At 37.2% G+C, this 115,343-nt stretch carries 69 protein-coding genes, 1 pseudogene and 1 riboswitch (2 of these 71 running past the window's edge); of the genes and pseudogenes, 45 read left to right on the top strand and 25 right to left on the bottom strand.

Annotation, left to right across the window (positions count from 1 at the left end):
* A protein-coding gene (locus tag HMPREF9456_RS11230; RefSeq protein WP_006843652.1) for a glycosyl hydrolase 115 family protein crosses the window boundary here: on the bottom strand, positions 1–1,870 show its 5' portion. The gene continues 650 nt to the left of window position 1, outside the view; 1,870 of the gene's 2,520 nt are visible here — the first part of the coding sequence; the start codon lies at positions 1,868–1,870; its stop codon lies off the left edge, out of view.
* An 810-nt stretch (positions 1,871–2,680) separates the two neighbouring features.
* On the opposite strand from HMPREF9456_RS11230, the gene HMPREF9456_RS11225 reads away from it, so the two are divergent.
* The 4 genes from HMPREF9456_RS11225 to HMPREF9456_RS11210 all read left to right on the top strand — a co-directional run bounded on the left by HMPREF9456_RS11225 (position 2,681) and on the right by HMPREF9456_RS11210 (position 9,855).
* Positions 2,681–4,228: a glycoside hydrolase family 43 protein gene (locus tag HMPREF9456_RS11225; RefSeq protein WP_006843651.1), complete on the top strand. Its 1,548-nt coding sequence runs from the start codon at positions 2,681–2,683 to the stop codon at positions 4,226–4,228.
* A 102-nt stretch (positions 4,229–4,330) separates the two neighbouring features.
* Positions 4,331–6,301 carry an alpha/beta hydrolase-fold protein gene (locus HMPREF9456_RS11220; protein WP_006843649.1) on the top strand — a complete coding sequence of 657 codons (1,971 nt, stop codon included), beginning with the start codon at positions 4,331–4,333 and terminating at the stop codon, positions 6,299–6,301.
* 125 nt (positions 6,302–6,426) lie between these two features.
* The gene (locus tag HMPREF9456_RS11215; protein WP_006843648.1) at positions 6,427–7,383 is read left to right on the top strand and encodes a glycoside hydrolase family 43 protein; all 957 of its coding nucleotides are present in this window, start codon (positions 6,427–6,429) and stop codon (positions 7,381–7,383) included.
* A gap of 39 nt (positions 7,384–7,422) precedes the next feature.
* On the top strand, positions 7,423–9,855 hold the full coding sequence (locus HMPREF9456_RS11210; RefSeq protein WP_006843647.1) for an alpha-L-arabinofuranosidase C-terminal domain-containing protein: 2,433 nt from the start codon (positions 7,423–7,425) through the stop codon (positions 9,853–9,855).
* A 145-nt stretch (positions 9,856–10,000) separates the two neighbouring features.
* On the opposite strand, the gene HMPREF9456_RS11205 is transcribed toward HMPREF9456_RS11210, so the two are convergent.
* Complete coding sequence (locus HMPREF9456_RS11205) at positions 10,001–10,588, bottom strand: hypothetical protein (protein ID WP_018075106.1); 588 nt, start codon at positions 10,586–10,588, stop codon at positions 10,001–10,003.
* A gap of 384 nt (positions 10,589–10,972) precedes the next feature.
* Between HMPREF9456_RS11205 and HMPREF9456_RS11200 the strand changes: the two genes are divergently transcribed.
* The 9 genes from HMPREF9456_RS11200 to HMPREF9456_RS11160 all read left to right on the top strand — a co-directional run bounded on the left by HMPREF9456_RS11200 (position 10,973) and on the right by HMPREF9456_RS11160 (position 26,503).
* On the top strand, positions 10,973–14,848 hold the full coding sequence (locus HMPREF9456_RS11200) for a hybrid sensor histidine kinase/response regulator transcription factor (RefSeq protein WP_026177140.1): 3,876 nt from the start codon (positions 10,973–10,975) through the stop codon (positions 14,846–14,848).
* A gap of 135 nt (positions 14,849–14,983) precedes the next feature.
* Entirely contained in the window at positions 14,984–17,431 is a 2,448-nt protein-coding gene (locus tag HMPREF9456_RS11195) for a glycoside hydrolase family 31 protein (protein WP_006843644.1), read from the top strand.
* 32 nt (positions 17,432–17,463) lie between these two features.
* Complete coding sequence (locus HMPREF9456_RS11190) at positions 17,464–19,404, top strand: glycoside hydrolase family 97 protein (RefSeq protein WP_006843643.1); 1,941 nt, start codon at positions 17,464–17,466, stop codon at positions 19,402–19,404.
* A gap of 8 nt (positions 19,405–19,412) precedes the next feature.
* Positions 19,413–20,747, top strand: a complete 1,335-nt coding sequence (locus HMPREF9456_RS11185) for a glycoside hydrolase family 43 protein (protein WP_006843642.1) — start codon at positions 19,413–19,415, stop codon at positions 20,745–20,747.
* Positions 20,748–20,767: 20 nt separating this feature from the next.
* Positions 20,768–22,123, top strand: coding sequence for a glycoside hydrolase family 43 protein (locus HMPREF9456_RS11180; RefSeq protein ID WP_006843641.1), 1,356 nt, complete (start codon positions 20,768–20,770; stop codon positions 22,121–22,123).
* Positions 22,124–22,181: 58 nt separating this feature from the next.
* Positions 22,182–23,030, top strand: a complete 849-nt coding sequence (locus HMPREF9456_RS11175) for a sialate O-acetylesterase (RefSeq protein ID WP_006843640.1) — start codon at positions 22,182–22,184, stop codon at positions 23,028–23,030.
* A gap of 13 nt (positions 23,031–23,043) precedes the next feature.
* On the top strand, positions 23,044–24,327 hold the full coding sequence (locus tag HMPREF9456_RS11170; protein WP_006843639.1) for a family 8 glycosyl hydrolase: 1,284 nt from the start codon (positions 23,044–23,046) through the stop codon (positions 24,325–24,327).
* Between the two features lie 20 nt (positions 24,328–24,347).
* Positions 24,348–25,499: an alpha/beta hydrolase-fold protein gene (locus HMPREF9456_RS11165; protein WP_006843638.1), complete on the top strand. Its 1,152-nt coding sequence runs from the start codon at positions 24,348–24,350 to the stop codon at positions 25,497–25,499.
* A gap of 302 nt (positions 25,500–25,801) precedes the next feature.
* The gene (locus HMPREF9456_RS11160; RefSeq protein WP_006843637.1) at positions 25,802–26,503 is read left to right on the top strand and encodes an NUDIX hydrolase; all 702 of its coding nucleotides are present in this window, start codon (positions 25,802–25,804) and stop codon (positions 26,501–26,503) included.
* 96 nt (positions 26,504–26,599) lie between these two features.
* Here HMPREF9456_RS11160 and HMPREF9456_RS11155 read toward each other — a convergent pair whose 3' ends face one another.
* The 3 genes from HMPREF9456_RS11155 to HMPREF9456_RS11145 all read right to left on the bottom strand — a co-directional run bounded on the left by HMPREF9456_RS11155 (position 26,600) and on the right by HMPREF9456_RS11145 (position 35,318).
* Positions 26,600–28,963 carry a glycoside hydrolase family 127 protein gene (locus HMPREF9456_RS11155; RefSeq protein WP_006843636.1) on the bottom strand — a complete coding sequence of 788 codons (2,364 nt, stop codon included), beginning with the start codon at positions 28,961–28,963 and terminating at the stop codon, positions 26,600–26,602.
* A gap of 111 nt (positions 28,964–29,074) precedes the next feature.
* Positions 29,075–31,102, bottom strand: a complete 2,028-nt coding sequence (locus tag HMPREF9456_RS11150) for a transketolase family protein (RefSeq protein WP_006843635.1) — start codon at positions 31,100–31,102, stop codon at positions 29,075–29,077.
* A 247-nt stretch (positions 31,103–31,349) separates the two neighbouring features.
* Positions 31,350–35,318: a hybrid sensor histidine kinase/response regulator transcription factor gene (locus HMPREF9456_RS11145; protein WP_006843634.1), complete on the bottom strand. Its 3,969-nt coding sequence runs from the start codon at positions 35,316–35,318 to the stop codon at positions 31,350–31,352.
* Between the two features lie 755 nt (positions 35,319–36,073).
* On the opposite strand from HMPREF9456_RS11145, the gene HMPREF9456_RS11140 reads away from it, so the two are divergent.
* The 9 genes from HMPREF9456_RS11140 (at position 36,074) to HMPREF9456_RS11100 (ending at position 53,895) form a co-directional block, all read left to right on the top strand.
* Entirely contained in the window at positions 36,074–37,240 is a 1,167-nt protein-coding gene (locus tag HMPREF9456_RS11140; protein WP_006843632.1) for an endo-1,4-beta-xylanase, read from the top strand.
* Between the two features lie 7 nt (positions 37,241–37,247).
* Positions 37,248–38,219 (top strand): glycoside hydrolase family 43 protein, encoded by a 972-nt coding sequence (locus HMPREF9456_RS11135; RefSeq protein WP_006843631.1) that lies wholly within the window; start codon positions 37,248–37,250, stop codon positions 38,217–38,219.
* A 283-nt stretch (positions 38,220–38,502) separates the two neighbouring features.
* The gene (locus HMPREF9456_RS11130; protein WP_006843630.1) at positions 38,503–40,227 is read left to right on the top strand and encodes a glycoside hydrolase family 43 protein; all 1,725 of its coding nucleotides are present in this window, start codon (positions 38,503–38,505) and stop codon (positions 40,225–40,227) included.
* Positions 40,228–40,781: 554 nt separating this feature from the next.
* Positions 40,782–43,925, top strand: coding sequence for a SusC/RagA family TonB-linked outer membrane protein (locus HMPREF9456_RS11125; RefSeq protein ID WP_006843629.1), 3,144 nt, complete (start codon positions 40,782–40,784; stop codon positions 43,923–43,925).
* 11 nt (positions 43,926–43,936) lie between these two features.
* Positions 43,937–45,880 (top strand): RagB/SusD family nutrient uptake outer membrane protein, encoded by a 1,944-nt coding sequence (locus HMPREF9456_RS11120; protein ID WP_006843628.1) that lies wholly within the window; start codon positions 43,937–43,939, stop codon positions 45,878–45,880.
* Positions 45,881–45,923: 43 nt separating this feature from the next.
* Positions 45,924–48,761, top strand: coding sequence for a SusC/RagA family TonB-linked outer membrane protein (locus HMPREF9456_RS11115; RefSeq protein ID WP_006843627.1), 2,838 nt, complete (start codon positions 45,924–45,926; stop codon positions 48,759–48,761).
* A gap of 14 nt (positions 48,762–48,775) precedes the next feature.
* The gene (locus tag HMPREF9456_RS11110) at positions 48,776–50,581 is read left to right on the top strand and encodes a RagB/SusD family nutrient uptake outer membrane protein (RefSeq protein ID WP_006843626.1); all 1,806 of its coding nucleotides are present in this window, start codon (positions 48,776–48,778) and stop codon (positions 50,579–50,581) included.
* 35 nt (positions 50,582–50,616) lie between these two features.
* A complete protein-coding gene (locus tag HMPREF9456_RS11105; RefSeq protein WP_006843625.1) occupies positions 50,617–51,657 on the top strand; it encodes a DUF5627 domain-containing protein in 1,041 nt (346 codons plus the stop codon).
* Between the two features lie 30 nt (positions 51,658–51,687).
* Positions 51,688–53,895, top strand: coding sequence for an endo-1,4-beta-xylanase (locus HMPREF9456_RS11100; RefSeq protein ID WP_026177106.1), 2,208 nt, complete (start codon positions 51,688–51,690; stop codon positions 53,893–53,895).
* A 435-nt stretch (positions 53,896–54,330) separates the two neighbouring features.
* On the opposite strand, the gene HMPREF9456_RS11095 is transcribed toward HMPREF9456_RS11100, so the two are convergent.
* From HMPREF9456_RS11095 to HMPREF9456_RS11055, 9 genes are all read right to left on the bottom strand, one after another.
* Positions 54,331–56,076: a sodium:solute symporter gene (locus HMPREF9456_RS11095; protein WP_006843623.1), complete on the bottom strand. Its 1,746-nt coding sequence runs from the start codon at positions 56,074–56,076 to the stop codon at positions 54,331–54,333.
* Between the two features lie 15 nt (positions 56,077–56,091).
* Positions 56,092–57,759 carry a ribulokinase gene (locus tag HMPREF9456_RS11090; RefSeq protein ID WP_006843622.1) on the bottom strand — a complete coding sequence of 556 codons (1,668 nt, stop codon included), beginning with the start codon at positions 57,757–57,759 and terminating at the stop codon, positions 56,092–56,094.
* 148 nt (positions 57,760–57,907) lie between these two features.
* The gene (araA, locus tag HMPREF9456_RS11085) at positions 57,908–59,410 is read right to left on the bottom strand and encodes an L-arabinose isomerase (RefSeq protein WP_006843621.1); all 1,503 of its coding nucleotides are present in this window, start codon (positions 59,408–59,410) and stop codon (positions 57,908–57,910) included.
* 35 nt (positions 59,411–59,445) lie between these two features.
* Positions 59,446–60,129, bottom strand: a complete 684-nt coding sequence (gene araD / locus HMPREF9456_RS11080; RefSeq protein ID WP_018075004.1) for an L-ribulose-5-phosphate 4-epimerase — start codon at positions 60,127–60,129, stop codon at positions 59,446–59,448.
* A gap of 484 nt (positions 60,130–60,613) precedes the next feature.
* A complete protein-coding gene (locus HMPREF9456_RS11075) occupies positions 60,614–61,159 on the bottom strand; it encodes an RNA polymerase sigma-70 factor (RefSeq protein WP_006843619.1) in 546 nt (181 codons plus the stop codon).
* Between the two features lie 30 nt (positions 61,160–61,189).
* Positions 61,190–61,999, bottom strand: coding sequence for a glycoside hydrolase family 16 protein (locus HMPREF9456_RS11070; protein WP_006843618.1), 810 nt, complete (start codon positions 61,997–61,999; stop codon positions 61,190–61,192).
* A 224-nt stretch (positions 62,000–62,223) separates the two neighbouring features.
* The gene (locus tag HMPREF9456_RS11065) at positions 62,224–63,753 is read right to left on the bottom strand and encodes a SusD/RagB family nutrient-binding outer membrane lipoprotein (RefSeq protein ID WP_006843617.1); all 1,530 of its coding nucleotides are present in this window, start codon (positions 63,751–63,753) and stop codon (positions 62,224–62,226) included.
* Positions 63,754–63,772: 19 nt separating this feature from the next.
* On the bottom strand, positions 63,773–67,132 hold the full coding sequence (locus tag HMPREF9456_RS11060; RefSeq protein WP_006843616.1) for a SusC/RagA family TonB-linked outer membrane protein: 3,360 nt from the start codon (positions 67,130–67,132) through the stop codon (positions 63,773–63,775).
* 23 nt (positions 67,133–67,155) lie between these two features.
* Entirely contained in the window at positions 67,156–68,154 is a 999-nt protein-coding gene (locus HMPREF9456_RS11055; protein ID WP_018075001.1) for a FecR family protein, read from the bottom strand.
* Positions 68,155–68,628: 474 nt separating this feature from the next.
* Here HMPREF9456_RS11055 and HMPREF9456_RS11050 point away from each other — a divergent pair, with 474 nt between their 5' ends.
* Positions 68,629–69,963 (top strand): KamA family radical SAM protein, encoded by a 1,335-nt coding sequence (locus tag HMPREF9456_RS11050; protein ID WP_006843614.1) that lies wholly within the window; start codon positions 68,629–68,631, stop codon positions 69,961–69,963.
* Positions 69,964–70,147: 184 nt separating this feature from the next.
* Here the strand turns inward: HMPREF9456_RS11050 and thiD are convergent, their stop codons facing one another.
* Genes thiD through thiM form a run of 4 tightly spaced genes read right to left on the bottom strand, consistent with a single transcriptional unit; the run spans position 70,148 to position 73,059 of the window.
* Positions 70,148–70,960, bottom strand: a complete 813-nt coding sequence (gene thiD, locus HMPREF9456_RS11045; protein ID WP_006843613.1) for a bifunctional hydroxymethylpyrimidine kinase/phosphomethylpyrimidine kinase — start codon at positions 70,958–70,960, stop codon at positions 70,148–70,150.
* Positions 70,961–70,973: 13 nt separating this feature from the next.
* Positions 70,974–71,624, bottom strand: a complete 651-nt coding sequence (locus tag HMPREF9456_RS11040) for a TenA family protein (protein ID WP_006843612.1) — start codon at positions 71,622–71,624, stop codon at positions 70,974–70,976.
* Positions 71,625–71,632: 8 nt separating this feature from the next.
* Complete coding sequence (gene thiE, locus HMPREF9456_RS11035; protein WP_006843611.1) at positions 71,633–72,268, bottom strand: thiamine phosphate synthase; 636 nt, start codon at positions 72,266–72,268, stop codon at positions 71,633–71,635.
* Complete coding sequence (thiM, locus tag HMPREF9456_RS11030; RefSeq protein WP_006843610.1) at positions 72,265–73,059, bottom strand: hydroxyethylthiazole kinase; 795 nt, start codon at positions 73,057–73,059, stop codon at positions 72,265–72,267. Before thiM ends, thiE begins: the two co-directional genes overlap by 4 nt.
* Before the next feature lie 104 nt (positions 73,060–73,163).
* A riboswitch (TPP riboswitch) is annotated at positions 73,164–73,262 on the bottom strand.
* A gap of 181 nt (positions 73,263–73,443) precedes the next feature.
* Here thiM and HMPREF9456_RS11025 point away from each other — a divergent pair.
* From HMPREF9456_RS11025 to HMPREF9456_RS10995, 7 genes are all read left to right on the top strand, one after another.
* The gene (locus HMPREF9456_RS11025; protein ID WP_006843609.1) at positions 73,444–73,647 is read left to right on the top strand and encodes a DUF6132 family protein; all 204 of its coding nucleotides are present in this window, start codon (positions 73,444–73,446) and stop codon (positions 73,645–73,647) included.
* 13 nt (positions 73,648–73,660) lie between these two features.
* Positions 73,661–73,963, top strand: coding sequence for a rhodanese-like domain-containing protein (locus HMPREF9456_RS11020; protein WP_006843608.1), 303 nt, complete (start codon positions 73,661–73,663; stop codon positions 73,961–73,963).
* Positions 73,964–73,971: 8 nt separating this feature from the next.
* Positions 73,972–74,208: a hypothetical protein gene (locus HMPREF9456_RS11015; protein WP_006843607.1), complete on the top strand. Its 237-nt coding sequence runs from the start codon at positions 73,972–73,974 to the stop codon at positions 74,206–74,208.
* 2 nt (positions 74,209–74,210) lie between these two features.
* Positions 74,211–74,681: a thioredoxin gene (gene trxA / locus HMPREF9456_RS11010; RefSeq protein WP_006843606.1), complete on the top strand. Its 471-nt coding sequence runs from the start codon at positions 74,211–74,213 to the stop codon at positions 74,679–74,681.
* A 24-nt stretch (positions 74,682–74,705) separates the two neighbouring features.
* Positions 74,706–75,083: a MarR family transcriptional regulator gene (locus HMPREF9456_RS11005; protein ID WP_006843605.1), complete on the top strand. Its 378-nt coding sequence runs from the start codon at positions 74,706–74,708 to the stop codon at positions 75,081–75,083.
* Positions 75,084–75,511: 428 nt separating this feature from the next.
* A complete protein-coding gene (locus HMPREF9456_RS11000; protein WP_006843604.1) occupies positions 75,512–77,677 on the top strand; it encodes a bifunctional alpha,alpha-trehalose-phosphate synthase (UDP-forming)/trehalose-phosphatase in 2,166 nt (721 codons plus the stop codon).
* A gap of 11 nt (positions 77,678–77,688) precedes the next feature.
* Complete coding sequence (locus HMPREF9456_RS10995; protein ID WP_006843603.1) at positions 77,689–79,482, top strand: glycoside hydrolase family 15 protein; 1,794 nt, start codon at positions 77,689–77,691, stop codon at positions 79,480–79,482.
* Between the two features lie 74 nt (positions 79,483–79,556).
* Here HMPREF9456_RS10995 and HMPREF9456_RS10990 read toward each other — a convergent pair whose 3' ends face one another.
* The 7 genes from HMPREF9456_RS10990 to HMPREF9456_RS10960 all read right to left on the bottom strand — a co-directional run bounded on the left by HMPREF9456_RS10990 (position 79,557) and on the right by HMPREF9456_RS10960 (position 87,301).
* Complete coding sequence (locus HMPREF9456_RS10990; RefSeq protein WP_006843602.1) at positions 79,557–80,174, bottom strand: class I SAM-dependent methyltransferase; 618 nt, start codon at positions 80,172–80,174, stop codon at positions 79,557–79,559.
* Between the two features lie 16 nt (positions 80,175–80,190).
* Positions 80,191–81,105 (bottom strand): phospholipase A, encoded by a 915-nt coding sequence (locus HMPREF9456_RS10985; protein ID WP_018074999.1) that lies wholly within the window; start codon positions 81,103–81,105, stop codon positions 80,191–80,193.
* A 67-nt stretch (positions 81,106–81,172) separates the two neighbouring features.
* Positions 81,173–81,361, bottom strand: a complete 189-nt coding sequence (locus HMPREF9456_RS10980) for a YgaP family membrane protein (RefSeq protein WP_006843600.1) — start codon at positions 81,359–81,361, stop codon at positions 81,173–81,175.
* 2 nt (positions 81,362–81,363) lie between these two features.
* Entirely contained in the window at positions 81,364–81,675 is a 312-nt protein-coding gene (locus tag HMPREF9456_RS10975) for a hypothetical protein (protein ID WP_006843599.1), read from the bottom strand.
* Positions 81,676–81,677: 2 nt separating this feature from the next.
* Positions 81,678–84,884 (bottom strand): efflux RND transporter permease subunit, encoded by a 3,207-nt coding sequence (locus tag HMPREF9456_RS10970; protein WP_006843598.1) that lies wholly within the window; start codon positions 84,882–84,884, stop codon positions 81,678–81,680.
* A gap of 4 nt (positions 84,885–84,888) precedes the next feature.
* Positions 84,889–85,971, bottom strand: a complete 1,083-nt coding sequence (locus HMPREF9456_RS10965) for an efflux RND transporter periplasmic adaptor subunit (RefSeq protein ID WP_006843597.1) — start codon at positions 85,969–85,971, stop codon at positions 84,889–84,891.
* Positions 85,972–85,993: 22 nt separating this feature from the next.
* Positions 85,994–87,301, bottom strand: coding sequence for a TolC family protein (locus tag HMPREF9456_RS10960; protein ID WP_006843596.1), 1,308 nt, complete (start codon positions 87,299–87,301; stop codon positions 85,994–85,996).
* 304 nt (positions 87,302–87,605) lie between these two features.
* On the opposite strand from HMPREF9456_RS10960, the gene HMPREF9456_RS10955 reads away from it, so the two are divergent.
* The 15 genes and pseudogenes from HMPREF9456_RS10955 to HMPREF9456_RS10885 form a co-directional block, all read left to right on the top strand.
* Positions 87,606–89,204: a DUF6377 domain-containing protein gene (locus tag HMPREF9456_RS10955; protein ID WP_006843595.1), complete on the top strand. Its 1,599-nt coding sequence runs from the start codon at positions 87,606–87,608 to the stop codon at positions 89,202–89,204.
* A 257-nt stretch (positions 89,205–89,461) separates the two neighbouring features.
* Entirely contained in the window at positions 89,462–90,841 is a 1,380-nt protein-coding gene (locus HMPREF9456_RS10950) for an SGNH/GDSL hydrolase family protein (RefSeq protein ID WP_026177104.1), read from the top strand.
* A 15-nt stretch (positions 90,842–90,856) separates the two neighbouring features.
* On the top strand, positions 90,857–93,397 hold the full coding sequence (locus HMPREF9456_RS10945; RefSeq protein ID WP_006843593.1) for a glycoside hydrolase family 38 N-terminal domain-containing protein: 2,541 nt from the start codon (positions 90,857–90,859) through the stop codon (positions 93,395–93,397).
* Positions 93,398–93,447: 50 nt separating this feature from the next.
* Positions 93,448–95,754 carry a GH92 family glycosyl hydrolase gene (locus tag HMPREF9456_RS10940; protein ID WP_006843592.1) on the top strand — a complete coding sequence of 769 codons (2,307 nt, stop codon included), beginning with the start codon at positions 93,448–93,450 and terminating at the stop codon, positions 95,752–95,754.
* A 38-nt stretch (positions 95,755–95,792) separates the two neighbouring features.
* Positions 95,793–97,613 carry a RagB/SusD family nutrient uptake outer membrane protein gene (locus tag HMPREF9456_RS10935; RefSeq protein ID WP_006843591.1) on the top strand — a complete coding sequence of 607 codons (1,821 nt, stop codon included), beginning with the start codon at positions 95,793–95,795 and terminating at the stop codon, positions 97,611–97,613.
* 43 nt (positions 97,614–97,656) lie between these two features.
* Positions 97,657–98,112 (top strand): DUF5004 domain-containing protein, encoded by a 456-nt coding sequence (locus HMPREF9456_RS10930; protein ID WP_006843590.1) that lies wholly within the window; start codon positions 97,657–97,659, stop codon positions 98,110–98,112.
* Positions 98,113–98,123: 11 nt separating this feature from the next.
* On the top strand, positions 98,124–99,245 hold the full coding sequence (locus HMPREF9456_RS10925) for a DUF4961 domain-containing protein (RefSeq protein ID WP_006843589.1): 1,122 nt from the start codon (positions 98,124–98,126) through the stop codon (positions 99,243–99,245).
* 31 nt (positions 99,246–99,276) lie between these two features.
* Positions 99,277–102,456, top strand: coding sequence for a SusC/RagA family TonB-linked outer membrane protein (locus HMPREF9456_RS10920; protein WP_006843588.1), 3,180 nt, complete (start codon positions 99,277–99,279; stop codon positions 102,454–102,456).
* 12 nt (positions 102,457–102,468) lie between these two features.
* On the top strand, positions 102,469–104,256 hold the full coding sequence (locus HMPREF9456_RS10915) for a RagB/SusD family nutrient uptake outer membrane protein (protein ID WP_018074994.1): 1,788 nt from the start codon (positions 102,469–102,471) through the stop codon (positions 104,254–104,256).
* Between the two features lie 38 nt (positions 104,257–104,294).
* The gene (locus HMPREF9456_RS10910) at positions 104,295–107,396 is read left to right on the top strand and encodes a SusC/RagA family TonB-linked outer membrane protein (RefSeq protein ID WP_006843586.1); all 3,102 of its coding nucleotides are present in this window, start codon (positions 104,295–104,297) and stop codon (positions 107,394–107,396) included.
* 186 nt (positions 107,397–107,582) lie between these two features.
* Complete coding sequence (locus tag HMPREF9456_RS10905; RefSeq protein ID WP_006843585.1) at positions 107,583–109,862, top strand: GH92 family glycosyl hydrolase; 2,280 nt, start codon at positions 107,583–107,585, stop codon at positions 109,860–109,862.
* Positions 109,863–109,959: 97 nt separating this feature from the next.
* A pseudogene (locus tag HMPREF9456_RS10900) lies at positions 109,960–110,148 on the top strand (hypothetical protein); the annotation flags it as partial.
* Between the two features lie 5 nt (positions 110,149–110,153).
* On the top strand, positions 110,154–112,307 hold the full coding sequence (locus HMPREF9456_RS10895; RefSeq protein WP_006843583.1) for a GH92 family glycosyl hydrolase: 2,154 nt from the start codon (positions 110,154–110,156) through the stop codon (positions 112,305–112,307).
* Positions 112,308–112,603: 296 nt separating this feature from the next.
* Positions 112,604–113,749 carry a glycoside hydrolase family 130 protein gene (locus tag HMPREF9456_RS10890; protein ID WP_006843582.1) on the top strand — a complete coding sequence of 382 codons (1,146 nt, stop codon included), beginning with the start codon at positions 112,604–112,606 and terminating at the stop codon, positions 113,747–113,749.
* Between the two features lie 11 nt (positions 113,750–113,760).
* Positions 113,761–115,343, top strand: the 5' portion of a protein-coding gene (locus tag HMPREF9456_RS10885) for a family 78 glycoside hydrolase catalytic domain (protein WP_006843581.1). 1,081 nt of this gene lie beyond the right edge of the window; the window shows 1,583 of its 2,664 coding nt (coding positions 1–1,583); it begins with the start codon at positions 113,761–113,763; the stop codon falls past the right edge of the window.

Below are 115,343 nucleotides of genomic sequence, written 5' to 3'. Positions count from 1 at the left end.
TGTAATGTATAGTCAGTAATGAATCTCTCTCAAAACATTCTTTTACTTTATCTGCCCAATAATTAGCCTGTATATCTTTTTTAGCTGCATACAATTTATTCTTTGCTTGAGCATAATACATTTCGTAAAGATTGGAACACGCATTGATTGGAAACAATACCAGCTGATCGAACGCATCTTTATATTCGCTCGGCATTAGATAATATAGACGCATAGCATCGATTACCAGATTGCGATAATCGTTCATCACAGTCTCAAATTCGTTATAATTTTCAAGGCTGTAAGTCTTATCATTTAATAATTCAGGAGTAACACGTCTATTGAATTTTGAGTAAAGATTAATCAAACGTGCCGCTTCTTTTGCGTATGTACTTCCGAATTGCTGTTCGCACCACTTTTCTGTATGATCCAAAAGGTTATGTGGATTGAATTGGCCGGGATTCCATGCCATATTAAGGAAGAAACTGATTGGATATTCCATTGGTTTAAGATCCCCTACATTAACAACCCATATACGATCCACTCCATGTGTGTAAGTAAGATTCATCTGTTCCCAGACACGTTGTATCGGGTTTATATTGATCCACTTCGAGTTTCGGGGAGCACCTACATAATCGAAGTGATAGTACATTCCATATCCTCCTTTATGCGGTTTCGAATTGATTTCGGGAAGTTTCCGTACATTTCCCCAGTTGTCGTCACAGAAGAGAAGTGTGACATCATCAGGCACTCGCATCCCCTGATCGTAATAATCTTGCACCTCTTTATACAGCGCCCAGACCTGAGGTGTTTCTTCCGGTTTCTTTCCTGTAACTTCGCTTATTATCTTTCGTTGATCCTTTACTATTTTTTCGAGCAAAGCAATGTTTGTGTCTTCGCTCATTGCTTCATCCCCATCCCCGCGCATGCCTACCGTTACTACTTTCTCCCAGTCTTTGGCTCGCTGCATTCCGAACCTCCAAGATTCTTGCAGGGCTCTTGTGTTTTTAGTATAGTCCCATATATTTGGTAAGTTATTTCTTTTTACATAACGATGCCAGTCGGATTGTGCCATAGCCATGGGTTCGTGGTGAGATGTGCTCATAACAATTCCCATTTCGTTTGCTAAAATTCCATTTTGAGGGTCGTCGTCATAGAATGCGCTTCCCCACATGGCCGGCCAAAGGAAATTGCCTTTCAGGCGAAGAATTAACTCAAAAACTTTCTCGTAAAATTTACTATTAAATCCTCCAAATGTTGCATTAGCCCAACCACTAAGGGCAGGGGCTTCATCGTTGAGAAATATACCTCTGTATCTTACAGCCGGTTCGCCTTCTGTATATTTTCCTCTTTTTATATATATATTCTCTTGTTTTTTTATAGGAACATCTGCCCAATAATACCAAGGAGAAACTCCTATTTGTTTAGACAGTTCGTATATACCATATATTGTCCCTCGTTTATCGCTACCAGCTATAACTAAGGCTTCCTTTACTCCTTCAATAGGATTTTGTACTGTTTGAATCAGATATTTCTCATATTTCCCTTGCAATTCTGAAGCATTGATCTTTTTGTTTTTTACCAAATCATCAATGTATTTCGATTTACCGATAGTGCCGATCAGCAATACAGTTTCTTCGGCAGACACTTTATCTACTTTCAATATGGGAGATACTCCTGTTACTTTATCTATATCCACAGACAGGTTGACTATTGCTTTCAGTATTCCGGAATCTATATTGTTATCGATCAATATAGGTGCAGCAACAAAAGGTTTTACCAGCGTGAAGGCATCCTCTTTGGCAGAGAATGAAACAAATTGATCTGCTTGAGCAAATAAAATCAAAGGGAATAAACAGATTGTTGATAGAATGTACTTTATATTTTTCATGATATATGATAGATTTTCAGTATCGATAGTTTTACCATCATACCGACATAAAATCGGTTAATTTTAGTCTAAGATTATGTACGATATGTATTAAACAAAATTAAAACAAGCAAAGAGAAGTAGAGACTATTGTTGTATACTATTACCCAAATAAATGTCTTATCTACATCGTATTTGTTGCATATCCTTTCGTTTTTGTCTTATTGTTTAATTTTAGAATTAAAAACTGCCTTAAATTATTGTTTTTAGGTTCGTGTGAAATTGTATTTTTTTGAATATTGTTGCTTTTAAAATTATATTGTTTTTCGGGAGGAGTTCTTTAATATTAATTGAAATATAGGAGGCCTTTGTTTAAGAAGTGTTGAGAGTTGAAATCAAGAAAAATATGAATGTCGGTAAATAATTGGTAAGCTAATTGTATTTTTTCCTTAAAAACGAATAGAGATTTTTTATTTCTGATTTCGTTGCGGATGTAATAAAATTTACTGCCACATGTTTTTGGGGGAGGAGGCGATAATGTTTGTGCCTAGGTTGTTTTTTATGTGAAGCATCTGTATGTGATTAAAAATGAGGCTATAATTATTCTAGTGGATAAGTGGTTGTATTCTTGTGTGCAACAATAGCTAAAGGATATGCAACAAATACGATGTAGATAAGACATTTATTTGGGTAATAGTATACAACAATAGTCTCTACTTCTCTTTGCTTGTTTTAATTTTGTAGTATGCCGTGGGTTTGGTCTGTGTCAACGTGAATTATCACAATCCTTATTCTAAATATGAAAAACAAATAATCTAAATATTTTACCATATGAAAAATATTCTTTTAGTATTAGCCTTATTTATATCTGCTTTGGCAGGGTGTAAAAATACACCTTCAGTCAAAAAAGATAAGTTTACAAATCCTGTAATATATGCAGATGTTCCCGACATGGATATAATCAGAGTTGGGAGTGACTACTATATGGTTAGTACTACTATGCACTTAATGCCCGGAGCACCTATTATGCGATCGAAAGATCTTGTTAATTGGGAAATTGTAAGTTATCTCTTTGATGAAATTAAAGATAGCCCTTTGTATGATTTAGAAGGTGGTAACATATATGGGCAAGGGCAATGGGCGTCATCTCTTCGATATCATAATGGGAAATTTTATGTTTTGTTTGCTACTAACAGACCTCAGAGAACATATATTTATGAGACAGAAGATCCTACGGGGAAGTGGAAGAAGATAAGCGAGTTTGATAAAAACTTCCATGATGCATCACTTTTGTTCGACGACGATGGAAAAGTTTATCTGGCGTATGGTAGCGGTCAGATTCGCATAACAGAATTGAAGAGTGATCTTTCGGATATTAAACCTGACGGACTTGATGTCATTGTGATCAAAGGGAAAGAAGATGGCTTTCCTAATCTGTTGGAAGGTACTCATCTATATAAATACAACGATAAATATTATATGTTTTTAATCTGGTGGCCTCAGGGAGGTATTCGCACTGAATTATGCTTTCGTTCAGACCAAATCGGAGGTCCTTATGAATCAAAAGTAATATTGTCGGACTTTATGGATAGACCGGGTGCCGGTGTTGCACAGGGTGCTATTATCGATACAGAGGCTGGAGATTGGTATGGTTTCTTGTTTCAAGACAGAGGGGCTGTAGGACGTGTACCGGTATTGGTGCCTTGTCGCTGGGAAGATGGTTGGCCAATACTAGGTAATGAAGAAGGAAAAGTACCTAAAGTAATGGAAAAACCTATACAAGGATTTGGTGCAATGCCGTTAGTCATAAGCGACAATTTCGATGCCTATAAATTAGCTCTAAACTGGCAATGGAATCATAATCCTGATAATAATCTGTGGTCTTTATCAGAACGTCCGGGTTATATGAGATTAAAAACAGGTAAAGTAGTTGAAACTATATTTGAAGCTCGTAATATTTTATCACAAAGGACAGAGGGGCCAAAATGTAGTGGTATTATTTCTATGGATATTTCGAATATGAAAGATGGAGATATTGCAGGGCTCGGAGCATACTGTGCAGAACCGGGATTAATATCCGTAGTAATGGAAGGGAATAAAAAGTACCTTGTTATGACAGACCGAGATCAAGAAAGGGCAAGAGTTGACCTATCTGTTGATAAGGTATATTTACGTATGGATTGCGATTTCAATACCGATAATGCTAATTTTTTCTATAGTGTTGATAAAGAAAATTGGATACAGTTAGGTACCGAATTTCATATGATTTATAACCTCAAACATTTTATGGGCAACCGTTTTGCAATATATAATTATGCCACTAAAGCTGCCGGAGGGTATGTTGATGTTGACTATTTTGAATATGCTAAAAGCGAATAATATGAATGTAAAAGGGGGGAATAGTTTCAAGGTGAAATTGAATCCTAACCGTAGTGTTTTATTCTAAGCATAAGTTGATGTACTTAATCTAAATCATATAGTATGAAAAAATTTTTCTTTTTACATTTATTCATTTGGGCACTGACTGTCGGTGCTATCAGTCAAAATTATAAAAGTGTGCCGAATGGATATGATATACCCCGTACAGGAATATCTCATGGACAAATAGATACGGTAACTTATTATTCTAAGACTGTAGATACAAATAGAAAAGCTCTTGTTTATACTCCTCCCGGATACTCTAAAAACAAACAATATCCTGTATTGTATTTATTGCACGGTATTGGAGGCGATGAAAAAGAATGGTTTAGCCATGGACAGCCTCAAGTAATTCTTGACAATCTGTATGCTGATAAGAAAATAGTACCCATGATTGTCGTATTGCCCAACGGACGTGCTATGAAGGATGATCGTGCTATTGGAAACATTATGGAGGCTCCAAAAGTAGAGGCATTTGCTACTTTCGAGAAGGATTTGTTGAATGACCTTATTCCTTTTATCCAGAAAACTTATCCTGTGTTGAAAAATCAGGAAAATCGTGCGCTTGCAGGCTTATCGATGGGTGGCGGACAATCTTTGAATTTTGGACTGGGGAATCTTGATATATTTGCATGGGTAGGAGGTTTTTCTTCTGCGCCAAATACTAAAACCCCAGAAGTGTTAGTCCCAAATCCGGATGACGCAAAGAAAAAATTAAAGCTTCTTTGGATTTCTTGCGGTGACAAAGACGGATTACTTAGCTTCAGTAAGCGTACCCATGATTATCTAGCTAAAAATCAAGTTCCTCATGTTTATCAAGTTATACCGAATGGATATCACGATTTTAATATTTGGAAGCAAAACTTGTATATGTTCTCACAATTGCTGTTTAAACCTGTTACCGCTGATCTTATCGAACAATACAGCTATATTCCTGAAGAAGCAGAGGTTGGCATTTCTGCATCAACGAATATTCCCGGGGCTCAATATCCTCAGATATTATCTGGAAACAGAGTGCTATTTCGTATAAAAGCACCTGATGCTAAACGTGTGCAAGTGGATTTGGGCAAGAAATATGACATGGTTCGAGAAGAAGAAGGTTCGTGGGCAATCACTACCGATCCTATTGTCGAAGGATTTCATTATTACTCTATCCTTATCGATGGCGTTGCTGTTTGTGATCCTGCAAGTCGTACTTTTTATGGTATGAGCCGTATGGCAAGCGGGATTGAAATTCCGGAAGAAGGGGTGGATTACTATAACTTAAAGAATGTACCTCACGGACAAATAAGGCAGATTCGTTACTTTTCAGATGTGACCAAGGCATGGCGTAGAGCATTTGTATATACGCCGGCAGGATACGATGCAAATACTTCGCAAAGATATCCTGTACTTTATTTACAGCATGGTGGAGGCGAAGACGAAACAGGATGGCCTAACCAAGGGAAAATGGATGCAATTATAGATAATCTGATAGCAGAAGGTAAAGCTAAGCCGATGATTGTAGTTATGGATAACGGCTATGCTGTAGATCCGTCGGCGTCTTCAGCTAATTCGCCTCAAGGGCTTAGGGGATTGTTTCAGAACAGTGCATTGGAAAAAGTTTTTATTAACGAGATTATTCCTTTGGTAGATAAAGAATTCCGTACGATTGCAGATCGTGATCATCGAGCCATGGCAGGCTTATCGATGGGAGGCTTTCAGGCATTCCAAATTGCTATGACGAATTTAGATAAGTTTGCTTATGTTGGCGGATTTAGTGGAGGCGGAATTATAGAACAAGGCGGTGATTTTTCTAAAATGTATAATAATGTTTGGTCTGATGTTGATACATTCAACAAAAGAGTCAAATTGATATATTTAAGTATTGGGACTGCTGAGCCGACCAATATGTATCAAACCGTGAATAACTTTCATAAAGAATTCGAGAAAGCAGGAATTAAACATGTTTATTACGAATCGCCGGGAACATCCCACGAATGGTTAACATGGAGAAGATCACTGAATCAATTTGCTGAGTTGCTATTTAAGTAACGGTATAATTAGATTATTATACGGAATAATAACAGCCTAAATATCGAATAGTAAAAAACGAATATAATCTACAAGTATCATATACCTGAAAAATAATAGTTAAAGGAATAACAAATCATAATCTAATGAAAAAGAAAGCTCTGATTTTTATCTTGGGTCTTTTGCCATTGGCGATAACTACGAATGCTCAAAACCCAATTATCACTCACATGTTTACAGCCGACCCTGCGCCTTTGGTACACGACGGTACAGTATATCTTTATGCCGGGCACGATGGTGCAACTGAAGAAGATACAAATTATAAAATGCCCGACTGGTATGTTTTTTCGTCTACCGATATGGTAAACTGGAAGGATCATGGATCATGCCTTTCGCCTTCAACATTTTCGTGGGCTACAGGCGATGCTTATGCAGCGCAGTGTGTTGAACGCAATGGTAAATTCTATTGGTATGTATCAACTTTTCATAAAAGTGACGAAAACTCTAATGGAGGTGCAGCAATAGGTGTTGCCGTCTCTGATAGTCCTACAGGTCCATTCAAGGATGCGATAGGGAAAGCCCTCGTGGTAAATGAAATGACTACAGATATGAAACATGGATGGGATGATATTGATCCCTCTGTATTTGTAGATGATGATGGACAAGCTTATCTCTATTGGGGAAACGGTAGTTGCAAATGGGCTAAACTGAAGGAAAATATGATTGAGCTTGATAGCGAGATCAAAGCTTTCAAACCGGAAGGATATATTGAAGGTCCGTGGCTATACAAGAGAAATGGAATGTACTATTTAATCTATGCAGGAGCAGGTACAAAACCCGAGATGATCGAATACTGTATGTCGAATAGTCCTGAAGGACCATGGGAATATAAAGGAATAATACAAGATAATGTGCCCAATAGTTTTACGACTCATCCCGGAATTCTTGATTTCAAAGGGAATACCTATTTCTTTTATCACAATGGAGCTCTTCCTACCGGAGGAAGTTATCGTCGTTCTATTTGTATCGATTATTTATATTTTAATCCGGATGGGACGATTCAGAAAGTTGTACAAACAAAAGAAGGAGTAAAGCCGGTTTGATAAAGTATATCAAGACCTGAAATTATATAATTTAGAATTATGACAACAAAAATATTTAGAAAAGCTTGTCTCTTTTTGAGCCTGACTTTATCTGTTTCGTTTTTGCAACTTTATGCACAGAAATCTTCGACGGCTAAAATAACTGTTGATGTCGGAACGCCGGGACATACAATTTCGCCTACTTTGTTCGGTATATTTTTCGAAGATATAAATCTCTCTGCCGATGGAGGACTATATGCAGAACTTATTCGAAACCGTTCGTTTGAAGATGCCGATACGTTACAGTACTGGAAGTTTATGGGGGCTAATAACAAATCAACCGCTAATATTATTAAGGCGAATGTTAATTCTCAGCCACTCGTGCCACCGTTAAATCCTTACAATCGTAAATCACTTTTTATTGATTTTGAAGGTTCTTTTAAATTAGAAAATAACGGTTACTGGGGAATTCATGTTGTCAGTGGAGAAAGATATTTGTTCAAATTGGCTGCCTGCGCTGTTGGCGGACTAAAAACCCCATTGCAAGTAAAGATTGTGAGTGCAGACGGAAATGTTCTTGCTTCGGGTGAAATAAGCAGTATCACTTCAGAATGGAAATATTATCCTCTCGTACTTACTGCTTCTGGAAGCAGTTCCAATGCCCGACTTGAAATTTCAGGTAGTGGAAATGGTAAATTATTTCTGGATATGGTTTCGTTGATTCCCGAAAAAACGTGGAAGAACAGTGGATTACGTATAGATTTGGCTGAATCAATCAACGCATTGAAGCCAACTTTCCTTCGTTTTCCCGGAGGCTGTTGGGTAGAAGGAGAAGATTTAGCCCATATGAATAATTGGAAAAAGACTATCGGTAATGTAGATACCCGTACTCCATTGTGGAATATATGGGGATATAATGCTACACACAGCCTAGGGTATCATGAATATTTGCAACTATCCGAAGATCTTGGTGCTGAACCTCTATTTTGTATCAATGCCGGTATTTCCCACCGGGAGGTGGTTCCAATGGATCAGATGGGGCAATGGATACAAGATGCTCTGGATGCGATTGAATATGCAAATGGTCCTGTCACTTCTGTATGGGGGAGTATTCGTGCCAAAAACGGACATCCCGCACCATTCAACTTGAAATACTTAGAGATAGGTAATGAAAATGGAATGGCTCCTTATGCTGAACGCTGGGAACTCTTTGTGAAGGCTATTCATGATAAATACCCTGATATTGTTTTAATTGCTAACGAATGGGCTGGGGGACATCCCAAAAATCCAAAACCACAAATCGTGGATGAGCATTATTATAGCAATCCTGATTGGTTTATCTGGAATTCAAATAAATATGATAGTTATGATCGCAATGGCTCTAAAATATTTGTGGGAGAGTATGCTGTCACAAGTGGTACAGGGAATGGAAATCTACGTGGAGCTATCGGTGAAGCAGCTTGGATGACGGGTATGGAACGTAATTCTGATATCGTTGTTATGGCAGCTTATGCGCCTCTTTTTTGTCATGCCAAACATAAGGCATGGCCTGTAAACCTGATCAATTTTGATAACAACCGCTGGTTCGGTATTCCGAGCTATTATGTTCAGCAGATGTTCGCAACCAATCAAGGGACAGTAAATTTGCCCGTTAATATAGACTATGCACCGAATGTTGAGATGCCTCGTTCGAGTGGATGTATCGGATTGGGAACTTGGTTGAATTCGGCAGAGTTCAAAGACTTAGAGGTAACAGCACCGAATGGTAAAGTATTATTCAAACCCGATTTTACTAAAATAGATGAAACATGGAAAAATACGCCTAGCAGTGAATGGTCTGCAGCCAATGGTATATTGAAACAATCTGCAATTTCACCAAATACGACCATTTATATGGGAGATACGCTCTGGACGGATTACACAATAAAAGTGAAAGCTCGTAAAATAGAGGGAGAAAATGGATTTCAAATTTATTTCCATAATAAGAATAGGGGAGAGCGTACCCGGTGGGATTTAGGTGGTTTTACGAACTCTGTGAACATGTTAGAGGTTGGGTTGATAACTGAAAGTATGCCTTATAATGTCGAACCCGGTCGTTGGTACGATGTGAAGATAGAACTCCGTGGTACTTCGGTAAAAGCGTATCTGGACGGTAAACTTATACAGGAAGTCTCTGCTGATGAAAGTCTGAAAGTAAAAGGCCTTTGCTCAAGTGCTTCACGTGATGATAAAACAGGCGATATTATTTTGAAAATCGTGAATGTTACAGGTAAAAGTGTAAAGACTCAGATTGACTTGAAGGGTGCTGATTTGCTTACAGGAAATGGCTCGGCTATCGTATTGACGTCTGCTAGTCCGTTTGATGAAAACACATTGGACGAACCCACAAAAGTTTCGCCTAAGACCGATAATTTCAAATTCTCATGGAAAAAACTTACACGTTCATTCCCAGGTAATTCGTTGACAGTATTACGCCTGACAACTAAAAAATAAAAATTGCGAAAATAAAAATCTTTATAAAGACAAAGGCATCTCACATTGAGGTGCCTTCGTTTTTCTTATGCTTATTTTCCTCTATGTTGTATTCGTTTACTAATAGTCTTTTATGGGCTTAAATGAGACTGTTTGGTGTCTAAAATTAGGGTTTCCATTCTATTATACCTGTAACCGGATTCTCTTTACGCCATTGGATAAAGTCTTTATAAGTTCTCACACCTCCCTCAATTACAGCCTGATAATATTCAATTCCCATTATTTTTTGATCGTCGGGCGTTTCGTACTTTAAACGTAGAATAGTATTTTTTATTTCTTCGTTCAATACGCTAGCAATACGATTGGTAACATCTTCGAAATATCCATCAAAGCGTGAATCTTTGACGATATGAATCATATCTATGTGCCACATTTTTCCATCCCTGTCTTCATACCATGCATGCCATTCGAGGCAAGCATCCTCTTCCTTTAAGAGGTTAGTGTATTCTATTCGTTTTATAGAAGGATGTTCTGCAAGTTTGGCCATAGCTGCAAAACTATCAGTTAACGAGAATGGAGATGTGTATATATGAAAATCGATATCGCAGTGCTTCATCATAAGTCCCAACTTTAAAGACCCAATCAGATTGATTGTTGCTCCGATAGATTTCCATATATTTATTACATTCGTCTCTTTGATAATTTCCCAAGCTCTCTGCTGATTTTGTGTAGACAATGCTAAAATCTTATCCATCATTCGATTTCTATTACTTACTTCGAAAACAAAGATATTCAAAATCTTAAAATCGGATACAACAATATTTATCTGTTCTTTTTGTTTCTGATTTTTATAATATAAGCATGTCCGAAAAGCTCTCCCAATAGTTCTTGATTCACTACTTCTTCAAATTCAATTTTTAAGATTCATTTATCTCAATATTTTATATGAAATCAGTTCGATTGTTATTGCTACATTTCTTTTTTTTATGGCTTTATTCAATTATATTTGTTATCTGTTTTAGACTTTTGTTATAATCTTAAAGCTCATATCTTTAACTCTTTCTATCCCAGAAACTATATACAAGGCTAAGAAAGTTCTATGCCTATTAATAGCTTTAATGAATGGACATCATATATCATGAAGAATATTTTACTTTTACTTCTTTTGTTTATATTCACAATTAGTATACTTGCTGCTGATATTCGATTTTATAATATAAATGATGTTTATGGTACGTCTATTCGTGAAGTATATTCTATAACTAAAGATCATGATGGATTTATTTGGGGCGCCTCCAAAACGGGCATATTAAGGATATCTTCTAATAATTGTAAAAAATATCAACTACCCCATAAATCTACTGATATTTATTTTACAAGACTTGATTATTCTGATTCGACATTAATAGCCTACACCAATAATAGCCAGATCTTTAAATATGATCCTCTATATGATAGGTTTAATCTATTAGTAGATTTGAAACGATCATTAAATAACGAGTACATTGCTACAAAAAGAGCTCTAGTAGATAAGAATAAAAATATCTGGATTGGTACCTCGAATGGTTTGTACAAGTTTCAGAATCAACAATTGAAATTAAAAGTACACCATGTAGAGATCGTTTTCATAAGTAAATATATTTCAAACACCTTGTTCTTAGCTACTCCTAAAGGAATGGCTGTTTTTTTTACGGATACAGATAAGCTGGAATATATCTATAAGTATAGCCGGGATAACGAATTGGAAGTTTCCTCATTTTTATACGATGCACAAACAAATAAACTTTGGATAGGAACAATTTCGAATGGGCTTTGGTCTTATGATCTTAGTAAACGTCAAATGTTAAATAAACAAGTGAATAAATTGCCCAGACAACCTATATTGTCAATAAAAAAAAATACAACCTCATCTCTTCTTATTGGTATTGATGGTCAAGGATTGTGGGAGTTGAGTGAAAATGGAGATAAGGTATTGAATATCTATAAAGAAGATGTTAACGACTTTTTCTCGCTTCATGGAGATGGTGTGTATGATATATTCTGTGATGATAATGAACGTATCTGGGTAGCAACTTATACCGGAGGTCTATCATTTTTTGATCAAAAAATTTTCCCTGTAACTCAAATTACACATCAGATAAATAACCCAAACTCTCTAATAAATAATCATGTAAATAAGGTAATTGAAGATAAAAAAGGAAATATATGGTTTGCAACGAATAATGGCGTAAATAGATGGAATCCAAAATCAAATAAATGGGATAAATTTTATGACAATAAGCAAGAACAGGCTAAAGTCTTTTTAGCCCTATGTGAAGATAATGATGGAAATATTTGGGCAGGAAGTTATTCCTCAGGAGTATATGTTCTTGATGGCGATACAGGGAGAGAACTGAATCATTATTTTCAAGAGAAAGAAGAAAATGGTTTTTCTAGTAAGTTTATATCCGACATATTTAAAGACTCTCAAGGCAATATTTGGATTGGGGGCACCGGCAATATTATTTGCTATAAAGAGCAAGAAAAGCGTTTTCATATTTTTGATCGTCAATCCATGTACGCTTTTGCGGAATTGTCGTCCGATAAACTTCTTTTGGCTTGTGATTATGGATTAATATCGATGAATAAAAATACAGGGAATAAAGAGTTGCTCTTAAATGATTGTCTTGTACAGGATATTCTTATTAATGGCGATGATATATGGCTAGCGACTTCAGGCAATGGATTGGTTTATTTCAACTATAAAACAAGAAATTCAAAGAAATATACTATCGAATCAGGATTGACTTCAAACTATGTAAATAGCATTATGTTGGACGATGATTATCTATGGCTTGGTACCGAAAGTGGTTTATGTAGATTCAGCATAAAAGATAAATCGGTATATGAGTATCCATCATTATTATCATTAAAAACAGTATCATTTAATACAAATTCGAAATACAGGCAGAAAAATGGAAATTTGATCTGGGGAACAAATAAAGGAGTGGTTATTTTTAATCCAGATTTATTATATAATAATGAAACTAAAGGGAAGATATTTATTCAGGATATAATTATATCTGGAAAATCTATACGACAGAATAAGGACTTATTAGGAGATATATCAATTAATAAACGATCGGAATTGACATTGAGATATGACCAGAATAATTTTACGATCGAATTATTACCATTAAGCAGTTCTTTAAGTGGATATAAATTCTCATGGAAGTTAGAAGAGTTCGATTCAGACTGGAGTAACCCCAGTGATTTACCGATTGTAACATATACAAATCTCCAGAAAGGAGATTACAATCTGAAAATACGAATGTTCGACAGTTCTGGCGAGCAGCTTGATGAGCGTTCGTTGCTTATAAATGTAACCCCTCCATTTTGGCAAACATGGTGGTTTCGTCTTATTCTTTTTATAATTATAATAGGAATTATAGCTTACCTTCTAAGGTCATACTCCCATAGGCTGAAACAAAAGCATGCCAGAGATAAAATACGATTTTTTACAAATATTGCACATGATATCCGAACTTCGGTAACATTGATAAATTCTCCGATTGAAGAACTGGAAAAAGATCAAATGATGTCCGAAAAATCCAAATATTACTTGTCTTTAGCACAAAATCAGTCGAAACGTTTACTCTCTGTTGCTACACAATTGCTAGATTTTCAAAAAGTAGATATAGGAAAAGGACAGGTCTTTTTATCGATGACAGATATTGTAACATTAATATCTCAGCGATGTTTGATGTTTGAAGAAATGTCAAGAAAGAGAAATATAAAGTTAAACTTCTCTTCAAATCAAAATTCATATATAACTGCATTGGATGATATGAAAATAGAAAAAGTGGTAGATAACCTTATTTCCAATGCTATAAAGTATTCGCACGATGACACTCAAGTCGATATAATTCTAATATGTGAGCCTAAACAATGGACTTTAGAGGTTAAAGATTACGGCCTAGGAATATCCGAAAATGCAAAAGGTAAATTATTTAGAGAATTTTACAGAGGAGATAATAATATAAATTCCAAAATAGTAGGCTCGGGTATTGGATTATTACTTGTAAAAAGTTATATCCTCATGCATGACGGGAATGTTCTCTTCGAAAGTAAAGAAAATGAAGGCTCTAGCTTTAAAATAGTTGTTCCTTATAAACATGTTGAGGAGGCGATGCTTAAACCAGCTTTGTCTGAAGTAAAAAATAATACACAATTAAAAGATGACATTTCGCTTTATAAAGATATTGATCAGAAAAATACTCAAGATAAACCAATGTCGGTATTGCTTGTGGAGGATAATATAGACCTTCAGAATTTTTTAGCTTGTTCTTTTAGAGATCAATATAATATTTCAACGGCAAGTAATGGGGTTGAAGCGTGGGCTATTATTCAATCCAAATCTTTTGATTTAATTCTTTCTGATATTTTAATGCCTGAAATGAATGGGTTGGAATTGTGTAAATTAGTAAAATCAACATTCGAAACATCACATATACCTGTTATACTTTTAACATCTCTTGCCGAAAAAGAAAATCTGATAGAAGGATTGGATCTTGGTGCAGATGATTATATAACAAAGCCTTTTGATATCCGTATTCTTAATTATCGAATCAGTACAATCATAAAAAATAGAATTATAGTCAGGGATAAAGCTCTAAAGCTAATAAGTCAATCTGATACAGAGCAAGATATTTTTCTAAATGAATTGAATGATAAATTCATAAAAAAAGCATTGAGTATAGTTCATGAAAATATGTCAAACACTCAATTTGGGAAAGAAGAGTTTGCTTCAGAAATGCACATCAGCTCTTCTCTTCTATATCAGAAACTGAAGGCGCTTACAGGACAATCACCTATCGATTTCATCAGATCAATAAGATTTAATCATGCCTTGGAATTATTGAAAACACACCAATATACTATTTCGGAAGTAAGTGATATCTGTGGCTTTTCGAGTAATAATTATTTTAGCACAGCATTCAAAAAATATTTTGGAAAATCGCCAACAGAAATATAATAACACGGCATGTAATCGGAATAAACAGGCTGATTTGTCTAAAATGTAAGGTTTTTTATCTGAAATCAAACATGAAAAAGTGAGTTTTGATATTAGTTTTGTTAAATCATATTTGTTAATGAAATCTAATATACAATGAAACCCAGTCTCATTTTTTTACTCCTATTTCTGACATGTGGCTATACTTTGCCGTCAATAGCTCAAAATTATCAAGACACACAGTCCGGTATTCGAACTACCATAGATGGCATAGATATAGAGCTTCGCTTTTACACCCCATCTTGTGTAAGAATTTTAAAATCTCCACAAAATCATCAATACAAAAAGGAAAGTCTTTCGGTTATTGAGAATAATCGTACTGTAAATATCGAAAAAAAGCAAAAGGGAGATGTGCTTATATTGAAGAGTCCTTCAATGCATGTTACTCTGGATTTAAAATCCGGACAAATGTTTTTTTACAATGCGCAGAATAGACTTTTGCTAAAGGAAAAAGGCAAGCCTATATTTACGGATTTTGATGATGCCGGAGATAAAACGTTTTCGGTCTCTCAAAAGTATGCTCTTGAAAAAGATGAATCGATTTATGGTTTAGGACAGCTGCAAAATGGAAAAATGAAGCAACGAAATTTAACCAAATATTTAATTCAGGGAAATGTGGAGAATGTTGTAACATTTTTCCAATCAAATAAAGGCTATGGTGTCTTTTGGGATAATTATTCTCCAACTACATTTAAAGATGATCAAGAAGAGACTTCTTTCTCATCTGAGGTCGGAGACTGTGTTGATTATTACTTTATGTATGGCGGAAATTCGGATGGAGTAATTGCTCAAATGCGCGAACTTACAGGGCAAGTGCCTATGTTTCCGTTATGGACATACGGTTTTTGGCAAAGCAAAGAACGGTACAAAAGCCAGGATGAAACAGTTGGCGTCGTAAAAAAATATAGAGCTTTGGGAGTTCCTCTTGATGGAATTATTCAAGATTGGCAATACTGGGGACATAATTATCTGTGGAATGCGATGGATTTCCAAAACCCATTATTTAACGATCCTCAAAAAATGGTTGATGATATCCATTCCATGAATGCCCATATGATTATTTCTATTTGGTCGTCATTTGGTCCTGCAACAAAGCCTTACAGAGAACTCGACAAAAACGGATTACTATTCAATTTTACAACATGGCCTCAGTCCGGTATGGATACTTGGCCTCCAAATATGGATTATCCATCGGGTGTGCGTGTATATGATGCGTATAGCCCTAAAGCTCGAGATATTTATTGGAAATATTTAAATAGCGGTCTTTTTAAATACGGAATAGATGGCTGGTGGATGGATTCTACCGAACCCGATCACTTGGACTGGAAACCCGAAGATATGGATACCAAAACTTATCTCGGTTCGTTCCGAAAAGTGCGTAACGCATTTCCTCTGATGACGGTAGGTGGTGTTTATGATCATCAGCGAGCTACCTCTTCGGATAAGCGTGTATTTATCCTTACTCGTTCGGGCTTTGCCGGTCAACAACGTTATGGAGCCAATGTTTGGTCAGGGGATGTTAGTTCATCTTGGGAATCATTACGCAATCAGGTTCCAGCTGGCCTTAATTTCTCTATTTGTGGGTTGCCTCATTGGAATAGCGATATCGGTGGTTTCTTTGCCGGTGCTTATAATAAAACGTGGAATGACGGCAGTGCGACCCGTAATCCAATGTTTCAGGAGTTGTATGTTCGTTGGTTACAATTTGGGGCTTTCAATCCGATGATGCGTTCGCACGGAACAGATACTCCAAGGGAGATTTATCATTTCGGAACAAAAGGAGAGCCTATTTATGATGCTATTGAAAAAACGATTAATCTGCGCTACGCGCTTTTGCCATACATTTATTCTACCTCATGGGAAGTAACGAATAAGCAGTCTAGTTTTATGCGAGCTTTAGTAATGGATTTCCCGAATGATCCTAAAGCGTTAGACCTGAATGACGAGTTTATGTTTGGTAAGTCAATCCTTGTAGCTCCTATCGTGAAAGCACAATACACGCCCGAAAAGATTGTAAAGGTAAATGAAGAAGAAGGATGGAATAGAGATAGTGCAAAAGATGCGGATGGCAATATGATTGTTGATTTTACAGCAAAGAAGCGTAGTCAGGTATATCTTCCGACCGGAACTACTTGGTATGATTTCTGGACTAATCAACAATATAAAGGCGGACAAAGAATAGAGCTGGAAACATCTATCGATAATACTCCATTATTTATTAAAGCCGGAAGTATTATTCCATTTGGACCTAAAGTACAGTATGCCACAGAGAAACAATGGGATCACTTGCAACTACGTGTATATACAGGTGTTAACGGGTCATTTGTTCTCTACGAAGATGAATTTGACAATTATAATTATGAAAAGGGAGAATATACTGAGATTCCTATTACATGGAATAATGCTTCCCGCACCTTAATTATCGGAGATCGAAAAGGATCTTATAAAGGGATGTTACTTAGTCGAAAATTCACAATAATTCTTCAGGATGCTACCCAAAAGACAGTTGAATACGATGGCAATAAGTTAGAAGTAAAACTTTGATATATATACTTAAACATAGAATAAAATAAAAAATGAAAAGAATTGTTTGTTTAGTTTTTATAGCCTTTTTTATGTCTCAGGCATATAGTCAGAAAGCAGCAGTGACTAGCCCCGATGGACTATTATCGGTAAATATCTTCCTTGATAACGGGATTCCTACGTATGCCGTTGAATATAAAAATAAGACTATGCTCGAGAAGTCTCCATTAGGAATTATTACAAATGAGGGAGATTTTAGTAAAGGTCTCGAATATATTTCAAAAAAAGAGGGTTCAGTAGATAAAAAATATACACAGGATAAGATAAAGCAATCAGAGATCCATTATAATGCAAATTCTTTGATTTGCACATTTCAGAATCCAAAAGGGAATCAAATATCTATCCTGTTTCAGGTTAGTAACAATAACATTGCTTTCCGTTACGAACTTCCGGAATGGGGTGAGAGAAAGGCTTGTGTTATAGAAAAGGAAGCTACCGGTTTTAAATTTCCTCAATCGACTACAACCTTTTTGTCATATATGATGAGCCCAATGCAAGCCTTTGCTCGTACTTCACCGAGTTACGAAAGTGGTTATACCAATGATGAACAAGTAGGGAAGTCAACTCACGAAAATCAAGGATACGTTTTTCCCGGTCTATTTCGTATAAGTGATGCCGGCTGGGTTCTTATTTCAGAAACAGGAGTCAACAGTTTATATTGTGCATCGCATTTAAGTGATGGTACGCAAGAAGGTTTGTACACAGTCGCATTCCCGGATAAAAGGCAAAACAATGGATTTGGCAGCACTGGCGCTCAGGTTGGTCTGCCCGGTATTACGCCTTGGCGTACGATAACTGTAGGAGAAACTCTCAAGCCAATTGTAGAAACTACTATTCCATTCGATGTTGTTGACCCTTTATACCAAGCAAGTCAATCATATAAATATGGTCGGGCAACTTGGAGTTGGATTGTATGGCAAGATAATAGTATGAATTGGGATGATCAGGTAAAATATATTGATCTGGCCTCCGAAATGGGATATGAATATATTTTGATGGATGCATTATGGGATGTAAATATCGGCTACACAAAAATTGAAGAATTGATAAAATATGCGAAGTCAAAAAATGTAGATGTATTTCTATGGTATAACTCTAATGGTGGCTTTAATGATGCTCCTCAAGGACCAAGAAATAAGATGAATACATCTATTTCACGTAAAGAAGAAATGAAATGGCTAAAGAAAATAGGTGTTAAAGGGCTGAAAGTTGACTTTTTCGGTGGCGATAAGCAAGAGACGATGCGCTTGTACGAAGATATTCTTTCAGATGCTAACGATTATGGGCTGATGATTATTTTCCATGGATGTACTCTTCCTCGTGGTTGGGAACGTATGTATCCGAACTATGTGGGCAGTGAGGCTGTATTGGCTTCTGAAATGCTCGTGTTTTCGGAAGGCATACGAGAAAATGAGGCTTTCTTTTCCACGCTGCATCCGTTTATTCGCAATACAGTAGGATCTATGGAGTTTGGAGGTGTATTCCTGAATAAATACCTGAACAAAGGGAACAAACAAGGACAAAAACGACTGACTACAGATGCTTTTCAGCTGGCAACAGGTATTTTATATCAGAATGCTGTTCAAATGTTTGCTCTTACACCTAATAATCTTACAGATACACAAGGCTTCATTCTTGATTTTATGAAAAAAATACCAACAACTTGGGATGAGACATTATATATTGACGGATATCCGGGAAAATATGCTGTAATTGCCCGTCGTAATAATGACCAATGGTATGTTGCCGGAGTAAATGCCTTAAAGGAGTCCCAGAAGCTAAAATTAAATCTTCCTATGTATGCCGGTAAGAAGATTAAAATGTATAATGATGATAAAAATAGAGAAACCTATTTGAAGGAAATAGAAGTGAAACAGAATGGAGATGTAGAAATATCTATTTTGTCTCAGGGAGGATTTGTATTAACTTATTAAAATAAATTATGAATATAAGATTAATTCTTTTAAGCTGTTTTGTGTGTCTTTTTGTTATTAATTTATCACAGATTAAGGCACAGCACCCACTTATACAGACAAGATATACAGCCGATCCGGCTCCTATGGTTCATAATGATACTGTATTCCTTTACACCACCCATGACGAAGATGATTCTCAGGGATTTAAAATGCTCGACTGGTTGCTTTATACCTCTACGGATATGGTAAACTGGACAGATCATGGGACTGTTGCGTCATTAAAAAGCTTTAGTTGGGTTACAAAGGATAATGGAGCTTGGGCTCAACAAGTTGTTGAACGAAACGGTAAATTCTATATGTATTGTCCGATACACGGGCAAGGTATTGGCGTTTTAGTATCTGATTCTCCTTATGGGCCATTTAAAGATCCTATAAACAAACCACTTGTCTGGCAAAAAGAACATTGGGAGGATATAGACCCTACCGTTCTTATTGACGATGATGGACAGGCATATATGTATTGGGGGAATCCCAATGTTTATTATGTGAAACTGAATGAAGATATGATTTCTTATTCTGGAGATATTGTGAAATTAGATAAGAATCCTGAGCATTATCAGGAAGGGCCATGGGTATATAAACGGAATGGACATTATTATATGGCTTTTGCCGCTACTTGCTGTCCCGAAGGATTAGGGTATGCCATGAGCGACAAACCTACAGGCCCGTGGACAACCAAAGGATACATAATGAAACCAACCCAGCGTACCAGAGGAAACCATCCCGGTATAATCGATTATAAGGGTAGTTCTTATGTGTTTGGGTTGAGTTACGATTTAATGCACCTAGAAACCTTTAAACATCATGAGAGGAGATCTTCGATGGCAGCAAAAATGCATTATAATGCGGATGGAACGATTCAGGAAGTTCCATATTGGACAGAGAATATATTAGAGCAAATTGAATTATTTAATCCGTATCGCAGAGTAGAAGCCGAAACGATGGCTTGGGGATATGGTTTGAAAACGGAAAAGATGCCTGATGGTAGAATTTGTCTTACCGGAATAGATCATAATGAATCATTGTGTGTTCGTGGAGTTGACTTTGGAAAAGGTGCAAAAGAATTTTCAGTACTTGCAGCATGTAATGTAGATGGAGGTCATATTGATATTCGACTAGATAGTACCAGTGGACCTTTGATCGGCACATTAGAAGTAACTCGTTCGGGAGCGATGGACAGATTTAAGCTGATGTCATGTGCAGTAAATGGAGCTAAGGGGGTGCATGATCTTTATTTCTGTTTTAGAAGTACTTCTCAGAAAAACAACTTGTTCTTCCTTGATTATTGGGTATTTAAATAAAAATAAAATTCGAAAGACATATGAAAGAAAAAATATACTTAATAATGTTGGTAATATTTATGCCAACATTATTACAATCACAGAATCCGATCATACAAACGATGTACACTGCCGATCCGGCTCCAATGGTGTATAATGATAGATTATATGTTTATACAACTCATGATGAGGATAACTCTACATGGTTTACAATGAATGATTGGAAGTTGTATTCTACAGATGACATGGTTAACTGGACAGATCATGGTGTAATTCTCAAATATACAGACTTTGAATGGGCTAAAGGTGATGCTTGGGCTCCTCAATGTATCGAGCGTGATGGGAAATTTTATATGTATGTGCCTGTTATATCAGGAATAAATAACAGAGGGGCAATCGGTGTTGCCGTGGCAGATAGTCCGTATGGGCCTTTTTATGATGCTCTTGGCGAGCCTTTCGTGCAAACAGAATGGGGAGATATAGACCCTACAGTATTCATCGATGATGATGGTCAGGCTTATCTTTACTGGGGTAATCCCAAGTTGTACTATGTTAAGCTAAATGAAGATATGATCTCTTATTCGGGCGATGTAGTCCGTGTTCCGATGGTTGCAGAATCATTCGGCAAGAGAGAAAATAATCCGGAAAGACCGACTTCATACGAGGAAGGACCATGGTTGTATAAGCGTAATAATCTTTATTATTTATTTTGGCCGGGAGGACCTTTACCCGAATTTATAGGATATTCGACAAGTAAAAGCCCTATTGGCCCTTGGAAATATGGAGGAATTGTTATGCCGACAGAAGGAAAATCTTTTACAAACCATCCCGCAGTGATCGATTTTAAAGGAAAAACTTACTTTTTCTATCACAATGGAGCTCTGCCCGGTGGAAGCGGTTTCACAAGGTCAGTCTGTGTTGAGGAAATGACGTTTAATGCAGATGGTTCTATTCCTCAATTGAAAATGACTGAAGGAATTAAGCAAGGGATAGGAACACTCAATCCTTATCGAAAAACAGAAGCCGAAACAATTGCTTGGTCTGAAGGTATAAAAGCATCTCAAAATAAACAGGTTGGAGTATTTGTAACAGCAAAAAAAGATGGAGCATACATAAAAGTTAGGGATGTTGATTTCCAAAATAAAGGAGCTTCTAAGTTTTTTGCACGAATAGGAACTACTCATAATGCGAATGTTACACTCGAAATTCGTCAAGATAAACTAGACGGAGCCTTACTTGGCACAATAAAAGTACCACGTACCGGGGGGAGCGACAGGTGGACGTTGGCTTCTATTGATGTGCCTAAGATAACAGGTGTACATGATTTATATTTTGTTTTCAAAGGGCCTCAGAATACTGATATCATGTACTTCGACTATTGGAGGTTTGCTGAATGATGTAATATTTTTTTACCAATTGTTATCTTTTATCTTACTGTTAAATATATACTCTTATATGAAAAAAAATATTCTTTTTATTGTATTGCTTTTTATGTCACTAAATATGTCTATTGTGGCTCAGGATAAGTTTCATGTTTTTTTATGTTTCGGGCAATCCAACATGGAGGGGCATGCGAAGATTGAAGCACAAGATACTATTGATATAGATGGTCGTTTTATGATGTTGCAGACCGTTGACTGTCCTGAACTGGGACGTTTTAAGGGGAACTGGTATAAAGCTATTCCTCCATTAGCACGATGTCATACAGGACTTAGTCCTGCTGATTATTTTGGAAGAACGATGGTGGCAAATCTTCCGTCAGATACGAAGGTTGGGGTAATCAATGTTGCGGTAGGAGGTTGTAGAATAGAACTCTTTGATAAAGAAAATTTTCAATCTTATGTAGATCAATCTCCAGAATGGCTCAAAAACATGGTTAATGAATATGATGGCAATCCTTATGTCCGATTGATAGAGATGGCTAAGCTGGCCCAAAGTCAAGGTGGTGTGATTAAAGGAATATTACTTCATCAAGGAGAATCTAATAACGGAGAGACTGATTGGCCGGAAAAAGTCAGAAAAGTATATGACAATATACTAAAAGATCTCAATTTCGAGCCGAATTCAATCCCCTTACTAGCCGGAGAACTATTAGATGAAGAACAATATGGCGCATGCGCAAACATGAATTTAATAATAAATACTTTACCCAACGTTATACCGAATGCCCATGTTATTTCTTCAAAAGGATGCGAAGGGGTTAAAGACCGATTGCATTTTAGCGCTGCCGGATATCGAACTTTAGGAAGTAGATATGCGGAAAAAATGCTGCAATTGTATAACGAAAATTCATTAAAGAAGTAATTAAAGTGTACTTATGGAAAAATATTATTCTAGATTATTATTCACGGCCCTTTTCTTGTTTTCTTTGATATCGTGTAATCATAATAAACATATCGAAGTCACTCCATGGGAGATAGGAGCTTTTGAATCCCAGAAATATAGAAATATTTTTACTGAATTAGGATACTCGAAAGAACAGGTTGATGAGAAATTACAGGGAATATTTCAAGGTATCTTTTTCGGTCCGAACAAGATTTACTTTGAAGTAGGAGATTCGATGGCTTACATATCAGATGTCAAAAATAATGATGTGCGGACAGAAGGAATGTCTTATGGAATGATGATTGCCGTACAGCTGAACAAAAAGGATGTTTTTGATCGCTTGTGGCGTTGGAGTAAAAAAAATATGCAACATCAAGATGGCCCTTTTGAAGGTTATTTCGCATGGAGTTGCAAAACTGATGGAACACCTAATGCACAAGGTCCGGCCTCTGATGGAGAGCTCTATTATGTTACGTCTTTGATATTTGCTTCTAATCTTTGGGGAAATGATGAAGGTATCGATTATTTGAAAGAAGCTCAGAATATACTTAACTGTTCGATGAACAAGGGTGGGGGAAAGGATGGAGTGACGAATCTTATCGATGCAGAGCACAAACTGATTACTTTTGTGCCTTTCAGAGGTGCTGCTTTGTTTACCGATCCATCGTATCACATTCCTGTATTCTATGAAGTTTGGGCTAAATGGGCAGAAGATGGACGCTCTGAATATTGGAAAGAATGTGCTCGTTCTAGCCGAGACTATCTGCATAAGGCTGTACATCCTGTTACAGGCTTAACTCCTGATTATTCATATTACGACGGAAGACCATTTCGGACTGAATATGGTATTGTCGGAGAAGATTTTCGATTTGACTCATGGAGAGTCCCTCTGAATATAGCATTAGATTATTCGTGGAGTTGTGCAGATAAAGAATGGCAACAAGACTATGGTACTAAGATACAAAGTTTCTTGTACTCTCAGGGGTTGGAAACGTTTGTAGACCAATATACGATTGATGGAGGAATGGTTTCTGATACATTACCGGCAGGGAACTATAAAAAGAATTTAAGACACTCCTTAGGATTAGTTGCTACAAGTGCTGCCGCAACTACAATGTCTACTTATCCTAAGCGGAGTGAATTTGTTCATCATCTTTGGAATTCTGAACATAAGCCATACGAAGATGGATTTTTCGATGCATATTATGATGGACTATTGTATTTGTTTGCTTTTATGCACTTAAGTGGAAACTATAAAATAATATTTCCGTCCTAACTATTAAATATCTAATTATTATGAAAAACTGTATTTTGCTGTTTATTTTAGTTCTGTCTATTGCCTCTAATGTCGTAGCACAAGACCTAGAGGGAAGTATTTCGTCTGAGTACAATATTCCTGAAGGTCAATACCCTATAGTGAATAAAGATTTAAGTGCTACATTTCGTATCCAAGCTCCTTCTGCGCAAAGCATGCAAGTTGATATCTGCGGAAAGAAATATCCGATGACAAAAGATGCCGCCGGTATATGGGAAGCAACAACCGACCCATTGGTTGTAGGATTTCATTACTACTTTTTATTGATAGATGGAGTATCTGTAGTGGATCCGGCCAGTCAAACATTTTTTGGTTGTGGAAGGATGGCGAGCGGTATAGAAATTCCAGAACCTAGAGCAGAATCTGCCTATTATTCGTATCAAAAAGATATTCCTCATGGGCAAGTTAGAGAATGTTATTATTTCTCGAAAGTAGAAGGGAAACAACGTAGATGTTTTCTATATACGCCTGCCGAATATGAAACGAATCCTACAAAACGTTATCCTGTATTGTATCTTCAACACGGTATGGGTGAAGATGAAACCGGCTGGAGCAGACAAGGGAAAATGGCATTTATTTTAGATAACCAGATAAGTGAAAAGAAGTGTGTTCCGATGATTGTTGTAATGGATTATGGCAATTGCGGATATATACATGGAACTAAAAAAGGAGAATCTCAAAAGGAGTTTGGAGCATTATTTACCCCAATACTTATAAATGATATTATACCTTATATTGATTCAAATTTTCGCACACTTTCGGATAGAGATAACAGAGCCATGGCTGGTTTGTCGTGGGGAGGTCATCAGGCATTTGAGACTACATTGAATAATATAGATAAATTTTCGCATATAGGAGCTTTTAGTGGTGCTCTTTTCTTTTTGAAAGAAGATAATCTAAAGAAAGCCTATAATGGTGTTTTTGCGCAGCCTAATGTTTTCAATAAAAAAGTTCATACTCTTTTCTTAGGTATGGGCTCAGAAGAGGGTATGGGCAGTAAACGCATCAGTGAGTTCTTAAAAGCGAATGGGATAAATAATACATATTATGAATCTGCAGGAACTCATCATGAGTGGCTTACATGGAGACGGTGTCTTAATCAATTTTTACCTCTAATATTCAAACAAAATTAGTGGTAGGACAGGAGTACTTCATAAGGATTTGATGTATGGAAGAACAGCCTCTATAATTTTGTTAGACGAATATTTCAATAATAAAAGTTTTACGTATTAGAGGATATAATATAAATGCTAGTTAAGTATTTAACTATCTGTATCTTTATTCTGGTTGTTGTCTATTTATACTTTTGTCGGATGGCACAATATTATATAATGAATATGAGTCGGATAAATAATTATAAAAAAGATGGTATATTTGCATCCAATAAGTGTTCATTGTACACTCTATTGTTTGTTTTTAATTTAAATAAATTGAGATGACACCATCATTCTATAAAGAACAAGAAAAATTTTATATATCCGTCGACTGTATAATACTTGGTTTTAAAGATGATAAAATGTACTTACTTATTTCGAAGCGAAAATTTAACCCATTAGAAGGTCATGATACACTCATGGGTGGATTTTTGCGTTCGAACGAACATCTTAATGAAACGATTTCTCGTGTTGTTTATGAATATACCGGTATTCAGAACGTATATATGGAAGAGGTTGGTGTATATGGCGATATTAATCGTGATGCCGGAGAACGGGTTGTGTCCATTGCATATTATGCATTGATTGATCTGGAGTTGTTCGATGATAAACTTTGTAAGGTTCACAATGCCAGATGGGAAGAAGTGGATAAAGTTGGAGAATTAGTTTTCGACCATAACCAGATGCTATCAGATACATTAGTGATACTTAGACGAAAAGCTGCGACTCAGCCTATCGGTTTCAATTTATTACCTGAAAAATTTACTTTACCTCAATTGCAATCCCTTTATGAAGCAATCTATCAAACAAAATTAGATAAACGTAATTTTAGAAAGAAGATGCTGGAAATGAATGTTTTGGAAAAGCAACAGGATAAAGATAAATCAACCTCGAAGCGAGGTGCTTTTTACTACAAATTCAACAAAGAAAAATATGATGAATTATTGAAAAAGGGGTATTCCTTTTTTTCATATGTTGATTAATACTGGTTACATATCCATTAATATTATCGCAAAAAAGAACCAAGACTAGCCAAGTCTTGGTTCTTTTTATCTTAGTTTAAAGATAATGTTAAATAGCTATTTATCTTCTAATAACCTAACCTCTACAATTTTCGGTGTTGTATGCTCCTTGTTTGCAGTAAACTTAATATCTAATATATCTTTTGTCATCTCGCTTGGAGGGATATCTAAGAGTATGAATTGCATTCCGGATTCAGTCTTACGATCCATAATTAGATTCTCAAGCTTCTCTCCATTGATCGAAATTTCATACATACCTAGTTTATCAGAAGCCAGATATTTTACATATAAAATTTTTGCTTTTTTGTCTCTGTTTCTCATTTGATAACTAAACCAACCTTTAGCTTCTCGCCAGTGAACGTTCTCGAAAGATCCGGCATTCGATTCTTCGAATTTTATAAAGTGATCTGATTCCGGTTGCTGTTCTCCACACGCTACTTTATCTATGGTTTTAGAGTCCAATTTTATACGTTCTTGTTCCTTTCGCTTTATTTGTTCATGCAAACTAGCCAATCCTTCAGTTGTTGTTTGTGGTAAATATATAATATAGCGAGATTCATGCAATCTGAAAAAAGGGATAAATTCCAATTCTGACGGATATTCGGTTGAATAAAGGCTACTCAAATTGAAAGTCAAAGGCTTACCCGGTACAGGTTTAATTTTCGAAGTAATATCATCTTTATCGCTAACCAATAGAGGCATTTCGGATAAAGGGAGAAGAGTTCCGTGTGCGATGTGTCCACCACGGCTATCATCTGCAAATAAGCCGGTCATGTCTTCTACACCTGTTTTCGCTGCAAGAACAATTGGTCCATATCGAAATGAATAGTAATTTGATTTGTCAGGAAGTTGCTCTGCAACAATAGTCATCGGTAATTCTACACTTATGCGATCTCCTTTTTGCCAAGTTCTTTTTATTCCGATATAACCATCCTTTTCAACTCCAGGATATGTTTTTCCATTCAGTTTAATTTTCATTGTTCCTTTTTCTACCCATGATGGGTATCGTACATATACTGTAAATTCACTTTTTTTCTTAGGGTTTACAGTGATTTCTGTTTTTGATTCGTCGGGGAATTTGTTATCCTGAACAATCTCAACATTTCTATCTTTCCAGTTTAATAAAGACGGAATGAATAGGTTTACATATAAAGCATCACTTGTGTGTGCATAAATCATTTCTCCATATTTTGCATGGCTTTCTATTCCTGACCCAACACAGCACCACATACTGGTTTGAGGCTGAGAATATACACGATAATGTCCGGGGCGCATTTGTGTGAAATAAACTAAGCCTCCGGTTTGAGGATTTTGACTTGAAAGGATATGATTATATAATGCTTTTTCGTAATAATCGATATATTTCTTATCTAAGGATGTTTGATAAAACATTTTAGATAGACGGAGCATATTGTATGTATTGCAAGTCTCGGGGCCTTCATTACTTGTTATCATACTCGAAAAATCATTTGTTGGGTGGAAATGTTCTCTTACACTATTTCCGCCTATACATACCGAGCGATGCTCTACTACAGTTTCCCAAAAGAAACGGGAAGCTTCTGACCAAGATTCATTCCCTTCGATATCAGCAATACGTTTAAAACCTAAAACTTTAGGAATTTGCGTATTCGCATGTAAGCCTGTTAGTTTATCTTCATGAGCTAATAATGGGTTTAGTATTAATTGGTGAGAAAACTGATGGGCTAATTTCAAATATTTTTCATTTTGCGTTATTACAGCAACATCCGCAAAAGTTTCGTTCAGTCCACCGTGTTCGCTACGCAGCATATCTTGTATTTGCTCTTCTGACAGATTAGATACTAATTTTACAGCCCAGTCTGTCATTTTAATCAACATATCCTTTGCTGTCTCATTCCCTGCAATAAGGTAGGCATCACGTAATCCCGCATAAGTCTTATGAATATTGTAGAGAGGAACCCACCTGTTATTTAACCCAAAACCAGAGGCTTGGATATCTCCTTTCGCTATTTCATCCCAAATAGCCTTTCCTCCCGGAACACCTCCGATGTACCCATTGCCATTTTCATCCTGACATCGTTTCAATTCGCTTATCATATAGTCAAGACGATCTTTTATCTGTTGATCTCCTGTAGAAGCATACATCAAAGCCAAAGCCGAAACATAATGTCCTCCGATGTGTCCATCAAGGCCTGTGTTTTCCCAGTTCGTGTAACTCTCAGCTTTTTTTTGCAATCCTGCTTCTCTTATAAATGGAGCTAAAAGTCTATCTGCATCTAAATCTAAAAGATATTTCTTATCAAGATCCTGTGCTCTTTTGAAAGGACTATCCAATAACGTTATGTCTTTCAGATCAAAATATTTTATTTTAGGAGTAGTTTCCTGGGCACAAAGTTGAATGACGCAAATGAATGAGAATATTGTTGTAAATAATTTCTTCATTGATATTGATTTAATTTCTATACATAAATACTATAAAAAATAGACAAGCTGATATACTTCTAGTTGGTTTGGTTAACGAGCCATTCTGTATATCAGCTTTGCTTTTTTATATTACTTCAGATATTCTTTGACCTGTTTATATACATTATCAGGTGTAAACCCTAGTTTTTCGTCGAGTACTTTGTAGGGAGCGGAAAACCCGAAAGAATTCATACCCCAGATTTTGCCATTGTCGCCAACGAGCCCAAGTAATGTCACAGGTAGGCCGGCAGTCAATCCGAACTTTTTCTTGTCCTGCGGCAATACGCTCTGTTGGTATTCTTTGCTTTGTGTGCGGAATAGCCCCTCGGATGGAACGGAAACAATACGCGTTTTTATGCCGTCTTCTTTCAGCAGCTTAGCCCCGTCAACGAGTGTCGATACTTCCGATCCTGAAGCCAGCAGGATGATGTCATAGTTCGCATCTTCCTCCACTATATATGCTCCCTTCTCGGCTTGAAGGGCTTCTGCATATCTGTCTTCTTTTGCCGGCAGGTCATTGATGTTCTGACGGGAGAAAATCAGTCCTGTCGGGCTTGTTTGATTTTCCATTGCCATTTTCCAAGAAACCGTCGCCTCTGTAACATCCGCCGGACGCAGTACCAGCATGGAGTTGTGTCCGTTGTGATTTTGCAATTTCTCCAACAGACGAATCTGAGCTTCTTGCTCTACGGGTTCATGTGTCGGTCCGTCTTCTCCTACACGGAAAGCATCATGCGTCCAAATAAACTTAACAGGCAGTTCCATCAGAGCAGCCAGACGTATGGCGGGTTTCATGTAGTCAGAGAACACAAAGAAGGTTGCACAAGCTGAAATAATACCGCCATGCAATGTCATGCCGATACACAGACAAGCCATTGTCAGTTCCGATACCCCTGCCTGCAGGAATGCTCCTGAGAAGTCCCCTTTTTTCATGCTGTGGGTATGTTTCAAGAAGCCGTCTGTTTTATCCGAGTTGGAAAGGTCGGCGGAGGAAACAACCATGTTCTCCACTTGCTTTGCCAATACACCCAGTACGGTTGCTGATGCCGCCCGAGTTGCCTGATTAGGTTTTTGCTCTATGGCTGCCCAGTCGATTGCCGGGGTATAGCCGCTAAACCATTTCTGCATTTTTTCGGCAAGTTCAGGGTTTTGTTTTGCCCAGGCTTCTTTTTCGGCGTGTTTTTTTGCTACTATTTCCTCGAGTTCAGCCTTGCGTTTGGCGTAGAGTTCTTTTACCTCCGGGAAAATAACGAACGGATTTGTGGGGTCACCTCCGAGGTTTTCGATTGTTTTCTCGAAAGAAGCCCCGGCAGCACTTAAGGGTTGTCCGTGAGTCTCAGTTTCATTTTCAAAGCTTGATCCGTCTGCTTTAAGCGCACCTTTCCCCATAATTGTTTTACCGATGATAAGAGTCGGCCTTTCTTTTTCAGCTTTAGCTTCTGTCAGAGCGGCACGTATTTCGGATGCGTCATTACCTTTGATGGTGATCACTCTCCATCCCCAAGCCTGATATTTAGCGGCAACATCCTCTTCGGTTACTTCTTTTGTTTTGGTAGATAACTGTATTCCGTTCGAATCATAGAACATGATCAGGTTATCGAGTCCCAGGTGTCCGGCGGTACGTCCTGCTCCCTGCGAGATCTCTTCCTGAATACCACCATCGGAAATAAAAGCATATATTGTTTGATCCATACGTTCACCAAATCGATGCTTTAAGAATTTCGCAGCGATTGCTGCTCCTACGGCAAAAGTATGTCCCTGCCCCAGTGGTCCGGATGTATTTTCTATTCCGCGGTTGATATCTCTCTCGGGGTGTCCGGGAGTAACGCTTCCCCATTGGCGGAATTGTTGTAAGTCTTCGAGTGTGAATTTTCCTGTCAGGCACAGCGTGCTGTAAAGCATCGGTGACATGTGTCCGGGATCGAGGAAAAAACGGTCACGACCTTCCCATGTCGGGTCTTGCGGATCGTAAACGAGAAATTCAGTGAATAAAACATTGATGAAGTCCGCTCCACCCATTGCTCCACCCGGGTGTCCTGACTTCGCTTTTTCAACCATAGAAGCCGACAGTATACGAATATTGTCTGCACTTTTGTTTAATAAATCAATAGAACTCATTGTTAAATATTTTGATGTTTCGAAGTTTAATCAGAGAAATTATATTTGTAAAACAAAGGCTTTTTAGATATAAACTTTCATTTTCATCAGTAAAGCCTCTTTGCTTTCAATTATTGTTTTTCTCAATGATCATATTTCAAATTTACGAAACATTAAAAATAATAATTACAGAATCCATTCCTTTTACAATCGTATATAGTGCTTTCGACTTCTATTATGTCGCATATTCGTTCTTTTATGTTGCATCTCAACTTTCTCCCCTCTCTGCATATTCTGTAGGGGTGCATCCATAGAATTTCTTAAATGCAACTGCAAAAATAGTAGGGTTTGAAAAACCTGTAGCATAAGCAACCTGTGATATATTCACTTTCTTCTCAACTAACAATTTTGCAGCTTGTTTTAATCGTACATTTCGAATAAAGTCGCTGGTAGTTATCCCTGTTATTTCTTTAAGCTTTCGATGTAGTTGCGTACGACTGATGCCAACTTCTTTAGATAGAGCTTCAATACTGAATTTAGAATTGTCTATATTTTTATTAATAAGAGTCATCAGTCGCTCAATAAATAGGTCGTCATTCGATTTAATATCTAAAGGAGTCACTTTCTCTTCCAGCTCTTTTACCCCTACAAATTTACCTTTCAATAATGATCTGTTTGATATCAGATTATTACAAAGGAAGAGCAGTTCTTCCATCAGAAACGGTTTATCCATAAAGCCATCGGCACCTACATTCCAGCCCATCATGCGACTATCCGCTTCAACCTGAGAAGTTAACAGAATGACCGGGATATGACTTATATTCTCATTGTTTCTGATTTTCTTGAGTAGAGTGAAGCCATCCATCTCGGGCATAGCTACGTCCGATATCACCAAGTCGATGCGTTCTTGTAGTAATATTTGCAAAGCCTCGTTGCCATTATTTGCCGTAACAACTTTATAACTCGCACTTAATTCTCTTTGTATATATTCTTGTAGTCCTTCATCATCATCTACAACTAATATCCGTTGTCTTTTTTTATTTTTAATTGCTACTGTTGGATGATCTTTTTCTTCCCAACAAATAGGGGTTTCCAATGCAAAGCGGATAGTTTCACTTTGCTGAACAATATCTTCTTTTGTGAAGTGTTCATTCCCTATAGGGATACGAACGGTAAAGCAGCTACCCTGTATGTCCTTCCTATTAGAAGCCTTTATCGTGCCATGGTGAAGTTCCACTAATAGTTTACATAAGTTCAGTCCTATACCGAATCCTAATGGATTGTACGGCTCTGCTTGATAAAATCGTTCGAAGATACGTTCAACCTCTTTCTCGTTTAATCCTAATCCCGAGTCAATGATATTAATTTCAGCATACTTTCTTGCATTCCCTGCATCTTCGGATTTAATAGCTGCGAGGGTTATTTTAATTTCGCCTCCATCCTTAGTATATTTGAATGCGTTTATGAGCAAATTCATCAATACCTTGTCGAAGTTGTTTCTGTCAATCCATACCGGAAGACGATCTTCTGATGATTCGAAAGTAAACTTTATATTTCGTTTATTTGCTTGGTAATCAAAAACAAGGGTTAGATCCTTTATAAATCCGACCATATCTGTTTCCTGACATGCAATCTTCATCTGTCCTTTGTCTATCTTTCTAATATCCAAAAGCTGGTTTATAAGGCTCATTATCCGATGTGCATTACGCTGTATTGTTTCTAATAACTTTTTTGTTTTCTCATCATATTCGGTTTTTAGTAATTCAGATAATGGGCTTATAATTAATGTAGTAGGTGATCGTATTTCATGTGCAATATTAATGAAGAATTTTAATTTATCTTCATTGTTTTGTTCTTCTCTACGTCTTTGTTGACGTTTCTGCCATGTATAGACAATACCTGTTAATATTCCGATAAAAAGTAATACATATAAGGACGTTGCCCAAGTAGTACTGTACCAAGGTGGGGATATTTTTATATTTAGAGTCTTGATAGAGGAGTAAGCATTGTTTTCGAAAGCTCTTACCTCTAAGGTATAATTTCCAGGAGATAAAAAGTTATATGTTATACGATTCTCTCCCGGAAATGTAGATATCCATTCTTCATTCATTCCCAGTAGGCGATATTCAAAAATCACATTCTCCGGATTATGATAATTCATTGTAGAAAATTCCAGAGAAAAAGACTTTTCGTTATAGGATAGGTTTATCTCTGAAGCATCAAACAGTCTAGTCTCGGATATCGGTTTGCCTTTTATTATTTTATCTGCACTGACGGATACATTATTTATGTATAAATGAGTCAGTTTGGGTTGAAAGTCTAAGTTTAGAGCCTTAATTGAATCCGGTAAGAATTTGGTTACTCCATATAACCCACCGAAATATAAATATCCCATCTTATCTTGTAGAAAAATGTTCTTTGAGAATTCTCTATCAACTAGTCCATTCCCTGTGTAGTAACATGCGATACGTCCGGTCTCTATATTTAACTGGAATATTCCGTTTAGTGTACTTCCCCAAATGTTGTTCCCCTTAGCATCAGTGCCTAGTCCGCATATAATGTTGTTAGGCAAACCTTCTTCCATTCCATAATGTTCTATCTTTTTTGTTTTCTTGTCATATTTGTATAATCCATTATTTGTTCCAATCCAAATGTTTTTTTTCTTATCTTCCATTAGAGTGGTGCAAATCATAGAAGAAAGAGATGCATCATCGCTATAGTGAAGGAAGATACTCTTATCGGGATCATAGCAGTCTACACCTATACTATGTGCAAGCCAAATAAGCCCATCGGAGTCACACAAAATATCATTAATCCAGTTGTTAGATAAAACCTGACCATTTGCTAAACGAGTTTTATCCGATATCAATATCCATTTTTTTGTTTCAATATTATAGCGAATGAAACCTTCACCGAGTACAGATATATATACATTTTTCTTTTTATCTTCAGCTATGGCAACAACAGATTTGCCCTCGAAGGATGGATATTTAGCACTCCTCCCACTTTTTTTATCAAAAGTATAAACCCCTCCTTGATAGCTTCCTATCCAAAATGTACCGCTGATATCCTCATACATGGTCGAAACATCTTTTTGGATATTATAAGACTTCAGAATCTTACCTCTGTTGTTTATCTTATGAAGTTTACCATTGTCCGTTCCTAGCCACAATTCATTTTCACGGTCTTGATATAATGAAGTGATAGACCCTGTCTCTCCATTTTCTTTAAAATACCAAAAATCGAACTGAGTAGGCTCATTTAAGCCCATCAATAACCCTTTCTGGTTGCACCCAAACCATAAGTTTCCTTTGTTGTCTTCAAAAAAAGTTGTAATACGTTCCTTTATAGGATTGTCATATCCATTTTTAAGTTTGGAAGGCGTAACCAGGGTCATCGTATTGGTGTCTATATATTTCAATCCTTGTCCTAAGGTGTTGACGTATACCATTCCGTCTTTAAGGCAAGCGATGCCTCGTATATTTACATTGGGTTCGTCATTTTTGATACGCATAAAGTCTTGGCGGATTATATCCCATAGAAATACGCAGGAGCTTGTTGCAACAAACATTCTACCCATGTGGTCTTCTGTTATTCCATAGACTTTATATTGTGGGTCGATAGGCAAATCATAAGTTTTCACGCTTTTTTTATCTGGAGAAATGCATGCCATACGACTTTCTGATAATACTATCCATATTTGATGTGCTCGGTCTTCAAAAATATGGTTCGAATAAGGGATGGCCAACAGCTTATTTACATCTGTAAGAGACGTTGCTGTCATTGTTTGTTTATTAATAGAGTAAAGACCATAGCCTCCTGTTACAATCCAGATTTCTCCACTATGCAGTTGTATGATTCCTCTGACTGATGGATGTGTATTATCGGGGAATTTGACGTGAATGAATGAGTCTTTGTAAGGATTGTAATATTCTAATCCCCTATTGGCTCCGATCCAGAGAGAGCCGGAGTCATCTGTAAAAAAAGTTTCGATATAATTACCGGATAAGGATGTGGAGTCTTTATCGTTGTAGAAATAATGAGTGAAACTCCATCCATCAAACTTATTTAATCCGTTTTCGGTAGCTATCCAAATAAATCCTGAAGAATCCTGAGTAATTCGGGTGATTAGGTTGCTCGATAATTTTCCTAATCCATAAAAGCGTTCCTGTTGAGCTAAGCTTAAACTTATGGAGACGCAAGAAAGGGCAAAAAACAAAAAAAGGCGTTTGCTCATGTATTTTAGATTTTCGGTATTAGAATGTGAAACAAAAATAAAGAATTAAACAATGAAAAAGGGAACAAAATAAACATATTTTGTTCCATGTGCAACATAAGCTATGGTTTGTGAAACGTAACGAGTGTTTTGTGTTTTTGTTTTGACGTTTTGTGTTGGTTTCTTCTGCTTTAGGAGCATAGGTATTAATAACTGTATAATTACATGCACGTTTCTTTAAATTTCAAATATTAGTATAATTTTCGCTAAATCGGCACATGTACCAATTCGATTGTAAGTGCAAATGTATCGCATTTATGCTAACATTGACTTTCTCGATAGAACAGCCTATTTTTTTGAGGTCAAGCTCTTTTGTAAAAAGAAGTGCTATAATCCTCTTTTATGCTTTCGAGAATCTGAAGAAACAATATAGATATAAAGTGAAACATCTTAGAGTTGTTGCGAAACATACGATAGCGTAACCTGTATCAATAATAGTTTCCTCCCTTTTGTTAATGATTTAATTTTACAATGCAGAAAGTCCTTAGTCTGAGACGTGTGAAGACCGGGATAATAAGCCTAAATTAATAAAGACCCTGGTGTCGCTAGTACTCATTGCTCAATTTGTAAAATCGATGAGGATAAATCTAAATATGAACTGGAAGACAATGTGATTAACAAGATTAATATGGAAATCGAAGAACGGTATTTGAATGATAAATAACGTTGCTCTAAAAATGATATTAATAAATATATAATATAGAAAAATCATTATCATGAAATTATTAACACCTATTCTTAGTTTTAGCTTAATGCTTTTATTGCTCTGCTGTGTTCAGGCTAAATCGACAAGTGATGACAAAACTCCATCTTTGAAAAAGGCATTAGACGGAAAGTTTTATATCGGAACGGCTTTAAATCTGAATCAGATACAAGGTCGCGATACAGCGTCTTTGAGAATTGTAAAAGATCAGTTTGCTGCCATTGTAGCAGAAAATTGCATGAAAAGCATGTATATGCAGCCCAAAGAAGGAGAGTTCTTTTTTGATGATGCAGATAAGTTTGTTGAATTAGGTGAGCAGAATCACCTTTTTGTCACAGGGCATTGTCTTATCTGGCATTCTCAGGCTCCCTCGTGGTTCTTTACCGATGATAAAGGAAAAGACGTTTCGCCTGAAGTCTTAAAAGAAAGGATGAAAAATCATATAACAACAATTGTGAGTCGTTATAAAGGACGCATAAAAGGTTGGGATGTTGTTAACGAAGCGATATTAGATAATGGAGAGTTTCGCAAAAGTAAATTCTATGAGATATTGGGTGAAGAATTCATTCCGTTAGCATTTCAATATGCTCACGAAGCTGATCCCGATGCAGAGCTTTATTACAACGACTATAACGAATGGCTTAACGAGAAGCGTGATGCAATTGTGAATCTAGTTAAGGCTTTAAAAGAAAAAGGTATTCGTATCGACGGCGTTGGTATGCAAGGTCACGTAGGATTAGATTCTCCGACATTAGCCGATTATAAGGCGGCGATAGATGCCTATACTGCATTGGGTGTGAAAGTTATGATTACAGAATTTGAATTGAGTGCATTGCCTTCTCCGCGCTTTAATGTAGGAGCTAATATCTCGGATACAGAAGCTTATCGGAAGGAGATGAATCCTTATGTTGAAGCTTTGCCCGATTCTGTTTCAGATATTTGGAGTAAGCGGATGTTGGAATATTTTACACTTTTTCTGGATAATTCTGATAAAGTGAGTAGGGTAACTATGTGGGGTGTAACGGATGGTGATTCTTGGAAAAATAATTTCCCCATGAGAGGCCGTACAGATTATCCATTATTGTTTGATAGAAGTTATAAAGCCAAACCTGTTGTTCAGAGTATAATAGATGAGGCAATGTCTAAAAAAAATAGAGTAGCAATATCAACTGACAAATAAAGGAAAAATGAAAATACCTAAATACTTAGTTCCTGATGCTTATATGGCAGATCCTGCTGTCCATGTTTTTGATGGAAGATTGTATATATATCCCTCACACGATTGGGAAAGTGGAATCGAAGAAAATGATAATGGAGATCACTTCGATATGAAGGATTATCATGTGTTTTCTACTGACGATATCGAAAATGGTGTCCTTACAGATCATGGTGTTGTGTTAGATACAGCAGATATCTCTTGGGCTGGTCGTCAATTGTGGGATTGTGATGTAGCATGTAAAGATGGTAAATATTATATGTATTTTCCACTGAAGGATCAAAATGATATTTTTCGTATAGGAGTAGCTATTAGCTATAAGCCCGAAGGACCATTCATTCCAGAGGAAAATCCAATAAAGGGAAGTTATAGTATAGATCCTGCTATTTGGGAAGAAAATGGAGAATACTATATGTACTTTGGTGGATTATGGGGTGGACAGCTTCAGCGTTATCGTAACAACAAAGCGCTTGAATGTGCTGTTCAGCCCGAAGGGAAAGATTTAGCTCTATGTCCTAAAGTTGTAAAATTGAGTGTAGATATGCTTGGATTTGCAGAAGAACCTCGCGATGTTCTAATCTTAGATGAGAACGGAGACCCATTGACGGCAGGGGATACAGAGCGACGTTTTTTTGAAGCATCGTGGATGCATAAATACAATGGTAAATATTACTTTTCATACTCCACTGGTGATACACATTTATTGTGTTATGCTACCGGAGATAATCCGTATGGTCCTTTTGTGTATCAAGGAGTAATTCTTACTCCGGTTATCGGTTGGACTACTCATCATGCAATTGCCGAATTCAAAGGGAAGTGGTATTTATTTTACCATGACTGTGTACCATCTGGAGGGAAAACATGGTTGCGTAGCCTTAAGGTGGTAGAACTAGAATATGATAGCAAAGGTAAAATTAAAACGATTGAAGGTACACTTAATTAGTTGCTTTATATACAAAGGACGATAACTCTTTTTTTATGCAATCGATTATAAATAATATAAAAAAGCCAATTATTCGCTTTCTCTCTGATATAGAGAGTCTTTTTAGTGAAAGAAAATGTAATGTGCAACATAGAAGATTGAAAATGCAACAATCGGTATGGTTGTAATTACTTGTGCGATTGTAAAAGAAACAAGTTTTTATCCTTTAATTTTTATAGATATATAGCTTTGTAATGTTATCGCTAAAGCGTAAAACCATATATATAATAACTTAATTCATATCATGAAAAAAAATGTAATTGCTATTATTACAGGTATACTCTTATTTAGTCCTTTTAGTTTGAGCAGTCAGACTAAAGCAAACAAAAAACTTCAAAAGGGGGTTCCTACTTTTTCCAAATTTATTTATCAAGGGAATGATAAGGTTTATAACGAAAACCCTTTAAAAAGCAATGAGTTTTATACACCTATTTTGCAAGGGTGTTATCCCGATCCGAGTATTACTCGTAAAGGTGATGACTATTATTTGGTCAACTCATCTTTTGCTTTTTTTCCGGGAGTACCAATCTTTCATAGTAAAGATTTAGTTAATTGGACACAAATAGGAAATGTATTAGAAAGACCAACCCAATTAAAAGTACAAGATATAGAAATGAGTGCTGGGGTATATGCTCCAGATATTGCATACAATCCTCATAATGATACTTTCTATATGATCACGACTCATATTGGAGGAGGTTTGGGCAATATTGTTGTTAAGACTAAAGATCCTCGACAAGGATGGGGCGACCCGATCCGTCTAGAGTTTAATGGAATTGATCCGGCATTATTCTTTGATGATGACGGCAAAGCTTATTTAGTACACAATGATGCTCCGGATCATGGCAAAGAATTGTATTCTGGTCACAGGGTTATTAAACAATGGGAATATGATGTAGAAAACGATAGAGTGATTCCTGGTACAGATAAAATAATCGTAGATGGGGGTGTGGATATAACAAAGAGACCTATATGGATAGAAGGCCCTCATATATATAAAAAAGATGGTCGCTATTTTTTGATGTGTGCAGAAGGAGGTACTGGCGATTGGCATAGTGAAGTGATTTTTGTTAGCGAAAATCCTCGCGGGCCATTTAAGCCGGCAGCCAACAATCCAATACTGACTCAAAGATATTTTGCAAAAGATAGAAAAGATAAAGTAGATTGGGCAGGACATGCCGATTTAGTACAAGCTCCTGATGGGAAGTATTATGGTGTGTTTTTAGCAATTCGTCCTAATAATAAACAAAGAGTGAATTCAGGTAGAGAAACATTTATATTACCTGTAGACTGGAGTGGAGAATTCCCTGTTTTCGAGAATGGTCTTATTCCTCTATCGCCTAAATTGAAAATGCCGGAAGGTGTACAAAATCAAACAGGAATGAATGGTTTCTTTCCTAATGGAAATTTTACTTTTAACGACGATTTTTCAAGCAAGAGTTTAGATCATAGATGGATAGCAGTAAGAGGTCCTCGTGAGGATTTTGTGAATATTACAAAAGATGGTTTACAGATAAAGCCATTCCAGACAAATATCAAAGAGCGTAAGCCTATTTCAGCTTTATTTCATAGACAGCAACATAAAACATTTTCAACGACAGTGGATATGAATTATGTACCTGCCTCTGAAACTGATTTAGCAGGAATCGTTTGTTATCAAAAAGAATCGTTCAACTATGTATTTGGTGTTACACAAAAAGGAAACGACTCTTATATCTTGCTTGTCAGAACAGATAAGAATAAGTCTACTCTTGTAGCCAGTGAAAAAATTGATGTAAGCAAACCAATAAAATTGCAGGTTGAAGCAGACGAAGATAATTATAAATTTAATTACTCTGTTTATAATCAGGTATTTAAGAATGTTGGAGGAACTGTTTCCGGTGATATTCTTTCCACAGATGTTGCCGGTGGTTTTACTGGAGCATTGATCGGTTTATATTCAACATCTTCAAATGATTTTCAACCATAAGCTTTTGCTTATTTGCATATAAACTTTTTTTTGACGTAGTGGAGAAATTAGACTAAATTATATATTTAGGAATATATTATTCACTACGTCGACAGTTACCTGAAAAATTTAATACCATCTTCCCAGGCATTTTACTACAGCAAATACTATTAGAAAAAACAGAAAACGAAAACCAAAACTGTGGTGATAAAAAATACTGTCTGAGATAATAATTGTAAATAATACACTTAAAATCACCTTAAATTGTAATACTATATGAGAAAAAATACTATTTTTTAAAAATACCAATAAATTGAAGAAAATGTAGCTAGACAATACTCTATGTTATGTTTTCTATGATCAATAACCCCCTAGATCTAAATGCTGATTTGACAAATTCTCGATGAGAGTATGCTAATGTGTTTTTTAATAATAGGCATTCACTTATTATTTAATTTTTAATCCATGAAAACTAATATTGATGACAGCTAACTTTTATAATCCTATTAGATTGATATTAAGAATCGATCATATTATGATAAATTAAAATTGTTAATCATATTAAACTAATAGTAATGAATAATAAAACAAAACGAGCTTGGAAAATTCCCTGCATAAGTTTACTCCTGCTATTTATTTGCTTTGCAGCATACGCGCAGAAAGGAACTGTTATTACGGGAAATGTCGTAGACAAAAATGATGAGCCTCTTACAGGAGTTAATATTACTTTAAAGGGCAATACATCAGTAGGAACTGTAACAGATTTTGATGGAAATTTTTCATTAACTGTTCCAGCCGGAACAAAGACTATCGTAGCCACTTACGTAGGAATGACAACACAGGACATAAACATACAAGGCAAACAGAATGTAAGAGTGGTTATGTCCGAAAATGAAGAGATCTTAAGTGAAGTAGTTGTGGTAGGTTATGGTCAACAGAAGAAGGCCAGTGTTGTAGGTGCAATCACACAAACGACAGGTAAAGTTTTAGAGCGTGCCGCTGGTATTTCAGATATTGGAGCTGCTCTGACAGGTAACTTACCGGGTGTAATCACTACTCAGAGTACAGGGATGCCCGGAGAAGAAGAACCAAAGATTGTAATTCGAGGGGCAAGTTCATGGAACAATAGCGATCCTCTAGTATTAGTCGATGGTATCGAACGTCCGATGAGTTCGGTAGATATTAGTTCGGTAGAGAGCGTGTCTGTTCTGAAAGATGCTTCTGCTACAGCTGTTTATGGAGTGAAAGGTGCGAATGGTGTTATACTGATTACCACCAAAAGAGGTAGTGACGGAAGTGCAAAGATAGATGTTGGGTTCAACGCCACACTAAAAGCTCCGTCTAAATTACCTAACAAATTGGATTCTTATGATGCATTAATGGCTCGTAACACGGCTATCGAACATGAATTAGCTCTAACTCCTGATTCATGGGCCTACATACGACCACAAGCATTCATCAACAACTATCGGAATCAGACTACTATAGAGCAACGAGAACGTTATCCGAATGTAGATTGGCAGGATGCTCTATTTAAGAAGACTGCAATGTCTTATAATGCAAATATAAATGTATCGGGAGGAACAAAAGTTGTAAAATACTTTGCTTCTGCCGACTTTGTGCATGAAGGAGACCTTTTCCGTGTTTATGATAATGGACGTAATTACAATGCCGGATATGGATACGACAGGCTAAATGTTCGTAGTAATCTGGATTTTCAAATAACAAAGACAACTTTGTTTAAGGTTAATCTAGCAGGTTCTAATGCTATCAAAAAAACACCTTGGGGACAAACCGATAACTCCACATGGGCTGTTGCTCAACAATGGTCTGGAGCCTATAATATTGCACCGGATGTTTTCCTTCCTCAATATTCGGACGGCTCATGGGGATTCTATCCAAATATTTCGAATGTGAGTAACTCGGCCGCAGTTCTTTCTTTGGGAGGTACGATGCAAACAACAACAACTAGTATCAATACGGACTTTACTTTAGAACAAGACTTGAGTTTTATAACAAAAGGATTGTCAGCTAGAGGGGTTGTTTCTTGGGATAATACTTTCGTTGAATACCAAAGAGGAATAAATGATCTAAATAATTCGGCTCAGGGAAAATGGATAGACCCGGAAACAGGTCAAGTGACTTATAGACAGAATTTTGATGGAAATAATAAATTCGACTGGATGCAAGGTGTTAACTGGGCTACATCAGGAGGATCTGTAAATAATGGAGCAACATTACGTAATTTATACTATCAGGCACAATTGAATTGGGCTCGCAAACTTGATGCGCATAGTATATCAGCTATGGGAGTTTTCAGTCGTCAAGAAGAGGCGAGAGGTAGTGTAATGCCTATTTTTCGTGAAGACTGGGCTTTCCGTGCTACTTATGATTACGCAGACAAATATTTTATAGAATACAACGGCGCTTATAATGGCTCTGATAAATTCAGTAAAGAAAATCGTTTTGCATTCTTCAATTCCGGAGCTATAGGATGGATGATAAGCAATGAGAATTTTATGAAAGGATTAAAATTCTTAGATATGCTTAAGTTCAGAGCTTCATACGGAGAAATTGGAGATGATAATCTTGGTGGTGACAAGTTCGATTCGGCCAGACGTTGGCTTTACATGACCCAGTGGGCTTATGGAGGGGTTACAGCGATGGACTTAAATCATGGAAATAGTCCTTATACATGGTACAGAAAATCAGCACTTGGAAATGAAAATGTAAAATGGGAAACCGTAAGGAAGATTAATATAGGAGCTGACTACTCATTTTTGGACGGATTATTTATTGGTAGTGTAGATGTTTTTAGAGACGACCGTAGAGATATCTTGGTATGGGGTGATCAACGTTCTACTCCGTCATATTTGGGAGCTATGCCTCCTACAGCGAATATTGGTAGAGTGCGTACCAATGGGTATGAGTTGGAATTACGTATTAATAAACGACTCCCTAACGACATGAGACTTTGGGGTAATTTCAACATGACACACTCTAAAAATAAAATATTAGAAAAAGATGATCAAGCGTTAAGACCTGCTTATCAGAAAGCTGCCGGATATAGTATCGGACAATATACTTCTTATGTTGATGCCGGATATGTCAATACTTATGACCAATTATATGGAAGTACTCGACATGACACTAATGATTCGCAAAAATTACCCGGCGATTATAACATAATAGATTTTAACGGAGATGGAGTTATTGATAATAAAGACTTAGTTCCTTATGGTTATTCCGGTACACCTCAGAATACATTCAATGCTACTATTGGTTTCGAATGGAAAGGATTTAGTGCTTTTGTTCAATTCTATGGTGTGACAAATGTAACTCGTGATGTATCATTGACAAGCTTCGGTAATAAACTAAACACTGTATATGATATCGGAACATGGTGGTCGAAAGATAATACATCGGCCGATGTTGTAGTGCCACGATGGTCTTCTAGTCCGAGCTATAATACCAGTACTCAGTTTTTATATGACGGATCATATATTCGTTTGAAGAATGCTGAGATTGCCTATACATTTACTGATGGCTGGATTAAGAAATTAGGTGTGAAAAATATGAAAATATATCTCAACGGAAATAATCTCTGGTTGTGGACAAGAATGCCTGACGACCGTGAAGCAAACTTATCCGGTGCAGGTTATTTAGGCGCTTATCCTACTGTGAGACGTTACAATTTAGGTATTAAATTCTCATTATAAGATTAAAGATGATGAAAAATATATATAAAACTTTTCTAAAGAGTTGTATCCTGTTCTTAATATTAGGAACGAGTTTAGCTTCTTGTGAAGATTATTTGGATAAAGAACCTGACTCTACATTATCAGGAGACGATGCATTTAAGAACTTCATGAATTTTCAGGGCTATATAGAAGAGATTTACAATTGCATACCTGACAAACAGAAGTGTAATTGGGCTCCTTCCTGGAATTGGGGTGACGATGAAATCTTCAACCCCGAGGCCGACAGTCGTATGACTCACCAAGTAGATCTTGGTAACTTCCGCGCTTGGAGAAGTGCAGGTGATTGGCTATACAAAGATAATAGTAGTTCCACTGCTACCGGAGACGGATCTCCTAAGCAGCATTCGCTATGGCCTCATGCATGGTATTGTATAAGTAAAGCAAATGAAGGATTGGCTAATCTGGATAAACTAACGACAGCCACAGCTGAGGAAAAAAATCTGATTGCAGGACAATTATATTTCTTTCGTGCATGGTGGCATTTCGAACTGATGGCATTCTTTGGAGGATTACCTTATGTAGACCATGTATTAGATGCTACCGGAACATTAACTCTACCTCGATTGAGTTATCAGGAATGTGCAGATAAAGTAGCTGCGGATTTCAGACAAGCAGCAGATCTACTGCCTATCGACTGGGATAATACAACCGTGGGAAAGAACACAGTGGGTAAAAACCAATTGCGTATTAATAAAATAATGGCATTAGGATATTTGGGTAAAAATTATCTCTGGGCAGGTAGTCCTTTGATGAAAAATGGACCTAAAGTAGGTGGAGGTCAGACTTATGACTATGATGAGGCATATTGTAAAAAAGCTGCCGAAGCCTTTGGTGAATTGTTAAACCTTGTAGAAGGTAATCAGACCCAATATGCATTAGCTCAATTCAATTATAAAGATATTTATAATCATGAGAGAGCTGAAGGTTCTACATCTAGCTACTCGGATATTTTTTACACCACTCGTCAAAACTGGCTACAGCCGGGATCTGTTGAAGCGATTTTCAGGGGACCATCTCCAGACTTCAATGCCAGTAACTGGAATACTGCAAAGGTATTTGGACCTAAAGTTGGCGGTTTGGTTGCTCATGATAACGTGATCCACCAACCAACAGCGAACTATGTTAATATGTATGGTATGGAAAATGGTCTTCCTTTAGACGATCCGGCTTCCGGCTTCGATCCTAATTACCCATTCAAAAATAGAGATCCTCGCTTCTATCATGATATTGTATTTGATGGATTCAAATATGTAAATAGCACTATGCCTGCGGATATGGAATATCTACGTTATTGTAGTCTTTATACCGGAGGTGCAATGAGACCCGTAGCTAATGCTAGCCGTACAGGATACTTTATCCAAAAGCTGGTACCTCATACCTGTAACGAATATGATAGAACTTATGACTGGGGAGGAAACTATCACTGCTATTTGCCATATATGCGTTTAGCCGATATTTACTTGATGTATGCTGAGTCTTGTGCTGCATTTGGTGGTGCTAGTGGCAAATCTTCTAATTTCTCAAAAACAGCAGAAGGTGCACTCAACACACTAAGAGATCGTGTAAAGGCAGGACATGTAGGTAGCTCTTATACAGCAAGTAAAAATAAATTTATAGATGAAATTCGTAGAGAGCGTGCCGTAGAACTTTCATTTGAAGGATTCCGTTTCAATGATTTGCAACGTTGGTTATTACTAACAGAATATCCGTATACAGTAAAAACATCACAGGAGTTTAAGCGTGTAGAAAACAATGACTTTTTCAAGAATAACGACCCAAAAGATGCAAGGGTATCTGAATTCAAAGAAGAAGTTATTCTTACTCGAGTATTTGGCACCAAACATTATTGGTTCCCTCTTCCTGACAATGATGTATATCTATATCCTGAATTCGGGCAAAATCCGGGCTGGTAAATCCAAATAGAGTAAATGAATGTGTAATTTAAACGAATAAAAGATGAAATATATACAATCAATATTCATTTTGTGTGCCATGTTTGTCTTCTGCCCATTTGCAACCAAAGCTCAAACATTTGACCAAAATGAGGCGGACACACTCAAAAGTGATAAAGAATCGCTGGTACAGATTGCTTTTCGAAAAGTAGCTCAAAGCGACTTATTGGGTGGTGTATCTGTTGTTAATGTAGAGGAACTGACAAAAAAGAACTATAACACCTATAGTTTAGATAATATGCAGGCCTATATCGGGGGGTGGAATGGAAATTCGCTGTGGGGAATGGATTCCGACAATGCAGGATATTTAGTACTGGTTGATGGAATTCCCCGTGTAGCCAACAATGTTTTGCCTAGCGAAATTGATCAAATAACATTCCTAAAAGGAGCGCAGGCCGTTGTCCTTTATGGTAGCCGCGCAGCCAAAGGTGTTATATATATAACGACCAAAAGAGGTAAGACCGAAGATCTTAGGATAAGCGTAAGAGCCAACACGGGTTTTCATATATCCAAAAGCTATCCTGAATATTTAGGATCTGCCGAATATATGACTCTTTATAATGAAGCTCGAGCTAATGATGGGTTATCAGCTTTATATACCGAAAGTGACATTTATCATTCTGCTTCGGGCTTAAATCCGTATCGTTATCCGAATGTAGATTTTTATTCTTCTGAGTTTTTGAAGAAAGTATCTAATCGTTCAGAAGTTACAGCAGAAATTACAGGCGGAAGTAAACGAGCTCATTTTTACAGTAATGTAGGCTATTACCATCAAGATGATTTGTTTAAGATCGGTGAAGCGAAAGATAATAGTATCAATCGTCTAAATGTGCGTGGTAATGTGGATGTTATGATTAGTAATGCTATTAGTGCATATATTAATGCGAATGCAACTTTCTATGATGCTAAAAATGCAAAAGGAGACTATTGGAATGCTGCATCAACATTTCGTCCCAATCGTGTAGCACCATTGATTTCATTAGATATGATTGATCAGAATGCTTTAGCCGCTTGGGATTTGGTTAATAATACCAATAATATCATTGATGGTAAATATTTTCTAGGAGGATCTCAGATCGATCAAAAGAATGCATTTGCTGATATATTTGCTGCCGGAAGTAGCAAATATACAAGCCGTCATTTTCAATTTGATACCGGAGTTGATATTGATTTGGAAGGATTCTTAAAAGGACTTTCGTTTCATACAAAGTTCGCCGTAGATTATGCTACAGGTTATACAACGTCTTTTGACAACACATATTCGGTATATGCTCCAACTTGGGGTAACTTTAATGGAAAGGATGTTATTGTTGGTCTAACAAAATATAATAATGATAAGAAGTCTGGTGTACAGAATATTAGTGAAAGTGCTGATAATCAAACTATGGCATTCTCGGGGCAATTCGATTACGTAAACACCTTTGCAGAAGATCATAACTTGTCGGCTATGCTAATAGCTTCGGGCTACCAGCAAACCTTATCGTCTGAATATCACAAAACTTCTAACGCAAACTTGGCATTACAAGTAGGTTATAATTATCAAAAAAAATATTATGCCGATTTTGGGTCAGCCGTAATACACTCAGCAAAGTTAGCCGAAGGGCACCGTAATGCATTTTCTCCATCTCTTACATTAGGTTGGAGGATGAGCAGTGAAAACTTTCTATCGGGATCGTCTATTATAGATGATTTAATGTTGAGCGTGTCAGGAAGTATATTGCATCAAGATATTGATATTCAAAATTATTATATGTACAAGTCTGCTTGGTCACAAGCGTACGGTTGGAGTTGGTATGATGGTAGTTTGGAGAAATATACAATGTCTCTCCGTGGAAATAATGATGATCTTACATTTATTAAACGCAAAGAAATATCAGCGAATCTAAGAACTTCTTTGTGGAAGAAAATGATAACTGCAGATGTATCATTCTTTGTAAACTCTATGGAAGGTAGTATAATAACACCAAGTTCGCTTTTCCCTAATTATTTGTCTACCGCTTATCCCGAAGCGTCATTTGTCCCATATATGAACTATAATAATAATAAGCGTACAGGATTTGATTTCAATGTTAACTTCAACAAAAAAATCGAAGAGGTAGACTTCTCTTTAGGTGTAGCTGGTACTTATTACGATACTAAAGCAACCAAGCGGAGTGAGATAAATGAATTTGACTATCAGAATAGAACTGGTAAGCCGATTGATGGTATTTGGGGCTTACAAAGTGACGGACTGTTTGAAAGTAACGATGAGATAACTAAATCTCCGGAACAAAAATTTGGAGGAACTGTAAAACCAGGTGATATTAAATATGTGGATCAAAACGGCGATGGTGTCATCGATGATCAGGATGTCATATATTTGGGTAAAGGAGGCTGGTATGGTGCGCCGTTTACTTTGGGTATAAATATGACACTTAAATGGTCAGATTTTACATTCTTTGCTTTAGGTACAGGTAGCTTTGGTGCGAATAGTTTGAAAAATAGTTCTTACTATTGGATTCATGGAGATGGTAAATACTCCGCAGTAGTTCGTGACCGATGGACAGAGGAAACAAAAGCAACCGCAACTTACCCTCGTTTAACTACTGAAAGTGGAAGCAATAATTTCCGAACATCAGACTTCTGGATGTATAAAACTAACCGCTTTGATCTAGCTAAGATACAGGTTACATACGACTTACCTAAGCAGCTGTTGAAAAATAGTTTCATTCGCGAACTTTCGGCGTATGTAAGTGGTGCGAACTTGCTTACTATATCTAAGGAACGTAAACATATGGAAATGAATGTAGGTAGTTCTCCGCAAACCAGATTTTATAATATAGGTATAAAAGCTGCATTTTAACAAATAACAACAGTATGAAAGCAATAAATAATATAACAAAATTTCTGGTCATTATCTTGCTCTTCTTAACATCCTGTGATGATATGTTTTCTCCTGCTTTGGAGAACAATAGAGAGCTCGACGATATGTATAATGAACCGGGATACGCACAAGGGATATTAGGATACGCTTATTCCATGCTTCCCTATCAGACTAAATCTGAAACAGACATTGCGACAGATGATGCAGTGACTAACGATAAAGCTAGTAGCTATTTAAGCATGGCAACAGGATCATGGACAGCTAGTAACAACCCTATGTCTAAGTGGCAGAACTGTAGAGCTGCTATTCAGTATCTCAACATCTTTTTAGAAAATGCCGACAAAGTTGCATGGGCAAAAGATCCGAATGTCCATATCATGTATTGTGATCGTCTTAAAGGCGAAGCGTATGGATTGCGTGCATTAAATATGTACTATCTATTGATGGCTCATGGAGGTTGGACTGAAGATGGAAAACTATTGGGGATACCTAATGTAACTACTGTAGATAATATGAGTACAGATTTCAGTGTGCCAAGAGATACATTTCAGGCTTGTATAGATCAAATTTTTAGTGATGTAGAAAAAGCGACAGAATACTTACCTCTTGATTACAATGACATCAGTGATGCTAATATCCCGGCTAAATATAAAGCAATCGGTGTAACCAATGCCAGTGATTATAACCGGGTAAATGGTACTCATATACGAGGTCGCCTTACCGCTCGTATAGCAGAGGCTATCAGAGCACAAGCGGCTTTACTTGCAGCAAGTCCTGCATACAACACAGGTACAACCGTGACGTGGGCTAACGCTGCAGACAATGCAGCTATCGTACTTGATCGTATAAACGGCCTAGGCGGAATAGATCCAACAGGATGGACATGGTATATGAACAAAACTGAAATCAACTCATTGGGATCAGGTGCTGTTCCTAAAGAGATTCTATGGCGAGGAGACAAAGATAATAGTACCGAAGACTATGCAATGGGGCTTTCGCAAGAGAAGAGTAATTACCCACCATCGCTTTATGGAAGTGGACGTATAAATCCAACTCAAAATTTAGTAGATGCATTTCCTATGGCAAGCGGATATCCAATATCTGACCCAGCAAGTGGGTATTCTTCAAATGATCCATACACCAACAGAGATCCACGTTTGACAGCTTATGTATTGTATAACGAAACTACGTATGGAACAAATTCAAAGAAAATTGTAACCGGAACATACGGTACTAATGACGATGCATTAAATAAAGAAAGTACATCTACACGTACCGGCTATTATTTGAGAAAACTATTGCGTGACGATTGTAATCCAGATCCGACATATAATACGGCACAATACCATTATCCCGTACGCATACGATTTACTGAAATATTCTTAGCTTATGCTGAGGCAGCAAATGAAGCTTGGGGCCCCACTAATGGCAACGGACATTCATACAGTGCTTACGATGTAATCAAGGCTATCCGCGCTCGTGCTGGCGTAGGTTCTAATGGAGGAGACCCTTATCTTGAAAGCATTAAAAACGATAAAGATAAAATGCGTGAGCTGATACGTAATGAGCGTCGTATTGAACTTTGTTTCGAAAACCGACGTTTTTGGGATTTGCGTCGTTGGAAAGCCAACCTGAATGAGGGTGCTAAAGGCATGCAAATAGATAAAGTCGATGGAGCTTTGGTATATAAGGTAATTCCTGTAGAAGCAAGAAGCTACAAAGATTATATGTATCATGGGCCTGTACCTTATGGTGAAGTGATTAAATGGAGTAACCTACAGCAGAATCAAGGCTGGTAAGTGAATAATCAAAAAATATCTAAATATTGAAAAATATGAAACGATTCAAATTATTGCCTGTATTGTTTGCCGGAATTCTGATTGCATCAATGACATCATGCGAAAATCAAGGTATTGAATTCCCAAACTATGAGGGCGGAACAACTGTTTATTTTGCCTATCAATACCCCGTGCGTACAATCGTATTGGGAGATGATACTTATGATACTACTTTAGATAATGAGCATCGTTGCGAAATATACGCAACAATGGGTGGTGTATATAAAAACCAAAAGAATATCAGTATAGATATTGCTGTAGATAACGGATTATGTGATAACTTATTCTTCGAAGACGGTAGTCCGGTTCAAGCTATGCCATCCAATTACTACACTCTAGGAGGTAATAAGATTATTCTTGATAAGAAGATGCAAGGATCGGTAGGAGTCCAATTGCAAGATGCATTCTTTTCTGATCCCGAGGCTTTGAAAAAAACGTATGTAATTCCATTATTGATGACTAAAGTACAAAATGCAGACAGTATTTTGAGCGGTCGTCATTTGATACAGAATGCACCTCGTACCTATTCAGAAGCGTGGGATATTCAGCCTCAAGACTATGTATTGTATGCAGTGAAATTTATCAATCCGTGGCATGCAAAATATCTGCGCAGAGGGGTAGATCTTGTAACCGAGAATGGTGCAACTGCAACGAATGTACGCCGCAAACCGTATGTAGAAAATGACGAACTTTGTAGTTTAACGACTGCAAGTTTAAAGGTGACTAAATTTCCGGTTAAAACTACTGTTTCTGATGGTTTAGGAGGTGTACAAACTCTTACATGTGATTTACTCCTTACTTTTAATGATAATAACGAGTGTACTATCTCTACCAATACGCAAGGTTATACAGCTAGTGGCTCGGGTAAATTTGTAAAAAACGGAGAGAAGAATAGTTGGGGTAATAAAGATCGTAATGCTATGTACTTAGAATATAATATAAACTTTGGTACAAAGCAATATGCAACGAAAGATACTTTGGTAGTACAAACCAGAGGTATCGATGCCGAATGGTTTGTTCCAACTTATAAAAACTAATCATTTTTAATTTAAGTAAAGATGAGTATGATGAAGTATTATAATAAATTCTTGTTGATTATTGTCGCTATGGCGGCAATGGTCTCTTGTGTCGACAATTTTGATAGCAACTTTAATGTTGATAAGCCGGCAGATCTCGAGAAATACGAATATCTGAATGAATATGATGTTCTGAAATCGTATGTAGACCGTAAGGCTAATCCAAATTTCAAATTAGGATCAGGTATTACTGTTAGTGATTTTTTGAAGAGAGAAATGGTTTATAGTCTTGCCTGTTCCAACTTTGATGAATTAACAGCGGGGAATGCGATGAAATATGGATCGATTGTAAAAGATGATGGTTCAATGGATTTCTCTCAGGTAGTAAAATTTGTTGATGCCGCTAAAGGTGCTGGTCTCAGTATTTATGGACATACGATATTGTGGCACTCTCAACAAAACAATAAATATCTGAATAAGTTAATTGCTGATAAGGAAATTGAAGTAGACCCGAATGATGCAAATAATTGTTTGCATATAAATACAACTGAAGCTAAAGCTAATACATGGGATTGGCAAATTTATTACGAACCGGCAAGCCCATTAACGGTTGGTGTGACATATACATTAAGTATGAGAATCAAGGCTTCTGCGGCGGCCACTGTTGACTTCTGGCCTACAGATGGTAGTAATGTTCTTTATGGTTTATCTCTTGCGGCAAGTAAAGAATGGAGTAATGTTACTCTTCAGTTTACACCAAGCCATGCGTTTAACAAACTTCAGTTCTGTTTTGGTAAATTTGGTGGCGATTTGTATTTTGACGATATTACTTTAACGGCAGCTAACTCTACGGATAATGTAATCAGTAATGGCACCTTTGACAGTAAAGACTTATCAAATTGGGGAAAACCAAGCTGGCATTCTTATTCTTTCAATATTGAGGCGCTTGCTGCAGGTCCATCTACTTGGTGGAAAAATCTTGTAAGCAATAGTAACTGCGAAGATGACGATGTATCTTCCTTCTATGCTACTGAAGTATCTAATGGACCTAAAGCAGCTACTTTTAGTGCAGCCGGTACAGGTGCAGGAGGTACGGGACGGGCTATTGTTGTTCAATCAGGTGATAATGCTACTCAGGATTGGGACACCCAATTCTTTGTAAAAGTACCTCATGTATTTAAGGAAGGTGAAAAATATCGTTTCAGTATGAAGGTCAAAGCTAGTAGAAATGTTAGTATTGACTCTCAGGCGCATAAAGAACCGGGCGGCTATTTGCATTACGCTATGTTAGGTAGTCCTAATGTAACTACAGAGTGGCAGGAATATACTAGCTCCGGCTCTATCAATTCATTACAAGAAGGAATGAGTACTATAGCTTTTAATCTTGCAAAAAACAAGTTGGCAACTACATTCTATTTTGATGATATCGTGTTTGAGATAGAAGAGTCTGGCAATACCATTCCTTTGACTCCGGAAGAAAAGAAAGAAGTTTTGACCAATGCGATGGAAAATTGGGTGAAAGGTATGATGGAAGCTTGTGGCGGATATGTGAAAGCATGGGATGTGGTGAATGAGCCTTTGGCCGGTGTTGATAAAGATGGCGACGGTTGGTATGATTTACAATCTGTAAATAATGTATCGGCAGAAGATGCTAAAAATAATTTCTATTGGCAAGATTACTTGGGTGATGACTATGTGCGTACAGCTATCCAACTTACCCGTAAATATGGACCTGAAGATATGAAGTTGTTCATCAATGACTACAATCTAGAATCAGATTGGGATGATAATATGAAACTCAAGAGCTTGATCAATTGGATTGAACGTTGGGAAAAGGACGGAACTAAGATTGATGGTATTGGTACTCAAATGCATGTTTCTTATTACCTAAACTCTACTACTCAAAAGAGCAAAGAAGATCATATAGTGAAGATGTTTGAACTGTTAAAAGCTTCAGGAAAACTCATAAAAATATCTGAGTTGGATATGGGGATAATAGATGAGAATGGTAATGAAATTAAGACTGCAAACCTTACTTTCGAGCAACAGTTATTGATGTCTGAGTATTATAAGTTTATTGTAAAAAAATACTTTGAAATTATTCCTGTGAGCCAACAATATGGAATTACTCATTGGAGTCCTACTGACAGTCCTGACGACAGTGGTTGGAGAAAAGGGCAGCCTATTGGGCTATGGAGCTTGAACTATAACCGTAAGCCTGTTTATGCAGGATTTGCGGAAGGTTTGAGTGGTAAATAATAATCTAATGTTTTTTAATGATATGAGATAATATCATATAGGCTTTTAGGTGATTCGTACTTTTTTGGATGAGACAGCGAAATCTTTGTATAAAGGTTTCGCTGTTTTTCTTTACTATTAAATGATATTAGAAGTTTCATTTATAGGTAGAACATATGTATGCATATATCTTCACAATATTTTGACAGATATAGAGGGATAGAAGATAAGGTGTCTTTTGTATTTTTATTAGTTAAAGAAGATTAGGATTTTTGTGTATAAGAAAATGTTTTTAGTTTTTTAGAGAAGTGTTTTGTAAGGTTTTATATATAGTTGTTTATGATTGATCTCTTTGTCTGTTTATAAAAATATAATTAAAGAGAGTTGGATAAATATAGAAGAGGCTGTCTTAAGACAGCCTCTTGCTTTATTCCTTTATAAAAGTATGCTATTGTTTTACCAAAAGTATATGTAAAATGCAACACAGAGAATTACAACTCCAAGCGATGCTATAACATCCCATTTATTCCAGCTCTTGCTAATAAGTTTCTTGTAATCGCTAGAGAAAGTGATAGCATCTATTTGTTGGGCTGTTGGCTTCGGAGTGAAAAACGATACAACGACCATTAGCAACATAATGAAAACTAATAACCATATTTCAAAAATAAGCCAGTTTGTTTGCCAGAACCAACTTGTGTATTCCCAATACCAGCCGGTCATTGCATCCTTGCCGGTGTTGGTAAATATATTGGTTAATAAGCGTACCATCCCGATAGCGAATCCCACTATCATTCCAGCTTCTCCAGCCTTAGGTGTAATTCTTTTAGAGAAGATACCAAGTGCAAATACGGCTACCATAGCAGGAGCGAGTAATGATTGAATACCTTGTAGATAGTCGTAAAGGCTACCAAGACTCATCATAACAGGTATCCAAACAATACCGAGGATAACGACTACAATTGTGGCAATACGACCTACCAAAACATAAGTAGATTCACTCTTATTTTTGAACATAGGTTTATAGAAGTCTTCCGTAAATAATGTGGCGCAAGAATTGAAGAATGCAGCCAAAGACGCAATTAAAGCCGATATAAAACCTATGGTAACAATTCCCTTCACACCCGCAGGCAATACAAATTTAACCATTGAGCCGAACGCAGTATCTGGATCATCCAATGTAAATCCGCTATCAGGACGTGCAGCTAATGCCGCTGCTACCATACCCGGTATTAGGAACATAAATACAGGTAACAATTTGAAATAACCCGCAGCAATAGTACCTCTACGCGCACGTTTCATCACTGTATCGTTATCTTCGCCCTTGCGTTGTCCAAGTACACGTTGAACGATATGCTGGTCGGTACACCAATACCAAAAACCTATTATTGAAGCTCCAATAAATACCCAAAAGCCGGGATAATCATCATATAACGGATCGCCAGTATTGAAGTGGAACATATGGTTGGTACCGTATGCAACACCATCTTCTCCTACATTCAATGTTTTTGCATAGTCGATCATCGCTGTCCAACCTTCGGGAATACTACCTCCTCCAAGAGCAGATAATCCTAGGAAAAGCACAAGGAATGACCCTATAATAAGTATCGGTGTTTGGATTGCAGATAGAGTCATAACTCCTTTCATCCCACCCAGAACAGTAAAGATACCTGTTAGTACTATCAAGCCGATTGCCCCATACCAGAAAGGTAATCCCAGAAGGCTTTCCATAAAGATACCTCCTGTAAATGCGGTTACACTCACTTTGGTAAGTACATAGGCTATAAGAGTGATGATAGATAACCAAGAGCCTGTAGCGGGTGTATAGCGGTATTTTAGGAAGTCGGGCATTGTGATAATTTTGCCCATTTTGTTATTCATAAGTTGATAGAATGGTACGAATAACCAACCTAGAATAAGTATCATCCAGCCTTGCATCTCCCAGTGCGCCATACCCACTCCGGCTTTAGCACCTGTTCCGGCAAGTCCTACAAGGTGCTCCGATCCGATGTTTGCTGCAAAGATGGCAGCACCTATTATGTACCATGGTTCGCCTTTTCCGAACAGATAGTCTTCGCTACTGGCGCCCTGTTGCAGGCGTTTGTCTTTTTGTATCGAACGCCAGACAGCCCATGTTACTGCCAATATCCCAACTGCAATAATCACCCAGTCGAGCCAAATAAATTCGTGTGAATTCCAGTTCATTGTATGATATTATGTTTAAGAGAATAATTCTGTTTCAGTAAATTTTCCTAACTTTTGATATTTTGCATATATCTGCATATACACCTCATGTTTCTCCATATTAGGTTTGTATTCGTGAGCGAATCCTTGTCCCATCGCTTTCTGAGCAGCTTTAATGTCAGGATGAACTCCTGCTGCAACAGAAGCGAACATTGCTGCACCAAAGGCACATGCTTGTTCTGATTTAGCAACTTTTATAGGCATTGCCAATACATCTGCCAATGTTTGCATAACCAATGGCGATTTAAGGGAGATACCCCCTATACCAATTACGCTATTGATTTCAATTCCGTTTTCGAGAAAGCGATCTACAATTGCTTTCGATCCAAAAGCAGTAGCCTCTACCAATGCTTTGAAAATTAGAGGGGCAGAACTAGCCAAGTTTAATCCTGTGATTGTTCCTTTTACCATCTGATTGGCATCAGGAGTACGACGCCCGTTCATCCAATCGATTGCTAAAATAGAACTTTCTGATACCGGAATTTTTTCCGCTTCTTTGGATAGGGTAGGGATTATCTTGTCAAGAGTTTCGTCTATTAACTTTTGCTTTGTTTCCTGATCTATTAATGCCGATTCTTTTAGTATATTTTCCAAAGGCCAAGCCAACACTGATTTGAACCATGCATAAATATCACCAAAACCAGATTGTCCGGCTTCAAGACCTACCATTCCCGGAATAACAGATCCATCTACCTGTCCGCAGATACCTGGAATTAGCTTTCCGTGCATATCTTCATACGGAGCAATCATAATATCGCAAGTAGACGTTCCTATAACACGAACAAATGCCTTCGGTTCTATTTCGGCACCTACAGCTCCCATATGACAGTCAAATGCTCCTACACCAACAGCTACATTTGTTGTTAGTCCAAGTCTATTGGCCCATTCTTCGGTCAGGTTGCCTACCTTAACTTCGCTGGTGTATGTATCGTGGAATAGTCTTTCTCTATACCCTTTCAGTTCGGGTGCTATTTCTACAAGAAAATCTTCTGTTGGCAAGCCATCCCATTCTTTCAACCACATGGCTTTGTGTCCTGCAGCACATCGTCCTCTTATTATATCTGATGGTTTGGTTGTGTCTGTAATTAGAGCGGGCATCCAATCGCAATGCTCTATCCAACTGTAAGCTTCTCCGGCTACAGCTTTATCTTCTTTCAGAACATGTGCTACTTTTGCCCAAACCCATTCGCTGGAGTATATACCACCTTCATAGGCTGTATAGTCGATAGGCCAGCGTTTGGCTACCTCATTTATTTTAGCTGCCTCTTTGATCGCTGTATGATCTTTCCAAAGGACAAACATTGCATTTGGATTTTCTGCAAAATCAGGTCGTAATGCTAACACCTGTCCGTCTTTATCAATTAGGGCAGGAGTAGAGCCTGTCGTATCAAATGACATACCTACGACTTGCTCTGCTGTGCCTGTCGGAGATTTACTAAGAGCCTCCTTTACGGATTCTTCCAAAGCTTCTATATAATCTAGAGGATGTTGTCTGTACTGGTTTTTTTGAGGATCACAGTATTTCCCCTGTATCCATCTTTTATAATATTTGACTGATGAAGCAATTTCTTTTCCGGTTTCAGCTTCTATAATTACTGCTCGGCAAGAATCAGAACCGTAATCAAGTCCTATTGTATATTTCATATATTTTATTTTTCATAAATAGTATGAAATTCACATAACATTATAGTTGACAACTATAGTATATGTTCCTTTCATAAGGCAGTTAACTTTTTAATAATAAAATAAGTATAGGGAATATCACTACTCCCCATACTTGAAACAATCTAACTCAGCTTAACGCTGTATTTAATAAGTAGTATACTTCATTTACTTTCAACTCAAACTTAAAGTTATTTATAGTTGTATTCTTGTCGATAGTAACCAGTTCTATACCTGCTATATCTGCATAGTCTTCCAGCATTTCGGTAGTGACAGAATATGAGAAACTTGAGTGGTGAGTCCCACCTGCCAATATCCATGCAGCAGCACCAATTTCAAGGTTAGGCATTGGTTTCCACAATGCACATGCTACAGGCAGTTTCGGTAATGGTTTCGGTTCTTCTACTACTACTTCATTTACAATCATACGGAAGCGATTGCCCATGTCTACGATTGTAGCTGCAACTCCTTCTCCCTTATGTGCTTGAAATACGAGGCGCGAACAAGTGCGAGCATCTCCAATACCAAGGAAGTGAACTTCGATGCGAGGTTTTGTTCCGGTTATATCCGGATTTATTTCCAGCATGTGCGACTGTAGAATAGTACTGTTCTCCCCATCGAAATTGAGCGTATAGTCTTCTAGGAACGATTGTCCGCCGGGCAGTCCTTTTCCCATTACCCACATTGTGCGTACAAGGGCAGCAGTTTTCCAGTCACCTTCGGCTCCAAAACCGTAACCTTCCGCCATGAGGCGTTGAGATGCAAATCCCATCAATTGCTTCATGCCTTCAAGTTCATTGAAGCTGGTAGTGAATCCCTTCGCTCCCTTTTCTTGAAGAAAACGACGAAGTCCTATTTCCTGAGCTGCTGCATCACGTACAAACTGATGTTTTTCTCCTCCTTTTTTGCAATCAGCAGCAAAGTCATATACTTTTTCATATTCTGTAATTAATGCATCTATTTCAGTTTCTTTTACAGCTTCTATATACGGAACTAATGTTGCGATAGGAGCATTGTCTACATGATAGCCCAAACGCATTTCGGCTTCTACCTTATCTCCATCCGTTACCGCTACGTTGTTCATATTGTCACCAAAACGAATGATAAGCATATCCTGAGCATCAGCCCATCCTGCACATACACGCATCCAAGAAGCTAGTTTAGCCTGTACCTTTTCGTCAGACCAATGTCCGACAATTACTTTTCTGTTTTTGCGCATACGGCTTACCATATGTCCAAATTCACGGTCGCCATGAGCCGACTGATTTAGATTCATGAAATCCATATCGATTTCATTCCAAGGAATTTCCTTATTGAATTGGGTGTGAAAATGTAACAGAGGTTTCTTGTAATTCTTCAATCCTTGTATCCACATTTTTGCGGGGGAAAAGGTATGCATCCATGTTATTACTCCAATACATTTGTTATCCGAATTAGCATCAGAGAAAGCTTTTGCTATTTCCTTAGAAGAATTGACTGTTCCCTTATAAACAACTTTGATAGGTAGCTTGCCTGAATCGTTCAAACTTTTTACCATTTGAGTGGAATGTGAGTCTACAGCAACCACAGCATCTCCACCATACAATAATTGTGCTCCGGTGATAAACCAAATTTCTAAATCTTTGAAATCCATGATATTATTTTTTATAGTTAATGATTAAATATTTTTTACTGCCCGTAATATGCATCAGGACCATGTTTTCTGAAAAAGTGTTTTTTTATAAGCTCATCATTCATCTTTAGTTGCGGGTTGATGTTATATGCCAGATAAGCCATTTTTGCGACTTGTTCCAATACTACTGCATTGTGTACGGCATTATGCGCATCTTTTCCCCACGAGAAAGGACCATGATTATTGACAAGAACTCCCGGGGTATAATCCGGATTTAGCGTAGCAAAACGCTCGATGATTACATTGCCTGTTTCGAGTTCATATTTGCCTTCAATCTCTTCTTTTGTCATTTGTCTTGTACAAGGTATCTCATCTTTAAAGTAATCGGCATGAGTGGTACCAATATTCGGTATATCACAACCTGCTTGAGCCCAAGATGTGGCGTAAGTAGAATGGGTATGTACAATTCCCCCTATATTTGGAAAAGCTTTATATAAAGCTATATGAGTTGCAGTATCGGATGAGGGTTTCAATTTTCCCTCTACAATTTTTCCATCTAAATCGAGTACAACCATATCTTCAGCTTTCATCTTTTCATATGATACTCCTGAAGGTTTGATTATTACCAGATTTTTTTCTCTATCGATAGCACTAACATTTCCCCATGTGAATATGACTAATCCATGTTTTACCAGATCCAGATTAGCATCGAATACCTCTTTTTTTAATGATTCTAGCATGATATTATATATGGTTAAAAAGCTTACTTTATATATAAGTGTTAGTGGTACACTTATGAGTACAATATTAGCAATAAGTGTAAATATATACACTTATTTTTAGCATGTTTTAAAACATATATCGCGAGTTCGTATATCTAAATTCGGTCTATTTGAAAAAAGGTGAAAAATAAAACATCAGAGGTTCATTGGTTGTATTCCGAAGTGAATTCCGATAAGTAGAGTATTGTAGTATATTCTTTTGTTTTAGGTTCTGTTATTTGTGCTAAATAACCTTATTCTTCTTCTCGAGGATGGATACGTAGTTGCCTGTAGTGTTGTTATAACTATTCAGTTATAACGTGTATATGATGAAAGTGGAGTAGGGGGGAGAAAGCAAAAGATCGGCTTATAAAATCATTAAAAGTTGTTTGGTTAAGTGATCATTAAGGAGTTTTTATAACTTTCGGTACAAAATAGTTTTCCTAGAGGAGCCTAACTCTTTTTAAGTGTTTTTTTCTACATAAGAGAAAAAGATAATCCAAAGGAACATTGATTTGGCTATATGCGCTTTTATCTTCTTTAGAGCTACCGAAATATGTTTTTCTACCATTTTTTGTGAGATACCTTCTTGCTCTGCAATTTGAGTGTAGCTCATACGGCTGTAGCGACTGAGTTTAAATACAGTTTTGCATTTCGGACTTAGGCTTTCAATGGCTGTTTCTATACTTTTTTCAAATTCAACTCTGTCCACGCAATCGTATGCTTCATCTAGTTCTTTTTCTTCATATATCCATTTGGTGAGCAACTCTTCGTGAAGTTTTATATCTCTAAAGTGGTTTAATACACGGTTACGGGCGGCGGTATAAAGATATGCCTTTATATTGTCTATTTTAACTAATTCCCTATTTACCCATAGACTGCAAAATACATCTTGGGCAATATCTTTGATAACATGCTCATCTTTAGTATAAAGATTTAGGAAATAACATACTGGTTCATAATAAGTATTGAATACTTCCTCAAACTCAGACTCTATATAACTACGCATATCTTATATTCTTATTTGTAGAAGGAGTCACTATTCTTTCTGATAAATACGTACATAATCAATATCGAAGTAATGCGGAAATAAGGTATCATCTACTCCTTTTATGCCTCCTAATCCTCCGCCTATGGCAAGGTTAAGTAATAAGTGAAATGGTTGATCGAAAGGCCAAGCATCTATTCCTTCTTGTTTGTCGAAAGTGAAATAATGAATTCCATCGATATACGATCTGATCTGATGTTTGTCCCATTCCATAGTATAAACATGAAATCTGTCGGTAACCAGTGGAGCGTGAATTGATTTCCCTACCTGTGTACCTTTCGTATGGTTATACGTTTCGGTATGAACTGTAGAAAATACACTGTCAGGTGAAAACCCAACATGTTCCATAATATCTATTTCACCACATCTGGGCCAACCGCCGTATTTACTCTCTGTAGGGAGCATCCATATTGCAGGCCAAGTTCCTCTGCCTGTCGGTAGTTTTGCACTTACTTCTACCTTTCCATATAGCCAATCTCCTTTCCCCTTTGTTCTTAGTCTTGCAGAAGTATATTGTTTACCATTAGACTCTTCTTTCAGGGCAGTGATTCTTAATATACCGTTACACACACGAGCATTGTTTATATTCTTGTCGGTATACCATTGTAGCTCATTGTTTCCCCAGCCATACGAGTTGCCATGTGTATCGAAACTCCATTTTGTAGAGTCAGGTAGACCCGTATATTCAAACTCATCGGACCAAACTAATTTCCAATCATCGTTTTGTGAGAATAACGATTTAGGTAAAATAAATAAAATCAAGGCGATTAAGATTATTCCTTTTTGGATATTATGGTTCATTGTCTTTAATTTTTTAGTTATACTTCCTTTCTCCACTATAAGATTTTTTATACTTCGTACTAAATCCTTTTTTGCAGCGAATATATGTATCTCTATGGTTTCCTTTATCTCAATCTTCTTTAGCCTCGTTTGATAACTATAAGAAAACCATAGAGCACATAATAATTATAGATGAAGATACAAAAACAAGCCGAATAATTGATAAAATTTATAACAATTGCATATTATTTAAGCAACCACATCAATTTATTTATTTCGTCATAGCCTTCGTACTGTTTGTCCAGTGCTATTTTTAAATTATCACGATTGTAATTTGTTTCTGAACTTGGATACAACCAACGCATAGGTAATCCATTTTTATTATTCTCATTCAAACTTGTTTCAGGATTGATAGGAAAGTCAGGGTAGTTGTTACGCCTGTATTCAAAGAAACTAGTTTGAGATTCCTGCATAAAGTTAAGAATGTAGCGTTGCATCCATATCTGTTTCAATTGCTCGTTGGTAGATGTTTTGAATGCTGCATCACCAGTAAAGTAATTGTCAATGTAACTCTGAGTAATGGCTTTACCGTGGGCATATTCAGCCTTTGTAGCCATAGTGGATGCAAGAGCCGATTTTACGCCACTTTCGTAATAAGATTTTGCATCACCAGTTGTTATCCAGCCTCTTACTCTTGCTTCCGCAATGATTAGTTGTTGCTCGGCATAAGTTAATACCATGCGTGGTTCGCAAGCATCTTCTTTCAAATAGCGCTTGTTTAATAACGAATATTTATTTGCGCTATGACCAGCATTCATTGCAGAATAATCCATTGAAACATCAACACCGATATAGGCTTCTTCTTCCGATTCTGTTTTACCTGCAGCGATAGCTGCCCCTGCAGGTTCTGCAAAGTAGAATAATCTTCTGTCTCCTAGTAATTTAAGATTATCGACAAGTAATGAACTTATAATTGTTTTGCTGGTAAACAAATCATTGGTACTTGATAGTGGATGTCTGTTTAGACTTGAATAGTTAAGTCCGAAAAATCCTGTTGAGGCTTCAAGTAGGTTCCCACTATTAACGATCTCTGCAAAACGTTTCTTTACTTCCAAAGATGCAATATTTTCTTTTTTACTCAATGTTATCAAGACTTTTAGTGCGAGAGCATTTGATGCTCTGCGCCATTTAGCAGGATCACCATTATACGGAGTGGGGTCTCCATCGAAGTTTGTTCCGTTAGCAAAGAACTGATCTGCTTCTTTCAATTCGTTTAAAATACCTTTAAATACATCTTCTTGTGTGTCATAACTTGGCTTGTAAACACCTGATGCACCTTTGTTCGCTTCACTATAGGGGATATCACCTAATTCCATTGTTAGTTTGAAAAAGGCAGCGGCACGAACAAATTTTGCCACACCTTTATACGAGTTCTCCATCGGACTGCCTTGTGCATAGCCTAGCATTTTATCTATGTTAGGAAGTACTGTCAGTATTTCGAAGCTACTACTCCCTATTGTGTTGTACTGCGTACTCATTTGTCCTTCGTTAGCATAGCCTACATATTTGGATAATGCGTTATCAGAGATCATTACTTTTGCATCTCTTCCATCAAATCGGGCTACACGTAACACTACATTTGTGCATAGCAAAGATGCACTAACCTGAGATGTAGAGTCGGGGTTAGTATTCAAATCGTCGAAATTGCTACATCCTATAAATATTGATAAAAGAAGTATGCTTGCTATAATCGTGAATTTATTTATGGTTTTCATTTCGTTTCAGTTTAAAGTTTTAAAAATCTATTTTCACATTAAATCCAATATAACGCTGAGACGGGTCGCTGAAGTTATCTGTACCACCGTCGGGGTCAGAGTATTTAAAATCTTTAGCCCACAATAACATATTTTGCCCTACAGCCGATACTGCAATATCTTTAGCTCTAAGTTTAGCCGATAGTGTTTTCGGAAGGCTATAAGTCAGAGCTATTTCTCGTATTTTGAAGAATGTGGTGCTGTAAGCATCCAGCGATGAAGGAGAACCTCCCCATGCTGTTCCTTTATGTAGGTTTTCGATATATGTTTTGTAAGTAACAGGTACATCGTTAGGAGCATATTCGCGTGTGTCGCTTGTAATGTTTCCGTATGTATCGTAAGTTGCTTTTCCTGATATTACTTTTACTCCTTGCCCTGTATAGTTTTTCGTTCCGGGCTGGGTTGCATCCAGATAACGTTCTGGAACAACGGAGCCTGGATGTGATCCGGCACGCCACATATACATTTCGGTAGTTGTTTGAGCAATCCCTCCTACACGTCCGTCCATCGTCATTCTAAAATGCCAATTTTTGTACCTTACACTTGTATTCATACCCCAAATCCAATCAGGATCGTAATTGCCAAACTTAGAATCGTATGCCGAATAAAGTGGTAGCCCATTACTGTGTATAATATTACCTTGCGGATCTTTTTGATACTCTCTGATTATATAATGATCTACTCTCTCTCCAACTTTTACCCAAGGCTTATCTTGCGAAAATGTTTCATCCAGTTTTGTATAATAGCGAGCATATTTCGACCAATTCAGAGTTACATCCCATTCCCAATCTTTTGTCTTGATTGGTGTTACTGTAGCTGTAATTTCAAAACCTTTACGAGTGATTTCTTCTCCTGAGTTGATGTAATTGCTTTTATAACCGGAGGCCGGACTTATAGGTGCTTGTACTATAAAGTCGTACATGCGTTTATTATAATATGCTACATCTAGCGAAGCTCTGCCTTTGAAAAAATTAAGGGCTGTACCTACTTCGAATGTTGATGTAGACTCTGCTCTTACGTTTGTACCTCTGATAGATGTAGGATATGTAGCCGAACTTAGATTTCCCCAAGCATTTTGCGTGATCGAATAGTCTGAATTAATATCATATATATTAGCGGGCTTTTTGGAAGTTGTCCATGATCCGCGAAGCTTCCAGAATGATAGCCAATTCATTTCCGGTAGAAGCTCAGAAGCAATAAAACTACCGGCTACCGATGGATAGAAATAAGAACGTTCCGATTTTGAAAGGGTAGAACTCCAATCGTTACGCATAGTTGCTTCCATATATGCCATGCTTCGCCACGATGCACCCACACGACCGAATACACTGTTTACTTGTTTCTTATACAATCTTGAACTGGTAAGTACCGAATTAATAGATGCCTTCAATGAGTAGAATCCGGGTATTGAGAGTCCGCTTTGTGTGCGAGCCTCCATTCCTTCGTCTTGGTTGTAGAAAATAGAACCTCCTACAAATCCGTCGAACCTGAAATCTTTATATGTCTTGTCTGCAGCTAAGATAAGGTCGTTATTGATGCTGTAACCTCTGCCCACACCCATATTGAAAGAGCCTTTTGCTGATTCTCCCCATATCTGTGTTCCATCTTTTATTACAGTGGATGTACCTCCACCTGTGAACGAACCTTTGGATATGCGTACGTCCTGACGATCACTATAACTATCGAATCCTGTTCTTAATGTAGCTTTCAACCAAGAAGTAACATCATAGTTGAGAGAAAGCGTCCCGTTAAAAATATCTCGGTTCAATGTATGCAATCTCTCATATCTGTCGAAGTATGGATTGTTATTTGTACTTTCATAGCTACTATTTTGCTTCTCGTTTTTTATTAACCAGTAGTCTTTATAGTCTCTGATGTCGTAGTCGGGAGCCGACCATACCAATAGGCTGTACATAGGATCATATCCGGCATATCCATTAAATCCTAGATTGGGAGAGGTTTGTTTGTTGAAGCCTAAACTCGAAGATAATGTAAATTTATCGACTTTCATTTCTCCACCAAGGCTATAGGTATATTTATTGAATAAAGAGTTGGGGTATTGACCTTTATTTTGTACCCATGTGGCAGATGCACGTAAACTGCTATTTTTAGTTTGTTGTACAACATTTATATTGTTGTTTAGTATATATCCCTGAACAAGGAAATTTTTAAAGTTGTCTTTTCCTCTAGCAGTGTATGGCATTGGCTTCATTGTTTTTGAAATAGGATCCCATTGTACTACTTCTTGCCCCTCCATCGGTACGCCCCACGAACCGTCGCCTGTACGTGCATAGGTATTCGTTGCTGTATTCACAACACGTCCGTAAGTTGATTGCATTTCGGGTATGGCAAGATAACCCGCTGTAAACATTGTTCCACTATTTATAGATACGGATAAGCCTTGTCTTTCAGAACCTTTCTTTGTTGTAATCATGATAGCTCCTCCATCACCTTTAGATCCATAAAGGGCAGAAGCGGTAGAACCTTTTAATACGTTCATAGACTCTATGTCGTCAGCCGGCAAATCGCGCAATGTCATATTTGTATAAGGAACACCATCTATAACAATTAAAGGGTTTTCACCTCGGAGGGTTATTTCAGGTGCAGCTCCAAATTCGGTACTGTTCAGTACATTTAATCCGGCCACTCTGCCTGTAAGCGATGTCCCTACATCTAACGGACGTACTGTCTGCAAGGCTTGTCCCTGTACTCCTTGTACAGCGTAGCCAAGAGCCTTTTCTTCACGTTTGATACCCAATGCAGTAACTACGACTTCTGAAAGGACTCTTTCGTCTTCAGTCAGAATAATGTCGAATACTGATTTTGCCCCCACTGTTACAGTATATGTTTGAAAGCCTATGGATGTTATATTAATTTTTGAACCTTCTTTTACTGATAGTTCAAATTTTCCGTTGATATCGGTAATTGTACCATTTGTTGTTCCCACTTCTTTTATAGTTGCTCCAATAACGGGTTCATTACTCGAATCAAATACTACTCCTGATATTTTCTTATGAACGGTTTGTTGATGAACGGTAATGGGTTTCAAAACTATTTGGTTACCTTTTATTTCGTAACCAACACTTTTGTTTTTAAAAACTTCTGTCAATACTTCCTGAATCGACGCATTTTCGACATTCAGGATTACTTTTTGCTTATCGTCCAAATCACTGTTGCTGTATATAAACGAATAGCCGTACTTTTTCTGGATGTCGCTAAATAGCTCTTTGATGGAAATATTTTTTACACTGATATTAATTGGTTTTTGAGCTAGAATTGCTGAGTGCGCCATTAGACACAAAATGAGTGTAAATAGCAATTTTCTGATTATTGTTTTCATGGTATTAAATAAAATGTTAGTAACTATTTCCCTTTTATTTTTACTGAGTTGTCATATATTTCATATTCTATTGGTGTGATCTTATTAAATAAGTCGAGAAACTCTCTCAGCGATTCAGTATTCAAAAGGAATGTATATCTTTTACTTTCATCTAATTGAGAGTAAGAGATATTAACCCCATACCACCGTTCGAGTTTTTTTATTGCAGTATATAGTGTCGCATTATGAATCAGCAATTTATTTGCAGTCCAAAGTTTCGCTTCTTCTGTATCTTCGTTTATTATTTCGTATTTCAGATTGTGTTTATTTATATGTGCTCGTTGAGACGGTGACAGATTAAACATATGCTTGTCTTTTTTTGCATCTAATACTTCTACTTCACCTTCGATGAGGGATATTTCAAAAAAATCATCACCATCGTAATTGGAAACATTAAAGCTTGTTCCGAGTACACGGATTTTCACCTTACCGATGTCTACAATAAAGGGTTTATCCTGATCATGAGCAACATCAAAAAAAAGTTCTCCATGCGCTTCTATTGATCTATTTTCATCATTGTAGTCGCTAGCAAATGATAGCTCTGACTTAGAATTGAGCCAGACCTTTGTTCCATCAGCAAGTATTGCTTGAGACTTCTCGCCCCATTGAGTACTTATATGTGTAAAAGATTTGGGACTGTAAGTATTATTAATCAAATATCCCGATATCGTGAGCAAAGACAATATTAATACAGCAGTAAGTGCCCACATAGTATACGGAATAGAATGTTTCTTTCTTATACCGGTGTCTTTTTCGAGATATTGTTTGTAATCTGTTTTATTACAGACTTGCTTCCATACCGCTTCTTTATTAGGAATAACATATGATGGATTATTTATGTAAATCCATTCTTTCTGTAAGTCAAGAAAGGTATTTAGATTGTTGTCATCAGCAGCAAGCCAGTCTTCAATAAATTGCTTTTCTTGGATATTGCATTCATTCTTGCAATATTTAATCAATATTTCGTAAGGAATCTCCATCATCTAATGCTTTATATAACTATGACACATATGTTGAAGAAAACCCTACCTTAGAGTGTAAAATACTTTTTAATAAGCTGCGGGGAGGTGTTTTTTATTGAGAAAATCACTTGCTTCTATTCATGTATGTAGCTAGCATCTTACCCGTTTTCTGCTTTTTTATGATCAATATCCCGATTATTTTTTATATATTTACGAGCCGGAATCATTTATACAAACGCAATAGCACCCTTTTAGCTGTACCAGTGTTTGCTCCGGATATGATTAGACAAATATCGTTGTGGCATATTTTATAAACAGATAAGATAAATTTTTGAGTCTTATCTAATTTAGCTTAATTATCATTTAAGCTTGTCTTTTTGCCTCTTAACTGATTGTAATTATTCAGCTAGTGGCATTTATGTCTCTACAAAATATATATTAAATGACCTACGCTTATGTTATCAATAAGTGTAGCTTAAAAACTTAACTATAAATATGAATAAATCCCGAAATCAACTAAAAACGTACACGTTACACAATTATCAATCTATACCTCAGATCGCCAATATTCCAAAGGAGTTTGTGAAGCATATTGAAGTTGTCGGCAGAGTGCTACCATTCAAAACAAATAATTATGTAATAGATGAACTGATAGATTGGGATAATATCGACACAGATCCGATATTTACATTAAATTTTCCAAGAAAAGGAATGCTTGATAAAAAGCATTATGCGATAGTTGAACAGTTATTGGATGACAATGTTGAAAAATCTATTATTGAAGATAAAATACACAAAATACGTCTTTCTTTAAACCCCAATCCTGCAGGACAGGAGCACAATGTACCATCTTTAGGAGAAGTAAAGCTGAAAGGTATTCAACACAAATATCCCGAAACTGTATTGTTCTTTCCCAGTCAGGGACAAACTTGCCATGCTTATTGTACATTTTGTTTTAGGTGGCCTCAATTCTCAGGGATGAGCGAATTGAAATTTGCAATGAAAGAAGTTGATCTGTTGCTTAAGTATTTGCGAGTTCATAAAGAGGTTACAGATGTTTTGTTTACGGGTGGAGATCCAATGGTAATGAATGCTGCTATTCTCAGTAGTTACATCAAACCATTATTAACATCCGATTTTGATCATATTCGTTCTATCCGTATTGGTACAAAGTCATTAGCCTACTGGCCATATAGATACCTTACCGATTCTGATAGTGATGATATTATCCGTTTATTTGAAGAAATTAACAAATCGGGGAAGAACTTATCGATTCAAGCTCACTTTAACCATCCACGAGAGCTTTCTACAGATGCTGTCAAACAAGCTATTTTACGAATAAAGAATACCGGTGCACAGATACGGACGCAATCTCCTCTACTAAAACATATCAATGATAAGCCGGAAATATGGGCGCAGATGTGGCGTAAGCAAGTCGATCTAGGATGTATTCCTTATTATATGTTTATAGCTAGAGATACCGGTTCTAAGCAATACTTTGAACTTCCTCTGGAAAAGTGCTGGAATATATTCCGTAGAGCATATCAGCAAGTGAGTGGTTTATGTCGGACAGTAAGAGGACCGAGTATGAGTGATCATGCGGGGAAAATACAAGTGTTGGGCGTACAGGAAATTAAAGGAGAAAAGCTATTTGTTCTTCGTTTTATTCAGGGACGTAATCCTAAATGGGTGCATATTCCCTTCTTTGCAGAATATGATCCTAAAGCAACATGGTTCGATCAACTAAAACCCGCATTCGGTGAAGAGAAATTCTTTTTTGACCAAGACCGTCATAAACTTGTAGAAACTAAACCGTTTCTGTTTGAATAATATAGAAATATCAGGAAAAGATACTAATTGGATAATATTTAAAAAGCCGACCAAAAGTCGGCTTTGACTTTATAATGCAAACCTGCTATTTTACTCCTGTTACTGTAATAGCGTAAATGGTTATATTATTTATTTTTATCCTACTCTTCAATTTATTATTAATATTTTATATTAGAATATTACGCTATTCCCAAAAATTGAAAAAATGATGTACCGGGCCATGTCCTTTCCCTATTTTGTATTCTGCCCCGGCTAATATCGCTTTATTTGTGTATTTCTTCGCTTTTATTATAGCATCGTTGAGTGAGATACCATGAGCTAGATAAGCAGCTATGGCAGACGAAAGAGTACAGCCTGTACCATGTGTATTTTGTGTCTTGATCCGCTTAGAACTCAGATGTATAATTTCATCTGTTTCAGCATTATAAAAAACATCGACTAATTCATCATTTGTCAAATGCCCTGCTTTCAGAAGTACAGAAACCGATCGATCAAAAGATAGATCTTTGATAACTAAAGGCAAATCTTCTTGTGTTTGGATTTTTTCCCCTAATAATATCTCCGCTTCGGGTATATTGGGCGTTATTACTCGCACAAAAGGAATAAGCTCATCTTTTAATGTTTGGATGGCTTCATCTTGTAGCAATTTATCGCCTGATGTAGCTACCATAACAGGGTCTAATACAATGTTATTTATATTGTAATATGATAATGTGTCTTTTACGGTACGTATAAGTTCAGAAGAATGTAGCATCCCTATTTTTATAGCATCCGCACCAATATCATCTAGCACAGATTTGATTTGTCCTGCTACAAATGGAACCGGAATAGGGTGTACACCTGTTACACCAACCGTGTTTTCGTCCACTACCGCCACTATTGCTGTTGCTCCATAACATCCGCAAGCAGAGAAAGTTTTGAGATCTGCCTGAATGCCGGCTCCTCCGCTAGGGTCACTTCCTGCTATAGATAATACTCGCTTATATTGTTTTTCCATCTTCTTTTGTTGTTTAAATTGTCCATTTTTCTTGTTTATATGCACTGTCCCAAAACATCCATTCCAATTTGGAACACATCACAAAGGCCTTGGTCATAGCTTGTTTTTGTGATTCGGTACATTGTGCAGCAACCTCATCACAAATAGCAATAGCTCTCGATACAGATTCTTCAAAGCCATCTCCGCCGTAAGTGTTTATCCAACTCTGATATGGATTATACCCTTCAGTTTGATTTTTTAATATGTAATCTCCCACTTTCTTATAAATCCAAAAGCAAGGTAAAACAGCGGCTAATGCTACTTCTATAGGAGCATGGGCTAATTGTTTATGTAGGAATGATGTATATAACAAACAGGTAGGTGATGCTTCACCATTTTCATCTTCCATTTCGTGCAGAAAAGATTCATGCAATGCATTTTCTACATTTATACTGTCGCTGGCAAAGTTGATAAATGCTGTAGCATGATCAATATTGTCCAGCTTCGAAGCTATGCCTATCAATATTTTCCCGTATTCAGCGAGATATAAAGCATCCTGTCTGATGTAGAAAATAAATTGCTCTTTTGTTAACTTTCCGTTTATTAATTCTTTTATAAATGGTAACTCCAGTATCTTATTATAAATGGGTTTTGCCGAACCCCATGCTTCTTCACTCCACTTCATTTGCTTCTTTATTTTTTTGATTTAATTATAATTTCGAATAATTCCGATGCTGCTAGTCGAGGATTGTCAGCAGACATAATAGCCGATACGACGGAAATCCCGTCTGCGCCGGCACGAATAATATCTTGTGTATTTGATTTATTGATTCCTCCTATGCCCACACTCGGATGTTTCGAAATCTGAGTTATATCACTTACTCCACTTAATCCTAAAGCTTGTGCGGTATCGGTCTTGGTTAAAGTTCCGAAAACAGGGGATATGCCAATATAATCTATGTCTAGTTTATTGGCTTCAATAGCATCCTGTATATTCTCTACCGATAGACCAATAATTTTATTTTTGCCTAAGATTTTACGTGCTATATGATATGGTATATCATTTTGACCGATATGCAGTCCTTCGGCATCACAAGCTAATGCAATATCCAATCTGTCGTTGATTATTAGAGGTACATTATACGGTTTCAGACATTTTTTTAGTCTCAAGGCTTGGTCATAAAATTCTTTTGAAGAGCATGTTTTTTCTCTCAATTGCACCATAGTGACACCACCTTTTACAGCTTCTTCCACAACATCGTCTAATGGTCTGCCGAGGGATAATGAACGTTCGGTAACCAAATATAGGGTTAGATCAAAGTCTTTCATAGCCTGATGTTTTTTCTTACCATTTCTTCATTGATATTGAATAATGTATCGAGAAAGTTTACTTGTAAGCTTCCATTTCCTTTCGAGTATGCAGCGGCAACTTCTCCACATATTCCCATCACAGACATCCCATGTGTGGCAGCTTCGAACAGATTTTTATTTACTGCAGCAAAAGCTGCAACCACGGCTGTAGCTGTACACCCCATTCCTGTTACTTTCGCCATCATCGGATTGCCATTTTTTACAGTTTCATCAGTTGTGCCATCGGTTATATAATCAATTTCGCCGCTGATTACAACTATTGCTTTTGTATTACAAGCCAATGTTTTTGCCGAATCTAGTGCAAAGCCAGAAGTATTTGTGCTATCTACGCCTTTGGTCTGGGCCTGAGTATCTAACAAGGCTATTATTTCTGAAGCATTACCCCGTATAATCGACGGTTTACATTCTTCTATCAATTGTTTACATACTTTCGAGCGGTATGACGTGGCTCCGGCTCCAACCGGATCAAAGACAATAGGGGTAGATTTATTTAATGCTGTTTTCCCCGCTATAAGCATAGCTTCTACCCACAGAGCATCTAATGTACCGATATTGATAACCAGTGATGAGGATATATTTGTCATCTCTGCCGCTTCGTCTACAGAGTGTGCCATAACAGGCGATGCTCCCATAGCCAGTAAGGCGTTGGCTGTATTGTTCATTACTACATAATTAGTTATGTTATGTATAAGCGGTGATTGTTTTCGGATGAGATTTAGATCTCGTATAAGAGATTCGGTATTTATCATAATTAGTTATTTTATGTATAGATATTTTTTTTTTACAATAAAAAAAGCCGCTTCATATCTATGAAACGGCTTGATTAATACTTTATATATAGTATTATTTATATCTTCTATTCATTCCGTTTCCCTACGATGCCAATTACAGCATATCAGGTTCAAGGGTTTAATCTCAGCTCTTATAAAAAAGAACACCCCTAACAGAGATGAAACAAATTTACATATAAATATTGAGAATAAAGGTATTCTCACTACTCATTACATGCGAATCTTTATTCATTTGTTATTTAATGTTATTTATCAACTTTTTCATGTAATTTCTTTTAGAATTATTTTCTATTGGAAATTATTTATTATCTTTGTACTATTATAATATAACAATATCTAAATATGGAAATTATAAAAAACAATTGGACATACCTTCTGGGAGCTCTCGTTGGGGCAATAGGTGGATATATGTATTGGAGGTATATCGGCTGTAGTACCGGCACTTGTCCCATAACGTCATCACCTACTATCAGTACTCTATACGGAGTATTATTAGGTGGTTTGTTCGGTGGGATTTTTAAAAAGAATAAAGTAAAGAAACAGTAATAAAATAAATAATATGGCAGGATTTCTTAGCAGATTTTTCGGACTAGAGGACAAAGCTGACTTCAAAGCTCTCTTAGAGGATGGTGCTATACTTTTAGATGTTCGTACAAAACAAGAGTATAAACAAGGGGCAGCAGCCAATTCTATTAATATATCGTTGGATAGTTTGAACAGTAATTTATCGAAACTGAAAAAAGATAAACCGATTATTGCTGTATGTGCTAGTGGCATGCGTAGCCGCAGTGCAGTCGCTCTTTTAAGAAATAAAGGTTTTCAGGAAGTATATAATGGTGGAAGCTGGTTTAACTTTAAATAAATAACAAAATGAATCGTATATTGAAGAATTGGAATTTTGCACGGATCGTTCGTTTGCTATTGGGAATACTTATGGCTACCTATTCAATGATTTCGCAAAATTATATATTTCTAGTCTTTGGGGGCTGGCTACTTTTTCAGGCAATTATGAATATTTCCTGTTGTGGTTCCGGAGAATGCTATAGAGATACTAAGTACAAAGAAAATATTTATGGTGATCAGATAAAAAAATATAAACCGGATTAAAAATGAAGTATACAATACTATTTTCACTCGTGGCATTATTGCTTATTTCTTGTAATAACAAGACAGAAACAAAAGATCAAATAGAAGAAACAATTAAAAAAGAAAATAAAATGACAACAATACATTTAACAAAAGCTGAATTCTTATCAAAAGTTGCTAATTTTGAAACAAATCCTACTGAATGGAAATATTTGGGGGATAAACCGGCATTGATCGATTTCTATGCTGATTGGTGTGGCCCTTGTAAGGCTATAGCTCCGGTGTTGGAAGAATTGGCTGCAGAATACGGAGACCGTATATATATTTATAAGATAAATACGGAAACAGAGCCAGAGCTTTCTGCTGTCTTCGGAATAAGAAGTATACCATCTTTACTGTTTGTTCCGATGAATGCACAACCTCAGATGGCTGCAGGAGCATTACCCAAGCAGCAATTAAAGGAAGCTATTGATAATCTTTTATTAAAAGAATAACAGTAAATATAAACTTATACTAAAATGGCAGACAATATAAATAATTCGCAAGTAAAAACATTATGTCAGATCAGGGATGTATATAGGGCGATTTATGACTTTGAACTTAATTTTCAACAATTATATGATCTTGGACTGAATGAAGGAATGCTACTCTGTTCGCTAAATGCTCAAAAATATTCATCAAATGAATTGGCGAGTGTATTGGGACTGAGTAATTCGAATACATCGAAAGTGATAAAGTCGGTCGAAAAGAAAGGTCTTATCCGCCGTATTGTCGGCAAGGAAGATAAGCGCCAGATGTATTTTATGTTGACTGATTTGGGTAAGAAAAAGCTTGAATCGATAAAATGTGCTGAGTTTGATATTCCCGAAACGCTTGGATCTATTATAAAACGATAGGATTGTGATCTTGTGATTAGGTGTTTTTCCTTTTTTATACTATAAAATATGTCGTAAATACACAACAAAATAACTGCATATTAGTAAGTTAGATTTTTTAGTTGAAATCTAACTTCTTTCTATTTTTATGGGTTAGACAAATTTTATTATCTTTGTAAGAATCTTGGATACATTGAGAACAACCTTGTTTTTCTCCTCTTTAAAATCTACTTATTCGGTAGATATCTTATTTATACGGAGTTAATCCGAAATATAGCCAATATATAATTCAGTTTCCTTAAAAGAATTTAAGTTCGTCTTTTTGGCTTCATATGATAATTAATCTGAGGATAATAAAATTTTTATAGGTTCATTACATCCTTCTGTGTTCGAGAGAATTATTCTATTTTTAATAATCGGATTGCCCTGCCCGATATAAAATATGTATTATGAAGTTGATTATTATATCTAATAGATTACCACTAAAAGTGGTGGAAGAGGAAAATGAGTACAAGGTCGTTCCTAGCCCGGGAGGCCTTTCAACCGGACTGAACTCATTAGAGACAAATATGGAAACGCATTGGGTTGGTTGGACAGGAATGTATCTTGAAGATGTGCATGAGCAGCAGAAAATAGACAAACAACTAGCTGATCTGAACTTTCATTCGGTAAATCTTACTCCTTCACAAATAGAAAATTATTATGAAGGATATAGCAACAGTGTAATTTGGCCGCTTTCTCATTACTTTTTCAGCAATGTAAGGTACAATAATTGCTACTGGACTGTATATAAGGAAGTGAATGCTTTATTCTGTGAAAAAGCGATGGAGATCATAGAACCTGATGATATTGTTTGGATCCAGGACTATCAATTGATGCTTTTACCCCGAATGATAAGAGACAGAATGCCTGAAGTAAGTATTGGTTACTTTCATCATATACCATTCCCTTCTTATGAATTATTTAGGTGCTTACCCGAAAGAAGTGATATTTTAAACGGTCTGCTGGGCGCTGACCTTGTTGCCTTTCATACGCATGGATATATGAGACATTTTATTAGTGCTGTTTATAGGGTACTAAAATTAGATTGCAATCTCGATGAAATCCATTTAGATGGCAGAATCGTAGATGTGGATGCTTTTCCAATGGGAATAAATTATGATATGTATCACAATGCTTTATTAAATCCTCATATAAAGAAACAAGCAGAGAAACTACGTGGTGAGTTTGGCAACAGCAAGCTTATATTATCTGTAGATAGGCTGGATTATAGCAAAGGTATTCTTATGCGTTTAAGGTGTTTTGAAGACTTCTTAGCAAACCAACCGCAATATAGAGGAAAGGTTAGTCTCATTATGATTGTAGCACCATCAAGAGACAATGTTGATATTTATGCAAAGCTGAAAGAAGATATAGACCAGAAGGTAGGAGCCATCAATGGTAAATATGCTACAGCAGGATGGCAACCAATCAATTATTTTTATAGGTCATTCGTCTTCGAAGAGATAACAGCTTTGTATCATATATCGGATATATGTTTAGTTAACCCTTTTAGGGATGGGATGAACCTTGTTGCAAAAGAGTATATTGCAACAAAACGAGAAGGGAAAGGTGTACTCATCTTAAGTGAAATGGCCGGAGCATCTATTGAGTTATCTGATGCGCTGATAGTGAATCCAACTAATATAAAGGATTTAGAGAATGCTCTTCTTATAGCATTGGAAATGCCGGAAGAGGAGCAAAAAGCAGCTATATCAAATATGCAAGAGATTATTTCTTCTCAACATGTTGGACAATGGGCTAAAGATTTTATAGAAGAATTGTTTTCAGTAAAAAAGAAAAATAAAGAATTACAAAAGAAAATAATCGTACGAAAAAACTTCAATGAAATAAAAGATGCATACCAAAAAGCTCAAAAACGTCTGATTATTTTAGACTACGATGGCACATTAGTCTCATTTCATCGCAATCCGATGAAAGCATCACCAACGACTGAAGTTATTGATCTTTTGAAAAAAATGTGTGCTGATAGCCATAATAGAATGATAATAAGTAGTGGTAGAGATAAACAGACCCTTGAAGATTGGTTAGGACATTTACCTTTAGATATGGCAGCCGAACATGGTATGTTTTACAAAGAGAATGGTATATGGAAAAGTAAAGGGCAGAAAACTGAATGGGATCAAGAGATAATAGACATAATCAAACATACAGTAAAAAAGACTCCTCGTTCGAAACTTGAAATAAAAGAAACGGCCTTGGTCTTTCATTACCGGGATGTTGATGTCTGGTTGGCCGAACTACGTGTAACACAGCTGATAAATGCCTTAATAAATCCAGCATCAAGACAGAATTTGCAGATAATGAAAGGAAATAAAATTGTAGAAATTAAGTCAGGCGAATTTAATAAAGGCTCAGAAGCTTTAAGGCTAATCAGTCAAAGCGAATACGATTTTGTGATGGCTATAGGAGACGATACAACTGATGAAGAAATGTTTATGGCATTGCCGGATACGGCTATAACGATAAAAGTAGGAGACCCATCAAATGCAGCGCGGTATAATATTCCAAAACAAACTTTAAACATTGATTTCTTGAAAAAACTAATAAAATAATTTAATTGCTTATGGATAATCTAGATTACGGTGTAGTCGGAAATTGTAAAACTGCTGCTTTAATATCAAAAGAAGGAAGTATCGATTGGCTTTGTTTTCCGGTATTCGATTCTCCATCTGTGTTTTCTAAATTATTAGATAAAGATAAAGGCGGGAGCTTTTCATTCATTGTATCTGATAGCTATCGTATTACACAAAATTACTTTAAAGAAACAAATATACTTTGTACTCGCTTTGCTTCTGATGAGGGTGTATTTGAAGTACTCGATTTTATGCCGAGATACAAGACCCGTGGAGACGAGTATTATATCCCTTCCGAAATCTATCGTTATATAAGACTCATTGATGGTAAACCACGTTTTAGGATAAATTATACTCCTGTAATGAATTATGCCAGAGATTCGGTCATACACAAAAAGTTTGCCTACTTTATAAGAACATTCTCTTTAGTAGATGGGAATGATAATATCTATTTATATTCAAATATTGATTTTGACACCATATTAAATCAAGAAGAAATTATTCTGGAGCAAGACCAGTATATGCTATTGTCGTATAGTCAAAAACTAGCGAATATAGATATCAACCGAGCCTATCTTGAATATCAGCGTACAAAGATTTACTGGTTGAATTGGAATAATCGTTCTCGAAAATTCATAGAATACAACGACTATATTTGTCGCAGTCTGTTGGCGCTTAAACTGATGTGTTATGAGTCATCCGGAGCTATTATGGCCGCCCTTACCACCAGTATTCCGGAAACAATAGGTGAAGTCCGCAACTGGGATTATCGATTTTGCTGGATTCGTGATGCATCGATGTCTATAGAAACCCTGATAGAACTTGGACATCATTCGACAGCGAAGCGGTTTATGTCTTTTGTGAAGGATATATTAAAATCTAAATCAGATTCTTTACAAATTATGTATGGAATAGATGGTAGTCGTACATTAAAAGAAGAGATACTGCCACATTTGGCAGGATATGAAAATTCCCAACCGGTAAGAATTGGAAATGCCGCATATTTCCAAAAACAAAATGACACTTTTGGCTATCTGATGGATGTTATACATAGCTACTATTTCCGTTTTCCTGGGACATTGGGCGAATTGGAAGAAATGTGGGAAGTCGTTAAATCGATCGTCAGAACAGTCTATATGGTTTGGCGAAATCCAGATCAGAGTATCTGGGAGTTCCGTAACATCGAAAAGCATTTTGTCTTCTCGAAGGTAATGTGTTGGGTAGCTCTTGACAGAGCAATAGATATAGCCAAACTTTTAAATCAGACCGACTATGTATCTGCATGGCAAAAAGAAGCGATGGCTATAAAGGAAGATGTGATGCAGAATGGATGGAACGATCAGATTCAGAGTTTTACTCAAGCCTATGATAATACACATATGGACTCATCATTGCTTTTGATGGAACAGTATGGTTTTATAGATGCAAACGACGATCGCTATATAAAGACAGTAAAACGTGTAAAAGAAGAATTATATCATAATGGATTGATGTATCGATATAAAGTCGATGATGATTTTGGTTTGCCATCTTCTGCTTTTACTATCTGTACCTTTTGGCTAACTCGTGCATTGTTTATGATTGGTGAGAAAGGCGAAGCCCGGAAAATATTTGATCAGTTATTGGAATATTCGAATCATCTGGGGTTGTTTAGTGAAGATTTGGATTTCGAAACCAAACGTATGCTGGGTAACTTTCCTCAAGCCTATTCTCATCTGGCGTTGATAGATACAGCTTTGCTGTTCTCTGAAGAACGAAAATATATCAATTTTATTAAACCTTAAGACTGAACCAGTAGCGTTTTATAAGCAATACAATAGAGGCAACGGTTATCATTTACCGTCGCCTCTCTTTTTATTTATATCTTTTCCCCGATAAATCGTATTACAGAGGCTTTTCCATTATGCCCTATCCCTTCTGCCAATTCTACTTCTACCTCTTCCAAGAATTCGATTTTTAAAGATTCAAAAATATATAAAATCTCTTCCTTCGAATACATCATTTCCACATGTGGAGGACCTCCCGCCAATGGATTTTGTTGCTGGTGTTTTACATGCTCTTTACTGAATCCTTCGATAATAATATGCCCTCCAATTTTCAAAAAAGGCAATAATGATCTGTGATATTTTGCTTTTAACTGTTCCGGTAGGTGAACATAGGTAAGAGCAATTACATCATAAGAGTCTACAATATAATTTTCAGAGATGTCTTCGAAATCAATCACTTTGAATGAAATATTCACACTATTCTTTTGAGCCAAACGCAAGGCTTTTTCTTTAGCTTGCTGGCTTTGGTCGAAAGCATCTACATTCCAACCCCTTGTCGCTGCATATACACCATTTCGTCCCTCTCCATCAGCCGGAAGAAGAATTTTTCCTATTGGAAGCGTATCGATGATTTGCTTGAAAAATAGATTCGGAGCTTCTCCGTAGCGGTATTTTTCAATATTATAACTTTCGTCCCATTTATTATTCATAGTCATTCTTTTTTAATTAGTATGCACTGAAGAAATCGGGTTTTATCGTAAATCCTATTCTTACCTGATTTGTATATTTCTTGTAATTTAGCAACCCTTCTCCATATCCGGCATAATAATCCAAAGTTAAGTATTGATTTGAATTTTTGGATACTCTAAAGGATAAAGATGTATGTAAATTAGGGTTTATAACCTTATCTCGAGGCATTATATTAAGGCTAAACCACCATAGATTTTCCTTATCTATATAATTGACCGAAAAAATGCCATATCCTTTGTCGCGCAATAAATCTTTATTATTACCACCATCTACATAGGGCAGATATATTTGAGCTTTAGCCGATAATCGCATATTGTAAAAGTATTTGGCTGATAGATTTATATAATTCCAACTCCGTGAGTCTTCTCCGGCTTTACCATTCGACTCATGTTCCAAAGAAATCATCATTGCCCCTTTCAGTTTATTGTCTTTTATCACATACCTGCCAAAGCCTATTCCCGGATTATAATTTGTATCGCGGAAAGGACTTGATTCGTCGTAAATATCCCAAAATGATTTCTGAGAATAAGTAATGTATAAGAATGAGTTGAAAGGAAGTACACTTTTGGTAACTCTGTGGCGAATGCTAAACTGAAAGAATGCATCAGTAGTTTTGCGGGTTACCGATTTATTTAAAGGGATTCCGGTTACCATATAATTATCCTTATATACCGCAAAAGGTGTCTGCTTGTCGAGTACAGATCTTACAAGGTCTTCCGAAACTTCAATCGGTTTATGTCTCAATACATTTATTGACTGCATCTCATTCAGATAGTTATTCCGAAGTGAAAGACTATCCACCTGTAAGATGGTATTCTCCTGTGAGTAGACGCTGGGTATGCGTATAATGAAGATAAACAATACGATTATTATATTAAATATTGTTTTCATATCTAAAAAAGAGAGCAAAAGACGATTTCAGTCTTCGGTTTTGCTCTCTCAAGTTTAATTAATCAATTTACTGTTTAGCATTCAGTTTATCGAGCAGGATTTCCAACGGACAAAATTTAGTAAACGAAGACTGTATAAGATTCACTCCAACAAATGCAGGTAACAACAGCCATCCGATAGAAACAAAATAAGCCAGAGAAATGCCTGTTAAAACCATTGTACCCGCTACTATCCGTATAATATATTCACGTTTCATAATCAAATCAGTTTAGAAAAATTCTCTACATCAAGGACAAAAGCATGTACAGGGAAAGGATTTTTTGTCTCAATATTGCAATTATCAATTTCTACAATAGCCTTGTCTGCAATTTCTTTTGTTACAAAGCTGAAAAGCATTATCGAATTAGTTTTTGCATTACTACCATTCGCTGCAAACCAGCCCAAATTTTCTTCCTTCTTTTTATATCCGGTGATATTGGTTACACTAAACCGTTTTACTCCGGCATCATGGAGCAGGCTTCCCACTTGTTCCTGATATTCCTTTATACTTAATACAACTAATAGCTTCATAATCATTTTACTTTCTTTTTCAACATTTTGAAATACAACAACGGCACAACAATCAGTGTCAGTACAGTAGAGGTTATTGTTCCACCCATCAAAGAAATTGCCAGACCTTGAAAAATAGGATCGAATAGAATGACGATTGCCCCCAAGACTACCCCTCCGGCAGTCAGTATGATAGGCGTGGTACGTACAGCTCCGGCTTCAATAACAGCTTGTTTTAATGGAATACCATCTTTGAGCCGTATGTCGATAAAGTCGATAAGTAGTACAGAGTTTCGCACCATAATTCCGGCTAAGGCAATGAATCCAATCATAGACGGGGCACTGAAGTAAGCTCCCATAATCCAGTGGCCGAAAATAATACCAATCAATGATAGAGGTATAGCAGCCAACTGTACCAACGGTGTAATAAAGTTTTGGAACCATGCGACAATGAGTACATAGATAATAATTAATACAAATAAGAATGCTAATCCTAAATCGCGGAACACCTCGTATGTTATTTGCCATTCTCCATCCCACTTTAAGAAAAAGTTGTCTTCATATTTTGGTTGCTTACTATATTCTTCTGATAAAGTGTATCCTTCAGGGAGTTTTACCTGAGATAACTTATCCGACACTTCCGTAATAGGATATATAGGGCTTTCTAAACTTCCTGCAACTTCGGTTAATATGTAAACTACACGTTTTTGATCTTTGCGATGAATGCTCTTTTCTTTTTCTCCTTTAGTGACCTTCACCAAATCGCTAACGGGAATTGCCATACCTTGTTGATTCACAACTTTCATACTTAATACATCTTCTATGCTTGATTTCTCTTTTTCTGACAGTTGAAGTACAATGCCTACTTGATTGACTGATGAAGGTTGATGCAATATACCTACAGGCATACCCGACAGAGCCGTTCTCATATTCTGAACAACTTGAGCATTTGGAATTCCTAATTTCATCGCTTTGTCTTTATTCACCTCAAACTTATATTCAGTCTGAGTATCTTCTACCGACCAATCAACATCGACCACATTGTTAGTTTGCGCCAACAGATCTTTCACTTGTTTGGCTACAGCTATTTGTTGATCATAGTCTGGACCATATATCTCGGCTGCAATTGTAGACATTACAGGAGGACCGGGCGGTACCTCCACTATTTTCACATTGGCATTGTATTTTTTGCCGATAGCTTGCAAATCGGCACGCACCGATGTGGCTATATCATGACTTTGTTCGCTACGTTCTCCTTTGTCTACAAGATTAACTTGTATATCAGCTACATTGTCACCCATGCGCATGTCATAGTGGCGAACCAATCCATTGAAGCTAATAGGAGCAGAAGTTCCCACATACGTTTGATAATTGGTTACCTTATCATTCCGGCTGATATGCACAGCTAATTCTTTCGTTACGGCGGCAGTACGTTCCAAAGTCGTTCCCTCCGGCATATCTATTACCACTTGAAACTCATTCTTATTATCGAAAGGCAACATTTTTACCGGAACAGATTTTGTATAAAACAACACAAACGATCCCAGTAAAACGACAGTTAAGCCAATCATAAATGTCCAGCGACGTTTTCTGTTTTCCAAAAACGGTGTTACTATTTTAGCATATAATTTGTATATTTTTGTTTCATGCAAATCCGTTTCTTTTTCTTCACTTTCGAGTCCTTCTCCTTTTTTATCTTTATGTCTTAAGAATAAATAGCCGAAATACGGAGTCAACGTCAGAGCTACCAGTAAAGAGAAAATCATGGCTATGGATGCACCTATAGGCATCGGACTCATATATGGTCCCATCATCCCCGACACGAATGCCATAGGAAGTACCGCAGCGATAACAGTCAGCGTTGCCAAGATAGTCGGATTCCCTACTTCATTGATAGCATATAGCGCAGCTTGTAACGGAGGTAGTTTTTTCATCTTGAAGTGGCGATGCATATTCTCCGCAATTACAATGGAGTCATCCACAACAATACCCGTCACGAATACTAATGCAAACAGTGTGATGCGATTAAGCGTATATCCCAAAAAGTAATAAGCAAACAGAGTAAGGGCAAAAGTTACAGGCACGGAAAGGAATACTACCAGACCACCACGCCATCCCATAGCTATCATCACAAACAAGGTTACAACTATAATAGCAATAGATAAGTGGAACAGTAATTCGGATACTTTGTGTGAAGCCGTCTCTCCATAATTACGGGTAACATCTACATTTAAATCCTTTGTGATAACATCTTTTTTCAGGTGCTCTACTTTATCAATGACTACTTCTGCCAGCTTCATTGCATCAGCACCTTTTTTCTTGGCAATAGAAATAGTTACAGCCGAATAGTCGTCGGGCATTCCGGCTTTTTTATCGCCTGACGCAGTTCCATATCCAAACGAAACATATTGTTTGGGTACTTCCGGCCCGTCTTCTACTTCTGCTATTTGATATAGGTAGACCGGCTGATTGTCATTTGTTCCTACAATCAGATTCTTCACTTCATCCACATTTGCAAAGAAATTGCCGGTTTGTACAGAATAAACCATATCACCTGTTACGATATTTCCGCTTTGCATTTGTGCATTATTCGCTTGCAGTGATTGGGCTATTGCTCCAAAGTCGAGCTTGTTCTGAGCCATCTCGTCTTTGCCGAGCATGACCTTCACCTGTCGGCTTTGTCCACCTACAATATTCACTTGTGCTACATCAGGTATTTTCTTTATCTCGTTGCCAACTACTTCGGCTACCTGACGTATTTGGTAATCACCCATTTTATCACTCCAAAAAGTGAAAGCTAATGCAGGTACATCATCTATGGCTCGTGATTTTACCAATGGCATAGTAGCACCTTGTGGCATACGATCCATATTCTTCATCATTTCATTGTAAAGTTTTACTAACGAACGTTCCACATCTTCGCCCACATAAAATTGTACGGTGAGCATACCCATACCATTCATAGAAGTAGAATAAACATGCTCTACACCTTTGATATTTGATATGATTTTCTCGATAGGTTGAACTACACCCGATTCTACTTCCTGAGGTGTTGCTCCGGGATAACCAATCATGATGTCCGCCATCGGAACTTCTATCTGAGGTTCTTCTTCGCGGGGTATGAAATATATGCTGAACAGACCTAAGAGCATAAAAGCTAGCATGAGTAGGATACTCAATTTAGACTTGATAAACGCTCCGGCTATTTTTCCTGAAATTCCATTTTCCATAATTTTATTTATTTACAGATACTTTTACTCCGTTATATAATTTGCCTTCGGCTTTGGATACAATTTTGTCGTTTTGGCTCAAGCCCGAAAGTACTTCTACCTGATTGCCGATTGTCTTGCCTAAACGTATCCAGCGAAGATTTGCTTGACTTTGGGCGTCTATCACATATACACCCGTAAGCTGATCACGGTATACAATAGAGTTCTTATCCAGCATGATTTTAGATGTAATATTCTCACCAGTTTTATTCGGTATCAATATATTTACATACATCCCCGGACGTATATTTTCTTTATCTTTTGTATCAATAGCCAATTTCATAGAGTATTGTCCTCCTGTGCGAAATGCCGACGGACTAAGTTCGGATACTTTTCCATCGATCGTTATCCCTAATGATTTCAATTCCATTTTGGCTACATCACCTACTTTTACATACTGTATATAGTTTTCGGGGATAGATGCTGTAACCTGCAATTCTCCATTCTGCTCAATTGTCAAAATAGGCATTCCCGGATTTGCCATACTCCCTTCGTCTATCATTTTTTGTGTTACAACTCCCGAAAATGGAGCGCGTATATTGGTGTAGGAAAGCATCGCATTTACTTCGTTCATCTGTTGGCGAGCCATTTGTACTTTAGCATTCATTGAAGTATTTTGCAAAGCCACATTTTCGAGTTCCTTATCTGATACACTGTTTTGGTTGCGCAGTGTTTTGAAACGCTCATAATCACGTTGGGCATTTTTTGCTGCTGCTTCAGCTTCGGTAATCATAGCTTGTACCTGAGCCCTTTTTGCCAGAATATCATCGCTGCTAATAGATACGAGGAGTTGTCCTGATGCTACTTTATCACCTGGTTTTACATATATCTTCGTTACATAGCCCATCATTCGGGTGCTCATGTTTGCGGTTTGCTTGGCTGTGACTTCACCGCTAAGGTAAAATCCTTCGTTTGTAGATTGAGCTGGAGAGTAAGCTTCTACTTTAACTATAGTCTTATCTTTATCCTCTAATTTATCGGAAGAAGAGCAGGAGTAAAGAATTGATATTCCCACTATTCCTAAAAATGTATTTCTTAAAGTTTTCATATCTATTTATAGGTTTTATTTGTTACTTAGTTTTTGATAAAAAATTGAGATATGCTTCTGTTATATTATACGACATGATAGATTGAGATAGCATCAGTTTTTGCTGAAAGAATTGAGCTTGTGCCATCAATAGATCTGTGGTGCTCGCTAAACCTTCACGGTGACGATTGGAGAGAATACGTAATGCTTCATCTGCTTGTTCCACGCTGGCTCTTTGTTTGTTGATCTCTATTTGGGAATCGTTCAGATCTCGTTTGGTTTTATTTAGCTCTAGTTCTTCTTTCTTAATGTGGAGGTTGAGCTCTTCTTGTATTTTATCTCGTTGGAATTGTGCCGATTTCATCTTACTCCGATTTTGATTTCCTGAAAATATTGTCCAGCTTAGATTTATACCAACGAGGTAAGAATCATTCCCAAATTTGAAAGCCTTCGAATCATTTAGGCTATATGAACCAAAAGCATTGATACGTGGCAGGAATGCCATTTTTGAAGATTTTACTATCATATTTGTCGCATCTACAGCTTTGTTTAGCGCCATGATATCGGAACGATAAGACGAAAGCTCTCTATCTTGAAACAGGCTTATCTCTTGCGACAATGAATCTGTTGTATATACATCGCTGCTTGTTTCCAATCCCATCAGAAGACGCAGTCCGTCTGAGGCATTCTGTATATTACTTTCGGCTTTTGCCAATGCAGTTTCAATTGTATTGACTTGTACCTGAGCATTCAATACATCCGATTTTTGAACTAATCCTTGATTATAAAAATTGGAGACTGATTGATGTATTTGTTTCACATCCGCTAACGATTTTTGAAGGATGTTTCGAGCCTGATACGACATTTGTAATTGAGTATATGCTTTTCGCACTTCAAATTCGATGTATTCTTTGGCTCGTTCCGTTTTGTATTTGTAAACTTCCTCTTGTGCCTTAGCTCCTTTGCGAGCATAGACCATATCCATATTCAACAATGGTAGCTTAGCTTCTACCTGAGCACTGTAATTTTGTCTTGCTCCGGGATTATTCAGTTTTGACGGATCGAAATCCATTGCAGTAACGGATTCTTGTTGCAATAGAAATCCGAAAGCATTTAGTGGGTTATTTGTACTTAAAGCCGTATAGCCAACCGTCACTTGTGGAAGAAAAACAGCATCCGTTTGATGAAAATTTGCATTCGCTACTTTTTCATCCAACTCAGAGATCTTTACATTGTTGTTATTTTTCACTGCAATCTCTACTGCATCTTTTACCGAAATATGCTGGAGATTCTGCGCTTGCGTTAGAAAACTAACCAGAATAGCACTGATAATAATACTTGCCTTTTTCATTTTATATTTTAATATAATTTACATCAACAAAATATCTATTGGAAATAATGTCTTATAGAAATATATTGCAAAGTAAAATATAATTTTCCAAAGAAACAAATTTCCAATGGAAAATATTTGTTTATGAATGTTCAAATTTTTAAAGCAATATATAAATCAGAAGATTTTATATTTTTTGTGCATTATTGGTTTGTATATGTTAACGAGTAAAATTTTGTCTTATATCTATTTTTCTAACTAGTAGAAATTATGAAAAAATCTTATTAGTTTTGTGTAGAAGATTTTTACCACTCTATATGCTTTTATGAGAGCTTTAATTTTTTTGCTTTGTTTTGTTCTGTCTTTGAATGCATTTTCTGAAAATGAAATAGATTCTTTGTTGAAAGTGCTGGACAAAACAACACAGAACCGTTCGATATATATAGCCGAAAAGGAATCTAAAATCAAAAGATTAATATCGCAACTGGATAGCCGGAAAACTCTGGGCGATGAGTATAATATTAATGAAAGTATTATATCAGAATACAGATCCTTCCAGTGCGATTCTGCTATAAAGTATATACATAAAAATATAATAATAGCCGAAAAATTAGGTAACAAAGACTATCTAAATCAGAATAAGCTCGATTTATCATTCATTTTATGTATCTCAGGACTATTTACTCAAGCTTTGGAAACACTTAAGGCAATTGAATATGATGAATTACCTAGATATCTTAAATTGTCGTATTGTTGGACATATATCAGGTATTACGAAAATTTAATTAAATACACAGATGATTCACAATATGAGAGCCTTTATCTGAAAGAAAAGGAAAATTATCGCGAGAGACTTACTTCTCTGCTAAGCGAAGGCTCGGATATGTATAGTAAGGAAATGGCATTCAAACTTCAAGATGAAGGGCAATATAAAAAAACCTGTGAGATTCTTCTAAAAATATTTAACAAACAAGAACCTTCAACACATGGGTATGCTATGGATGCTATGAGCTTAGCCAAGATATATAAATATATGGGAAATAGCTTAATGGAAGAAAAATATATGATTCTGGCAGCTATAACCGATACCCAATTAGCAGTCAAGGAGAATGAGGCTCTCCTTGCTTTGGCTATTTATTTGTATGACAAAGGAGATATGAATAGGGCATATAATTATATAAGGATTGCTTTGGATGATGCAAATTTTTTTAATTCTCGTTTTAGAAATACAATTATAGCGCGTGTGTATCCTATCATTGAAGATACTTATTTATATCGTATTGAGCAGCAAAAACAAAATCTCAGAATTTATTCTATTCTCACAAGTTGCTTTGTTGTTGTATTAGGTATTGTTTTATACTTTATTTATCGACAAATTAAGATTGTATCAAGAGCAAAGAAAAATCTGAAAGCAGCGAATGAACAATTAGCGAGTGTAAATCAGAAACTAGACGAGGTTAGTTTGATAAAAGAGAGATATATCGGTATTTTTATGAATCAATGTGCTATTTACATTGATAAACTGGATGATTTCAGAAAAAATGTAAATAGAAAAATAAAAGCCGGACAGGTGGATGAATTACTCAAGCAGACTTCATCTTCGCGCGATTTAGAGAAAGATGTGGAAGATTTATATACAACCTTCGATAGAGCATTTTTTAAGATATATCCCAATTTTGTAGAAGAATTTAATAATCTGTTGAAAGAAGACGAACGTTACAGATTGGGAAAAAACCAGCTAAATACTGAATTACGTATTTTTGCCCTTATCCGTCTTGGGATAAATGATATGGATCAGATAGCTGCATTCCTCCGTTACTCTATTCAAACTATCTACAATTATAAGAGTAAAGTAATAAGAGGTAAAGCCATCACGAGTGAAAATTTTGAAGATGAGGTGAAAAAAATAGGAAATTTATCATAAAAAGCCCTCCAAAATACTTACCAAAACGCTATCTCTTTTTTGTTTATATCTGTCTCATAAACAGTATATACACCTTTTTATACTGCCCCAAAAACCTACTTAAAAGTTTACTTACATAAACAGATAGGGTCTATCTGCTCATATATTTGCATATATAGTTTTTGAGGTATTTCATAGCTATGAAAAACCTTTATTCTATATATGGCATAATAAGCTGTCATGAAAAGTTCAATCTATTTCTAATCTAATCTATGAAAATGAAAAATCTAATTCTATTTTATCTGCTCTTTTTGAGTGCATCCGTTATGATAGCTCAGGAAATAACTCCTTTCAAGAATGGCGACCGGGTTGTTTTTCTTGGTAATAGTATTACTGATGGTGGTCATTACCATTCATATATATGGCTTTATTATATGACACGCTTTCCTGAAATGAGATTAACTGTTATGAATGCCGGAATAGGAGGGGATCAGGCTATAGACATGGTTCGGAGGCTCGACGGAGACGTATTCAGTAAAAGACCAACGGTTCTGTTTACAACCTTTGGAATGAATGATTCGGGATACCTTGAATATAATGGTGACCAACCTGAAAAATTTGCAGATGAGAAAGTAAAAGCTTCTTATGAGGCTTATAAACAGATGGAGGCGAGATACAAGAATCTTGTTAATACTAAAGTTGTATTGATGGGTAGCTCCCCTTACGACGAAACTGCAAAAATAGAGGGAAATACACCTTTTAGGAATAAAAATAAAGCAATGCTTCGAATTGTTGATTTTCAAAGAGAATCGGCAAAGGCTAATGGCTGGCAGTTTTTTGATCTTAATCAGCCGATGACCGCTCTTAATAGTCAGTTTCAGCAAAAAGATCCAACATTCACTCTTTGTGGCAAAGACCGGATTCATCCAGATAATGATGGACATATGGTTATGGCTTATCTGATATTGAAAGCTCAGGGATTTGCAGGTAAGGAAGTGGCTGAAATAAGTGTAGATGCTTTCAATACTTCTATAATTTCTTCTTCAAATTGTGAAATAACAGATATTAAAAAGACTTCCATAGGTATAAGTTTCAACTACCTAGCAAAAGCTTTACCATATCCGATGGACACAATTGCTCGGGGATGGGAACAGAAAAAGAGTCAGGCTGAAGCTGTAAAAACAGTGCCTTTTATCGATGAGATGAATAAAGAGATGTTGACAGTGAAAGGGCTGAAGGGCAACTACTGTCTTCAGATAGACGGAGAAAATATAGGAACTTGGTCTTCTGCCGATTTTGCCAAAGGGATTAATCTGGCAACTCTTAATACACCACAGTATAAGCAAGCGTTAAAGGTTATGTTTTTGAATGAAGAACGATGGGAGATCGAAAAACGCTTCCGTGAATATGCGTGGGTACAATTCAATTTCTTCTTGCCAAAAGGTATAACTGATCCTAATACAGAGGAAGCTGTTAAAATTCTGGATGAAAATAAAAGCTCAAATGTCTGGCTAAATATTAGACGTGACTTGTATAGCAAAGCAAGATATCCTGAAGTAAGAAAGGCTTGGCAGGATGAGATGGGCTTGCTTCTATCTACTATTTATAATATAAATACACCTGTTAAGAGAACAATAACCCTAGTGAAAGTTAAATAAGCAGATTGTGTGATTATGTTGAAAACAGGCGTTGTTACTCTACTTTCAGTTCTTTTCTTTTATGGTAATCTTTTTTCCCAGCAGAAAGCATATTTTGTAGACGGCTATCATGGTGGAGTTTATGGGCATTATCCTATGTGGGTTACTCAATTTATGGTCGATAAGCTTACCGAGCATCCCGAGTGGCAGCTCGGACTCGAAATAGAGCCTGAGACATGGGATACTGTAAAAGTAAAAGAACCCGTAGCCTATAATAACTTTAAAAATATTGCGACAGATAAAAGAGTCGAATTTACAAATCCGGCTTATGCGCAACCTTATTGTTACAATATATCAGGAGAAAGTATTATACGCCAGTTTGAATATGGCATAAAAAAGATACACCAACATTTTCCCGATGTTACTTTCACCACCTATTCGGTTGAGGAACCCTGTTTTACAAGTAGCCTCCCTCAGATACTAAGATTGTTTGGATTCAAATATGCAGTGTTGAAATGCCCCAATACGTGTTGGGGCGGATATACTGCACCTTATGGAGGGCAGTTGGTGAACTGGATCGGAACTGATGGAACTGCTATACTCACAGTGCCTCGTTATGCCAGTGAAGAACTTGAAGATAATTCGACATGGCAGACCAAAGCATGGAATAATTCCGAAGCATATCTCAAGGCTTCTTTCAATCAAGGTATAGAAAATCCGGTTGGAATGTGCTATCAGGATGCCGGATGGAAAAACGGTCCGTGGTTAGGTTCTGGAACAAATGTCAAAAATAAATCTATATATACTACTTGGAGAAATTATTTCGAGAATATTTCGAACAAAAAAACGAATGATAATTATTACTTCTCACAAGAAGATATACATGTAAATCTTATGTGGGGTAGTCAGGTGCTACAGAAAATTGCTCAAGAAGTCCGTGTTTCGGAGAATAAAATAATTATAGCTGAAAAGATGGCAGCTATGGCAAATCTTGATAATAAATATAATCCTGCTCAGGAGAGAATCGATGAAGCTTGGCGTACACTCATGATGGCGCAGCATCATGATTCGTGGATAGTGCCTTACAACCGTCTGAAAAAAGATCGTACATGGGCTCAGGAAATCACGTTGTGGACAAATAATACGAATAAAATATCCGATAAGGTGATTGACGAAGCTATTGGTTCTTACAATACGAATACGAGTCGGGATGCTGAAAATAAGACATATATCAGAGTATATAATACTTTAGGAGTAAAACGTACTGAGGTTGTCAAAGCGCTAATTCCTTCAACTAAAGATGGAGAGGTTGTTGTATATAATTCAAAAAATGAACTATTACCTTCTTATTCTCAACAGACAGGAGATTCCTCTTACATATCCTTTCAGGCAGATGTTCTGGCTTTCGGTTATGCTACATTTCTTGTTTCGCATAAACAGGTTGTGTTCAATAAGAAAACTTCTGTACACGTTGATACCGATGGAAATTATATCCTCGAAAACAATACGTATAGGATAACTCTAAATCCTTCCAAAGGAGGTACAATCAAAAGTCTTATAGCAAAAATGGAAGATAGTAAAGAATATGTAGATAAAGATAACGAATTCAATTTTGGGGAACTCAGAGGACATTTCTATGATGAAAATAAATTTTATTCGACAACCGATGCTCAGGCAAAAATAACAGTATTAGAAGATAATTTTCTTCGCACAAGCGTCAAAATAGAAGGCGAAATAGCTTCACACCCTTTTGTTCAGATTATAACTTTAACCAACGGGCAAAAGCGTATAGACTTTGATCTGACGGTAAATTGGAAAAATAATGTTGGGATAGGAGAGTACAAGCAGGGACCAAATTGGCGAGACAACAGACGAGCTTTTACAGACGACAGATTTAAGTTGAATGTACTGTTTCCTATAGCTCTTTCATCGTCCACTCTATATAAAAATGCACCATTCGATGTATGTGAAAGTAAACTCGAAAATACTTTTTTCAATACATGGGACGGAATCAAACATAACATTATACTGAATTGGGTAGACCTTGTACAAAAAGATCAGAAATATGGATTTGCTATATTTTCCGACCATACTACTTCCTATTCACATGGAAAAGATTTTCCATTAGCACTCACGGCTCAATATTCGGGTATTGGATTATGGGGGCCCGATTATAAAATTACTCATCCCTTGACGATGAGGTATGCAATAGTTCCACACAGCCGACAATGGGATCAAGCGAATATAGCGATAGAAAGTAATAAATGGAATGAACCTCTAATCATATCTTATCATAAAAATATACCGTTGGCTGATAAATCATTTATAAATATAGACAAGTCCGGCTATGAAATAAGTGCTTTTAAAGTCAAGGATGACAATATTCTAATCCGTTTTTTCAATGCAGAAGGGGACGGATCGATAAGAAGAATTGCATTCGGTTTTCCGGTTGCTGAAATAAAAGAAGTTGATTTAAACGGAAATACTATTTCAAAAAAGGTGATAGATAAAAACAAAGTATCTATATCTATGCCTCGTTTCGGTCTGAAAACATTATTACTAAAAAAAGATAACTAAATAATTAAAGAATATAACCACTTATTATGTATAGATCTATAATAACTTCTATGGCCGGTTTGTGCCTGATAATCGCAAGCTGTGCTTCAGATGTTAAACCCTTAGAAGATTTAGCCCCTTCCGATTATGTTAATCCTTTTATCGGCGCAAGTACCAGTGTCGGTGCTGCCGGAGTGTATCATGGCTTAGGAAAAACCTTTCCGGGAGCAACTACTCCTTATGGTATGGTGCAGGTCAGTCCGAATACTATTACCGGAGGAGACAACAGTCCCGGTTACAGCTACGAGCACAAAACCATCGAAGGGTTTGCTTTTACTCAAATGAGTGGTGTGGGATGGTACGGCGATTTAGGTAACTTTCTGGTAATGCCTACTACCGGTACATTAAAGACGATAGCTGGTAAGGAAGATGGAAGCATCAGAGGATATCGTTCTTCTTATAATAAAGGTACAGAAACTGCTGAGGCGGGATATTATTCGGCACAGCTTACCGATTATAATATAAAAGTGGAAGCTACAGCAGCTCCTCATAGCGGAATGTTAAGGTTTACATTTCCCGAAAATAAGCAATCTAGGATACAAATTGATTTGGCTCGCAGAATAGGAGGAACGTCTGTATACCAATATGTAAAAGTTCTGAACGATAGCACTATCCAAGGATGGATGAGATGTACTCCCGATGGTGGAGGTTGGGGCAATGGAGAAGGCAATGCTGACTATACTGTATACTTTCATGCTCAATTTAGTAAACCACTAAATAATTATGGATTTTGGAGTGCAGATATTCCTGATAACTGGAAGAGAAAAAGAGAAGAGGTTATCAGTATTCCCTATCTGCAAAGAGTCTCTGAAGCTCCGATTATCAGAGATAAGAAAGAAATAGAGGGAAAACACCTTGGTTTTTTTACCGAATTTGAAACTCATAAAGGAGAAGAAGTTACATTAAAGGTAGGAATTTCCTTTGTAGACATAGATGGTGCAGAAAAAAATCTCAAAGCGGACATAGGAAATAAAAACTTCGATAATATTCGTGCTGAAGCAAAAAAACTATGGAATAATGAACTGAGCCGTATAAAGATAGAAGGAGGGACTAAAGACGAAAAAACAATATTCTATACATCGCTTTATCATACAATGATAGATCCACGCATCTTTACAGATGTAGATGGGCGGTATATAGGTGGAGATAAAAAGATTCATCAAGCATCAGCCTTCAAAAAACGCACAATCTTCAGCGGTTGGGACGTATTCCGCAGCCAGTTTCCACTTCAAACAATTATTAACCCCGCACTGGTTAATGATCAGCTAAATTCATTAATAACACTGGCCGACGAGAGCGGACGAGAGTATTACGAACGTTGGGAAATAATGAATGCATATTCAGGTTGCATGATCGGTAATCCGGCGTTGTCTGTTTTAACCGATGCTTACATGAAGGGAATTCGCAATTATAATATCGACAAAGCATACAAATATGCGATCAATACCTCACAAAAATTTGGTAACGATAAATTAGGTTATACAGGGCCTCCTTTAGGTATTTCTCAAACATTGGAATATGCATACACAGATTGGTGTATCTCTCGTTTGGCAAAAGAGTTAGGAAAAACTGAGGATGAAAAGATATTTTATCAAAAAGGACAAGCCTATAGGAATATTTTTGATAAGGACAAAGGTTGGTTTCGCCCTAGACTTGAAGATGGATCATGGGAAAAATGGCCCGAAAATGCCCGTACCAAAGAATGGTATGGATGTGTGGAATCTAATTCATATCAGCAGGGATGGTTTGTTCCGCATGACGTGCCGGGAATGGTAGAACTAATGGGTGGATGTGATAAAGTAGTGGCAGATCTTACTAGCTTTTTTGAAAAGACACCTGATAATCTCTTGTGGAATGATTATTACAATCATGCCAATGAGCCTGTACATCATGTTCCTTTTCTTTTCAACCGTTTAGGAGCACCATGGCTTACTCAAAAGTGGGTGCGTCATATTTGCAGCAATGCCTATGCAAACAAAGTAGAGGGCATTGTAGGAAACGAAGATGTCGGTCAAATGTCTGCTTGGTATGTGCTTGCAGCGTCAGGTATACACCCGGTATGTCCGGGAGATACCCGCTTCGAAATCAGCAGTCCAATATTTTATAAAATAGAGATTAAGCTCGATCAGGAATACTTCAAAGGAGATAAGTTTACAATCGTAACTCATAATAACTCTCCTAAGAATGTATATATACAGAAAGCTTTGCTGAATGGAACAAATTATAATAAATGTTATATCGACTTTAAAGACATTGTGAATGGTGGATTATTGGAACTTTATATGGGTGATAAACCCAATGAGAAATGGGGCATGTAGATAAATTATAAACCTACTTAATTTAATATCTTATGTATATGAAAAACATTTTCTATTCATTATTTATAATAATGATACTGTATGGAAATTTTTCTTGTAGCGACACCAGTTTCCTCGACGAAACTGTGACCACAGACCTTGATTACAATAAGGTTTTCTCTGACAGTGCACTGACCGAAGGCTTTCTGAACGAAATCTATCGTGATATAGGATTCGATACCAGAGGCAACCGTTTCAGTAAAAACAATTCTACTTTAGGAGGGCTTCAAACAGCATCTGACGAAGCTGAGTTCAGAACCTCGTCCGAGGTAACGGCCGATTTGCAGTTTGCCATGGGGACTGTCAATCCTGTGGTTATAACTGATGATGCTTGGCGTATACCTTATCAGAACATCAGAAGGGTAAACTTATTCTTCAAAGGGCTAGAGCAAGCTCCTTTGCAAAATAGCAGAAAGTTGCGTCTTAAGGCAGAGGCTCGTTTCTTGCGTGCATGGTATTATCATATTCTGATGAGGCACTATGGAGGAGTACCTCTGATCGGTGATACAATTTATGCAGAAGGCGACAAGCCTAAAGACATACGAGATACATACGATGCCTGTCTGAAGTATATCGTTGAAGAGTGTAAAACGGCAGAAAAAGATCTGAATGTGAAACCTTCAGGTACATATTATGGACGTGCAGGGGGAGGTGCTTGTAAGGCTTTGATTGCACGTATGAAGATGTATGCAGCCAGCCCTTTATTCAATGGAAACAGTGACCTTGTTGCCGGAACCAATGTCCCGGCAGAGCTTGTTGGTTATCCCGAATATGATAAGGAGCGTTGGAAGGAAGCAATGGATGCTGCTTATAGCTTTTTGGCACTAGGGAGATATCAATTGTATGTACTGAATACAGATCCCAAAAACAATAATGCGGTCGATCCCGGACACGGATTTTATGCTCTATTTATGTCCTCTGACGCCGCATATAGACCGGGATCTCTCGTCGAATCTATCTTCGAAGATCGTAGCTTAGGACGTGTAGCAAGAGAAACTTGGTTTCAACCACCATCAAGAGGTGCGGCAAATAGCGGATTTATATATCAAAATTTGGTTGATGCATTTCCTATGAAGAATGGAAAACCAATTACCGACCCTACATCTGGTTACGACCCGAATGATCCTTATAAGGGACGTGACCCACGTTTTTACAATACGGTAGTTCATGACCAAACAGTTCTCATGATTGGAAACGATGCTTATGCTCCGGTAAATACCTATCTTAATGTAGATGGCTCGTCTTCGGGTAAAGATGCTGTACATCAGGGAACACCTACCGGATATTATATCAATAAAATGGTTAATAGACATCTGGCAGCAAACTCTGTTCATGGAGGTCCCGAAGAAACACCTTTGATGCGATTTGCCGAAATATATATGGATTATGCCGAAGCCATGAACGAATATAAGATGGCAAACAGTGGCGAATCTGATCTAGTTCCTGCAGGCGAAGAAACATACACAATTCTGAAGGATATCAGAGCCAGAGGAGGAATTGATGCCGGTGAAGATGGAATGTATGGACTAAAACCAAATATGACTCGCTTAGAGATGCGTGAAGCTCTTAGGAATGAGAGACGTATAGAGTTTGCAATCGAGGGGATGCGGTTCTTTGATGTGCGACGTTGGAAAATTGCAGAACAAACAGACAATCAGATGATGACGGGTATGGAGGTACAATTGAAAGCAGGAGGAGGTAAGACCTATAAACGTTTTGATGTAAGGCAACGCTCTTTCAGAAAAGCAATGTATTTCTGGCCGATACCATATTCGGAAACATCCAAATCTCCGAACTTGATACAGAATCCTAATTATTAGTAAAGAATACACTTTATTCTAATTCCGTAAACAAAGATTTATCATGAAAAAACTAGCTATAAAAAAGTATTTTATACTTTTTATTATGGTACAACTATTCATTTCCTGCGATAAGTTCAAAGACTCTACCGATTATACAGGGGATGAACCAGTTAAAGAAATTGCAGGCACTTGGTACATAACCAAGGCAACAAGAAATGGCTTGGACATAACCAAAATTATGGATTTCAGTAGCTTTAGAATCAACCTAAAGGATGACAATACCTATACCATAGATAATTACCTTCCTTTCTTAGTGCGCCAAGGAGGTACTTGGGATGTAAATGATCCTCAATATCCTACAAAATTAATATTCAAGGAAGAAGCTTCAACAGAATCGAATACGTCTGCATTCGAATACCAGACTGTAGGTGGAGAACGACAGATAACTCTTTCTTTTTCGCCGGGCTGCTACAGTAATATTTATTCTTATGTTCTTAAAAAAGTGCCTAATAATTAAAATTGAAAGCCATGAAACTAAAATTAAAGAACAAAATATTGATATATAAAATATTAGGCTGCCTGTTGGTTCTTATTATATTTATTTCTTGCGGTATAGCATGGTATGAAAACCATGGAGATGTATTTAAGGATGAATATCAGAACAATAATTCGCCGATTATCTATAAAACAAGTTCAGTGAAAGCGGGTGAATATGCCGAATATATCATGTATGTAAAATGCGCATCAAATTATGACAATGAAACTCATCGGCTAATTGTAGCTCTTAATGTGCCAAAAGTATGGACAGAGGCTAAGTCTGCAATATTGACATGGGAAAATAATGAAGATTTGGGCACCGAATACAAAATGTCGCCAATTCCCGAAGGTACTTCTCCTAAAAGCCAACCTGGTCTTACTTGGAGCCAAGCGCTTCTCAATGCTGTAGGGGGACGTAATCCAAATATTTTGGATGACACCCAATGGGTTGCATTTCAGGCTGATGATCCGTGGACAATTTTCAATGGATCAAATGCATATACCTTATTTGTAAAAGTAAGGATAAAAATAAAGACAGGGCCTGACAATTTAAGAGCTAAAATAGGATTCTTTGTCAATTATGACGGAGACGGCATGGGAACAGATGAAGATCGTTGGAAGGTAATGTGGGGAGACTGCTTTGACGTAACCGACGGAGAAGGTGCTGAACCTATCGATTTTTGCCAATATCACTTTTATCAGGCAACGCCGGGTAATGCTACTCAAAACGATATTTTAACATTCAAGTATATCGGTGATTATTATAATAACCCTTTGATAGATGAAACGGATATATACCTGAACGCCAAAGCATATACAACAGAAGGGAATACGTATACCGTAAATGAGATTTCCGATAAAACAAAATTGGTAAAAGATTCTCAATGGGGAGTCATGTGGAGCAGGACAGTATGGCCCGAAGGATATTTTAGTGTTCCGTCCAACGAGACTATTACGCGTATCGAATACTATTTCACAAACAAAGATGGAAGCCTCTACGTCTCCAAATATGATGATAAGGTGGCGGGAGCTATGGAGCCGGGCTATGAGGAAGAATTGGTACGTCCCGGAAGGCCGATAGAGCCATTCATATACTACTTTGTTTGCAAGTGAAATTAATGTATAAAATTAAAAACAAGAATTTATGTATAATTCAATATATAAAAAAGTAAGCAGGAGTTGTTTTCTGCTTATGGTAGTATTGTTGTTTTGCGGATATGAGGCTGCCTATGCCCAAGAGGATGTGGCAACAAATACCGGTACTTCAGGCTTTTCGGGCGTCGTAGTAGATCTATATGGAAAACCTGTATCCGGTGTAGAAGTATCAGTTAAATCGACTGTTGGAAAGGCAACTAGCGATGAAACCGGAACATTCACTATCGATGCTGGTACAGGAGCTACACTTATCCTTACACATCCGGCTTATTTGGTGAAAGAAATTAAAATTTCGAAGGATATGCCAAAAGGTAAGGTGTTAAAAATAGTTATGGAAGAAAAGAAGCTGAAAAATCCTGAAAATTTGGATATTCCTTACGGAAAGACAGTCTCTAAACAAAGTTATCTGGGTGCAGCTTCTACTATATATACAGATGAGATAACACCCACATTATCTGCTAATATTTTGGGTGCATTAGCCGGGAGACTTCCGGGATTGTATGTTTCTCAAACCAGAGGATATCGGAATACGTTTACCGATCCGAGTGTAATAACAAACAATTTCATTGGAGCTTTGGCTGATGATTCCAAAGTCGGGTACAATGATAATACACAATACAGTTTTATTATGCGGGGAGCAAATTCTCCTATTGTAATAGTAGATGGATTTCAGAGCGAATTATTTAACCTCGATATGGAGAGTGTCGAATCGGTTTCTATACAGAAAGATGCTTTGTCATCTATGTTTTTAGGAGGACGAAGTTCGCGTGGAGTATTATATGTGACAACGAAGAAATCAGTGGGTGATGGGTTTAAAATTTCATTTACGGGCAGGTATGGTGTTCAGGAGCCGATAAAAACACTAAAACCCCTTCCTTCTTACCAATGGGCATATCTGTTGAACGAAGCCCTTGTGAATGATGGAAAGAAAGGGCTTTACTTGGCAAGTGATATAGAATCTTTCCGTAATGGAAGCAATCCAACAGCATATCCAAACGTAAATTGGAACGACCAGATATTAAAGAGTAGTTCGAATATACAATCCTATAATCTGAATGCTACCGGAGGAAATAAAACAGCTCAGTATTTTGTCAGCTTAGGGTATTTTGGTGAGGATGGATTACTTCGTGAAGATTCTAAAAACAGTTACAATACCAATCTTTCTTACGAACGTTATATGGTGACATCCAAGATCAATGTGAATGTCTTGAATAACCTGAAAATGAGTGCTACTATAATAGGGCGTATAGAGGAAGGTAATCAGCCGGGAGCCGGATTGAGCAGCATAATGAATGATGTATACAGTCTTCCCGGTGGAGTTTACCCGATCTATAACCCGAATGGATCTTATGGAGGTAATAATAACTATCAGAATAATCTGATGGCGAAAACCATAAGTTCAGGTTATATAAAAGATATGATGCGTGACGGATATGGTAATATTGTCATCGATCATGATATGTCTTGGCTTGCTGAAGGCTTATCGGCCACTGCCGTTGGAAATGTTTCTTCTCAGAGCCGTAGTGCTTTGTTTCGTAACAAGCAAGAGCCGGTATATCAATATATTCCATATTCCGACGGATCGGGAGGTGATTATGAACGTTTTGGTTCTATTGTAACTCAGAAAAATGACTTTGTAGGAGTTTCTAATTTTCAACATTTCTTCGGACAGGTTACTCTGAATTATAAAAAGAAGCTAAATACAGTGCACTCTATAGAAGGAAATGTATCAGCTGATATAAAACAAGTTTTGGATAATTATCAATTGCCTGAAGTACCCGCTAACATCAATGGAGAATTTAAATATAATTATGGAGATAAATATTTTGCTCAGGCAGCAATATCACAGAGTTACCTCAACAGGTATGCGCCGGGTAAAAGATGGGGAACTTTCTATGCCTTTGGTTTAGGCTGGGATATTAGCAAGGAAACATTTATGCAATCTGTTGACTGGGTTAATAAACTAAAGCTGCGTGGAGTATTCGGTGAAACCGGAAACAGTATAAGCCGTAGCAATTATTATACATGGAGGCAACAATACGACACTGATATAAATGCAGTGGCAAGCACTTCTTATCCTCAAGGATCGAGCTATACTTCATGGTATTCAGATCCGGCACTTGGACTTATCGAAACCAATAATAGTTTGGCTAATCCGAATCTGACATGGGAAAGAGCCTATAAATTGAATCTGGGACTGGATGCCAGCTTGTTTAATAATAAATTGCAGATTACGGGTGACTTTTATAGTGATAAGTATTTTGATTTATTGATGACCAGAGGAAAAAGTATTGAGCTGATAGGTTTGAACTATCCGAGCGAAAATATCGGGAAAGTCCGTTATCAGGGAGTCGATTTGTCTGTAACTTATCAGAATAACATCAGCGACTTCAATTATTATGTCACCGGAAATTGGAGTATTACTCAGTCCAAGATCCTATTTATGGACGAACAAAATGTTCCTTACGATTATATGCGCAGAACAGGCAATCCGGTGGGTACACGTTACGGACTTATTTCCGAGGGCTTTTTCCAAACACGTGAGGAAGTAGCGAATAGCCCTGTCATATCGGGGTATAAGATCGTTCCCGGCGACTTGAAATATAAAGACATGAATGGAGACGGAGAAATCAATGAATATGATCAGACTGTGATTGGCGGTAATAAACCTCTATCTTTTTTCGGATTGAATCTGGGATTCGAATATAAAGGATTTGAACTATCGGCTTTGTTTCAAGGTGCATATAATCGCGAGATATATTTCCCGGACGCAGGATGGGAATATGCTACAGGCTTCATTGCTTGGGGTAATACCTATAGTCAGGCATATGAGCATACTCTGAGACGCTGGACTCCCGAAACGGCAGAAACAGCTCTTTTCCCAAGACTTTCTACCAGCCCTAATTATAATGTAGCTCCAAGTGGTATGAGTAATTCATTCTGGCTGAAGTCGGGAAATTATATACGATTAAAAAATCTGAATGTAGCCTACACTTTTCCTGATTCATTTTCGAGAAACTATCTGGGGGGAGTAAAAGTCAAAATCTTTGTCAGTGGACAAAATCTATGGACAAAATCGGCTTTCGGGTTGGTTGATCCTGAAGTTATCGACTTTAGAAGCTACCCTGCATTACGTGGCTTCAATACAGGAATTAATATTAAATTCTAATATTTTCTAAAAATGAAAGACATGAATATACGGATCAAAAACAAATTATATATTGTGCTGATAGGTCTATCGCTCACATTGTGGTCATGTAACGATTACGAGGATGTTCCTGTGGAAAAACTCACTCTCGAATATGTATTTTCTTCTACAGACTCATTGGGAGTAAATGCGAAGAAATATTTAAATGACGTTTATAGTGTTTTACGATATGGGCATAATGCCATCGAGGGAGACTATCTTGATGCTGCATCCGATGATGCTATTACGTCATCTTTTTCCGAAAATCAGATATACCAGTTGCAAATAGGGCGTTATTCGGCTTTTACTCGTCTTGCTGATATGGGATGGGCTAACTATTACAGAGGCATTCGTCGGGCAAATACATTTATCAACAATATAGATGTGGTACCTTTCCTACAAACATATAATAACCATGTAGCAACAAATGTACCATTAAACAGAGCCCTAAAGGCGGAAGCACGCTTTCTAAAAGCTTATTATTACTTCGAACTAGTAAAACGCTATGGAGGTGTGTCTTTGGTTGGTGATATACCATACGAATTGGGCGAACCGATGGAGTTGCCGAGAAATACGTTTGATGAGTGCATCGAATATATTGTAAGCGAACTTGATAATGTTAAGGATAGTTTACGTTCAGTTCCTATTGCCAATATTGGAGCCGATGGTCATGTGGTAACGGCAGGAGCAGCTATGGCTCTCAAGGCAAGGGTACTGTTGTATGCGGCTAGTCCATTATTTAACGAATCTCCGGTTCAGGCTGCTAATCCATACGTAGGTTATGATACATATGATCCGGCTCGTTGGGCTAGAGCTGCGGAGGCTGCAGAAGATTTTATCAACGATTGGGGGCCTTCAGGACGTTATGGCGGATATGGGTTGATGGATAATTTCAAAGATGTGTTCCTCAATTATTACGGACCGGTAACAAACGAAGTCATCTTCCATGTGCAAGGTGCGCTTGATAAGCGAGATGTGGAGCAGAATAATGGACCTGTAGGATTTTCAAGCAATGCTAAAGGAAACGGTCGTACCAGTCCTACTCAAAATCTGGTGGACGCTTTTCCTATGAAAGATGGGAAACCAATAGGACAAAGTACTAAATACGTTTATTCTGAGCAGTGGATGTATGACAATCGTGATCCTCGCCTCGATTATACTGTGTTGCATAATGGCTCTCAGTGGCTGAGTACAACATTGCATACATATATCGGAGGGCGAAGCAATCCGACCGGATCAACCGATGCTACAACCAAAACGAGTTATTACCTGCGTAAATTTATGGGAAATTATGAGGATAAAACAGAATATACAGGGCTTCTTCGCAACTGGGTATTATTCCGTTATGCCGAAATACTTCTCAATTATGCCGAAGCAAAGAATGAATATGACCTTGCATCTTCAAAAACTACAGTTGATGCTAAAGTAATCGAATACATAAGGAGTATAAGAAAAAGAGCCGGTATTGATGGCGATGATGGTACTTATGGTATATCCGACAATGTAACTTGTTTGGAGATGAGAGAAATTATTCGTAACGAAAGAAGAATTGAAATGGCATTTGAAGAACACCGCTTTTATGATATTCGCCGTTGGAAAACAGCTGAAGATATATTTAATCAACCACTCAAAGGATTGGCCTTGGTGATGAAGGCCGGAAATATACTGACAGAACATATTGATGTTCTTGATGCTAAATTCGATCCTAAAAGGTATTTATATCCGATACCATATAGCGAAGTAAACAAAAACAGTAATATGGTTCAAAACCCGGGCTGGTAACAAAGCCGTGTTTATCAATTCTTAATACATAAATTGATATGAAAAGACTGACTTTATTATTTATAAGTATACAAATCTTTGCTTTTGCTTTTGGTCAACAACAGTTCCAATTGAAAGGTAAAGTATCATCAACAGACGGGGAGCTTTTGACAGGTGTTAGTGTGACTGTTGATGGAACAACAAATGGTACGATGACCGATGTAGACGGTAATTATATATTAACCGTGAAATCAGGTGATCAGGTATCGTTCTCTTTTATCGGATTCGCAAAACGAGTAGTTAAGATAACGAATCAAAAGGTCGTTGATATTGTACTCGAATCAGATCAGAAAACTTTGGACGAAGTAGTGGTAGTTGGTTATGGTAAAGTAAAGAAAATTACGCTCACCGGATCGGTAAGTGCCGTGTCGGCTGACGAAATACGTGCCGTGCCAACATCGAGTGTACAAAATGCTTTGACGGGTAAATTACCCGGCTTCTTTTCGCAGCAACGTTCCGGACAACCGGGGAAAGATGCTTCTGACTTTTTTATCCGTGGAGCCAGCTCATTAAACTCGGATGGAAACCGTCCGTTGATTATTGTCGATGATGTACAATATACTTACGATCAGCTGCAACAGATCAATGTAAATGAAATAGAGAGTATTTCTGTGTTGAAAGATGCTTCTACTACAGCTATTTATGGTATCAAAGGAGCTAATGGCGTTTTGGTTGTCAAAACCCGTCGGGGTGAAGAAGGGCGTCCGCATATAAATGTACGAGCAGAGGGTGGATTAACCATGCCTATTCGTAGACCTAAATTCTTGAACGCATATCAGGCAGCATCATTGACGAATGAAGCTTTTGAAAACGATGGGCTGGGAAACAGTAAGCCTTTTACAGATGCCGATCTTGAACATTTCAGGTTGGGAGACGATCCATACGGGCATCCGGATGTAGATTGGTATAAAACAATCTTCAAAGATGTTGCTACACAGCAAAATGTGAACATGGATATTTCGGGTGGTTCAAAAAGATTACGATACTTTGTCACAGGCGGTTTCTTCTCTCAAAACGGTTTAACCCGTAATTTCAAAGATCCAAAAGAAGAAGTGAATACCGATTATTTCTATCGTAGGTTTAACTTTCGAAGCAACCTTGACTTCGATGTTACTTCTACTACAAAAGTACGTTTAGATATGTCGTCACGGTTTATGAATATTAACGAGCCGAATAGTTTGAATGCGGTAGGCGAAATCTATAATTTCAGGAAAATGACTCCGTTCTCAGCTCCTTTTATGAATCCGAACGGAACATATGCTTATCATAATTATTTCTTGACCGACAGTAAAGACCCTACATTGAATGCACGTCTGGCAAATGAAGGTTATACTCGGACTAGGCGCTTCGACTCAAATATACTGTTTGATATTTCACAAGATCTGAGTTTCATAACTAAAGGACTTTCTACAATGGCTCGCGTGGCATATTCGAGTATAGATGAGAATTACAGGGCTATGAGGAGAGATAGTAAGATGTATCCTACTTACCACTATAACAGTGCGACAGATACTTATACGATCAATCCGACAGCCAATTCGTATGCTTATGAAAATTATATACTCAATGCCGGAACAAACAAAGCCATCAGAAATTTGAATATACAGGCCTTTGTTAATTACGAACGTACCTTTAACGAAGATCATACAATTAAAGGGATGATATTATACAATAGGGAAAGTAGTATTACAGACAAAAATGGACTTGCTAGTGCCGAAGTGCCTGCAAAGTTTCAGGGATATACAGGACAGATCAACTATAATTATAAGAACCGGTATATGTTTGACTTTAATACGGCTTACAACGGAACCGACCGTTTTGGTCAAAACAATCGTTTCGGCTTCTTTCCTGCTGTTGCTTTGGGGTGGAATATCGGAGAAGAACCTTTTTTTCAGAAAAGATTTAACGATAAAATTGATATGTTGAAGATAAGAACTTCTTACGGACTTGTGGGATCTGATATAACACCCGGTAACCGCTATTTATACAAACAAGTATATGAGCAAGGTTATGGCTATTCTTTTGGCGAAACTCCAATTGGAGTGGCATCATACAGGGAAGGTTCTTTAGGAAATGAATATGTTACATGGGAAAAAGCTCGCAAATTTGACGTGGGTATAGATGCCAGTATGTTCCGTAACAAATTATCGTTTACAATAGATTATTTTTACGATTACCGTTACGACCAGTTAGTAGAAAGAAGTGATGTTTCGTTGCTGTTGGGTATAGGCTTGCCTCGTACAAATGTTGGGGAAACTACAAATCACGGTTTTGATGGACAAATCTCATACAATGATAAATTTGGCGACTTTAATTTCTCTACCAACTTTGTATTCTCTTATGCGAAGAATAAGGTAAAATATAAAGCTGAGGCTCAGCAGAGATATTCATGGCTGTCGGAGACCGGTAAGCCTATTGGGCAACCATTCGGCTATACATGGGTAGGATATTATACACCGAGCGATATATCAGAAATCAATGCAGGCAATCCGAATAAGATTCCTGTACCGAATATTCCTGTATCGGCCGGAGACCTTAAATATGCAGACCTGAATGATGATGGTATCATCGACGACTTTGACAAGGGAGCCATTGGTAAGCCTAACTTACCTACTACTACATTGGGTTGGACTATAGGTGGATCATACAAAGGTTTCTCTATCAGTCTATTGTTTCAAGGATCATTCGATTATAGCTTCAGCGTAGTAGGAACAGGTATTGAATCTTTCAAGAGCCAGTTTCAGCCAATTCACGAGAAACGTTGGACTGCCGAAAAATATGAGAATGGAGGAGATATCCAATTTCCTCGTTTAACAACCAATCTTTCTACTATTAGTAGTAGTGAGGCGTACATGTCTAATTTCTGGTTGGTAAACGCATGGTATATTCGTCTCAAAACAATCGATTTAGGTTATGAATTACCAAAAAGTGTATTGCCTAAAGGAATACAAAGCACACGCTTTTATGTGAATGCGTATAATATGTTCACTAAAACAAATTATGATAAATATCAGCAAGACCCCGAAATACAAACAAACTCGGCCGGTGATGCTTATATGAATCAACGTGTTATCAATTTTGGTGTTTTGATGTCCTTTTAAGGATGGGTATCAAAAGAATAGCTTTTAGTATAAGCCGGGCTAAATAGTATTTTGATACTATAAGAAGCGAAGTTCTTGTCTCTCTTATTAATGGTTGGGAGTAGGCTAAAAAGAATCTTCGCTTCGCTCGGCGCTAAAAGGTAAATATTCAGTCTTGATTCGTTTTACTTATAAATACAATATAATATGAAAGTACGAAAAGCCTTATTTATTGCCGCCGCGCTATTGCAAACAATATATGCCGGAGCGCAATTAAAAGATTTGGTACAGTATGTAAATACATTACAGGGAACCGATTCTCATTTCGGTCTTAGTTATGGCAATACATATGCCACTACTGCTATGCCTTATGCTATGCATACATGGTCGGCACAGACCGGGGTCAATGGAGAAGGATGGAAGTACCAGTATTCTGTAGATAAAATACGTGGATTCCAACAGGCACATCAATGCAGTCCGTGGGTAAGCGATTATGCAGTGTATTCATTTATGCCGATGGAAGGTGCATTAGAGGTGAATCAGGAAAAAAGAGCCTCGAAGTTTAGTCATAGTAATGAAATAGCCAAACCTCACTATTATAAAGTTACGTTGGATAATGGTATTACTACCGAGATGGCGCCAACCACACGAGGTGTACACCTCCGATTCTCATTTCCCGGAAACGGAGATGCTTATCTCGTGCTTGATGGTTATACCGATATGAGTGAGGTTAAGATAGATTCGCAAAAAAGACAGATAACCGGCTGGGTAAATAATCAGCGTTTTGTAAATAACGCTGAGAATTTCCGTAGTTATTTTGTCGTTCAATTCGATAAGCCTTTCGATGCTTATGGAACATGGGAAAATCAAAATGATAAGACATTTCCTGCCGAGATTTACCGCCAAGGTAAGGGAGCAGGTGTATATCTAAAGTTCAAAAAAGGAGCAAAGGTGCAGGCTAAAGCAGCTTCGTCTTACATTAGTCAACAACAAGCTATACTTACGTTAAATAGGGAATTAGGCAGCGATAAGAACCTTGAACAGACAAAAGCTAGAGGAGCGGAAACTTGGAACAAATTATTAAACAGAGTAATTGTTGAAGGAGGAACCGACGAACAGATTAGGACATTTTACTCCTGTCTTTTCCGTGCAAACCTTTTTTCACGCAAATTTTACGAGCGTAATGAAAATAATGAGCCATACTATTACAGTCCTTACGATGGCAAGATATACAACGGCTATATGTATACCGACAATGGATTTTGGGATACTTTCCGCACTCAGTTTCCTCTGACCAATATCCTTCATCCTACCATGCAGGGGCGGTATATGAATGCTTTGCTTGATGCTCACGATCAATGTGGTTGGTTGCCATCGTGGTCGCAACCGGGAGAAACAGGTGGTATGATCGGCAATCATGCAATCTCGCTTCTTGCTGATGCATGGGCAAAAGGCATTCGCACTTTTGATCCTGATCGTGCGCTAAAAGCTTATGCACATGAGGCAATGAATAAAGGCCCGTGGGGAGGTGCTAACGGTCGTATTTTTTGGAAAGAATATTTTCAGTTGGGATATGTGCCTTATCCGGAGTCGTCGGGATCTACAGCACAAACATTGGAGTATGCCTATGATGATTGGTGTGGGTATGAATTGGCACGAATGACAGGAAATAAGTTCTATATGGATGTTTTTGAAAGACAGATGTACAACTATCGGAATGTCTTTGATCCTACAGTTGGTTTTATGAGAGGCAAAGACAAAGATGGAAAGTGGCAGGAACCATTCGATCCTTTTGTTTGGGGTGGTCCTTACTGCGAAGGGAATGCATGGCATTATACTTGGTCTGTTTTTCACGATGTGCAGGGACTGATCGACTTGTTTGGCGGTGCAGAAAATATGGTCTCGAAAATGGATTCGGTATTTACTGTACCTAATATTATAAAACCCGGTACATACGGTGGCATTATCCACGAAATGAAAGAGATGGAACTTGCAGGTATGGGACAATATGCACAAGGCAACCAGCCTATTCAACATATGATATATATGTATTCGTATGCAGGACAACCATGGAAAACCCAATACTGGGCTCGCCAAATTATGAATAGACTATATAATTCTACAGAAAAAGGTTATCCGGGTGATGAGGATCAAGGAGGTATGGCTTCGTGGTATGTACTGAGCGCGCTTGGTATCTATTCTGTTTGTCCCGGTACGGATGAATATGTATTGGGTAGTCCGCTATTCAAAAAAGCTACAATTACGATGGAAGACGGAAAGAAGTTTGTTATAGAAGCAAATAATAACAGTAACGATAATATATATGTCCAATCCGTTAAGCTCAATGGGAATTCGTTAAATAAGAATTACATTACTTACAAAGCTATCGTAAATGGAGGAACTATTGAATATACAATGGGAAGCCAGCCGAATAAAGGGAGAGGAATTACAAAAGACGCTGCTCCATTTTCTCTGTCTAAAAAGTAAACAGATATAAATCCAAATAATGAATAGAAATTTCTTGTATCGGGGCGAATTTAATACGCCAGTTTTGCCGGAAGAAGAACATGTGGCTCAATCATCTCTTGCTTTTGCTATAAATGTGCAACCATATAGAACTTCTGACGGAGAACGTATTTTGCCTGTCATAATGAATGATAATTATTTTACCCTCAGACAAGGGGAAAGTAAGAATCTGGAAATAGAATTTGGAGCTTCGCTTTTACCTGAAAATGGCTATAAACTGGAAGTAATTCCATATAATAATAAATAAACTGTATGAAAAATAGATTGTTGCTCTTATCCTTCTTTCTTATTGTACCCTTTATTGTAAACTCTCAAACGACAGGCATAGATTATGCAAGTCGGGTGAACACCCTCATCGGAAACAAAGGTGTGGGGTTGGCATCCGGATATATGTATCCCGGCGCAACTTACCCTTTTGGAATGGTACAATTTACCCCAACTTATTTTTCCAAGCAATCCGGTTTTGTTATTAATCAATTAAGTGGCGGTGGATGCGAACACATGGGAAATTTTCCTACTTTTCCGGTAAAAGGAAAGTTGCGGATGTCACCTGATGATATTATCAGCTATAGGATAAACTTATCAGAAGAGAAAGGACATGCCGGTTATTATCAAGCTAAGGTTCAGGATGATATTAAGGCCGAACTTACTGTGACCGAGAGAACAGGAATGGCGCGTTATGAATACTCCTCGAATGAAAGCTTTGGTACTATTATAATCGGGGCAGGAGTGGCTGCTACAAATACAGAAAACGCAACAGTTGTAATTACTGGTGTGAATACTTGCGAAGGATATGCCCAAGGAGGTACTTTTTGTGGATATCCAACACCTTATAAAGTTTACTTTGTAGCCGAATTTGATACGAATGCTATTGAGGTAGGAACCTGGAAAGATGATAAAATAAGAGAGAAGTCTGTTTTTGCAGAAGGTAAGAACTCAGGAGTATTCTTCACTTTCGATATGAGTAAGAATAAAGTGATACAATACAAAATAGGCGTTTCGTACGTATCGGTTGAGAATGCAAGAGAAAACCTGAGAGCTGAGAATTCAGCATGGAATTTTGATGTCATTAAGAATCAGGCCGAAAAAAAATGGAATAAATATTTAGCTAAGATAGAGGTTGAGGGTACAAACCCCGAGCGCATTACTCAGTTTTATACGCATCTATATAGAGCTCTTATTCATCCCAATGTATGTAGTGATACGAATGGAGACTATATGGGTGCTGATTTTAAGGTACATAAAAGTAAATCGAAGCATTATACATCTTTTAGCAACTGGGATACATACCGTACTCAGATACAGTTGCTTGCTATGCTCGATCCCGATGTGGCATCCGATGTTGTGATTTCTCATCAGTTGTTTGCTGAACAAACAGGTGGCGAAGGTTTTCCCCGTTGGGTGATGGCAAATGTGGAAACAGGTATCATGCAGGGAGACCCTAGTTCTATACTAATTTCGAATGCTTGGGCTTTTGGTGCGAGGAATTATAACCCGAAGCCTATTTTTAAGATAATGCAGCATGGAGCAGAGGTTTCGGGCTCTATGTCTCAGAAGGTAGAAGTGCGTCCCGGATTGAAACAGTATCTTGATAAAGGATACTACAATGCATCGGAACAACTGGAGTATACTTCTGCTGATTTTGCTATAGCCCGGTTTGCTTTATATGCCTGTGGTGATGAGTTTGCCAGTTGGCGGTATTTTCATTTTGCACGTTCGTGGAAAAATCTATATAATCCTGCAACAGGGTGGTTGCAATCACGTAATGCAGACGGTTCGTGGAAGTCATTAGGGGATGATTTCCGTGAGTCTACATATAAAAACTATTTTTGGATGGTCCCGTATGATCTGGGTGGATTAGTAGAGTTGATAGGAGGGAAAACGAATGCTGTGGCTCGTCTCGATGATTTGTTTAGACGATTGGATGCAGGCTATAATGACGATTGGTTTGCTTCGGGCAACGAACCGAGTTTTCATATTCCTTGGATATACAACTGGGCCGGACGCCCTGACAAAACCCAGAAAGTAGTAAACCGTATTTTGAATGAGCAATACTTCAATCAGGTAGATGGACTTCCCGGTAATGATGATTTGGGAACGATGGGGGCGTGGTATGTTTTTGCATGTATAGGATTGTATCCCGAAATCCCGGGAGTTGGGGGCTTTTCAATTAATACGCCGATTTTTAAATCGATAAAAGTACACCTCAGAAAAGGAGATTTATTGATAAAAGGTGGTTCAGAAAAAGATATTTATATTCGTTCTTTGAACTTCGATGGTAAACCTTATGATAATACATGGATAAATTGGGATGATATATCTAACGGAGGTACACTTGAATATTCTACTTCGGATAAGTCCAATTTGCAATGGGGAACTAAGGTAGACGCTCCTTCGTTTCCATAGAGATTTGAGTAGTATATAGCGAAAAATAAGGTGACAGAGACCTTCGTATTGACTAAATACGATTGTAACTTTATTTCTTTTTGTTTATCTATATAGTGCAGATAATAAGAGTTTTATGTTTAAATAACGTAACAGTTTAAATATATGCTTTAGATCTGTCACTTTTGTCACCTTTTGGGGCTTATATATTTGATTATGATGTTGATGTGTGCTTTTGGATGGTGTCACTTTTTAAGCGTATGTAAATCTCATATTTTTGATTCATGCAAATAGAAAAATAATTAAAATATAAATCAATGAAAAATAGTATTTTTAAAGTAATTCTCTTTGTAGCAGTGATTACATTGATCTCTTGTAATGAGAAAAAAAAATCGGAAAAGGTTGCGGAATTTCCAGATTGGGCATGGACTGATTTTCAGCGTCCTGAAGGTATTAATCCGATTATCTCACCTGATAGCACAACCCGTTTTTATTGTCCGATAACAAAGGACTCTGTTGATTGGGAATCGAATGACACCTTCAATCCGGCAGCAACTATCTACGATGGTAAAATAGTAGTACTTTACCGTGCAGAAGATAAGTCGGGGCAGGGCATAGGTGGACGTACATCCCGCTTGGGATATGCTTGGTCGGAAGACGGGCTTCATTTTCAACGAAAATCTATACCTGCATTCTACCCTGACAATGATAGCCAAAAAGAGCTAGAGTGGCCCGGTGGTTGTGAAGATCCGCGTCTGGCTGTGACTGAAGATGGTATGTATGTTATGTTTTATACGCAATGGAATAGAAAACAAGCTCGTTTGGCGGTAGCTACTACTCGAGATTTACATACATGGGAGAAACATGGACCGGTATTTACAAAAGCTTATAATGGGAGATTTAAAGATGATTTTTCGAAATCAGCATCAATTGTTACCAAACTGGTAGACGGAAAACAGGTGATTGCTAAAATTGATGGAAAATACTGGATGTACTGGGGTGAGAAATTTGTAAATGTAGCAACGTCAGAAGACTTGATAAACTGGACTCCTTTATTGACCGAAGACGGAGATTTCTTGAAAGTAATAGAGCCTCGTAAAGGAAAGTTCGATAGCTCGCTTACCGAATGTGGCCCTCCGGCAGTGATGACCGAGAAGGGGATCTTGTTGCTATATAATGGTAAGAATGCAGACGGAATAGAAGGTGATACTTTGTATACTGCCAATTCTTATTGCGCAGGGCAAGCTTTATTTGATTTGAAAGATCCGACTAAGCTACTCGGGCAACTTGATAAGCCTTTTTATACTCCCCAAGCTGATTTTGAAAAAAGCGGACAGTATCCTGCCGGAACGGTGTTTATTGAAGGGTTAGTGTTTTATGGTAAAAAATGGTATTTATACTATGGATGTGCCGATTCGCGCGTGGCTGTAGCTGTATATGATCCGGAAAAGGGAAAAGAATAAATATTTTAATCATGGGAAAATCATACTATCATATTTTTTTGATAATTATATCGATGCTTATACACCCGATCTGTAATGCCCGCTCTTTGATAGGTATTACAGACCTGAGGTGTGAGAATCTTATAAATCCGAATGCTATAGATAATGTAAATCCTCATTTTAGTTGGAAAATAGCATATTCCAAAGGACAAATGCAACAACGGTTTTATGAAATACAAGTAGCATCGGACAGTATTGCTCTTTTGAATAATAAAGCTGATTTGTGGAATCAGGGAAAAGTGCGTTCTTCCTCGTCGGTAATGGTCTCTTATAATGGACGTCCTTTATCATCAAGGTTGTTATGCTATTGGCGGGTTCGTATATGGAATGATAAAGGTGAAGTTTCTGATTGGAGCGATATTGCACGGTTTGGAATCGGAATAGTGGGTAATGATAAAATGCAAGGCAGCTATATCGGCTTGCCTGTGGGTGCAGGAAACACACAAACCCCTTTGTTAAGGAAAAAGTTCAGGATTGAGAATACAGGGACTTCGTTTTTACATATCAATTCCTTAGGCTATCACGAAATATATATCAATGGAACGAAAGTAAGTGATGATGTCCTTTCTCCCGCAGTTTCGCAATTGAATAAAAGATCACTTATTGTAACATACGATGTAAGCAACTATTTGAAGAAAGGTGAAAACGAATTGGTTATCTGGCTTGGTAGCGGCTGGTATAAGAAGACAACATTCGGCACCGATCATGATGGCCCGCTTGTAAAGGCTCAGTTGGATATTTTATATAACAAAAATTGGAATACCATATTGACTACAGATTCTTCTTGGCTAGGTTCTCAGAGTGGATATATGGATACAGGTACATGGCAAGCCTTACAATTCAAAGGCGAACGTCTGGATCGTAAACTTACCCCGATTGATTTATCACCAAGTACGCTCAATTGTATGACATGGTCTCAGGTAGTAGAAGTCAATTTACCCGGACACAAGGCTTCGCCTGAAATGACTCAGCCAAACAAGATACAAGAAATATTCATACCTAAAAATATTAAGCAACTGGGTGATAGTACATGGCTTGTGGATATGGGAAAAGCGTTGAACGGTTGGTTTGAGATTCATTTTCCAAAATTACCCGAAGGGCATGAGATACTACTCGAATATACTGATTTTTTGGATAAGGATGGCAATTTTCTCGATCAGGGACAAAGTGATATTTATATCGCTTCCGGTACAGGCAAAGAGGTATTCAAAAATAAATTTAATCATCATGCTTTTCAGTATGTAAGAGTTTCACATTTGAAGGAAAAACCTGTAAAAGAAGATATAAAGGCATATCTTATACATACCGACTATCGAGACAGGTCATCTTTTGAATGCTCCGATCTCGACCTGAATGCGATTCATAATATGATTAAATACACGATGCGTTGCCTTACTTTTTCAGGTTATATGGTGGATTGTCCCCATTTAGAGCGAGCCGGATATGGCGGGGACGGTAATTCGTCGCTGGAGACACTTCAAACAATGTATGATGTATCGCCTCTGTTTATGAACTGGCTGCAAGCTTGGGATGACTCTATGTGCGAAGGTGGAAG

The sequence above is a fragment of the Dysgonomonas mossii DSM 22836 genome (genome assembly GCF_000213575.1).
In the GTDB taxonomy this organism is placed as follows: Bacteria; Bacteroidota; Bacteroidia; order Bacteroidales; family Dysgonomonadaceae; genus Dysgonomonas; species Dysgonomonas mossii.
This window is presented reverse-complemented; position numbering and strand designations above follow the sequence as displayed.

Bases quoted from the DNA above. Each gene is read 5' to 3' on its own strand.
- HMPREF9456_RS11225 (WP_006843651.1), top strand. From the start codon at position 2,681: ATGAAAAATATTCTTTTAGTATTAGCCTTATTTATATCTGCTTTGGCA.
- HMPREF9456_RS11220 (WP_006843649.1), top strand. From the start codon at position 4,331: ATGAAAAAATTTTTCTTTTTACATTTATTCATTTGGGCACTGACTGTC.
- HMPREF9456_RS11215 (WP_006843648.1), top strand. From the start codon at position 6,427: ATGAAAAAGAAAGCTCTGATTTTTATCTTGGGTCTTTTGCCATTGGCG.
- HMPREF9456_RS11210 (WP_006843647.1), top strand. From the start codon at position 7,423: ATGACAACAAAAATATTTAGAAAAGCTTGTCTCTTTTTGAGCCTGACT.
- HMPREF9456_RS11205 (WP_018075106.1), bottom strand. From the start codon at position 10,588: ATGGATAAGATTTTAGCATTGTCTACACAAAATCAGCAGAGAGCTTGG.
- HMPREF9456_RS11200 (WP_026177140.1), top strand. From the start codon at position 10,973: ATGAAGAATATTTTACTTTTACTTCTTTTGTTTATATTCACAATTAGT.
- HMPREF9456_RS11195 (WP_006843644.1), top strand. From the start codon at position 14,984: ATGAAACCCAGTCTCATTTTTTTACTCCTATTTCTGACATGTGGCTAT.
- HMPREF9456_RS11190 (WP_006843643.1), top strand. From the start codon at position 17,464: ATGAAAAGAATTGTTTGTTTAGTTTTTATAGCCTTTTTTATGTCTCAG.
- HMPREF9456_RS11185 (WP_006843642.1), top strand. From the start codon at position 19,413: ATGAATATAAGATTAATTCTTTTAAGCTGTTTTGTGTGTCTTTTTGTT.
- HMPREF9456_RS11180 (WP_006843641.1), top strand. From the start codon at position 20,768: ATGAAAGAAAAAATATACTTAATAATGTTGGTAATATTTATGCCAACA.
- HMPREF9456_RS11175 (WP_006843640.1), top strand. From the start codon at position 22,182: ATGAAAAAAAATATTCTTTTTATTGTATTGCTTTTTATGTCACTAAAT.
- HMPREF9456_RS11170 (WP_006843639.1), top strand. From the start codon at position 23,044: ATGGAAAAATATTATTCTAGATTATTATTCACGGCCCTTTTCTTGTTT.
- HMPREF9456_RS11165 (WP_006843638.1), top strand. From the start codon at position 24,348: ATGAAAAACTGTATTTTGCTGTTTATTTTAGTTCTGTCTATTGCCTCT.
- HMPREF9456_RS11160 (WP_006843637.1), top strand. From the start codon at position 25,802: ATGACACCATCATTCTATAAAGAACAAGAAAAATTTTATATATCCGTC.
- HMPREF9456_RS11155 (WP_006843636.1), bottom strand. From the start codon at position 28,963: ATGAAGAAATTATTTACAACAATATTCTCATTCATTTGCGTCATTCAA.
- HMPREF9456_RS11150 (WP_006843635.1), bottom strand. From the start codon at position 31,102: ATGAGTTCTATTGATTTATTAAACAAAAGTGCAGACAATATTCGTATA.
- HMPREF9456_RS11145 (WP_006843634.1), bottom strand. From the start codon at position 35,318: ATGAGCAAACGCCTTTTTTTGTTTTTTGCCCTTTCTTGCGTCTCCATA.
- HMPREF9456_RS11140 (WP_006843632.1), top strand. From the start codon at position 36,074: ATGAAATTATTAACACCTATTCTTAGTTTTAGCTTAATGCTTTTATTG.
- HMPREF9456_RS11135 (WP_006843631.1), top strand. From the start codon at position 37,248: ATGAAAATACCTAAATACTTAGTTCCTGATGCTTATATGGCAGATCCT.
- HMPREF9456_RS11130 (WP_006843630.1), top strand. From the start codon at position 38,503: ATGAAAAAAAATGTAATTGCTATTATTACAGGTATACTCTTATTTAGT.
- HMPREF9456_RS11125 (WP_006843629.1), top strand. From the start codon at position 40,782: ATGAATAATAAAACAAAACGAGCTTGGAAAATTCCCTGCATAAGTTTA.
- HMPREF9456_RS11120 (WP_006843628.1), top strand. From the start codon at position 43,937: ATGAAAAATATATATAAAACTTTTCTAAAGAGTTGTATCCTGTTCTTA.
- HMPREF9456_RS11115 (WP_006843627.1), top strand. From the start codon at position 45,924: ATGAAATATATACAATCAATATTCATTTTGTGTGCCATGTTTGTCTTC.
- HMPREF9456_RS11110 (WP_006843626.1), top strand. From the start codon at position 48,776: ATGAAAGCAATAAATAATATAACAAAATTTCTGGTCATTATCTTGCTC.
- HMPREF9456_RS11105 (WP_006843625.1), top strand. From the start codon at position 50,617: ATGAAACGATTCAAATTATTGCCTGTATTGTTTGCCGGAATTCTGATT.
- HMPREF9456_RS11100 (WP_026177106.1), top strand. From the start codon at position 51,688: ATGAAGTATTATAATAAATTCTTGTTGATTATTGTCGCTATGGCGGCA.
- HMPREF9456_RS11095 (WP_006843623.1), bottom strand. From the start codon at position 56,076: ATGAACTGGAATTCACACGAATTTATTTGGCTCGACTGGGTGATTATT.
- HMPREF9456_RS11090 (WP_006843622.1), bottom strand. From the start codon at position 57,759: ATGAAATATACAATAGGACTTGATTACGGTTCTGATTCTTGCCGAGCA.
- araA (WP_006843621.1), bottom strand. From the start codon at position 59,410: ATGGATTTCAAAGATTTAGAAATTTGGTTTATCACCGGAGCACAATTA.
- araD (WP_018075004.1), bottom strand. From the start codon at position 60,129: ATGCTAGAATCATTAAAAAAAGAGGTATTCGATGCTAATCTGGATCTG.
- HMPREF9456_RS11075 (WP_006843619.1), bottom strand. From the start codon at position 61,159: ATGCGTAGTTATATAGAGTCTGAGTTTGAGGAAGTATTCAATACTTAT.
- HMPREF9456_RS11070 (WP_006843618.1), bottom strand. From the start codon at position 61,999: ATGAACCATAATATCCAAAAAGGAATAATCTTAATCGCCTTGATTTTA.
- HMPREF9456_RS11065 (WP_006843617.1), bottom strand. From the start codon at position 63,753: ATGAAAACCATAAATAAATTCACGATTATAGCAAGCATACTTCTTTTA.
- HMPREF9456_RS11060 (WP_006843616.1), bottom strand. From the start codon at position 67,132: ATGAAAACAATAATCAGAAAATTGCTATTTACACTCATTTTGTGTCTA.
- HMPREF9456_RS11055 (WP_018075001.1), bottom strand. From the start codon at position 68,154: ATGATGGAGATTCCTTACGAAATATTGATTAAATATTGCAAGAATGAA.
- HMPREF9456_RS11050 (WP_006843614.1), top strand. From the start codon at position 68,629: ATGAATAAATCCCGAAATCAACTAAAAACGTACACGTTACACAATTAT.
- thiD (WP_006843613.1), bottom strand. From the start codon at position 70,960: ATGGAAAAACAATATAAGCGAGTATTATCTATAGCAGGAAGTGACCCT.
- HMPREF9456_RS11040 (WP_006843612.1), bottom strand. From the start codon at position 71,624: ATGAAGTGGAGTGAAGAAGCATGGGGTTCGGCAAAACCCATTTATAAT.
- thiE (WP_006843611.1), bottom strand. From the start codon at position 72,268: ATGAAAGACTTTGATCTAACCCTATATTTGGTTACCGAACGTTCATTA.
- thiM (WP_006843610.1), bottom strand. From the start codon at position 73,059: ATGATAAATACCGAATCTCTTATACGAGATCTAAATCTCATCCGAAAA.
- HMPREF9456_RS11025 (WP_006843609.1), top strand. From the start codon at position 73,444: ATGGAAATTATAAAAAACAATTGGACATACCTTCTGGGAGCTCTCGTT.
- HMPREF9456_RS11020 (WP_006843608.1), top strand. From the start codon at position 73,661: ATGGCAGGATTTCTTAGCAGATTTTTCGGACTAGAGGACAAAGCTGAC.
- HMPREF9456_RS11015 (WP_006843607.1), top strand. From the start codon at position 73,972: ATGAATCGTATATTGAAGAATTGGAATTTTGCACGGATCGTTCGTTTG.
- trxA (WP_006843606.1), top strand. From the start codon at position 74,211: ATGAAGTATACAATACTATTTTCACTCGTGGCATTATTGCTTATTTCT.
- HMPREF9456_RS11005 (WP_006843605.1), top strand. From the start codon at position 74,706: ATGGCAGACAATATAAATAATTCGCAAGTAAAAACATTATGTCAGATC.
- HMPREF9456_RS11000 (WP_006843604.1), top strand. From the start codon at position 75,512: ATGAAGTTGATTATTATATCTAATAGATTACCACTAAAAGTGGTGGAA.
- HMPREF9456_RS10995 (WP_006843603.1), top strand. From the start codon at position 77,689: ATGGATAATCTAGATTACGGTGTAGTCGGAAATTGTAAAACTGCTGCT.
- HMPREF9456_RS10990 (WP_006843602.1), bottom strand. From the start codon at position 80,174: ATGAATAATAAATGGGACGAAAGTTATAATATTGAAAAATACCGCTAC.
- HMPREF9456_RS10985 (WP_018074999.1), bottom strand. From the start codon at position 81,105: ATGAAAACAATATTTAATATAATAATCGTATTGTTTATCTTCATTATA.
- HMPREF9456_RS10980 (WP_006843600.1), bottom strand. From the start codon at position 81,361: ATGAAACGTGAATATATTATACGGATAGTAGCGGGTACAATGGTTTTA.
- HMPREF9456_RS10975 (WP_006843599.1), bottom strand. From the start codon at position 81,675: ATGAAGCTATTAGTTGTATTAAGTATAAAGGAATATCAGGAACAAGTG.
- HMPREF9456_RS10970 (WP_006843598.1), bottom strand. From the start codon at position 84,884: ATGGAAAATGGAATTTCAGGAAAAATAGCCGGAGCGTTTATCAAGTCT.
- HMPREF9456_RS10965 (WP_006843597.1), bottom strand. From the start codon at position 85,971: ATGAAAACTTTAAGAAATACATTTTTAGGAATAGTGGGAATATCAATT.
- HMPREF9456_RS10960 (WP_006843596.1), bottom strand. From the start codon at position 87,301: ATGAAAAAGGCAAGTATTATTATCAGTGCTATTCTGGTTAGTTTTCTA.
- HMPREF9456_RS10955 (WP_006843595.1), top strand. From the start codon at position 87,606: ATGAGAGCTTTAATTTTTTTGCTTTGTTTTGTTCTGTCTTTGAATGCA.
- HMPREF9456_RS10950 (WP_026177104.1), top strand. From the start codon at position 89,462: ATGAAAAATCTAATTCTATTTTATCTGCTCTTTTTGAGTGCATCCGTT.
- HMPREF9456_RS10945 (WP_006843593.1), top strand. From the start codon at position 90,857: ATGTTGAAAACAGGCGTTGTTACTCTACTTTCAGTTCTTTTCTTTTAT.
- HMPREF9456_RS10940 (WP_006843592.1), top strand. From the start codon at position 93,448: ATGGCCGGTTTGTGCCTGATAATCGCAAGCTGTGCTTCAGATGTTAAA.
- HMPREF9456_RS10935 (WP_006843591.1), top strand. From the start codon at position 95,793: ATGAAAAACATTTTCTATTCATTATTTATAATAATGATACTGTATGGA.
- HMPREF9456_RS10930 (WP_006843590.1), top strand. From the start codon at position 97,657: ATGAAAAAACTAGCTATAAAAAAGTATTTTATACTTTTTATTATGGTA.
- HMPREF9456_RS10925 (WP_006843589.1), top strand. From the start codon at position 98,124: ATGAAACTAAAATTAAAGAACAAAATATTGATATATAAAATATTAGGC.
- HMPREF9456_RS10920 (WP_006843588.1), top strand. From the start codon at position 99,277: ATGTATAATTCAATATATAAAAAAGTAAGCAGGAGTTGTTTTCTGCTT.
- HMPREF9456_RS10915 (WP_018074994.1), top strand. From the start codon at position 102,469: ATGAAAGACATGAATATACGGATCAAAAACAAATTATATATTGTGCTG.
- HMPREF9456_RS10910 (WP_006843586.1), top strand. From the start codon at position 104,295: ATGAAAAGACTGACTTTATTATTTATAAGTATACAAATCTTTGCTTTT.
- HMPREF9456_RS10905 (WP_006843585.1), top strand. From the start codon at position 107,583: ATGAAAGTACGAAAAGCCTTATTTATTGCCGCCGCGCTATTGCAAACA.
- HMPREF9456_RS10895 (WP_006843583.1), top strand. From the start codon at position 110,154: ATGAAAAATAGATTGTTGCTCTTATCCTTCTTTCTTATTGTACCCTTT.
- HMPREF9456_RS10890 (WP_006843582.1), top strand. From the start codon at position 112,604: ATGAAAAATAGTATTTTTAAAGTAATTCTCTTTGTAGCAGTGATTACA.